Genomic DNA, 112,388 nt, shown 5'->3' with positions numbered 1-112,388 from the left:
AGAAAACCAACCATCTCGACCCCGAGCTGGTAGACTTTTTTGTACAATCTAAAGTGTATCGTAAATTTGCCGAGATGTTCTTGAACCAAGAACAAATCGACGAAGTGGATGAGGAAGCCATCCTCGCGATTCAGCCAGAACCAATGGTCATGCGCAAAGCAAAAGCGGGTTAAGCCGCTTTTTACGCTTCGTCTTCGCCCGACTCAAACTCAATAACAAGCTGACCTGCGGTAACACTTGAAGGTGCCGAAACATGCACGGCCTTTACCTTCGCATCCGCATCGGCGTAGATAATGTTCTCCATCTTCATCGCTTCAATCACGAAGAGTTGCTGGCCAGCGCGAATCACATCGCCCGCCTGCACATGGATAGCCGAAATCAGACCTGCAATCGGCGCTGTCACTTCGTATTGTGACACCACGACTTCGCGCACAGGCATGTACTGAGCCAATTCCGCGACACGCAGCGTACGAACATAGGCCTTCACTTCCGAACCTGCGTAGCTCAGTTGGTAACCGTCCGCCAATGGCGCAACACGCACGCTGACAGGGCGCCCATTCACCGTGCCTTGGAACAGCTTACGTCCAAGCTTCCAGCTCGAGCGAATGACCAGCATCCCCTCATCATAGGAAATGTCATAGCCGTAATCTTTTTTGCGCGCGTAAATCGAAACCGAGTTGCCACCAATCGTGACAACCCAACGCGCACCGATTGCGGGTGCACGGCCAGGCAATTGGCCAGAAATTTGTGCGTTACGCTCAATGTCCCTTAGCGAGCAGAATACCGACACCGCCATACATACTTTTTGCGCTTCTGTCGAAAGCTCAGCACCCGTGAAACCTGCAGGCCATTCTTGTTCGATGAAGTTGGTCGAGATATCGCCTTTGCGGAAACGTTCATGCGACAAGACTGCTTGCAAGAAGCTGGTATTGTGCGCGATGCCTTGAATGGTGAAATCACCAAGCGATTCAACCATTGCATCAATCGCCGCCTCGCGTGTTGCGCCATGAATGGAAAGCTTCGCAATCATCGGGTCATAGAACATGCTGACCTCGCCACCTTCGTAAATCGAGGTGTCGATGACCGTGCCGCTTTTCGCTTCTGGCTCTTCGTATTTGGTGATGCGACCCGTCGACGGCAAGAACCCACGCGCGGGATCTTCCGCGTAAATACGGCTCTCGAACGCCCAACCGTTCGTTTTGATATCGTCTTGCGTGAAGGGCAATTTCTCACCCGCCGCGATACGAATCATCTGCTCCACAAGGTCAATACCTGTGACTAGCTCGGTCACGCGGTGCTCCACCTGCAAGCGGGTATTCATTTCAAGGAAATAGAAGTTGCCCGCTTGGTCAACGATGAACTCCACCGTACCTGCTGAAACATAACCCACCTGCTTCGCCAACGCGATAGACTGTGCCGACATTTGCGCACGAATATCGGGCGTTAAAAATGAGCTAGGCGCTTCTTCAATCACCTTCTGGTGACGACGCTGAATCGAGCACTCGCGCTCGCCAAGCGACACCACGTTGCCATACTTGTCAGCAAGCACTTGGATCTCGATGTGGCGCGGTGAATCAAAATATTTCTCGATGAATACACGTGCATCATTGAAGCTTGAACGCGCTTCCGACGATGCCATTTTCATCCCATCTTCAAGCTCGCTATCGGAGCGCACCACGCGCATGCCCTTACCGCCACCGCCAGCTGCCGCTTTAATAATCACAGGGTAGCCAATTTCATTGGCGATTTTCTTCGCTTCTTTGACGTCAGAAATCGCTTCAAGCACACCCGGAACGCCGTTCACACCTGCCGCACGTGCAATCTTTTTCGATTCGATTTTATCGCCCATCGAATGAATCGCCTGCGGGCTTGGTCCAACCCATGTTGCGCTCGTCCGCTCAATCACGGCGCGCGCGAAATGCTCTTTCTCTGACAAGAATCCGTAACCAGGATGCACCGCTTCTGCACCCGACTGGTCAATCGCTGAAATCAGATTATCAACGTTCAAATACGAACGCACCGAAGGTGATGGTCCGATATAGACCGCATCGTCTGCTGTTTTCACGTGCAGCGCGTTGGTGTCCGCCTCTGAATAGACAGCGATGGTACGCATGCCCAGCTTCTTGGCGGTGTGCATAATGCGACAAGCAATCTCGCCGCGATTGGCAATCAGAATCGAGTTAAACATGGGTTGTTCCTAGTGGAATTGTTCTTCTTCGGTTGATCCTTTGAATGCGGTCGTCGAGGCATTACCTTGCGATACGACGGTAGCCACCGCATCGAAATACCCCACACCCACTTCGCGCTGGTGCTTCACGGCGGTGAAGCCGCGCGCAGCATCAGCAAATTCTTTTTCCTGCAACTTCACGTAACCCGCCATGCCCGCTTCTTTATAAGCGCACGCCAAGTCAAACATGCCGTGGTTCAATGCATGGAAGCCTGCCAGCGTAATGAACTGGAATTTATAGCCCATCGCACCGAGTTCTTTTTGGAATTTGGCAATGGTCGCGTCATCAAGATGCTTTTTCCAGTTGAAGGAAGGTGAGCAGTTATAAGCGAGATATTTGCCTGGGTATTTTGCATGCATTGCCTCAGCAAATTTTTTCGCTTCTGCCAAATCGGGTGTCGAGGTTTCACACCACACTAAATCGGCATAAGGCGCAAACTCGATACCGCGATTAATCGCTGCATCGATACCGCCATCATAATTAAAGAAACCCTCTACCGTGCGGCCTTCTTTAATGAACTTCGCATCACGCGGATCAACGTCTGAGGTCACGAGATAGGAACCATTCGCGTCCGTACGCGCCACAATAATCGCAGGCACGCCACATACGTCGGCAGCCAAACGCGCTGCAATCAACTTCTCGATATGCTCACGAATCGGCACCAATACTTTGCCGCCCATATGGCCGCATTTTTTCGCGCTCGAAAGCTGGTCTTCCCAATGCACACCTGCGGCGCCTGCATCAATCATCTGCTTCATCAACTCGAAGGCGTTGAGGTTGCCGCCAAAGCCTGCTTCCGCGTCTGCAACAATCGGTTGGAACCAGTCGGTCTTGCCGATATTGCCTTCGCTCGAATCAATCTGATCCGCACGGCGCAGCGTGTTGTTGATGCGGCGCACGACAGAAGGAACAGAGTCTGCAGGGTAAAGCGATTGGTCAGGGTACATTTCGCCCGCCAAATTCGCATCCGCCGCAACTTGCCAGCCAGAGAGGTAAATCGCCTTCAGCCCAGCCTTCACTTGCTGCATGGCTTGGTTGCCCGTAAGCGCGCCCAACGCGTTCACATACGGCTCCTTGCCCATTGCGTCCCATAGCTTTTTCGAAGTGTGCGAAGCAATCGAATATTCAATCGGCAAGCTGCCGCGCAGCTTCACCACATCCTGACCTGAATAGGGTCGCGTCACGCCTTTCCAGCGCGGGTTTTCTTTCCAGTCTTTTTCCAAACCTTTTGCGTCAAGCCAAACCATTAGCAGTCTCCTTAGAGCGGTAGGTTGTCGTGTTTCTTCCACGGATTTTCGAGCTTCTTCTCGCGGAGCATGGCGAGTGCGCGACAAATACGCCAACGTGTATTCTGCGGGCGAACCACATCATCCAAGTAGCCACGCGCGGCAGCCGCAAAGGGCGACGCGAAATTGTCGCGGTAGCTTTCCACCGCCGCATCAATTTCAACTTTGTCTTTGAGTTTACCTTTGAAAATAATTTCAACGGCACCTTCTGGTCCCATCACTGCAATCTCAGCCGAAGGCCACGCGTAGTTAATGTCGTTACGCAAATGCTTCGAACCCATCACGATGTATGCACCACCATAGGATTTGCGGGTGATGACCGTAATCTTCGGCACGGTTGCCTCAGCAAAAGCATAAAGCAATTTCGCACCATGACGAATAATCGCGTTATGTTCCTGCGACGTGCCTGGCAAGAAGCCCGGAACATCGACAAAGGTAACAAGCGGAATATTGAACGCATCACAGAAGCGCACGAAACGCGCTGCTTTACGCGACGCATCGATATCCAGACAGCCCGCCATTTCCATCGGCTGGTTGGCAACGAAGCCCACCGTATGGCCTTCCATACGACCAAAACCGACGATGATATTTTTTGCGAAGTCAGGTTGGATCTCAAACAACTCACCCTCATCCACCACGCGCTTTACTACGTCGAACATGTCATAAGGCTTGTTCGCGTTATCAGGCACTACGGTGTTCAGCGCCATCTCAACGCGATCGGCGGGATCTTCCGTCGGCCGCACTGGCGGCTTTTCACGGTTCGAAAGCGGCAAGAAGTTCACCAAGCGTCGCACTTGCATCAACGCTTCAATATCATTGTCATAGACCATATCGGCAACGCCAGTATGCTTGCCGTGCACATCTGCACCGCCAAGCTCTTCCTGCGTCACTTCTTCGTGGGTTACGGTCTTCACAACTTCAGGGCCCGTTACGAACATGTAGCTCGAACCACGCACCATGATGGTAAAGTCGGTCAGCGCGGGTGAATAGACCGCACCACCTGCGCATGGCCCCATGATGACTGAGATTTGCGGAATCACACCCGAAGCCAACACGTTGCGTTGGAAAATTTCGGCAAAGCCCGAAAGCGAATCCACGCCCTCTTGAATACGCGCCCCGCCCGAGTCATTGAGACCAATGATCGGCGCACCCATTTTCATCGCCATATCCTGCACTTTGCAGATTTTTTTGGCGTTATTCTCGGAAAGCGAACCACCCAATACGGTGAAGTCCTGCGAATAGACGAACACCAAACGGCCATTGATGGTGCCGTGACCCGTCACCACCCCGTCGCCGGGGACTTTAGTTTTTTCCATGCCGAAGTTTGTGCAGCGATGCTCCACAAACATGTCGTACTCCTCGAACGAATCGGGATCGAGCAATACCTCAAGACGCTCACGCGCCGTGAGCTTCCCTTTGTCGTGCTGAGTATCGATACGGCTAGCGCCACCACCATGGCGGGCGGCCTCGCGTTTAAGTTCCAGTTCCTTCACAATCGAAACGGCGTTCATTGACCCTCTGGGGCTCTGGTTGCTTATATCTCGCAGCGCAGCAAAAGCTACGCAAGCCGCCCGTTTAGCACGACATAAAGGCCCAGCAAAGCATCATTTTTGGGGGGTGTGGAGAAAGATTTTTAATAAGTTAATTCAACAACTTAACTGTCAAGAAAAAAGGCTAAAACTGCCGCCGCACCGCGTATATCCACCTCACGCTTCAGCCATTGCGCTTTGGCCTCGGGGTCTTGCCCCCATTTGATGGCTTGGAAGTCTTCATCCACCCGTGCGCAGGTGACCGCACCCTCAACGCTGATAGCGCCTCTCCAGATAGCTAAGGCCAGTACCGCCGAACCCAGTAGCGGTGTCGCCATTGCCAGCGCGGCTAGTTCTAAATCACTTGCGCTACTTAATAACTCGCGCACCTTGGCGAGGGATGCTTCGGGCTGCGCAATTGGCATCACGCTTTCGGTGGCATGAAGCACTATGCCCCGCCCCGCCGCCCAGTCGAGCACAGGCTGGTGATGTTTGGCCTGTAGCACACCCACTTCACCTTCTGCGCGATAGCAGAGCAAATCACTGCCTGCATAATTCACAATATCATCAATCAACAACGCGCGGTCTTGCGGCACGCGGTCACGCGCAATGCTCACGATACGGGTAATGGGCATTTTATCGGGGTTGATGGTCTCGGTTTGTGATTCCCACTCCGCGGCCATTGCTTTTGCCAATGCCTCGCTGCCACGCAGCACCGTGCCAACAGGTGTCTTGATGGGTTTGCCATCAAGCAATACCGCATATTCAGATTCAAATGGCTCGACGGCCACCGTCGTATAGAAACGCTTTTTATTCATCGAGAGATAACTCAAACACATCAAGTGAACGTTTGAAATGGTCAGGCAATTCTGCCTCCAGCGTCATGGGTTTGCGCCCCATGAATGCGGGCAGCTCCACCTTCCACGCATGAAGGTGCATCTTGCCGCTAATGCCAGCGCTGCCGCCCACATGGGCTTTCTCGCCACCATATTTCCCATCACCCATGATGGGGCAATTCATCTCTGCCATATGCACGCGCAATTGGTGCGTGCGCCCCGTAATCGGCATCAGCTCGACCAGCGCGAATTTACCCGCCAGCGCCTCGCGCACCTTATACACCGTCACGGCTTTTTTGCCCTCATCGCCGCTACGCATTTTTTCGTAATCTGTGCTGCTGGCTTTTTCAATTTTCGATTCAATCTCGCCTTCATAAGGCTGCGGCACACCTACCGTCAGCGCGAGGTAGGTTTTTTGCAGATCTTTAAATGCGAAGAGCTTTTGCAGTTCCGTCGCCACCTTACCGCTACGCGCCAGAATCAAAATACCGCTCGTGTCTTTGTCGATACGGTGAACCAGCTTCGGTGGTGCATCTGCATCAAATTGCAGCGCAGGCAACATCATATCAACATGCTTGGTAATACCCGTGCCGCCCTGCGTCGCAATCCCCGGCGGCTTGTTGATGACGATAATTTCTTTGTCCTTATGAATCACCCATGACTGCGCCTCGGCAATCTGGAAGTGCTTAAGCTCCACCCGCTCTTTCTTCGCACGCTCACGCGGCGCTTTCTCGGGCGGCTTATAGTCAATGCGCAACTCAATCACCTGCCCTATCGCCACACGCGTTGCGGCTTCGGCTTTCTTGCCATCAAGGCGGATATCTTTTTTGCGCAGCATTTTCTGCAACACGCCGTGCGGAATCTCCTGCACGCGACGCGCAATCACACGGTCAAGCCTCGCGCCATCATCTTCGTCCGTCACTGTATAGGTTTTGCTCATTTGATAATGCTATAACCCAGATACACCGCAACAAGCGAGAGCAAAACACTCCCCAGAACATAAATCACCGCTGCAGCAAATTGCTGCTTCTGTAATAACTGCAATATATCCCACGAGAATGCCGAGAAGGTGGTGAACCCACCCAATACACCCGTCACCAGCAAAAGCTTCGCAGGCTCGCTTTGCAACTTGGCCATGAGCATGCCAATCAACAACGAGCCAAGAATATTCACCACCATCGTGCCAACAGGAAATGCAAAGAATTGTTTGGCAACATGCGCCGTGCCGTAACGCGCTACCGCACCTATTGCACCACCTGCCGCAACTAATAATACATTAAGCATTGCGCTTCTCCCGCAGCTTTGCCCAATACTCTAAGCGCTTTTGTATCTCGCGCTCGAAACCGCGCTCAACAGGCGCATAATATTCTTCGCGCGCCATACCATCAGGGAAATAATTCTGACCAGAAAAACCATCTTCGGCATTATGGTCGTAATCATAATTCTTGCCGTAGCCTAATTCCTTCATCAGCTTCGTTGGCGCATTCAATATATGCGCAGGCGGCGTGAGCGAGCCATGCTCGCCCGCAGATTTTTGTGCCGCTTTGAATGCAACATATTGCGCATTCGACTTAGGCGCAGTCGCCAAATAAATCACCGCTTGCGCAATCGCCAGCTCACCTTCGGGTGAACCTAAGCGTTCATAAGCAGCCGTTGCATCCATGGCCTGCGTCAATGCTTGTGGGTCGGCCATGCCAATATCTTCCACCGCGAAGCGAATCAGTCGGCGCGCAATATAAAGCGGGTCTTCGCCCCCTGCCAACATGCGGGCGAACCAATAAAGCCCAGCATTCACATCCGACCCGCGCAGCGATTTATGCAGCGCCGAAATCAGATTATAATGCGACTCCTGCGCCTTGTCGTAAACAGGTGGGCGCTTTTGCAACAGGGCTGCGAGCCCAGCGATATTGAATACATCGTTTGGTGCCGTATCCAGAATCGTTTCCACCATGGTCAGCAAGTAACGACCATCACCATCGGCCATCGCGACAAGTGCTTCGCGTGCTTCTGGCTCAAGCGGCAACTTCTTGCTCGTCTTTTCCTCTGCACGAACGAGTAACGCATCCAGCGCTGCTGGCGCGAGCCTGTTGAGCACCAGAACCCGACAACGCGAGAGTAGCGCCGAATTCAACTCGAACGACGGATTCTCCGTCGTCGCACCAATGAGCGTAATCGTGCCATCTTCGAGCACAGGCAATAGCACATCCTGCTGGGCACGGTTGAAGCGATGCACCTCGTCAATGAACAAGGCGGGGCGCTTACCCATTTGTTTTTTATTGCGCGCTTCGTCGAAGTGCTTTTTCAAATCTGCAACGCCAGATGCTACCGCCGACACCTGCTCAATGTCATAACCCGCCGCATCAGCGATGAGTCGGGCAATCGTCGTTTTACCGCAACCTGGTGGACCCCAGAGGATGATGGACTGGAGATGCGCCGCCTTGACCATGCGGGTGATGGTGCCATCAGCACCAGTCAAATGCTCTTGGCCGATGACCTCGGCAAGCGACTGGGGGCGTAACTGTTCGGGCAGCGGCGGCAACGGCACCGCTGCAGCAAATAACGAGTCTTGGGGTTGTTTCTTCGCGACCATGCAATGAATGTAATCCAAAATAAAGAAAAGGCCACCCTTTCGGATGGCCTTTCATATATGGTGTTGTTAACTTCGCTTTTATTTGTAACGCCGCAGCCGAGCGATCTGTTGCGACGGAGAGAGTTACGAGGGAACAAAGAGTTCCCTCGCACTCAAAATGCCTTACGCGGCAGCTTCTTCGCCAGTCGTCTCAGCGATTGGGCCTGAATCTTGGCCACGTGCTGACTCATCGCGGTCAACGAACTCGATGATCGCCATTGGTGCAGAATCACCATAACGGAAACCCGCTTTCAGAACGCGGGTGTAACCACCCTTACGGTCTTTGTAGCGAGCCGAAAGTGTCTTGATCACCTTGTCAGCCATTTTCTCGTCACGCAGACGCGCGATGAGCAAACGACGGGCAGCAAGGTCACCCTTTTTGCCAGCGGTGATGAGCTTCTCAACGATCGGACGAAGGTCTTTTGCCTTCGGCAGGGTCGTGAAGATCTGCTCGTGTTTAATGAGCGCGCACGCCATGTTCGCGAACATCGCCTTACGGTGCGATGCGGTGCGATTCAGCTTACGGCCTCCAACTTGGTGTCTCATGATAAACTCCTATTTCCTTCCAATCCGGCTCTAGTACGGATCTTCGAATTTACGGGCGAGATCTTCGATGTTCTCAGGTGGCCAACCGGTAATTTCCATACCGAAGCGCAGGCCCATATTGCCGAGAACTTCTTTGATTTCGTTAAGCGACTTGCGGCCGAAGTTCGGGGTCTTGAGCATTTCGCTCTCCGACTTCTGCACCAAGTCACCGATATAGACGATATTGTCGTTCTTCAGGCAGTTCGCCGAACGTACTGACAACTCCAACTCGTCCACTTTCTTGAGGAGGTACGGTGAGAACTTCAGTTCTTCTTCCGCGCTCTTCTCTTTTACTTCTGGCAGGTCTTCGAAGTTGATGAAGAGTTGCAACTGGTCTTGCAGAATACGTGCAGACAGTGCCACTGCATCATCAGGGCTGATCGAACCATCGGTTTCGATATCGAGCGTCAGCTTGTCGTAGTCGGTACGGTTACCAACACGTGCGTTCTCAATACGGTAGGACACTTTCTCAACAGGTGAGAAGAGTGCGTCTACTGGGATCAAACCAATCGGAGCATCCGAAGGGCGGTTTTGCGATGCAGGCACGTAACCTTTACCCACTTCAACCGTCATCTCCATGTGAATCGACGCACCTTTATCCAGCGTGCAGATCACGAGGTCTTTGTTCAAGATCTCAACATCCGAATCCGTCTGAATCATGCCAGCAGTCACTTCACCTGCTTCATTGGCTTTGAGCACCATACGCTTACGGTCTGGGCTGTGCGCCTTCAGTTTCAAATCTTTCACGTTGAGAACGATGTTCACCACATCTTCACGTACGCCTGGGATCGAGCTGAACTCATGCAATACACCTTCGATTTTAATCGCTGTTACTGCAGCACCTTGCAATGAGCTGAGCAGAATGCGGCGCAGCGCCACACCCAAGGTCATACCAAAACCGCGCTCGAGAGGCTCAGCAACGACCGTTGCTTTCTTTGCATCACCAGCAACAGGCTTGATATCGATCTTTGAAGGCTTAATCAGGTCTTTCCAGTTTTTATTCAACAATGCACTCATGGTAGTTCCCTTCCAATAATTCGATTACACGCGACGACGCTTCGGCGGACGGCAGCCATTGTGTGGCACCGGCGTGATGTCTTTGATCGACGTGATGTTGAAGCCAACGGCTGAAAGCGCACGCAGAGCTGATTCGCGACCAGCGCCTGGGCCTTTCACGCGAACTTCGACGGTGCGCATACCATGCTCAAGTGCCTTGCGGCCTGCCACTTCGGCAGCAACTTGTGCAGCATACGGCGTCGACTTACGCGAGCCTTTGAAACCATTCGCGCCCGAAGATGACCACGCAATTGCGTTGCCGAACGGATCGGTGATGGTGATGATGGTGTTGTTGAACGTTGCGTTCACATGTGCCACGCCCACAGGAACGTTCTTACGGTCCTTCTTTTTGGGAGCTGAGGCTTTATCGTCTTTTGCCATTGTGATTACCTATGCCTTACTTCGTGACCATCTTTTTGCCGGCAATAGCGATCGCCTTACCCTTACGGGTACGAGCGTTCGTATGCGTACGCTGACCACGCACCGGTAATTTCTTACGGTGACGCAGACCGCGATAGCAACCAAGGTCCATGAGACGTTTAATGTTCATCGAAACTTCGCGGCGAAGATCACCCTCTACCGAGTAATCCGCGTCAATCGTTTCGCGCAATTTGATGACTTCCTGCTCCGTCAGCGTGTTCACGCGACGATTCGGGTCGATTTCTGTTTTTGCTAAAATTTCCTTCGACTTAGCGCGACCGATACCATGAATATAGGTAAGGGCGATTTCAACGCGCTTTGCAGAAGGAATATTTACGCCGGCAATACGAGCCATGCTACACTCCTTTTACGTTACAAAACTCCCTGAAAACGGCTGTTTCCGAGGGAGGGCGGAATATACAGAAGGAATGTGGGGAGTCAATGGCTTTGTTTGGACATAATTTGCCCATAAAAATCAATGGATTATCCATTATCATTTTATGTGGCGAATGTCATCAAGCTGTAACAATGCACTGTTAGGATGTGAGTATGACAGAGTCTAACACATCCGCCGTGCGCCCTGATTTGGAACCACCCAAGGAATCGCGCAATAGTATCGTTCTAAACAGCATCGGTAATGGCATGATGCTGGGTGGCATTCCGCTTTTAGCAATTGAAGGATACAATGCACTGCGCCCTACCCACAAAGCTCCGCCAAAAGTCCATCTGGCAACGATTGCTGCTGCAGTCGTTGGTGGCGTCATGGGATTAGTCTATGGTGAAAAGGAAGCCACGCGACTAGAAAACTATCGCCTAAAAGTAGCAGGTGAAGTTACAAAACTTTCAAATGAAGTTGAGCAGCTCAAAGCAGAAAAACGCAATTGGCAAGAGCGCGCACAAGAAGAACCTCAGCATCCCGCAGCGACACACACGCTAACGTAGCAACGTACGCAGCGCCTCTGTTACATCTTCAATCGCGGCCATACCATCCACTGATTTCAATGCACCACGCTTTTCATAATACGGAAGCAATGGCGCTGTTTGCGCATGGTACGCTTCCAGACGCTTCGCAACCGTTTCAGCGCGGTCATCATCACGGCGCTTGAACTCGCTGCTGCCACAGCTATCGCATACGCCTTCTTTGACAGGCTTTTTGAAATCATCATGGTAGCCAGCGCCACATTTACCGCAGCTATAGCGACCCGAAATACGCGCCACCATTTCTACATCATTCACCTTAAGCTCAATGACGTGGTCGAGTTTTTTGCCGATCTCAGCCAACATCACATCCAGCGCTTCGGCTTGTGCAACGGTGCGCGGGAATCCATCGAGAATGAAACCTTTCGGGCATTGCTTGATCGCATCACGAATAATGCCGATCACTATATCGTCTGACACAAGCGCACCAGAATCCATCACCGCTTTGGCTTTCTTGCCCATTTCGGTGCCTGCAGCAACGGCCGCACGCAACATGTCGCCCGTAGCAAGTTTACTCAGCCCATAGCTATCACGCAGAAAGTCCGACTGCGTACCTTTGCCAGCGCCCGGAGGCCCAAGAAGAATAATGTTCATGGCTTACCTCTTACCTAAGCGGGCTTTCTTAATCAGCCCTTCATATTGATGTGCGAACAGATGCGATTGAACCTGACCAACAAAATCAATGATCACGTTCACCACGATGAGGAGCGACGTGCCGCCGAGATAGAATGGCACTGCATACTCAGCAATCATGATTTCTGGAATGACACACACAATCGCAATGTAAATTGCACCCACTACGGTGAGACGCGTCATCACATAGTCGAGATAATCAGCCGTATTTTTACCTGGGCGAATGCCTGCAATAAAGCCGCCATTCTTTTTCAAATTATCTGCCGTCTCGGTTGGGTTGAATACCACTGCCGTATAGAAGAAGCAGAAGAACACAATAATCGCCACATAGAGGAAAATATACGCTGGCTGACCATGCGCCAAATGACTGGTGATGAAGCTCAGAATCTCTGACTGACCACCTGCGTTGAAGCTGGCAATGGTGAGTGGGAACAAGAGAATCGATGATGCGAAAATCGGCGGAATCACACCCGCAGCATTCAGCTTCATTGGCAAGTGCGTTGCCTCGCCTTGCATGATTTTATTGCCAATCTGACGCTTGGGGTATTGCACCAACACACGGCGCTGTGCGCGCTCCATGAATACGATGGCCGCAATCAAGCCGAGTGCCACCACAATAATCATTAAAATCACTGGCGTTGAGAGCACGCCCTTACGACCCAGCTCAAACATGCTAGCAAGCGAGCTTGGCAAGTTCGCGATGATACCCGCGAAAATGATCAGCGAAATGCCCTGCCCGATACCGCGCTGGGTAATTTGCTCACCGAGCCACATCAGGAACATCGTACCGCCCGTTAGCGTAATCACCGTGGTGAAACGGAAGAACATGCCTGGATCAATGACCGCCGATTGACCGCCCGATACTTGCATACCTTCCAGACCTACGGCGATACCGTAACCCTGAATCACAGCAAGCAGCACCGTGCCATAACGCGTATATTGATTCATTTTACGACGACCCGCCTCACCCTCTTTTTTAAGAGCCGCGAGTTGGGGAACAGCTACACCCATCAACTGCATGATGATGGAGGCCGAGATGTAGGGCATTACCGCCAAGGCGAAAATGGTCATACGCGATAGCGCGCCGCCCGAGAACATATTGAACACGCCCAACACACCACCTTGGTGTTGCGCAAAAATCTGCTCCAGAATGTTCGGGTCGATACCTGGAATAGGAATATAGGTACCAAGACGATACACAATCAGCGCCCCTAGTACAAAAAGGATACGCTGTTTAAGTTCTGTGGCTTTTGAAAGTAAGCCAAAATTCAAGCCTTGAGCGAGACGTTCTGCGGAGGAAACCATATTCTTACACAATCCTAGGTGATTAAATAGACTGGCGTTTTAGAAGATGGATGTAGTATTGTCATCAGTAAATGCAACCTTTTGGGGGTATCTCATGCGCAAAGGCTTCTCACTTATCGAATTATCCATCGGCTTGGTAATTATCGGGCTGATTGTAGGTGGCATTATGGCAGGGCAATCCCTCATCCGCGCAGCAGAAGTGCGCTCGGTCATGACGGATTTTGATAAATATAAAAGCGCCTCTCTCCAATTTCGCCAAAAGTATGACGCTTTGCCAGGCGATTTTGCAAATGCAGAGGCCACTTGGGGCACAGCACACGCAACAGATGCGACCTGCGTTACAACAGCCAGCACCACACCTCTCACCTGTAACGGTGACGAGAACGGACAAATCACTACTGCTGTCCGCTCGAACGAACGATTCCGCTACTGGCAACATCTCGCCAACGCAGGATTTATTGAGGGACAGTATATCGGCATCCAGCAAGGAACTACGGCGAATGGTGCAACCACCGCAAACGTGCCTTCAGGCCGCCTAAAGACAAGTCTCTGGCATGTGAACTGGTTCGGCAACTTAAGCGGCAGCACGATTTGGTTTGATGGAAGTTATGATAATGGCTTCCAATATGGTGGGCAAACACTCAACTTTGACCCAGCCCAGCCTATCTTCAAACCAGAAGAGGCATGGAACATCGACACCAAGATAGACGACGGCAAGCCTGCAACCGGTAAGCTGGTTGTGCGGGCTCAAGGCGGCTTCAATACTTGCACCACGGCTGCTGCCGGAGCAAGCACCAACCTAGCAGCAGATTATTTGCTGAGCGGCACGACCTTGACCTGCAGTCTGACCTTCAGAAATCACCTGCTTAAAAATTAAAAAAGGGCGCCAAATTGGCGCCCTTTTCATTTCGTCATGGATAAAAGCAATTACGCTTTTTTGGTCCACTTAGCTTGCTTACCTTTTGGGTAAACTGCTTTTACTTTCACGGTTACTTTACCGCCGGCTTTCTCAACCGCTTCAACAGCAGATTTCGAAGCGCGCTCAATGTCAAAGTTCAGCTTAGTCTTGAGTTCGCCTTTGAGCAAGAGCTTCACGCCCTCAGCCGTTTTAGCAACAACCTTGTTCTTTTTGAGAAGTTCGGTGGTGATGGTGTCACCCGCTTTCACCACGCCTGAATCCAAAAGAACTTGGATGTCACGGAAGGTGATAGATTCGAATTCCAAACGCGCGTGATTGGTAAAGCCGCGCTTTGGCAAACGACGGTGAATCGGCATCTGACCACCTTCGAAGCCTTTAATCGCAACGCCCGAACGCGAGGTCTGACCTTTGTAACCACGGCCAGCCGTTTTACCTTTGGTGCAGCCAATACCACGGCCCACACGCATACGCTTTTTGCGCGCGCCTTCATTGTCTCTGATTTCGTTGAGTTCCATGGTCTCTCTCCGTTATTTCGCGTCTACTACGCGCACCATGTGCGGCAGCTTGTTAATCATCCCACGCACAGCAGGCGTATCTTCCAATGTGCTTTTACGGTGCAGCTTACCAAGGCCGAGGCCTTTCAAGGTTGCTTCCTGATCTTTGGTACGACCAATTGGGCTACCAATTTGCTCTACCGTTACTGTCTTCTTCGCCGCCATGATCTACTCCGTTATTCTGCTTCGTTGTGAACGCCAGCCGCTTTTGCACCCACTTCACGACGCTCGACAATTTCACCCACTTTCATGCTACGGCGTGCCGCAACGTTCTTAGGTGAAGTCATGGTCTTGAGTGCAGCAAAGGTTGCTTTCACCATGTTGTGTGGGTTGCTGGTACCCGTTGATTTCGCAACGATATCATGCACACCAATAGCTTCAAAAATCGCACGCATTGGGCCGCCCGCGATGATACCAGTACCTGGAGGAGCCGAACGCAGCGTCACCTTACCAGCGCCGAAACGGCCGTTGATATCATGGTGAAGCGTACGTGCTTCGCGCAATGGAATACGCACCATTTTCTTTTTGGCGTCGTCGGTTGCTTTACGCACCGCATCTTGAACTTCTTTCGCTTTGCCAGTGCCGTAACCAGCTTTGCCCTTACCATCACCAACTACCACGAGTGCAGCGAAACCGAAACGACGGCCACCCTTCACTACTTTGGTTACGCGGTTGATCGAAACCAGACGATCGATCAAATCGCTGCCACCTTCACCTTGGCCTGCGCCACGGTCTTGGTTGTTGCCACCACGGTTGCCACCATCACGCTGGTTGCCGCCACGGTTTTGTTGGTTCTGCTGTCCTTGAGCTGCCATCATCTTCCCCTATTAAAACGCCAAGCCAGTTTCGCGTGCAGCTTCCGCTAACGCTTTCACACGGCCATGGAACAAATAACCACCACGGTCAAAGACCACTTCTTTTACTTTCGCAGCTTTTGCACGCTCACCAATCAGCGCACCCACTACTTTAGCACCTTCGATGCTAGCACCGTTTTTCACTTTGCCTTTTACATCGGCATCAAGCGTTGAAGCAGAAGCGAGTGTAACGCCTTTTGCATCATCGATGAGCTGAGCATAGATATGCTGCCCCGAACGGAACACGCTCAAGCGAACGCGGCCACTCTTTTTGATGTTGTAGCGAACGCGAGCTTTGCGGCGATCAAATTTATTAACTTTAGCCATAATATTACCTTACTTCTTCTTGCCTTCCTTACGACGGACTTGCTCATCCGAGTATTTAATACCTTTGCCCTTGTATGGCTCTGGCGCACGTAGCGAACGAATCTCTGCTGCTACTTGACCAATCTTCTGCTTGTCCGAACCAGCAAGGATCAGCGTGGTCTGCTTATCAACCGTAACGGTGATACCTGCAGGCACGATGTACTTTACTTCATGGCTGAAGCCGAGCGTAAGGGTCAGGATCTGACCTTGCGCAGCCGCACGGAAACCAACGCCCGAAATATCGAGCTGTTTCTTGTAGCCATTGGTGACACCCTCAACGAGGTTCTTCACGTTTGAACGAACGGTACCCCACATCGCACGCGCTTGCTGCGAATCATTGGCAGGGTTCACGATGAACTTACCATCTTTAATTTCTACCACCACGTCGCTGTTGACGGGGGTCTTGAGTTCACCTTTAGGACCCTTCACGGTAATCGTATCTGCAGTTGCAGTAACGGTCACTTTATCAGGAATCGTAACAGGCAGTTTACCAAGGCGTGACATTGTCTTTCTCCCTAGAATACGGTGCAGAGGATTTCGCCACCGACATGCTGCTGACGCGCAGCGAAGTCGGACATCACACCTTTGGAGGTGGAGAGGATGGCAATCCCCAGACCGCTATAATGTTTAGGCATCGTCGCCACTTTCGAGTACTTGCGCTGACCGCTTTTCGATACGCGCTTGATCTCTTTAATGGCAGGCTCACCTTCATGGTATTTCAGTTCTACCACGAGATTTTTCTTCGCACCGTCAGCCTCAACGCGGCTATCAACGATGAAACCTTCTTCTTTCAGCACTTTGCAGATATCGACCAAGAGGTTCGATGCTGGGCACGTCAGGCTTGCCAACTGTGCTTTCTGCGCGTTGCGAACGCGGGTAAGGAAATCTGCTACTTTATCGTTACTCATTTCTAATCTCCTACCAGCTTGCTTTAACGAGGCCTGGAATCAAACCAAACGAACCAAGTTCGCGTAGCTGGTTACGGCACAATTTGAATTTACGGTAGTAACCACGACCACGACCCGTCAGGGCGCAACGGTTACGGTAACGCACGCGGCTTGAGTTGCGTGGCAGCTCAGCCAATTTCATTTGAGCAGCAAAACGCTCTTCCATCGCAACGTCTTTGTTCATGATGGTTGCTTTGAGTTTGCTACGACGCGCGCGGTTTTTCTTGATCAAACCTTCACGCTTGCGGTTGCGTTCTTTCATGCACAGTTTTGACATGTGATACTCCCTATTTCCTGAACGGTACGTTGAAGCCTTCGAGCAGTGCCTTAGCTTCTTCGTCGGTTTTTGCGGTGGTCACGATGGTGATATCCATACCACGCACCGTGCTGATTTTGTCGTAGTTGATCTCAGGGAAAATGATCTGTTCCTTGAGGCCCATGTTGTAGTTGCCTTGACCATCAAAGCTCTTTGGGTTCACGCCACGGAAGTCACGAATACGTGGCATCGCGGTGTTCACAAAGCGGTCGAGGAATTCATACATACGTTGCTTGCGCAGCGTTACGCGGCAACCAATCTGCAGACCAGCGCGCAGTTTGAAGGTTGCTTCTGCTTTCTTCGCGCGGGTGATAACAGGCTTTTGACCTGCGATCAGCGCCATTTCTTCAGCAGCAGCCGTGATTTGCTTTTGGTCAGAAACGGCTTCACCAACGCCCATGTTGATGACGATTTTCGTCAAACGTGGAATCTGCATCACGTTCTCGTAACCGAACTTTGCTTTCAGCGCGGGTACGATTTCTTTGTCGTACACTTGCTCAAGACGTGGCTTCTTCGCCGACGACTCTTTCTTTACTGTTGCTGCCTTTGCCATAACTTCCTCAAATAATCCTTACGCGTTCACTACTTCGCCTGAACGCTTTGCGACCCGAACTTTTTTACCGTCTTTGAGCACTTGGAAACCAACGCGAGTCGCCTTACCCGTTTTCGGATCAGCCAGCGCAACGTTGCTCAAGTGAATCGACGATTCCTTAGAAACGATACCGCCTTGGCCAGCAGCCGAAGGTTTGGTGTGACGCTTCACAAGGTTAATGCCTTGCACGATAGCGCGGTTTTCCTCGACGAGGATTTTCATCACTTCGCCAGTCTTACCTTTATCTTTACCGGTAAGAATCACCACTTTATCGCCTTTTTTAATCTTCGCAGCCATTGTCTTTCTCCAACTTTCTCGACTAGAGCACTTCTGGTGCCAGTGAGACGATTTTCATAAACTTCTTTGCGCGCAGTTCACGAGCAACCGGTCCGAAGATACGGGTGCCGATTGGCTCACCTTGTTTCGAGATCAACACCGCAGCGTTGCGATCGAAACGAATGGTCGAACCATCCTGACGCTTGGTGGCGAACTTCGTGCGCACGATTACTGCACGATGCACTTCACCTTTTTTCACTTTACCACGTGGAATCGCGTCCTTAACGGAAACGACCACGATATCACCAATCGCAGCAGTCTTGCGTTTTGAGCCACCGAGAACCTTCACGCACATTACTTCTTTTGCGCCTGAGTTATCCGCGACATCCATACGGGTTTGCATCTGAATCATAATCTATCTCCTACAATCCCTTCGGTTACGCTGCCGGAGCATCGGATACTTTTTCAAGTAAAGCCCAACGCTTCGATTTGCTCATTGGCTTGCTTTCAACGATGCGAACCACATCACCTACTTTGCAGCTATTCGTTTCATCATGCGCCGCATATTTTTTGCTGCGACGGATAATCTTGTTGTAGAGCGGGTGCTTAATCTTACGCTCAACGCGAACCGTAATGGTCTTCGCGGCTTTATCGCTTACTACGACACCTTGTAATACACGTTTAGGCATGACTTCCTCTTCCTACGCTGCGTTCTTCTGCTGACGCAGATGGGTTAAAATACGTGCAATCTCACGCTTTGCTTCGCGAACGCGGGCAGTGTTTTGCAACTCGCCGGTCGCTTTCTGAAAGCGCAGGTTGAACAGTTCCTTTTTCAGCTCGGCAACCTGAGCATTGAGCTCATCTACCGTCTTGCCTTTGTAAGCGTCTTTCGCTGTTTCTTTTTTCTTTGCCATAATTCCCACCATTACCCGTCAATACGCGCGATGAACTTTGTTTTCACCGGCAGTTTCGCCGATGCACGATCAAATGCTTCGCGTGCTACTTGCTCGGTCACACCGTCCACTTCGAACATGATGCGGCCAGCTTCCACACGTGCTGCCCAATACTCCACCGAACCCTTACCCGAGCCCATGCGCACTTCGGCAGGTTTTCTGGTAATTGGCACATCTGGGAAAATACGGATCCAGACGCGACCAACGCGTTTCATGTGGCGTGAAATCGCACGACGTGCTGCTTCGATCTGACGCGCAGTAATACGCTCAGGAGTCATCGCTTTCAGGCCAAACTGACCAAACGCCAGCGAGTAACCACCCTTAGCAGCGCCGCTGATGCGGCCCTTGTGGGCTTTTCTATATTTCGTCTTCTTAGGTTGCATCATAGCGCAATCTCGTACCTTAAAATTTTACTCAGTTTATGACGCTTGCGCGAACGACGTAGTTGTCGTTGGCATGCGTGCAATTTCTTCATCCTTCAGGATCTCACCTTTGAAGACCCATACCTTCACGCCGATAATACCGTACGTCGTGAGGGCGGTCGCAATACCATAGTCCACATCCGCACGCAAGGTGTGAAGTGGCACACGGCCTTCGCGATACCATTCCATACGGGCAATCTCAGCACCGCCGAGGCGACCCGATACGTTAATACGGATACCTTCAGCGCCCATTCTGAGAGCTGATTGTACCGCACGTTTCATAGCGCGACGGAACGCCACGCGACGCTCAAGCTGCTGGGCAACGCCCTCAGCAATGAGAGTTGAATCCAGTTCTGGCTTACGGATTTCGATGATGTTGATATGCACTTCATCTTTCGTAAACTGTTGAACATCCTTCTTAATTTTGTCGATGTCCGCACCTTTTTTACCAATCACTACACCTGGGCGTGCCGAGTGGATCGAAACGTGGCATTTTTTGCCGGTACGCTCGATGATCACCTTGCTAACACCTGCTTGGTTGAGCTTGGTCTTTACATATTTGCGGATTTTGATGTCCTCATGCAGTTTGTCTGCATAGTCATCGCCAGCGAACCAACGTGAGTCCCACGTTTTATTGATACCGAGGCGCAAACCGATTGGATTAACCTTCTGACCCATGACTTAAGCTCCTTCAGTTTCACGAACGACGATGGTGAGATGCGAGTGCGGCTTCAAGATGCGTGCGCCACGACCGCGTGCACGTGCATGGAAGCGTTTCAGCACCATACCTTTACCCACCCATGCTTCTTTCACCACGAGCGTATCTACGTTCAGGTTGTGGTTGTTTTCCGCATTGGCAATCGCCGACTGCAATACTTTACGCACATCATTCGATACGCGCTTGTTGCTGAACGCGAGTTGGGTCAGCGCATCTTGTACCTTCATGCCGCGAATCATCTCGGCAACGAGGTTCAGCTTGGTTGGCGAGGTGCGCAAGTTGCGCAACACGGCCTGTGCCTCTTTGGCATCCAAGCTACGTTTTGTTTTAGGTTTGCTCATGGTGTCCCTCTACTTATTTCTTGTCACCACCAGCAGCGGCAGCTTTGTTATTGCTACCATGCGCTAGGAAGGTACGGGTTGGAGCGAATTCGCCGAACTTGTGACCAATCATTTCCTCAGTCACGAGCACGGGAATGAATTTCTTGCCGTTATAAACGCCGAAAGTCAGGCCAACGAATTGTGGCAGAATGGTCGAACGACGTGACCAAATCTGAATGACGTTGTTGCGGTTCGATGCGCGTGCTGCATCTGCTTTTTTAAGCAGATACCCATCGACGAACGGACCTTTCCAAACTGAACGTGCCATAAAATCTCCTTATTTCTGCTTGCCCTTCGCCTGATGGCGGGTACGGATGATGAGTTTGTTTTTCTTCTTCGGTGAACGCGTCTTCGCACCTTTGGTTGGCTTGCCCCATGGCGTCACTGGGTGACGACCACCTGAGGTTTTACCTTCACCACCACCATGTGGGTGATCTACAGGGTTCATTGCAACACCACGAACATGTGGTCTCCAACCCTTCCAACGGTTACGGCCTGCTTTACCGATTACTTCGTTTTGGTGATCTGGGTTTGATACCGCGCCAATGGTCGCCATGCACAATGCAGGAACCATACGCAGTTCACCCGAACGCAGTTTCAACTGCGCATAACCCGAATCTTTACCTACGAGCTGAACATACGCACCAGCCGAACGACCGATCTGGCCGCCTTTACCTGGCTTCATTTCAACGTTGTGTACGATGGTACCGATTGGGATGTTCTTCAGTGGCATTGCGTTGCCTGGCTTAATGTCAGCCTTTTCACCCGACACAACCACATCACCAACATTGAGACGCTGTGGCGCCAAGATGTAGCTCAAGGTTTTGTCTTCGTACTTGATGAGCGCAATGAACGCTGAACGGTTTGGATCATATTCCAAACGCTCTACGGTTGCCGGCATGTCGAACTTCGTGCGCTTGAAATCAATCACGCGGTACGCTTGCTTGTGTCCGCCACCCATTTGGTAGCTGGTCACACGGCCAGAATTGTTACGACCACCAGTCGATTTTTTCGACTCGACGAGCGTCTTCACGGGCTTGCCCTTGAAGAGGTCCGAACGGTCGATCAGAACCAGCTGACGCTGACCCGGAGTCGTTGGTTTAAAATGTTTGAGTGCCATTGCTCTCTCCTATTCCCTAGCGCTGCCCTGCAGCAACGTCGATGTTTTGACCAGGCTCCAGCGTTACGATCGCCTTGCGGAAATCTTTGCGGTAGCCAATCTCGCCTCTGAATTTCTTCTCTTTGCCTTCAACGTTGATGGTGTTGACCGCTTTTACTTTCACGCCGAAAATCGCTTCAACTGCGTCTTTCACGTCTTTCTTGTTTGCGGTTGGGCTAATCTTGAACACAACCTTGTTCTGCTCAGCAGCAATCGTTGCCTTCTCAGTGATGAGTGGGCGCACAATCACATCATACAAACGTGCCTCAACCAGGCCACCTTTCGATGTGGTTTTCTTTTCAGCTTTCGCCTTGGCAGGTGCCTTAGCTTTTGCTTCTTTCTTTGCTACCGCGTTCATGCGAGCCTCTTTTCCAGCGCAATTGCTGCTTCTTTCGTGAGTACCAATTCTTTGTGGCGCATGATGTCGAGGACATTCGCACCTTGCGTTGGCAACACATCAACCCCTACGAGGTTGCGCGCTGCTTTCGCGAATTCTTCGTTCAGCTTCTCACCGCCAATGATGAGCGGCTTGGTCAAACCAATCTTCTTGAAGTTCGCAGCAACGTCTTTCGTTTTTGCTTTCTTCACATCAAGCGAATCAACGATGAACAATTTACCTTCTGCTTGTTTTGCAGAAAGTGCGTGGCGCAAGCCGAGCTTGCGAACTTTCTTCTGCAAATCATAACCATGATCACGCACCACTGGGCCATGCGCACGACCACCACCCTCTTGGTGTGGTCCACGGAGCGTACCCTGACGTGCTTGGCCAGTGCCTTTTTGTTTGAAAGGCTTCTTACCCGTACCCGAAACTTCCGAACGGGTTTTGGTTTTGTGCGTACCAGCACGCGCTTTATCACGCTGCCATTGAATCACACGCGCGAGGATATCCTTGCGCACTTCGAGACCGAAGATCTTGTCAGAGACTTCGAGGTCCCCAGCAGCCTTGTTCTCTAATGTTACTACGTTCAGTTTCATGACTTCCTCACTATTCCGACTTTGCTTCTTCAGCAGCCGGAGCAGCTGCTTCCGCAGGCGCTTCGGTTTTTGCTTCAGCTTTTTTCACTGCTGGGTATGGCGCATTCGCAGGGCGAGCACGCTTCATTGCATCGTGGATTTCCACGAACGCATTATCAACACCCGGTACAGCACCTTTCACGAGCACCAAGTTACGCTCAACATCGACTTGTACGATCTCGAGGTTCTGGGTCGTTACGCGCTCATCACCGAGGTGACCAGCCATTTTCTTACCTTTGAATACGCGGCCTGGATCTTGACGCTGGCCAGTCGAACCATGTGAACGGTGCGATACAGATACACCGTGCGATGCTTCCAAACCTGCGAAGTTCCAACGCTTCATAACACCCGCGAAACCTTTACCCTTGGTTTGCGCAGCAACGTCAACGAATTGACCAGGAACGTAATGGTCAGCGCGGATCTCTTGACCGACAGGCAATACTGCATCTGCCGATACGCGGAATTCCATGACTTTCGTCTTAGGTTCTACTTTCGCTTTTGCGAAGTGACCCTTCATTGCCTTACTAACGTTCTTTGCTTTCGCTTTGCCGAAACCGAGCTGAACAGCATTGTAGCCATCCTTCTCAGCCGTGCGGTTTGCAACAACTTGCAGCGATTCAATCTGGAGAACAGTCACCGGGATGTGTTGACCGAATTCGTCAAACACGCGGGTCATTCCCATTTTCTTTGCAATTACTCCGGTACGCATATCAGTCTCCCTTAAGCGGCATCGCCAAGTACGGTGATTTCAACATCCACACCAGCAGCCAGATCGAGTTTGCCGAGCGCGTCCACGGTTTGTGGGGTTGGCTCAACGATGTCGATCAGACGCTTGTGCGTACGAATCTCGAATTGCTCGCGCGACTTCTTATCGATGTGCGGCGAACGGTTTACGGTAAAACGCGCAATGTGACGCGGCAGTGGCACGGGACCACGAACCTGTGCACCAGTACGACGTGCGGTGTTCACGATCTCTTTTGCAGAGTGGTCGAGAACCGCGTGGTCATACGCCTGAAGGCGAATGCGGATTTTTTGGTTCATCATCATAACGTCTACCTATTCCTTTGTTACGCAACTACTTTAGCGACGACGCCAGCACCTACGGTACGGCCGCCTTCACGGATCGCGAAGCGAAGACCCTGATCCATAGCGATCGGAGCAATCAATTCGATTTCCATCTTAATGTTATCGCCAGGCATCACCATCTCAACACCCGCTGGCAGCTTCACTACGCCCGTCACGTCGGTCGTGCGGAAGTAGAACTGTGGGCGGTAGTTGGTGAAGAACGGCGTGTGACGGCCACCCTCATCCTTGGTGAGTACATACGCCTCAGCTTCGAACTTCGTGTGTGGCGTGATCGAACCTGGCTTCGCCAATACTTGGCCACGCTCAACGTCCTCACGCTTCAGACCACGCAGCAATACGCCCGCGTTGTCACCTGCTTGTGCTTCGTCCAGCAACTTGCGGAACATCTCGATACCCGTGCAGGTCGTCTTCTGAGTGTCTTTCAAGCCAATCACTTCAAGCTCTTCACCCACTTTAATCTGACCGCGCTCAACACGACCCGTTACTACCGTACCACGACCCGAAATCGAGAACACGTCCTCAACTGGCATCAGGAATGGTTGGTCAACTGGGCGTGCAGGCTGTGGAATGTTCGCATCAACAGCAGCCATCAGCTTCAGAATCGCTTCTTCACCAAAGCCATCCGCTTTACCTTCAAGCGCGCTCAATGCCGAACCATGAATGATGGGAATCGTGTCGCCTGGGAAGTTGTACTTGCTGAGCAATTCACGAACTTCCATCTCAACCAACTCAAGAAGTTCTTTATCGTCAACCATGTCGCACTTGTTCAAGAACACAACAATCGCAGGTACGCCAACCTGACGCGCCAGCAGAATGTGCTCGCGGGTCTGTGGCATTGGGCCGTCCGCAGCCGATACCACGAGAATCGCGCCGTCCATCTGAGCAGCACCCGTGATCATGTTCTTCACGTAATCCGCGTGGCCTGGGCAATCTACGTGTGCGTAGTGACGGTTCTCCGTCTCGTACTCAACGTGTGCCGTGTTGATCGTAATACCGCGCGCCTTCTCTTCTGGTGCAGCGTCAATCTGATCGTAACCCTTGTACGCGTTCTTGCTGTTCTGCTTCGCCATTACTTTCGTAATCGCTGCCGTCAACGACGTCTTACCATGGTCAACGTGACCAATCGTCCCGATGTTACAGTGCGGTTTCGTTCTCTCAAATTTTTCCTTAGCCATGATGGTCTCCTATTTCCTTATGCTGCCGATTTCTTTTTAATTTCTTCGGCCACGTTGCTCGGTACTTCCGAGTAGTGGCTGAATACCATGCTGTAGTTCGCGCGACCCTGGGTCATCGAACGCAAGGTGTTCACGTAACCGAACATCTGCGCCAATGGAACCTGTGCGTTTACTACGCGTGCGTTACCGCGCTGGTCCATACCCTGAACCGTACCACGGCGTGAGCTTAAATCGCCGATCACGTCGCCCATGTAGTCTTCTGGGGTGATCACTTCGACTTTCATGATAGGCTCAAGCAATTTCGGACCTGCTTTTGCCATACCTTCACGGAAGGCAGCTTTCGCAGCGATTTCGAATGCCAGTGCCGACGAGTCGACATCGTGGTAAGCACCATCTACCAGCGTTGCTTTGAAATCGATCACAGGGAAGCCAGCGAGAACACCCGAGTTCAGCATTGCTTCCAGACCTTTTTCAACACCTGGGATGTATTCTTTAGGTACCGAACCACCAACGATTTTTGATTCGAACTCGAAGCCTTTACCCACTTCATTTGGTTCGAACTCGATGATCACACGCGCGAACTGACCTGAACCACCTGATTGCTTTTTGTGGGTGTAGTCTTCCACATATTTCTTGCTGATGGTCTCGCGGTAAGCAACTTGTGGCGCACCAACGTTTGCATCTACTTTGTAGGTACGACGCAGAATGTCCACTTTAATGTCGAGGTGCAATTCACCCATACCTTTAAGAATGGTCTGACCTGATTCATGGTCGGTCGAAACACGGAATGAAGGATCTTCCGCAGCGAGTTTCGACAGAGCAATACCGAGCTTCTCTTGGTCCGCTTTCGACTTTGGCTCAATCGCCAATTCGATTACTGGATCAGGGAATTCCATACGCTCGAGAACGGCTGGCTTATCAGGATCGCACAACGTATCACCGGTGCGGGTTTCCTTGAGGCCTGCAAGCGCAACGATATCACCCGCGAATGCTTCTTTGATGTCTTCACGGTTGTTTGCGTGCATGAGCAACATACGGCCCACGCGCTCTTTACGATCTTTAGTCGAGTTCAATACGCCAGTACCCGACGTCACGCTGCCCGAGTAGATACGGCAGAAAGTGATCGAGCCAACGAATGGATCGTCCATGATTTTGAACGCAAGCATTGCGAGAGGTTCTTTATCATCCGGCTTACGAATGATTTCTTTTTCTTTGTCATACATGTCGGTCGCTGGAATCGTACCGCGATCCAATGGGCATGGCAGGAAGTCGATCACCGCATCAAGCATTGGCTGAACGCCTTTGTTCTTGAACGCCGAACCACAGAGGATTGGCACGAAGTCAAACTTCACGGTACCTTTACGGATGCAACGCTTCAGATCTTCGATCGAAGGCTCTTGACCGTTCAGGTAAGCTTCCAACAATTTGTCGTCCTGCTCAACAGCAGTCTCGATCAGTTTTTCACGATATTCTTTTGCCTTCGCAGCGTATTCAGCGGGAATTTCTTCTTCGCTGAACTTCGCGCCGAGCTCTTCACCGCCCCATACAATCGCCTTCATTTTCACGAGGTCGATAACGCCTTGGAAGAATTCTTCACCACCGATAGGAAGCTGAATAACAAGCGGGCGAGCACCAACGCGGTCAACGATCATGTCTACGCAACGGTAGAAGTCAGCACCAACGCGGTCCATTTTGTTTACGAAGCAAATACGTGGAACGCCGTATTTATCTGCTTGGCGCCATACGGTCTCAGATTGTGGCTCCACACCAGCAACCGAGTCAAATACTACAACCGCACCGTCAAGTACGCGCATCGAGCGCTCTACTTCAATGGTGAAGTCTACGTGGCCAGGCGTATCAATGATGTTGATGCGGTGATCGTTCCAGATACAGGTCGTAGCAGCCGAGGTAATGGTAATACCACGCTCTTGCTCTTGCTCCATCCAGTCCATCGTTGCAGCACCTTCGTGCACTTCACCGATCTTGTGGCTTTTGCCGGTATAATAAAGAATACGCTCCGTCGTCGTCGTCTTACCCGCGTCGATGTGCGCGCAGATGCCGATGTTGCGATATTTATCTAATGTAAACTGACGAGGCATAGTGTTCTCTAATTTCCTTAAATGTTACCAGCGATAGTGTGAGAATGCTTTGTTAGCTTCCGCCATGCGGTGCGTGTCTTCGCGCTTCTTAATCGCGTTGCCACGGCCTGCAGCAGCATCCATGATTTCACCAGCGAGACGCTGAGCAGTGGTTTTCTCACCACGCGCGCGGACTGACGTAATCAACCAACGAATCGCCAGCGCGGTTTGGCGCTTTGCACGAACTTCGGTTGGAACTTGGTAGGTTGCACCACCCACGCGGCGTGAGCGAACTTCAACCGATGGCTTCACTTGGTCCATTGCCGCATTGAATACTTCGAGCGGATCCTTGCCCGACTTTGCAGCAACGATATCAAGCGCACCATAAACGATTTCTTCAGCAGCAGAACGCTTGCCATCATACATGAGCGAGCTCATGAATTTGCTGATAACGAGCGAACCGAATTTAGCATCCGGAAATACAACGCGTTCTTTTGCGGCGTGACGACGTGACATAGTAACTCCCTATTTCGGACGTTTCGAACCGTAATGCGAACGACGCTTACGGCGAGTTGCAATACCTTGGGTATCAAGGGTACCGCGGATGATGTGGTAACGAACACCTGGCAAGTCTTTTACACGGCCGCCGCGAATCATCACAACGCTGTGCTCTTGCAAGTTATGGCCCTCACCCGGAATGTAACCAATCACTTCAAAGCCGTTCGTCAGGCGAATTTTCGCCACTTTACGAAGTGCTGAGTTTGGTTTTTTAGGGGTGGTGGTGTAAACACGGGTGCAAACGCCGCGCTTCTGCGGGCATGCTTCCATCGCTGGGACCTTGTTACGGGTCTTAAGCGGCGTACGTGGCTTACGAACCAACTGATTGATTGTTGGCATTGGGTATCTCCTTCTCCGCGCTATTCGGTCACTACACCGATAGGACGCTAAGTTTTTCACGGTATCAAATCCCGCTAAGAAGGGCAGAAATACTGGGTTTGCCGAGTGATTTTCTTGGTGCTCTTCCCGTTGGGAGGCCGTCTTATAGTGAGGTAACACGCCAGCGTCAAGCACTATTATGTAGCTATTTTTAACAGGGTGCAGTGGTTGCAAAACTCAAAGCAAAACTGGGCTCTTGTGGCCTTCATTGACACGACATACTATATATAGAAATCCCAAAAATGACTAGTCGCGCTCGCGATGCTCAGAGCGACCACTTTGCCTACCCGCCTCGTAAGCCATCCACCCAGCCGTGACCACACCCGCCGCAATACCAGCAGCTTTAAGACGTGGGTGGCTGCCAAGCGTCCTACTCATCCATCCTTGATTTTTAGGACCATTCACCACCGAAAACTCTGGGTCAATAATACGAGGTGCGTTAGGCACCACTGCCGCAACGTTGGCCGACTGAACGCTCACCGCTCTGCTCGCCCCATCAGGAACTGTCAAAGCAGCTGCATTAGGATTGTATGGGACCAAAGCATAGCTTGGTGGAATGGGCTGATAACCACTCATCAATAGCACCTTCGTTAATCAAGCCGATTATATCAAAACATAGGTGTAGAATGAATGACAATACCATGAAGATTGTGGAGACAGTGCAAAACTAGAGCTGCTTAGGCTTGCTTTCAGCTTCGGCCTTTTTACCCATCTCACTGAGAGCCCATCCGCCTGCCGCTAAAGCAACAGCGCCTGCGGCCAGAGGAAGCTTATGCTTGCTCACCCACTTCGCGATGCCTTTGCCTTCTTCAGCTAGCTGCTCACCAGCTTGCGTAATGGGTTTCACCCCATCATCCGCGCTGTTTGACACTGTCTTGGTAACCACCAGAGCTTTGGACGAAGGGTTCAAGCTTTGTCGATGCGCTTCCACGGCAGCATCCACTTCGCCGATGATTCTATTCGCCACCTCGTCAATCTGCGCTCGCGAGGAAATATTTCTATTGCCTCTTTGAAGGCGCATGCTTTCGCCAAGTTCAAAAATGCGCCTCTGCGCATTATGTACATCCTGAATCAAACCAGGAACTTTAGCATCATACGATAAGAACGCTGCGGCATGGGCATCCGTAGTCTTCACAAATGCATGCGTTTTACTTGCTTCAAGTATGTCCAGATAATCCTGCGACGTGATATCATACCCCAAGGCTTTTAATGTATGTTCCACATCAAGGCGTTTAATTTTAGCCTCGCGTAGCTGATCTGCTAGCCTTTGGAAATTGCTAGTAAAGCGCCCCACAGCTCGTTTAGCCGCTTGGTCGGCACCCTGTCCTGCATCTGCGATGGGATCACTCATTACACACGTCCTTTTCGCTTAAATCATAGCATGATAGGCCTATCCCAACACATGAAGTTTTTGTGAAGATGAGTGGGTTTTAGCTAAAATCCCCCGTATAAAAACGCCGCATGCAGCCTCGAATATCGCTTTTCCACTTGCCATTAAGTTAAGAAAGCGTAAATTCGATGGAAACAATCCACAAAAATCAAAAACAAAAACGCATTCGGCAAGTCACTGGCATCCACGGCCAAGGAGTTATGAATGCGCGCGATTACACGTCAATCCTTTACTGCCATTGCATCCGCAGTCACCGTACCCTCGAGCGTACGGGCCATTTCCATTAAACGTATGAGCCGCGTACGCACGAATTGGTTTATTATTGGCTCGCTCTTTGGCGTTGGCGCATCCTTGTTCATGAACTTTCTGGTAAGCACCGTCATTATTCCAGAATATCAAAGGCTTACCGATAATTCTGAGGCGCCAGAATCCATCAATGTTGCTAAACCTCTCTTTGATAGCCCAAGCTTACTAGAAGCCCATGCTTCGCTGATGGAGACCATCACCCCACGATTTAACAAGTTTCAGACCATCAAGCTGGAGGTTGAGCCAGGTGATACACTGCTCGACATGCTGATTTCCCAAAAAGTGGAAGAGCAGGAAGCGCATGAAGTGATTGCGGCCCTGCGCCAAGAATTTAACCCACGCGCCCTACGCGTTGGCCAGAAAATATCGCTCAAACTAGCCCGCCACGAAAGCGTTGGTGATAAGGCGGCCGTAAAAGAGCTGGCGATTAACTTGCCAAACCTTTCCACCGTCGAGCTAGCAAAACTCAAAGACGGTAGCTTCACTGTAGAAGCCATCAAAGCCGAGCTGACCGACCACGCCATGCTCGCCAAAGGCACCGTGCGCTCCAGCCTTTATCAGGCAGCAGGCGACGCGGGCATCCCAAGCTATGTGATGGGTGAGATTGTTAAGGCATTCAGCTATGACGTCGACTTCCAGCGCGAAATCCACCCTGGCAACGTACTCGAAGTGTTGATGGACAAACGCACCACCAAGGAAGGCAAAGTCGCGGGCCATGCAAATCCGCGCTACGCATCGCTTACCTTGGGCAAACGTAAGCTGGAGATTTTCCGCTTCACTGACAGTAATGGCCGCGATAGCTGGTTCAACGCTAAAGGCGAAAACGTCGTTAAATCCTTGCTAAAAACCCCTGTTCACGCCGCACGCATCACCTCGGGCTATGGCATGCGTCGCCACCCTATTTTGGGCTTCAATAAAATGCACCAAGGCGTTGATTTCGGCGCACGCACAGGCACACCCATTCTCGCAGCAGGTGATGGTATCGTTACCTATCGCGGCTGGAAGGGCGGCTACGGTAATTACGTACAAATCCGCCATAATGGCACCTATTCCACGGCCTATGCCCACGCAAGTCGCTTTGGTAATATCCGCGTTGGCAGCCGTGTGAAGCAGGGTCAGGTTATTGCTTATGTTGGCACTACTGGCCGCTCTACTGGCCCACATCTGCACTTTGAAGTGCACCAGAATGGTCGCCAAGTGAACCCAGCCGCAATGAAGTTTGATACGTCACAGGCACTCGCAGGCGCAGAGCTTCAGAGATTCAAAACCCGTATGGGCGCGATTACAGGCGAAATGGCCGCACTACGCAACTCAACGACACAGCAAGTGGCAAGCCGCTAAGCCGCCTTCTCAACCCCGATATGAATGCCTAAATCCGTGCCTTTGATGGTTACGTGGTCGCCGTCATGCACGCTGCCTTCGAGCAGCATGGTGGCAAGCCTGTCTTGCACCTGCTTTTGAATCACGCGCTTGAGTGGCCGCGCGCCATAAACGGGGTCATAGCCCTGATTACCCAAAAATTCTCGCGCCGCTTTATCAAGTTTGAGCGTGATATGCTTATCGTTTAGCAATGCCTCAATGCGTTTCATTTGAATATCAACAATCGCATTCATATGGCTGCGCGCCAAACGGTGGAATAGTATAATTTCATCCAAGCGGTTAAGGAATTCTGGGCGGAAAGAAGCCCGCACCACATCCATCACCTTATCGCGCACCGTGTCGACATCTTTGCCGTCAGGCAAATCGGCAATGTGATGCGCACCAAGGTTGCTTGTCAGCACGACAATCACGTTGCGGAAATCGACCGTTCTGCCCTGCCCGTCCGTCAGTCGCCCTTCGTCCAGCACCTGAAGCAGCACGTTAAACACATCGGAATGAGCTTTCTCGATCTCGTCAAAAAGCACGACCTGATAGGGTCTGCGTCGCACCGCCTCGGTAAGTGCACCACCTTGGTCATAGCCTACATAGCCTGGGGGCGCACCAATCAGGCGCGACACGGAATGCTTCTCCATATACTCGCTCATATCAACGCGAATCATCGCATTCTCGTCGTCAAACATGAAGGCCGCGAGTGCTTTGGTAAGCTCGGTTTTGCCCACGCCAGTTGGCCCCAAGAATAGGAACGAGCCAATGGGGCGGTTAGGGTCCTTAAGGCCTGCACGTGCACGACGCACCGCCAGCGATACAGCCTGCACAGCGTCCGTCTGCCCGATTACACGCGCCCCAATGACCTGCTCCATGGAAAGCAGCTTCTCACGCTCACCTTCGAGCATTTTTTCAACAGGCACACCCGTCCAGCGACTTACGATAGCCGCAATGTCTTGCTCATTAACGGTCTCTTTCGCGCTATTGCCCGCCTCTGCCGCTTCCGCCACAAGCTGCTTCTCTAGCTGCGGAATAATGCCGTATTGCAGTTCGCCCGCCCGCGCCAGATTACCCTCGCGCTGCACCCGCTCAAGCTCAAGCTTGGCGGCTTCGAGTTTTTCCTTCACGCCACGCGCATCCTGCAAGCGAGCCTTATCGGATTGCCATGTCGCCGTTAATTCTGCCGATTGGCGCTCCAGCTCCGCAATTTCATCCTGCAGCTTTTTAAGCCGCTCTTGTGAGGCCTTATCGCTCTCTTTCTTGAGTGCTTCACGCTCAATGCGCAGTTGCATCAATTTTCGATCGACCTCATCGAGGGATTCGGGCTTACTATCGACCTGCATACGCAGTCTGGAGGCTGCCTCGTCCATAAGGTCAATTGCCTTATCTGGCAAGAACCTATCGGTTATATAACGATTCGATAACGTCGCGGCTGCGACCAGTGCCGAATCGCTAATCGTGATACCATGATGAAGCTCATATTTCTCCTTCAAACCACGTAAAATGGAGATGGTATCCTCAACCGTAGGTTCGCTGACAAATACGGATTGGAAACGGCGGGCCAATGCCGCGTCCTTTTCAATGTATTTTCTATACTCAGCAAGGGTCGTTGCGCCAACGCAATGAAGTTCGCCGCGTGCCAAAGCTGGCTTGAGGAGGTTCGAGGCATCCATCGACCCTTCTGCTGCTCCTGCACCCACCAATGTATGCAATTCATCGATGAAAAGAACGATCTCACCCGCCAAGGCTTCCATTTCATTCAAAACGGCCTTCAGGCGCTCCTCAAACTCGCCACGAAATTTGGCGCCAGCCACCAAAGCCCCTAAATCGAGCGATAAGAGGCGCTTACCTTTCAAGGCCTCGGGCACATCGCCACTCATTATACGTAGTGCAAGCCCTTCAACAATCGCAGTTTTACCAACACCCGGCTCACCAATTAAAACGGGGTTATTTTTGGTTCTGCGCGACAAAACCTGAATCGTGCGACGAATTTCTTCATCACGCCCGATGACGGGGTCAAGTTTACCATTTTGTGCTAATTCGGTGAGGTCTTTCGTGTATTTTTTGAGCGCCTCAAATTGGTCCTCCGCCTGCGGTGAATCTGCGGTTCTTCCCTTACGCATGTCATTCACGGCATCGTTCAATTTTGCGCTTGTCACCCCCTCTTCCTTGAGGATGTTGCCAGCCGTCGTATCGCTTGCCAGGGCGAGTGCCTGCAGCAGCCGTTCAACCGTCAAAAACTGGTCGCCAGACTTGCTGGCTAATTGATGCGCAGCATCCAATAGTTTGGCCGTCTCGGGAGCCATATAAAGCTGCCCCGCGCCAGAGCCCTCTACCTTGGGCATTTTTTTGAGCTCTGCTTGGGCGCGCTTCGAAATCGCCTCACTATTACCGCCTGCTAACTCTAGCAGTTTCCTAGCCGTCGTTTCCTGAGCAAGTGCAGCAAGAATATGCTCGACCGTGAAGCGCTGGTGATTGGAGCGCAAAGCCAGCGCCTGAGCTGTCTGGAGCACGGTTCTGGTCTTATCTGTCATCTTCTCGAGGTCCATTGCATCTTCCCCTATTTTACAGTAATATAAAGGGAATATGGGATGTGTTCCCAGCACTATCAAGGGTTATTGATGCGAATCCATCATCTGCTAACTGCCCTCTTTTTCATTTGTACCAGTTCTACTGCTTTTGCCGCGCCACCTCTTGCGCCGTTTCCGAAGGAAATGCGTTATCGTATTGCGTGGAACAACATTAAGATTGGTCGTGTCATCATCGAAACGAACCAAAGCAACTATAGCTACCGTATGGTGCTCGACACCAAAACGACTGGGCTTGCCAAAATGTTCAGCCCCCTAAAATCCGTAACCTGGGCCGAGGGACGTTTTTATAATGAGCAGATCATCCCCCAGCAATATCTGGCCAAATCAGAGTCCGACGAGGGTAAAAACCGTACTTCACACCTCACCTTCGATGAAGAGGGGCTGCTATCAACGCGCGAAACGAACCCCGTAGATGACCCCAATTGGCGCCCAGAAGTGCCACTTGAAGAAGCGCGCCAAGCCTATGACCCCGTTACCGCGTTCTTTGTTTTGCGCAAAACGCTCTATGAAAACGTCAATCGCCGCATCAAGGACAGCTACGTGAGAACCTATGACGGGCGCAGACTGGCTGAATTTAACTTCAGGGCTATTAATAACGGCACCAAAATGCGCGACGATAAGATTGTTCCCGTAGTCAATACCATTGCATTTCGAAAGCCCATTCATGGCTACACGCCTAAAGAACTCAAAAAATTTGATGAGGGTGATCCCAAAGTTCACATTTATTTCAGCGCCGACAAGCGCTTCTTGCCATTGGAGTTTGAAATCTACCATTGGTCAGGAAAAATCAGCGCGAGTTTGGAAGAATAGCTAAACAGGTATTTCCGTCAGAATCGAACCAGGAAGCGGAATCTCATTCGTAGCTTGCGGTGCTGCGTGCTGAGGCTGGCGCGGCGCACGCGTCATGCGTGGCTGGTTACGCAAATCCATCTCTTCGCTGCCTGAATCGGCAGCCGATGCTGGGCTAGCTTGCGCTTCTGCTTCCGCTTGGGGAGCATTTTCCGTTGCTTCGCTAGGTTGTGGCGCATGTTGTTGGCGCTCAGCATAACGCTCGGCCTCAATAACAGCAATGTCCGCCAACACGCGCACATAATGGTCAACATGTTGAAGATAATACTCAATATCGACACGGTCGCCATTGGACTGCGCATCACGCGCCATGTTGAAGTATTTTTCGCGCATCTGCATTGCATGGTGCTTCTGACGGGCGATGTTGTTGTGGTCATTACCACCACGATTGCCACCACCATTACCACGGTTTCCACCACCGTGATGACGACGCCCACCGCCACGATGTTTCATACCACCGCCATTATTATTTTTACGCATCATGCCATGCCTCGCGTCGTTACGTATTGTCTGGAAGCTCTAGTACCACGATGCGGTCTATACCCGCTATATCGGGGAGAATACTATGGAGCTTCATCCCGTTCGTGTGACCAATTTCTGCGACATCATTCGCTTGATTCACACCAACTTCGATTAGTATTAGCGGATGGTTTGAAAGATACAACGATAATTGTGAAAATATTTTTCGGTAGTCATCAAGTCCATCTTGACCACCATCAAGCGCTAGACGCGGTTCGTGTTCGCGCACTTCCTTTTCAAGCACTAAAATATCACGCGTTGGAATGTACGGTGGGTTCATCAACACCACATCTGCACGCAGATTCTTATCAAGAGATTCGCACCAATCACTCTTAGTGAAAACCGCTCTGGAACTGAGTTTCAAGCGTTCCGCATTAGTGCGTGCAACTGCAAGTGCTGCCTCACTTTTATCGACACCTATACCTTGGGCATTCGGATATTCATCAAGCGCCGAAAGTAACAAGCAACCACTACCCGTCCCTAAATCTAGTATCGTAAGCGGTGCATTTTTTTCTGGACGTAACTTTAACAAACCTTCGATCATGGTTTCACTATCGGGTCGAGGGGTCAGCACATCCTTCGTCACGATGAAATCATGTTTCCAAAACCCGCGCGCGGCAACAATATGCGACACGGGTTCGCGTTGCTCGCGACGTTTCACCAGCATTTCAATCGCTTCGATTTCATCGGCACTCAGCACACGATGCGCGTCGCTTACCAGTGATTCAATCGGAAGTTTTAGGGCATGGGCAACCAGTACACGTGCATCAAGCGTCGCTGTATCGACACCAACAGACACCAATCGATGGGCTATCGCGTTAAGATGCTCGCAGAGCGTCACCATTAGTCTTTGAGGGATGCGAGTTTTTCAGCCTGATCTTCTGAAACTAACGCATCGCAGAACTCTTTGAGCCCTGAGCCATCCATCACCAAGTCGATATTATACTCGGTCTTGTTGATGCGGTGATCCGTCACACGGCCCTGCGGGAAGTTGTAGGTGCGAATACGCTCCGAACGGTCACCCGAACCGATTTGCCCCTTGCGGCTAGCGGAACGCTCCGCCTCGCGCTTCTGGTATTCAGCTTCATAGATACGCGAACGCAGAATTTTAAGCGCCTTCGCCTTGTTCTTATGCTGCGATTTCTCGTCCTGGCACTGCACCGTCACACCCGTTGGGATATGCACGATACGCACCGCCGAGTCGGTCGTGTTCACCGACTGACCACCAGGACCCGACGAGCGGAACACGTCGATACGCAGGTCGTTTTCATTGATTTGAATATCAACTTCCTCTGCCTCTGGCAGCACCGCAACGGTAGCCGCAGACGTATGGACACGGCCTTGAGTTTCAGTGGTTGGAACGCGCTGTACGCGATGTACGCCAGACTCGAATTTCAACTTCTCGAACACGTTCTTACCGATAATCGATGCACTCGCGTCCTTATAGCCACCCAATGCGTTTTCGCTGAGCGATAATACTTCGAATTTCCAACCATTAATCTCTGCAAAGCGCTGATACATACGGAAAAGCTCGGCCGCGAACAATGCCGCCTCATCACCACCCGTACCTGCACGTACTTCCAAAATCGCGTTCTTGGCATCGGCCTCGTCTTTCGGCAGCAGCGCGATTTGCAGATCCGACGTAAGCTTGGGAATGAGTTTTTCAAGTTGCTGCTTATCGGCCTCGGCCATCTCTTTCATGTCAGGGTCTTTAAGCAGCTGCTTTACGTCCTCAAGCTCAGCATTCGCGGCTTTGAGCGACAGCGCCGTTTCCACAATCGGCGTCAGGTCGGAATATTCCTTGGAATATTTCGCGAATTCCCCGCCCTTGAGTTTATCGGGCGATGAAATCAAATCGCTCAATTCTTTATGGCGGGCAATCAACCCGTCGAGTTTTTTATCCATGCTCATGCTAACGACTCTTAAGCCATGCGACCAATTGGTCTTGTTTCACTGGGGTCTGCGACCCGTCGGCGAGGTTTTTCACCATTACTTCGCCTTTGGCAAGCTCTTCTTCACCCATCAGCACCGCATAAGCAGCACCAAGCTTGCTTGCGCGCTCAAAACGCTTCTTGGTATTTCCTTTATAAGCAATATCCACCGCGAGTCCTTCGCCACGCAGCGCCTGCGCCAGTTTCCACGCTTCCGCTTCGGTCGATTCCTGCATCGGCACCACCGCAACCAGTTGCACTGGGGGCGTTTTATAGCTGCTTTCAATCAATGCCGATAGGCGTTCAACGCCTGCTGCAAAACCGATGCACGCCGTGTCATTACCACCCATCACTTTCACGAGGTCATTATAGCGACCACCCGCCAGCACCGTGCCTTGAGCACCCAACTTGTCGGTCGTGAATTCAAACACTGTGTGGCTGTAATAATCGAGGCCACGCACCAATTTCTCGCTGACTTTATAGGCAATTCCCAGTGCTTCCAGACCTGCACGGACTGCATCAAAATGCGCTTTGGAGGCATCATTGAAATGCGCATGGAGTGTCGGTGCACCGGCTACGATTTTCTTATCGCCCTCGTCCTTAGAATCCAGAATACGCAGTGGATTTTTCTCAAGGCGCGCTTTGCTATCGTCCGACAAATCGTTTTTGTACTTCGACAGATATTCCACCAATGCATCGCGATACGCCGCTCGTGACGCTGCATCACCGAGCGAATTTAATTCGAGTGTGACGGAATCAAACAAACCCAGCACACGCAGTGTGTGTGCCGCCAAAGCAATCATTTCCACGTCGCTCAGGGGCTCATTGCTGCCGAGCAGCTCACAACCAATCTGGTGGAATTGGCGCTGGCGACCTTTTTGCGGGCGCTCGTAACGGAAGGCAGGCCCTGCATAAAAACACTTAAAGGGCGAAGGCAATTGCTGCAGATTGTTGGAGATAAAACTGCGCACGATTGCTGCGGTAAACTCAGGACGCAAGGTGAGGCTTTCACCACCACGGTCGGTAAATGTATAGGTCTCTTTTGTCACCACGTCCGACGTGTCGCCAAGCGTGCGGTGAAACACATCCGAGAACTCAAAAATCGGTGTATCCATCCGCGCATAGCCATAAAGCGCCGCCACTTTTTGCGCCGTCTCGATCACATGCTGGTGCCGCGCAAAATCCGCAGGCAATAAATCATGGGTTCCGCGAACAGGTTGTAGTTTCTCGCTCATGCACTCTTCTTTCGGTAGCTGCGTGCAACATACGCCTCTACACGTTCTTTAAATTCTGCCGCGATGCCATCACCGCGCAATGTCACGGTTTTTACACCATCCTCGAACACGGGCGCAACAGGCGATTCACCCGTACCCGGTAGCGAAATACCGATATTAGCATGCTTGCTTTCACCAGGCCCATTCACAATACAGCCCATCACCGCCACATTCATGGTCTCGGCGCCTTCATATTCTTTCGCCCAATACGGCATGCGGTTGCGCAGATATTTCTGAATATCGTCTGCCAATTCTTGAAAATAGGTGCTGGTCGTACGCCCACAACCAGGGCACGCAGTCACAAGCGGCACAAAATTGCGCAGACCCATCGTCTGCAATATCTCCTGCGCGACACGCACTTCTTGTGTGCGGTCGCCATTGGGCTCCGGTGTCAGCGAAATACGAATCGTATCGCCGATGCCTTCTTGCAGCAAAATCGACAATGCAGCGGTAGATGCCACAATACCCTTGCTGCCCATGCCCGCTTCGGTAAGTCCCAAATGCAGCGGGTAATTGCAGCGCGCCGCAAGCCCACGGTAAACCGATACTAAATCCTGCACGCGGCTCACCTTGGCAGAGAGAATAATGTTATTGGGCGCCATGCCCACACTCTCTGCGAGTTTGGCGCTGCCAAGCGCGGATTGAATCAGTGCTTCTTGATAGACTTCTTCCGCACTCTTCGGGTTGGCGGATGCAGCATTTTCATCCATCAGCCGCGTGGCTAATGCCTGATCCATCGACCCCCAATTCACGCCAATGCGAATCGGTTTTTTATATTCAATGGCCTTCTCGACCATCATGGCGAACTGCTTGTCTTGCTTCTCGCCGAAACCGACATTGCCAGGGTTAATACGATATTTCGCCAAGGCCTGTGCCATCTCAGGAAAAGCCTCAAGCAAGCGGTGGCCGTTGTAATGGAAGTCCCCAACCAGTGGGGCGGTAGGTCCGTCAGCCAATAACTTTTCATAGATGCTGGGAACCGCTTTCGCAGACGCTTCATTATTCACCGTAATACGCACCACCTCGGAACCTGTCTCGGCAAGTTGGCGTATCTGCGCAACCGTCGCCGCGACATCCGCCGTGTCGGTATTGGTCATGGATTGCACCACCACAGGCGCATTACCACCTATGGTCACATTACCAATCATAGTTTGTAGGGAATGGCGGCGGCTTGTCATTAGCGCAACCATGGCAGGATGGAATCTTCGTCCGATATTTTCTTTATCGCGTCTTTTTTGATTTTCTTTTTGGGCGCTTCGCTTTTCTTTTCTTCTACTTTTTTCACTTCCTGTACGCGGCTTTCACCCCATTTCACAGGCTTAGTGAAAATATCGGGATGTTGCATAGGATGCCCATCAGCCGCTTGAACAGCAGACTGCATGCACGCAACAAGCCTTGAGCCCTGCGCACAACGCAAGGCGCGACCAACGGGCATTACCATGCTTCGCGAGCTTTCAACCAACGACTCAGGTACAGGCACAACACTTGATTCCTCATCGCTGCCACCTGACATGCCCAGCAACGCATAGAGCAACGCCACGACAATGCACACCAGTACCGCAAAGCGCAGTTTGTGATTAAGCCGCACACCTAAACGGGCAGGCTCTGGAATGAAATATTCCTCAACTTTTTCTTTGGTCTCAGTTCCCAAAAAGCGTTCCACCGCATTATCAGGGTCAATGCCCAGAAACTCTGCATAGGTCGAGACATAGCCGCGCGCATAGACCTTACCAGGCAACTGGCTCATATCGCTGGTCTCAATCGCCTGAATATATTTCACCCGAATATGCAGGCGCGCCGAAACGTCCTGCTCGCTCAGCCTGTAATGCTCGCGCAAGCTGCGGAAATATGGGCCGATATCATCCAGCTCCATCGATTCTGGCAGGCGTATAAGTTGGGTTGCTTGATTCATGGAATCTATCTAATGCAACTCCATCTAGCGTGCAATGAGAATGGATATGCTACGTGGCGCCTAAATTGCGACCCCGTGATCCCTAGCAAACCGCTCAAGCTGAGGGCGCAGGCTATGCAATGGTTCAGTGATAATATAGTCAATAAACTCGCGTAGCTTTGCTACATCCAGCGAGCGTATCATCTCCTTCATAGGGCCAACGGCTGAGGGCGGCATGGAAAGTGAGGTAATGCCGCAGGCAATCAGCAGCATGGCGTCTATTGGTCGCGCCGCCAAATCACCGCAGAAGCCGACTTCTATATCATGCTTACGTGCTTCCTCGGTAATGGATTTAAGCAAACGCACCACCCCAATCATGAGTGGGTCATAACGCCCAGCAACGCGCGGTGAGCCACGGTCGCATGCAAACAAGAATTGCAGTAAATCGCTTGATCCAATCGAAACAAAATCCACCCGCGACATCAACTCAGGCAGTTGAAATAGAATGGACGGGACCTCAATCATGCTACCCAACTTAATCTCCGCAGGTGGGGCAATCCCCTCGTCCTTCGCGCGTTCAATCTCCTTCATGAGCAGCGCTTTAGTCGCGTCAAACTCCATGAAGGTTGAGATAAACGGGAACATCAAATGCAGCTTTTCACCTGCCGCCGCACGAATCAGTGCACGAAATTGCTGGCGCAGAATGACAGGACGATCAAGACCGATACGCGTCGCACGCCAACCCATGGCAGGGTTTTCTTCGTCTTCTACCTGTATGTAGGGAACTTGCTTATCACCACCAATATCAAAGCTACGGAAAATAATGCGCTTACCCTTGGCTTTATCAAACGCATCGCGGTAAATTTTTTGCTGGTCTTCGACGGTTGGTAAATCACGACTAGCGAGATACGGTAGCTCGGTGCGGAATAAGCCAACCCCATCGATATCAGGGCTGCCAAGCTGATACGCGTCCACAAAAAGACCGACATTCAAATTCAACGAAACGGCAAGCCCGTCTTTGGTAACGGCAGGCAAATCGCGCTTGGCAGCATAGGCTGCACTTTGCGCGGCACGCGCACGTATATCGACATCAATCGCTTGCTCAACATCCTCAGGGGGACGAATATAGACAAGCCCATGGTCACCGTGCACCACCGCTAAATCATTGGGTTGCACCATGCTTAGCACGCCATGAATACGCCCCACCATGGGCACATCCATCATCCGCGCAATGATCGCAACATGCGCCGTCACCGCACCTTCAGAGAGAATGATACCCTTCAGTCGCTTCGCATCATATTCGAGCAACTCCGCAGGCCCGAGTGATTCAGCAACCAAAATGAATTCTGGTGGCAAATCGGTATGCGCAGCCGTTGGTTCCATGCCCGCAAGGTGATAAAGTAACCGCTCCGACAAATCTTCAAGATCATGGACACGCTCTTGAATATAGGCCGAGGAAATTTGGCTAAGACGCGCATGCATTTCTTCCTGCACTTTACGCACGGCAGCCTCTGCCGTAAGCCCCGTATGAATCGCCTCGCTGATACGCTCAATCCACCCACGATCTTGCGAGAACATGCGATAGCTCTCGAGGATTTCTTGCTGCGCTGAACCTTCCTCGATGCCGGCGGAACTAATCAGCGCATCCACCGATTGCTGCAACGACAAGAGCGCATGGTTGAAACGCTTTTCTTCTTCCTCTGGTGCATCGCTGACCAGCTTGGTAATTTCAATCTTAGGGCGGTGCAGCACGATCGGTGCTTTCGCAACACCACCAGAGAGCGTCACGCCCGATAATTGCTGCGACTGGAGTGATGGATGCTGCTGTCCTGCAATTTCAAACGGATCAACAATTTTACTACCAATAACAAGCTCTGCTGTGACCATCGCCACCGTGTGCAAAATTTCAACCAGCTCGTCACTAAATAGGCGCGACACTTTGCCCTGAATAACCAGCACTCCAATCACCTTATGTGAGTAGAGCAATGGCACGCCAACAAAGCTGTGATACATCTCCTCACCCGTTTCAGGGCGATAGGCAAATTTGGGGTGGTTTTGCGGTTCCGCCAGATTCAAATCCAACGCCGTAGAGGCCACTTCACCCACCAACCCTTCACCCACGCGCAAACGCGTCACGTGAACGGAGGTCTGCTTCAATCCATGGCTTGCGAAAAGTTCGAGCACATCACCTGGGCGTGCGAGATAGAGCGAGCAGACTTCGGAATGAACTGCCTCAGCAATCACACGCGTAAGCGCATCCAGCTTCTCTTGCGCAGAAGCAGCAGGCACGGTCATCACATCACGCACTTTGCGCAGTAGTATGATGGGCGATTGTAACGCCGACGCGCTAGCGTCTATGGGAATAATACTCGCCAAGCAAAAGCCTCCTGTGCGGCTGCAACGAAATGCGCGCTCTTATTGCACTGCAATAGTTTAATTACGCGGCGCGCTTATTTGATAGATATAATGCCGCTTGTGACACTAGTTCGTCAATGATTTCTTGCGTTGGCTGAATGCACTGCACCATACCCACTGACTGACCCGCCATAAGCGAGCCACGCTCTACGTCACCATCAATCACAGCCTTGCGCAACGCGCCTGCCCAGAAATGCTCAATCGCTAACTGTCCTGCCTCTTTATCCATCTGTCCTGAAAAGACCTTCTCCACCGTTTCTTTTTGGAAGCGGGTAAATTCTTCAGCAGCTTTATTATTGATAGCTCGCACTGGAATGACTGAAAAATCGGGGTGATATTGCACCGAAGGAATCGCATCACGCGCATTTGCTTTTATGAACGCATTCTTAAAATTCTCATGCGCGATACATTCTTTTGCGCACACAAAACGTGTGCCAAGTTGCACACCCGAAGCACCCATTTCAAGGTATGCAGCAATGGCCTCGCCGCGACCAATGCCACCTGCAACAAATACGGGAACTTCGCGCAGCACGGGCAGAATTTCTTGGGCCAGCACCGAGGTCGACACAGGGCCGATATGGCCGCCCGCTTCGTTACCTTCAATCACGATGCCATCTACACCCATTTTCACGAGTTTTTTGCCAATCGCGTGAGTCGGCGTAAAGGCGATCACTTTAATACCAGCTGCTTTCAATTTCTCAACGTGAGGTCCACGTGGAATACCACCAGCGAGCACCACATGCGTCACCTTATTCGCGATGCACACATCCATGAGTTGCTCAAGCTGCGGGTGCATCAAAATCAAGTTCACGCCGAACGGCTTTTGGGTAAGCGCCTGCGTCGCTTTGATTTCTTTATCCAGCAATTCTGGTGGCATGGATGATGCAGCAATCACCCCAAATGCACCTGCATTCGAAATGGCGGAAACAAGATTACGTTCGCTCACCCAGCTCATTGCACCGCCCATGATAGCGTGCTCAGTGCCGAGTAGTTCGCGTCCGCGAATCGAAAGTTCTGCAATGGTTTTGCTCATTAGCCGCGCTCCTCGGTTGCATCCAAGCCATACACCGTATGCAGAGCGCGAAGTGCGAGCTCCAGATATTCTTCGGCAATCAGTACCGAGATTTTAATTTCTGATGTCGAAATCACGATGATGTTGATGTTTTTATCGGCCAGCGTGCGGAACATTTCCGACGCAATACCCGCATGCGAACGCATCCCCACACCGATGACCGAAACCTTGGCTACACCAGAATCGGAATGCAGCGAATCAAACTTCGGCATGTTCTTGCCATTCTTCACAATCTCTGTGGCACGTGCCAAATCAGTTTTGCCTACCGTGAAGGTCACGTCGGTCTGTTGACCTTTTTCCGTAACGTTCTGGACAATCATATCCACGTTGATGCCTTGGTCAGCGAGTGGGCCAAAAATACCTGCCGAAACACCAGGTTTGTTTTCCACGTTCGTCAGCGTGATACGCGCCTCGTCGCGACTATAGGCAATGCCCGTCACACGTTGTTGTTCCACGAGTTCCTCCTCATCCACCAATAACGTCCCTGGGATATCGGACGCATTTTTATCATCAAACGTTGAGAGCACCTGCACCTTAACGCCATAATTCATTGCCAATTCCACCGAGCGCGTTTGCAGCACTTTGCTGCCAAGCGATGCCATCTCCAGCATCTCCTCGTAGCTCACGCGGGTAAGCTTTTTCGCTTTCTTCACGATGCGTGGATCACAGGTATAGACACCGTCCACATCCGTATAAATATCGCAGCGCTCTGCACCAAATGCTGCAGCAATCGCCACCGCCGACGTATCCGAACCACCGCGACCCAAGGTGCTGATGCGGCCTTCGCTGGTGATGCCTTGGAAGCCTGCGACTACGGCAATTTCGCCCTTGGCAAGTGAAGCGTTCACCTGCTTCACGTCGATATGCTCAATACGTGCTTTAGAATACATCGTGTCGCTGGTGAGTGGCAATTGCCAGCCTGCCCATGCGCGCGCCTTAAGTCCCAATGTTTGTAATTGTAACGCCAGCAGGCCCGACGTCACTTGCTCGCCACTTGCTACCACATGATCATAATTCGCACGCGCTTCATTAGTCACGAGCGTATTCATGGCATTACAATATTCAACGAGCTGATTGGTCACACCCGCCATGGCCGAAACCACGACAATCACCTGATGCCCCGCATCCACCTCGCGCTTCACCAGCGTTGCCACATGCTTGATGCGGTCAATATCACCAACAGAGGTTCCGCCGAATTTCTGTACAATCAATGCCATAAGCGGCGGTTTATAGTGCGTAGCGGGCCGCTTTTCCAGTGATTTTTAGGCTAGAGCGCTTTACGCATACACACCGCATCGGCACGGGTGCCATCAGGGTGCGAGTAATATTCTTTACGGATGCTGAATTTCTCGTAACCCTGCGCCTCATAGAGCGTCTGAGCGGCTTCATTATTTACGTTCACTTCAAGCACCATATATTTGCCACCCATGTCACGCGCACTGTGCGTTGCGTAGTCGAGCAGCATGATGCCAACCCCGTCACGGCGATAATCAGGCAACACGCCCATTGACAGTAAATCGCATTGATCCTCAATCAGCCAGCACAGTACAAAGCCAACCGCTTTGCCGCCCGACTCGTAAGCGATTGCCGCGAAAACGCCATTGCGCTCGAAGAAGCTTTCAAACTCAAGGTGGCTCCATCCTTTGGGGAAGCACTTGGTGTGGAGTTCGGCCAGCACTTTCGCATGCGCCTTGCCAACGGCATGAATACGGTAGGTCATGCCTGCTTCCTCATCACCACTAAGCCTGCTACAACATCGGGATAGAGATTCACGCGCTCTTGCAACACAACACTCAAACCAGCCGCCTTCGCCACATCTTGCAGATAGGCAGCGCTATGACCAAACTTACCCGTCGCAGGATTTACGCCATAAGCCGAACCTGCCATGGCAGGTTCCACTGTTAGCGTGACGATACCATCGGCCTTCAGCCAACCAGAAGCCGCACGTAACACATGATTTAGGTCACCCACAAACTGTGCAACATTGCAAAGCAGAACAAGATCGACACTTGCAGGCGCAACGGCAATCGATTGTGTTGCGTGAAGATCCGCAGCAATCACTTCTTCAAACAGGTTCTTATTTTCGAACGTTGCTGCACGCGCTTGTGCTACCATGGCCTCCACCATATCTACACCAACGATGCGGCTTGCTTTGCTGCGCCATGGGCGCGAGGCAAGCCCAGTGCCACAGCCTAAATCGAGAATCTGCAATTCGGTTTTTTTGGCGAGATGCTGCAATGATTTTTGTTCGCACAATGCGGGCCCATTATAGCGATTTTGCGTTTCCATCTCCGCATAGTAAGCCGCACTCGCTGCAAAGAATTTCTCGACAATGAGTCGTGGCATACGCGTTGGCCATCTATCGCGCGGCAGCAGCGCAGGGTTCATCGCCGCCAGTAAATAGGCAGCCTCTTCGTGGCGGTCATCAAGCAGTACAGCTTGCTGAAATGCATCGGCTGCTTTTTCCTTATCGCCAAGCTGCATCAACGCGACGCCAAGATTATACCATGCTTGTGTAAAATTCGGGTCGATTTTCACTGCGATACGAAAACGCATCGCCGCATCGCGCATCGCGCCTTGTGCCGCAAACGCATTGCCCATTTCGTAATTTGTGCCGCTTAAATCATTCAGCTTTCCGCGCCACTGTGCAATCATACGCTGCGGGCGTACGACAAACATATCACGAGCGGCATCCATCATGGCGGTGATTTGCGTATTGGCAGAAGGCTTCATGTGGGTTATGTCTCCGAAACCCCATTCGTATCACGCATCATGAGATGAGCGCAAATGATTGAAGCCGCCCGCAAAACGAGCATAGACCCTCAAGAAGTCGAGCAATTCTCCCGCATTGCGGACGAATGGTGGGATAAAAACGGCAAATTTAAACCGCTACATCGTATCAATCCGTTGCGCATTTCCTACATAAAGCAACAGATAGAGCGGCACTTTGCAAAACCCATGCACGAGCTTTCCCTCGCCGACATTGGCTGCGGCGGCGGTCTTATCAGCGAACCCATGGCAGAATGTGGGCTGAAGGTTACAGGCGTTGATGCGTCCGAGAAAAATATTAAGGTAGCTTCTTTGCACGCAGAAAAGTCGGCACTCACAATCCGCTATCTTGCAACTTCTGCAGAAGAACTGGCCGCTAAAGGTGAATCATTTGATATCGTTCTCGCCTTGGAAATCATTGAACATGTCGCTGACCTTGATGTATTCTACAACGCACTGAGCGCGCTGGTGAAACCAAACGGCATGCTGATTTTATCGACGATTAATCGCACCGCAAAATCCTACGCGATGGCGATTATTGGCGCCGAATACGTCATGCGCTGGCTACCTAAAGGGACGCATGATTGGGCCAAATTCGTGAAACCTTCTGAAATGGCACGCGCGCTCACCACTCGAGGGATGCAGATTCACGAATCTGTTGGTATGAATTTTAACCCATTAGAATGGAAATTCTCTATAAATAACAAAGATTTAGATGTGAATTATCTGATGGTTGCCACTAAGCCATAACCACCTAATAAATAAGCTAAATTGTCATCATCCTGTCACACATTAACGATAGGATGTAGCTATGGGAAAAGATTCCAAACAGCAAGAAGACGATATCCTTGACGAGAAGTACAAGGGACCAAACGAATTGGTCGCGGTCGCTGGTGAAGCCTATTATGCGCACTGGTGGATGGCATTCGTAGGCACGGCTGCTGGCGCGGCAATCGCCATGGTATTCCCAAAACAATCATCTCAAACCGTTCAAAGACTGCGCGGCGTCGCAGAAAAATGGCATGAAAGTGGCAGCAAATTTCAGAAATGGACCAGCAGCGCCATTCATGGCGTTTTCGGCACAGGCGCTGAGTATGCAGAATTCAAAGCCGCTAAAGTTGGACTAAAAGAATCCAGAGAAAAATTAGATAATGCCAACCCAATCTTAGAAGGGTTGGATAAGCATCTTGTGTACAAGGAAAAGGGATTTGGTTTCTGGTTGTTCGATCACACGTTTGGCATGATTCCTCCCATCAAAAAATGGGCGATGACTGCAACGAACTTCAAAGACAAGACTGGAGCTGCAAAAGATAATGCCGAGATTGTCAGCAATGCGATTACCTCAGGCGGGTTACTCGGTGTACTTGGATTTACAGTAGTGCCTTGGTTTTATTCTTTCTTCGAAGGCGCAGGCGCCGTAGATCGCGGCAAGAAACAATTCAAGCGCGCACAGAGCGAAATCCAAGAATTGCGCGAAGATTTAGAGTTCATGGAAAAGCGTAACGAAGAGTTACGTGGTGAGTTACGCACCATGCGTGATGAGCCTATTCGCGTCACACGTGACGAACCGCCTATCGTTAAAAACGATATTGATGAGCCCACCACCTCATTAGACACTGCGACAATCCCCAAGCGCAAAGACGACCACGCAGCCGAGGCAACGAGCTCGCACGCATCGCGTCATGCGGTTACTGCTGGCAAATCACACAGCGAGCAAGTGCTAGCAAAGTCAGACGCTGAGCAAATCGCTATCGGTGCCTAAACGATCTTCACACTTCTGATATCTTTATGATGCTGCAAGACGGGTAATTGCTTGCGCACTTCTCCAACCTTTTCCAGATCAATCGTCGCAGTGATAACAGCCTGCTCATCACCCGCCTCTGCCAGAATACTACCCCACGGATCAATGATAAGCGAATGACCATAGGTCGTGCGGCCACCAGGGTGTTCACCGCATTGTGCGGGCGCAATCACAAACGCACCGTTCTCAATCGCACGAGCACGCAGCAATGCGTGCCAATGCGCCTCACCCGTTGGACGCGTAAATGCAGACGGGACCACCAGAATCTCTGCACCCGCCAACGCCAATTCGCGATAGGAATGTGGGAAGCGTAAGTCATAGCAAATACTCAACCCAATACTTCCAAGCGGTGTACGTGCTAACACGGGTAGCGTGCCATAGCCTGCCTGTGCTGATTCGCGATAATGCGAGCCATCGGGCAAGGTAACATCAAACAAATGCACTTTATCATAAATGGCACTGACACCCTGCGGCCCGACCAGCACAGAGCGATTCATAGGCTTCGACTCAGCCGAGGCTTCCGCACGTATCGAGCCAATCAAAACCCACACATTATGTTGCGCAGCAATTTTTTGCACCCATTGCACACCAGGGTGGTCATTTGTTTTGTATATTCCGCCACCCGCAGTGCCTTCGCGGCGCATGTAGAACACATTTTCTGGAAGAGCAATAAACTGTGCGCCTTTAGCGATAGCATCCTGCATGAGCGGCTCGAGTTGCGCAATATTTGCAGCAACATCGTCACCACTGGTCATTTGAATACAGGCTGCAATATAACTCATAAATTCCTCACTGCACGGGCAAGTGCAACTGCATGTACCTCAGCAGCACCTGCTATTTTCAAAGCGTCAGCACACGCCTCAATCGTGGAACCTGTAGTCATCACATCATCCACCAGCAGAATGCGTTTACCTTCGACATCACTCTTATACCTGTTTGGCACCAGAAACGCACGCTTCATATTTCGCTGACGCTCAGCGCGAGTCATACGCGCTTGTGGCAACATATGGCGCACACGCTTAAGAAAATGCGGCGCACAAGCAACACCTGTTTCGTGGCTTAATCCATAGGCCAACCATGCCGCCTGATTGTAGGTGCGCGTCAATAAGCGGCGCCAATGAAGCGGCACTGGAATAATGACATCCACCTCTTCGGGCGCCACCTGTGCCATCCATTGCGCGAAACGTGTCAGCCCCTGCATCTGGTCATGGTATTTAAGCTGCTTAATCAGCGTTCCCACCACCTCACCATACACGAGCGCCGAGCGTGCCGTGCGGTAGCTGGCAGCACGGTCTAGACAATCGGGACAAAGGGCATCAGCGCCCATATCCACTGCAAAGGGCACACCGCATTGCGCGCATAATGGCGCAGCAATCATATGAATATCTTGGAAGCATGCGCCGCATAAATGCCCCTGCGCAGCCACTTCAACGTGACAGCTCGGACATAAAGGGGGGTAAAGCTTATCCAGCGCCCACTGACTGAGTGCCATCACTGGAAAACGTATTGCACTGATGCTGGCCATTTGCCGCAGAGTATTATAGATAGGGAATCATGCAACCAGAGATTTTTGATACAGAACTAGTGCAAAAACACTATGCGCGCGCCGCAAGTGGCTTCAAGCATTACGACGTGCTCTGGAAAGAAATGGTGGCACGAATCAATGAGCGCTTAGACGAAATCACGCGCCCATTCCCAAGCACCTTATTGCTAAGCCCCATCCCTGCGGATGTACCGCACAGCTATTTCTACAACAACGCCGAGATCATTAATGCCGCCGACGAGTCGCTGGATGCTATTCTTAGCATCAATAGCCTGCATTGGGTGAATGACGTGGTCGGCGCACTCATTCAAATGCGCAACGCGCTGAAGCCCGACGGATTACTGCTCGCCACATTCCCTGGCGGTGAAACCCTCAAAGAATTACGCGCTTCCCTCGCTCATGCCGAAACTGAACTGACTGGCGGCATGTCGCCACGCATTGCCCCCTTCATAGACGTGCGTGACGGCGGCAATGTGCTGCAGCGTGCTGGATTTGTCGAACCCGTGGCCGATACCGAAACCATCACCCTCACCTATGCGAATATCTTTGAATTGATGCATGATTTGCGCGGCATGGGGCAAACCAACCCACTGCGTGGACGCCGTTCGTCATTTACCCCGATGGAACTATTCATACTCGCCGAAGAATATTACCGCGAGCACTTCACAGATAATGAGGGTCGCCTGAAGATGACAGTGGATTTAATTACGCTGACTGGCTGGAAGCCAAATAGTCCTCAAGGGCCGACACGAACGGAACGTCTGCTGGGGGCATAGGCATTTCGCGCATGTCACGTGGGCGTTTCCATGTCAGTGTTTGCCCTTCCGTTGGGGTCGGAATCCCCTCCCACTTATGCGCAATATAAAGCAGCATGATGAGATGGAAATCCGCATAGGCATGGCTCACGAATGTCAACGGCGCAAAGCAATGTGCGCAAAGCTCAACATTCAATTCCTCTTTGATTTCGCGGCGTATGGCAGCTTCCGGCGTTTCGCCAATTTCCAATTTCCCACCCGGAAATTCCCACATGCCCGCCATGGATTTACCTTCGGGGCGCTGGGCTAATAATACGCGTCCATCGGCATCTACCATGGCAATCGCAACTACGGTGACAGTCTTCACGAACGGTAATCCGCATTGATGGAGATGTAGCCGTGTGTGAGGTCGCAGCTCCACACTGTCCAACTACCCTTACCCAACCCGATATCTGCCTCGATATGAATATCGCGCGTTTTCATGTGGGCAGTCACAGGCGACTCATCATATTTCTCAACGCGCTCGCCCTTGCTTGCGATCGTCACACCGCCAATGGAAACAGACAGAAGATCGCGATCCACTTTTTCACCGCTTTTTCCAACCGCCATGACCACGCGGCCCCAATTAGCATCCTCGCCTGCAATAGCAGTTTTAACGAGCGGCGAATTAGCAATTGAAAGTGCAATACGCTTCGCCGATTCGTCTGAGGTTGCGCCCGCCACCTTCACCGTAATGAGCTTTTGCGCACCCTCACCATCCATCGCTACGAGCTTAGCAAGCTCTACCATCAAATCGGTCAGCGCTGCTAAAAATAGCGCTTCGTCGCCTTTTGCTAATTTCGCGCCCTTGCCCGTTGCAAAAAGCATCAGCGTGTCGCTGGTTGACGTATCACCATCCACTGTGATGGAGTTGAAACTTTTTGTGCAGCTTTGCTGCAGCATTTGTTGCAGCATTTTTGCGTCAATTTTCGCGTCAGTCGCTACAAATGCCAGCATCGTCGCCATGTCTGGCGCAATCATACCCGAGCCTTTGGCAATACCATTAATGGTAACCGTGCCACCTGACAGTTTTACACTACGCGTTGCCGCTTTGGGAAATGTATCTGTTGTCATGATAGCTGCGGCTGCTTCGTGCCACCCATCATTTTTCAAACCTTGAGGCATATTTGGCAAGGCTGCCTCAATCTTCTCATGGGGCAATGGCTCACCAATCACCCCCGTTGATGCCAAATAAATCTCATGTGGCTTAACGCTGAGCGTTTTGACCAATGCATCCGCACTTGCTTGAACGGAGGCTGCACCACGCTTACCCGTAAATGCATTGGCGTTCCCCGAATTCACAAGCAGTGCGCGAGCCGTATGTTTGGGTAATTGCTGCCTACACCAATCCACGGGGGCCGAAGGCGCAAGCGACTTGGTATAGACGCCTGCTGCAACCGTGCCTTCGTCAAACGCCATGAGCAAAAGGTCGGTACGCCCAGCATACTTAATACCAGCTTGCGCCGTCACCATACGCACGCCTGCAACAGGCGGCATGTTCGGCAAGGATTCTGGCGCTAAAGGAGATTTAGGATATTTACTCATTATCTTTAAGTTCCGCCGCGTCTTTATCGAAGGGGATTTGCTTACCCTTTGCATCGAAATAGGTCACATCTGCCGCTTTAAGAAGCTGCTGCATGTAGCTATTGAGCTTCGCTTCCTGCAAGCGCATTTTAATATCATCTTTAGCTTCATTATAGGTTGGAACCGTCACGGCGCGCTTATCCTCAACCTTGATGAGATGCCAGCCAAACGGTGACTTCACAGGATCTGAGACCTCACCAACATCAAGATCAAATGCCTCTTCAGCGAACTCTTTGACCATCTTATCTTTAGTGAAATAACCCAAATCACCACCTTGCTTGGCAGTGCCTGGATCTTTTGAGAATTCCTTTGCCATTTTCTCGAACGACTCGCCGTCATCAATTTTCTCAGCTAGTTCTTTCGCCTCTTTTTCATCGGCTACCAGAATGTGCCGCGCGCGGATTTCCTTCTCCTCTTTTTGGGCACGCACCAAGCGGTCATATTCCGCTTTTACCGCGTCATCGCTAATCATGCCTTCGGTTTTGGAGTCTAAGAAATGGCGCAGAATAATTTTATTTTTAGCGGCCTTGATTTCTTTTAGGACAGCATCGTTCTTATCTAAATTCTGTTTAAGCGCCTCTTGCATTACCAGTTTTTCGGTGATGATGCCGCGCAGGACATTCTGGCGAACCGACTCATTAACCGTATCAAACGCAGGGGCAGAACCTGTGGGGAATAGCCCTTCCCAGGTGCGCTGAACCTCGGTTGCGGTGATGTCTTGGTTGCCAACTTTCAGCATAACGTAGTCGTCCGCCCAAGCGGCGGAACCAGTGCAAATAAGGGCTAGAGCGGCAAATATGGTGATTTTCATAGGGTTCTCCTGTGCGGCAGAAACTTGCATAGAATCGTGGGTTTTTCAAGGGAATCCATTGACAGATTGCAATGCAATCCCTATCTCTCGCGCTCTTACTACAGAAAGTGACGCCTATGCTAGGCACTATCGCCAAAAAACTGTTCGGCAGCGCCAATGAACGATTGGTTCGTTCGCTACAACACGAAGTAGACGCAATCAACGCGCTTGAGCCAGAATTTGCCGCATTAACCGACGACCAGCTTCGCGCTAAGACCGACGAGTTGCGCATGAAAGCTACCAACGGCGTGGGCATCGACAAGCTATTAGTCCCCGCTTTTGCTATCGTGCGAGAGGCATCCAAGCGCACCCTTGGCCTGCGCCACTTCGACGTACAGCTTATCGGCGGCATCGTGCAGCACAAAGGCATGATCTCGGAAATGAAAACCGGTGAAGGTAAAACACTGGTTGCAACCCTTTCGGCTTATTTGAACGCGCTTACGGGCAAGGGCGTGCACATCGTCACCGTGAACGACTACCTCGCTCGACGCGACGCGGAATGGATGGGGAAAATCTTCAACTTCCTAGGCCTTACTGTTGGTGTTATTCACCACGGCTTGGACGATAACGAGCGCCAAGAAGCCTATAACTGCGACATTACCTACGCTACTAACAATGAGCTCGGCTTCGACTATCTGCGCGACAACATGAAATATAGCCGCGAAGAAATGGTGCAGCGTCCTTTCAATTTCGCCATTATCGACGAGGTAGACTCCATTCTGGTCGATGAAGCGCGTACGCCACTCATCATTTCAGGCCCTACGGAAGATAACTCCGAGCTTTATAAGCAAGTAAATCGCTTGATTCCAAAAATCAGCGAAGCAGATTACGACAAAGACGAGAAGTCACGCAGCGTCACACTCAATGACCAAGGCGTTGCCAAAATCGAAGAGCTGCTTGTCGCTGCAAACCTCATGCAAGAAGGCACAAGCCTCTATGACATTGCCAATGTGCAACTGGTGCACCACGTGAATCAGGCGCTCAAGGCGCATGTGCTATTCCGTTTGGATACGGACTACATCGTGAAAGACGATAAAGTTATCATCATCGACGAATTCACTGGCCGCATGATGGAAGGCCGCCGCTATAGCGAAGGTTTGCACCAAGCCCTCGAAGCGAAAGAAGGCGTCAGCATTCAAAACGAGAACCAGACGCTCGCTTCTATCACCTTCCAAAATTACTTCCGCCTTTACCCTAAGCTTGCGGGCATGACCGGCACAGCAATGACCGAAGCCGCAGAGCTTAACGATATTTATCGTCTCGATGTGGTGGAGATTCCTACCAACGTCCCCGTCGCCCGCAAAGATATGGACGACGAAATTTACCGCACAGGCGAAGAACGCGACACGGCAGTGGTTGCCCTCATCAAAGAGTGCCACGCGCGCAAGCAGCCTGTACTCGTTGGCACCGTCAGCATCGAAAAATCGGAAGATTTCAGCAAGCGTCTGAAAAAAGAAAAAATTCCCCATCAGGTGCTGAACGCTCGCTACCACGAGCAAGAAGCCTACATCATTGCCCAAGCAGGTCGCCCTGGTGCTGTCACCATTGCTACCAACATGGCGGGTCGTGGAACGGACATTAAACTCGGCGGCAATGCTGAGCTGCGTATCAAGCAGGAATTAGGCGAAACCCATGACGAAGCGGCCGCACAAAAAATCTATGATGAAGTAGCACGTGATAAGGAAGTTGTTCGCGAGGCGGGTGGCCTATTCGTGATTGCCACTGAGCGCCACGAATCGCGCCGCATTGATAACCAGCTTCGCGGACGCTCAGGTCGTCAAGGTGACCCTGGCGCATCAAAATTCTTCCTGTCACTGCAAGACGATTTGATGCGTATTTTCGGCTCTGAACGCATTGATTCCGTATTGCAAAAACTTGGCCTCAAAGAAGGTGAAGCAATCTTCCACCCATGGATGAATAAAGCTATCGAGCGCGCCCAGACCAAAGTCGAACAGCGCAATTACGAGATGCGCAAGACACTTCTCAAGTTCGATGACGTGATGAACGACCAGCGCAAGGTAATTTACGAGCAGCGCATCGAACTCATGGAAGCAGAGAACGTGCACGAAACCGTCGAATTCATGCGCGTCGATGTCAATGAGCAGCTCGTCGGAACCTACATTCCCAAAGGCTCTTATGCTGAAGGCTGGGATCCCGTGACACTGCAACACGAGCTTTTCCGCATCTATGGCCTCGCACTACCAGTTGAAGACTGGGCGAAGGAAGAAGGCATCGCGGATGAAGAGATACTGGAGCGTTTGAACATCCAGACCAAAATGCTGCTCGAGGAAAAGGCGAAGGCCTATCCAGAGACCATCTATGCCTATGCTGAAAAGCGCTTGCTCATGCAAACCCTCGACCAGCTTTGGAAAGACCACCTCTTGTCGCTTGACCATTTGCGCCAAGGCATCAATTTGCGTGCCTATGCGCAACGTGACCCGCTGAATGAATATAAGCAGGAAGCCTTTGGTTTATTCGAGCATATGCTGAACCACATGCGCGAGGTGATGATGTCACGCCTGTCGCGTATGCAGCTACGTATGGAACTTGACGAGTCGATGATGCGCGCTACCACACCCAAACAAAAAATGGTCGAATCGCGCCAAGACCCAGCATTGGCGCAACAGCAAAGCCAGAACCTGCAGCGCGAGAGCCAATTTATGCGCACAGTGAAGCCAGAAGAGCGCGTTGCCAGCGACCCCAACACATGGGGTAAGGTGGCTCGTAACGAGCCTTGTCCGTGTAAATCTGGCAAGAAGTTCAAGCATTGCCACGGGCAATTGGCGTAGAGGGCTTCGCGATGGAATATCCCAAAGATTGGCGAGATTTTCCCAACGAAATCCAAAAGCAGACGATAGAAACCGCTTGGCAAACGGCAAGGCAGAGTCCTGCTTTTCAAGAGATAGTGCAACGTTATCCGAATACACAAGTAGAACAGCTAGCAAACCAATTATTTGAAGGGCTCATCCAGAAATTTGCGATAGATTTCCAAGCCTACTGCCTACAACAGGAGTTATGCGATCTTCCATTATCAGATGATAATGATACACGTGAAACGGTGAATACTGGTATTGCACAACAGAAGCTATTAAGGCAATCAACGCGCACCGATATAGACACATTAGTTTATAATATTTGCAACGAATTAAAGGATGGCATCGGCAAAGTAGATGCAAAAAAAGTGGCACATATTACGATTCGCACAGCAGTTCGAGACGCATTTAAAGTAGCAACAGGCTATACAGCATCCGTTCATCAAGACCTGTTTGATTATAATCCGGCAATATTCAGATAAGTGCCTATACTCATTTATTGCCTACGTGAGCATGGAACGCAGTTTTCTGAGTGCGCGAAACAGCACTGGCGGTAGCCAGTCTTTCAGATGGTTCTGAACACGCAAAATCTTGGCTTGCTTGCGCGTGAACGCATCGTCATTGGGGCGAGCATAATACATGGTCGAATCCCGCCGCACGTGCTCGTAAATACTCTGTGATGCGGTGTAGTAGTAAAGCGCGATCGACTTCCGCGAGCGATCTGCTGGGCAAGCAACTGGGTCAGGATGACCATGAGCTGATACTGCCCCGCCAACGCTTCGCCAAATTACCTAGCAACGAGAGGGTCGAGATGCACGCCATCTCCATAAGTCACGGGTAAAGTACGCGATGGAAATGCAGCAATCATAAAAACTCCTAGAGCTTCTGCCTTATCATATAACAGCGCCACAATCCGTAAATAGCAATCGAACTCCAACAAACTTCCATCACGAACATAGGCAAGTTCCATGCATGGGTCAGCGACACAAGAATTGCCAGCGCCCCAATCAGATTACACCAATGCAGTCGTGCCATGCTACCGTCCCACTTACCAATCGCCGTCATCATATAGGCGGTCACGAAGAAGAGCGGCGCTGAGATACCGATAATGTCGTAAATGCTCATACTCGCCCCTTATAGGCACGTATCAAGCCCAACACGCTGATGAGTATCCATAAAACCTGAGACACCGCAGCACCAATATTCCACTGCACGATGAGCGACAAACCGATGAAAATCGTGCCAACAATATTCATCCAGTAATAGCGCGGGTCATTTTGCGTGAAGATGCCACGTGTCAGCAGCCCATAAGCACCAAGGCTTAGCGCAACTCCAAGTAACCCAACACTGGTAAGCAGCATTTCCATTAGGCAGCGTCAGAGGCTTTCTGCTGTGCTTCTTCCAACTCTTTTTTCGCTTTGGGAGAAAGCTGAATATGCAACTCACGCAACTGCTTCTCGGTCGCCGTATTAGGCGCTTGCATAAGCAAATCCTGCGCTTGCTGATTCATCGGGAAGCAAATCACTTCGCGAATGTTCGGCTCATCGGCCAGCAACATCACCATACGGTCAACCCCAGGGGCTGAACCACCATGTGGTGGCGCACCGAATTGGAAGGCTTTGAACAGCGCACCGAATTTGCTCTCCACCACCTCACGCGAATAGCCTGCAATCTCGAAGGCTTTCACCATCAAGTCGGGCTTGTGGTTACGAATCGCGCCCGAGGAAAGCTCTACACCATTGCACACGATGTCGTATTGGAAGGCCTTAATCGCCAGCAAATCTTCTTTGGTTTTTGCACCCTCAAGCGCTTCAAGACCACCTTGCGGCATCGAGAACGGGTTGTGCGAGAAGTCAATTTTCTTCTCGTCTTCATTCCATTCGTAGAATGGGAAATCCACCACCCAGCAGAATTTGAATACGCCCTGCTCAATAAGCCCAAGCTCTTCGCCCAACTTGGTGCGCACCTTACCTGCGATGGTCTCGGCTTCTTGCTGCGTACCTGATGAGAAGAACACTGCATCGCCATTTTTAAGGCCTGCTTTTTGCTTCAGTTCTTCAAGTTTTTCTGGGCTCAAGAATTTCGCAATCGGCCCCTTCGGCGTACCGTCTTTATCAAAACCAATATAGGCAAGGCCTTTCGCGCCATTTTCTTTCGCGAATTCGATCATATTGTCAAAAAAGCTGCGAGGCTTGTCGGCACAATCGGGAGCCGGAATCGCGCGGATTTTGCCGCCCGCAGCGAGTACGGATTTGAAAATCGCGAACTCCGAATCCTTCCAAATGCTGCACACACCCGCAATGATAATCGGGTTGCGCAAATCGGGTTTGTCGGAGCCGTACTTCTTCATCGCTTCAGCGTATGGAATACGTGGGAATGGGAAGTCGGTCACTTTTTTGTCCGAGAATTCGGTGAACACGCCGTGCAATACTGGCTCGACTGCTGCGAACACGTCTTCTTGGGTCACGTAACTCATCTCAAAGTCGAGCTGATAGAACTCGCCCGGCGAACGGTCTGCACGCGCATCTTCGTCGCGGAAGCAGGGGGCGATTTGGAAATACTTATCAAAACCCGACACCATCAGAAGCTGTTTGAACATCTGTGGTGCTTGCGGCAGCGCATAGAATTTACCTGGGTGAACACGCGATGGCACGAGATAATCCCGCGCACCTTCGGGCGACGACGCGGTCAGAATCGGCGTCTGGAATTCTTGGAAACCCTGCTCAATCATACGACGACGAAGCGATGCAATCACGTTGCTGCGCAGGATAATATTTTTGTGCAACTTCTCACGACGCAAATCGAGGAAGCGATAGGTCAAACGCGTCGCCTCGGGGCATTCCACATCGGCATTCACTTGAAGTGGTAGCGGGTCGGCAACCGACTCCACATGCACATCCGTCACCTTCAGTTCAATCTCACCCGTGTTCAAATCCTTATTCACAGCAGCCGCATCACGCGCCACCACCTCGCCCGTCACCGTAATGACCGACTCGTTGCGCAAATGGGTGAGTGTTTCAAATGCAGGGTGACCCTGAGTCGCCACGCATTGCGTTACACCATAATGGTCGCGCAGGTCGATGAACACCAATTGCCCATGGTCGCGCGTACGGTGTACCCAGCCTGAGAGTTTCACGGTTTTGCCCGCATCGGTTTCACGAAGTGCGGCACATGTATGGGTACGGTATGTATGCATAGGTATTCCTTTAGTTTTTACGCGGTGCAGCTATAACCTAACCCATGGAAAATGCAAAGGACTTGCTACTGAATCACGGGTTTTTAGCCGTAAAGGTGACCCCAAAGGCGCCAAAAGACGCCATTTTGGGCTTCAAACCCGACGCAAATGGCAAGCCAGAACTACAGGTAAAACTGCGCGTTGCGCCCGAGGATGGTAAGGCAAACGAAGCCTTGCTGCGCCTACTTGCGACTGCGTTTGAAATACCCGTATCCACATTGAACATCACCCGAGGACTCACAAGCCGACAGAAAATGATTGCTTACACCTCAAAGTAAGCTACACCCCGCCCATGGAATCACGCGTTATCACCACCGCCGACGACTTGGCAACCCTCTGCGAAAGCCTGCATGGTGAGCGCTTCATTACACTGGATACCGAATTTATCCGCGAGCGCACCTATTTCCCGCAGCTTTGCCTACTACAAATCGGTACCAGCAAAGAAGCGGTGGCGGTGGACCCGCTCGCCGAAGGGATGGATTTAACCCCGCTTTATCGGGTCTTGGCTGACCCTTCCATCATCAAGGTCTTCCACGCCGCAGGGCAGGACGTCGAGATTTTCTTCCGCCTGAGCGGTATCATCCCCACCCCGCTATATGATACCCAAATCGCCGGCATGGTGTGCGGCTTTGGTGAGTCAGCAAGCTATGAAACCTTGGTGCGCGAACTGGTGGGCGCAAAGCTTGATAAGGCCTCACGCTTTACCGATTGGGCCAAACGCCCCTTAAGCGACCGCCAACTCACCTATGCGCTGGATGATGTGATTCACCTGCGTAAGATTTTCGAGATCATGGAAGCGCGCATCGCCAAAGATAATCGCAGTAGCTGGATTCAAGAAGAAATGGACGAGGCCTATGCCCTAAGCCGTTTCCAGATTGATACAAGCAATGCATGGAAGCGCCTGAAGGTCAAAAGCCGCGACCCGTTTTACCTGCACATGCTGCGTGCCGTTGCCGCTTGGCGCGAGGAATTAGCCATCAAGCGCGATGTACCTCGCCAACGCATTATTCGTGACGAAGTGGTGCTGCAAATTGCTGCACAGTCTCCCGAGTCGGTGGAGGACTTGCAACAAGTGCGCGGCCTTGGCAACAACCTCTCACGCGAATGGCAAACCGCACTGATTGAAGCAATGAACGCGGCGCGCATTGCACCCAAAAGCGAGTTTCCTTCGCCACCACCACGTGGCATTAGCCTGAATGCGGGTCAGGAAGCATGCCTTGATATGCTGCGCATGCTACTCAAACAATGCTGCGAGGAAGCGCATGTGGTGCCGCGCCTTGTAGCAGACCGTGACGAGCTGGAGTCCCTAGTAAAAGGCGAAGTGCCCATGGCCAACTCGCACATCATGCACGGCTGGCGTTATGAAGTATTCGGCAAAAAAGCTGAAGGCTTACTGCGCGGCAAGTTGCACGCAATGGTCGATACCGCCAAACATGGCTTTGCCCTCAAGTGGCAGGAAGTCGCTTAACAGGCTCGCTTTCGCAGCAGCTCTTCCAGAATATCTTTGCAAATCTCTGCATAGCCGTGGCGCGCTTCACCGCGATTCGCCATCGCCGTCATCTGCTCAATCGTGAACCATGTGGCAGGGGCTGCCCCATCTTCGGGCATAGGATTTAATGCCGCAGCATCCGCCTCGTCCATCACCACGGCGAACCAATAGACGGGCCTGTCTTTGCCATGCGCATTGCGATAGGTGCGAATACCGATGGGAATAAGACGTGCAGGGTCGAGATGTTCTACCCCCGCCTCCTCGCGTAGCTCGTGCAAAATCCCTTCCTCATACGACTCTAGCTCTGCGCCTTGCATGGCGTGAATGGTCGCTTGATCGCGCAAATCCACCCATTCACCCGTTGCAGCATCGCGCGCACGAATTGTGCCGCGCGGCAGCACCCACGGTGCATTACCATCGAGCTTTTTGCCAATCGGTTTCACGAGCAGAAATTGCGGTGCATGCGTGGGGTTTTTCACCACCACCGCACCAACCTTATAAGCAGGCGTGTCTTTATTGAGTTGCATGTAGCCATGCTAACGAACAGAGAAAACTTTGGCTAGTGGGTATTAGCGAGCAGCAACGTCGCGAGCGATTAGAATGCGCGCATCTGCAGCAGGAGGTGGTGCTTCTACAAAATGACCCGTTTGAGCATCACCTTGCCACTGCAGACCCACCTTGGCTGGATCAATATCATTTGCAGCAAGCAACGTTCTGAAAGCCAAATCATTACCATATGCACGGCTATTATTATCACCAATAACATCTGCAGCCAAACGGCTTAACTCCTGCTGATCAAGAATGCGATCTGCACCAGATGTTCCATCTAACTTACGATTATCATACGTATTAAATAGTCGATCAAGCACCTGATTAGCAGTGTCTGAGCCGATCGGAGCACCACTTATAAACGCCGCTTCAAAAGCAACCAAACTCGGATTTGGTACAGAAGTACTTGGCGCTGGTGTCGTACTTGTCGCCTGGAATCGATTGCCAGCTTCTGCATTCCATTGCGTTGCTACACGATCAAAATTACTGATAGCTGCCGCCTCATCTGCCGAAAAACCACCTTCAGGCGAACGCATAGAATCCACCATGCGATTTAGTTCGGCAAGGTCGAGCCGACTATTTGCTGTAACACCAGCTTGACCAGCATGACTCGTCTCGTACTGTCTAACAAGACTCTCATTAAATAGTCGTTGAAGAGCGGGCGCTCCGCCAGCTACTCCGCCAGCTTGCTGTAGCTCTCTAATCTGTGCACTAATCGCATCATACTCAGCTTGCTTACCTTCAGCAATAAACGTCTGGCGCAACAACGCCGTTAGCTCTGGTGAGCTCATAATATCTGCTGCGGTTTGCGCACCACCCACTGGCGGACCATCTGGTGGTCCTGCTAATGTGTCTGGTGCTTCGGGCGCAGGTGGCGCAGCACGGCGCTGCGCATCATCAAATGCAGCTTGGAGTTGGGCATCAAACGCATTCACACCGTTTACAGTGCCCATGTTCTGTTGGAGAAATTGTTCCAAGGGAATTGGTGGATTATTGCCGCCACCAATACTAACCTTCATGTTCGCGAGACGAGGATGTTCTCTTAGTGCGCGTGCGACAGTTTCTCTATCCTGCGCTGTAACGTCTGGCTCATTCAACGCATGGTATAGTTCTCGAGCCGCCGATGTTTCAGCTGCTGTTATGCCACCACCAGCGAACACCACCGTGTCTTGGTCGGGATTAGTTGCATTTGGCGTAATCGTCGCGACGATATCCGAGCCAGGAGTTGCGGCAGGAGGAGCATCAGGAGCTGGGCTTTCCGCACCTGCTTCTGGTGCATCTCTATCTGGGAACATACTATTTAGAATACGCTCGCGCTCTGCTGGGTCTTGTACGAACGCCGTAATGAAGAAGGCAGCAAGCGCTTGGAAAATGCCAGCACCATTATCACCACCCGCCGAACGGTTACGATTCTCTCGTACTTCTCTACGCAATTCTTCCTGTGTGCGAATCAGCGCTTCTTCAATCGCGGCGAAATTATTAATATCGTCGGGAACGGCAGCGCGAATCTCTTCGGGCGTCAGCGAGCGCAACAGGTTCGAGGCATTGCGCGCTAGATCGTCGTCATCTGGATTGTTCAGTGCTTGCAGCACACCCGTCAAAGCCGCAGGGTCACCTCCACGGGCGAGCACTCTTACAAGTTCAGTTGCACGCGCTACGTTGCCGCTTGCATCGCGAGACGTGCCATCTGCACTCACCACGGTAATGGTTCGTGCGGTAAGAAGTGCGGTAACCTGATCTTGTAATGAGCTAGTCGCGGTAAGGTCTGCTGGAGCTTCCGTAGTACCAAGATTGGTGCTGGTCATCGTACCATTTGCTGCAATCGTTACGATTGCATCTGCATCAGGATCGCGCATGCTGGCACCACGCGCACGACGCAAATCTTCTCCTCTTTGGCGCTCTTCACGTTCCAATGCACGTGCTTCTTGTGCCGCAACATTTGCTGCTTCAATAGCTAATATATCTGCTTCAATCGTCGTGAAGCCTTGCGCCTGCATCGATCGAACAAGTTCTTGGGCATCTTCTTGTCGGCCAGCTCTGTTAAGCGTGGCAATAATAGGCAACATATATTCTGCAGCAAGTTGTGCGCGATCTTGCTGGCTGAGATTGAGCATGATGCCATTTGGATCATATACTTGTGATTCTAGGAACGTCTCTCTCGCTTCTCTTGCAATATCCCCAAGAGCATCGCGCATGTTACCAATCGGATCACCTACACCAAGATTTTGAATGCCTCGCGTGTTCCCGCCAATGCCAAAGCCAGAATCACGATCACGCGCATAGAAGTCGACATCTACATATTGCAGCAATCCGCCAATAATCGGGATACGCGCCAGCGCACCTTCCGCGTGACGACCGCTCAGCGCTTCGTCCCTCTCCCTGTTAAGGTCGCGGATTCCATTCTGATCAAAACGTACTTCTGATAAAGTAACCATGCGCTACCGAACCTCTAAAATTTTAACCAATTTACCATTCTATGCGTAAATAATTAGTTAATTTTTTTACTTATTTGGGCTTTCAGTGCTGATTTTTGAACTCGCTTCACCACGCCAAACTCACGCGCGAATGAATAATAATCAATACGTTAAGCCATTATTCAGGAGTATCTTAACACAAACGTCACAAAAGAAATGTGAAGCTTTTGTGACAATTGGCTCTCCGCCCTTGCTGGAAGCCAAATTTTTAATGCTCGGGTGGTCTAAAACTCGCTCTCGGCCATCACCGCATCGGAGCCATTGGTAATAGAAGCAAGTAGCCCTGTCGTTTGCGGCAATATCTTCGCGTAGAAGAAGCGCGCCGTGGCAAGTTTCGCTTTGTAGAATTCTGGGTCGCTATCCATTTGCGCTAAGGCAATCTTCGCGGTCTTTGCCCAAATGAATGCATTGACCACCAGCCAGAACATCTTGAGATACTCAACCGCCGCCGCACCCGCATGGTTCGGGTTCACCATACCCATCGCGCCAATCCACATCGTCGCCTGCTGAAGATATTTCATATGCTGCTTAAGCGGCTTATTGAACTCGGCCATAGATGCGTCATCACGATGTTCGGCAATGAATGCATCAAGCGGGTGGAAGAATGCTTTGAGATATCTGCCAGTCTCGTAACCCAGCTTGCGGCCGACCAGATCCATCGCCTGCACGCCATTGGTACCTTCATAGATCATAGCAATGCGCGAATCGCGCAGATACTGGCTTGCACCATATTCCTCGATGTAGCCATAACCACCAAAAATCTGCATAGCCGTGCTGGCGGTTTCAAACCCGCCGTCGGTGAGCGACGCTTTGAGAATGGGTGTAATGAGCTGCACGAAGTCATCCGCCTCTTGGCGCTTTTGTGCATCAGGGTGGCGGTGCGAGATATCCAGCATCAGCGCGGTCCACATCACCAGCGCACGCGCGCCTTCGTTGAAGGCTTTCATTGTGTATAACATGCGCCGCACATCAGGGTGCACCGTAATGGGGTCTGCAGGTTTTTCGGGGAATTTTGCACCGTTCAGCGCGCGACCTTGTGGGCGCTCTTTCGCATAAGCCAGTGCATTTTGATACGCCGCCTCGCCTACGCCCAAACCTTGCACACCTACATAGAGGCGTGCCGTGTTCATCATCACGAACATTGCAGGCAGACCACGATGCGGTTCCCCAACGAGCCAGCCTGTCGCGCCATCATAATTCATCACGCAGGTAGGTGACGCGTGAATACCCATCTTGTGCTCGATGCCCGCGCACGAAAAATTGTTGCGTGCACCTAGCGACCCATCTGCATTCACTAAAAACTTCGGCACCACGAAAAGCGAAATGCCTTTGCTGCCTTTAGGTGCATCCGGCAAACGCGCCAGCACAAGGTGAATGATATTCTCAGTCTGGTCCTGCTCACCGGCTGAAATAAAAATCTTATTCCCTTCGATTTTATAGCTGCCATCTGCATTCGGTTCAGCGCGGGTTTTGAGCAATCCCAAATCCGTTCCCGCCACAGGTTCGGTAAGGCACATGACGCCCGACCACTCACCCGGAATCATTTTTGGTAAATAGGTTTGCTTCTGTTCGTCATTCCCATGCACTAACAATGCATTGATAGCACCATGCGTAAGCCCGGGTGTGAGGCCGAATGACAAGTTGCTCGAACACACCATCTCGAGCATCGGCATATTGAGAAATTCTGGTAACCCCTGCCCGCCAAATTCCGTTGGCCATGTCAGCGTGCTCCAGCCGCCTTCTTTATATGCGTTGTAAGCTTCCTTGAAACCTTCGGGCGTCGTCACCTTGCCGTTTTCGAATTTCAGTCCCTGCTTGTCACCCACCACGTTGAGCGGGGCGAGCACTTCCTCACACATTTGCGCGGAAGCCTCTAGCAACGGCTGCACCAAATCCTTTGCATCTGCAAAACCTGGCACATCCGCATGCGTGTCGAGTTCCAGAAAATGATTGATCAGGAAGTCGAAATCTTTCAATGGGGCTTTGTATGCTGGCATGCTAATTCCTTAAAGGCTTAGATGTGTTGAGCATATGCGCAATGCGCGCTTGCGTATCAGGGTGTTTGCAAAGCTGCATGAAATACTCATATTCTAAATCGAGTATCTGCTGCTCGGTCACTTCTTGCGTGATGTCGGTATCACCACCCGTCAGCACTTTCGCCAACGCGTCACACACCACTGCGTCATGCTTGGTGGCTTTGCCATTGGCCACGAAATTACCAACCGCCATCATCAGCGCGGTGTAGCCCGTCTCGCCCGGCAAACGAATCGTAAATGGCTCTGGCGCTTTGTAGTTTTGCGCAAGCTCCAGCGCGTGTGCTTTAGCGTCCGCCAATACACGGCGGCGATTCATCGAAATGCGCGACTTCGTATTTAAAATCATCATGTCTTTTGCTTCGTGTGCAGAGCCCGCCACTTTCGCGGTCGAGATATATTCAAAGCATTTGCTAATTGCAGGCATAGGTCCCGCCGCCATCAACTGCTCTGGCTTCTGCCCTTTCATGACGGCTTTTTGTGTCGCAATACCTGCAGCAACGTGGCGGAATAAAAGCTCCTTACAGCCACCCCAACCGGGGATGACACCAATACCCGCTTCGACCAAACCGATGTAGGATTCCAGATGCGCCTGCACCGCGTCCACGTGTAGATTAATTTCGCACCCACCGCCCAGCGCCATACCCGAAAGCGATGACACCACAGGGAATGGTGCATATTTCAGCCCCATGAAACCTTGTTGGCCCTGCTTCACCATATCGGCAATCGCCCACCATGACGCGGTATTACACGCCAGATTGAAAAATCCAATATTCGCGCCGAAGCTGAAATGCTCCGCGTCTGTACCAATCACCAGCGCGCCGAAACCAGCCTTCTGGATAATTTCTGGCGCCTCTTGCACCATGCGCAAATTCTCAGGGTCCCACGTATTCATTTTGCTGGTGAGCTCAAGACATGCCACCCCATCGCCCAAGTCCCATAGCTGCGTCGAGGCATTCTTTTTGAAGGGCTTCTTGGTGAGCTTAATATCTTCGAGCAGTAATGAACCGTCAGGGACGGGAACCGCAGTATGTTTACCACCAATAGCAAACTGCATGCGCCTGCCATCCACCACGTCGTAGAGTTTTTTACCGCGCGCCTCGGCAATCACCGCAGGTACCGACAGTCCAATTTTTTCCCACGCTTGCGCAATAAGTTCTGTGCCAGAAACGCCGCCGTGCGCTGCACGGTCAATCAGTTGGAACGGGCCGTATTTCCAGTTATAGCCATTCACCATCGCCGCATCGACGCTATAGATATCGTCTGAAATTTCGGGAATGAGCGATGCAGCATAATGCAATGTCTTGAGCATCACGGCTGCAGCATATTGCCCACCAATATCGGAGTGCGAAAGCAGCGCTGCGATGCCGCCCTTTGCTGCATCAATTGATTCCAGCTTGGCTTTCTTCTCAGCGCGATATTCACCCGTTTTGAAGTCGATGACTTCTTTGGTTTTCTTACCATTCGCATCTTTCTGCATGCGGTAGAAGCCGCCCTTGCCTTTGCGACCCGTATATCCATCGGCAATCATTTTCTCAATGAGCGGCGGCAAGTTGTATAGCGAACGGAATGCGTCTTTCTCTGGCAGGGTTGCCATCATCGCTTTGGCAATCAGTGGCATTAAATCAATGCCGATTAGATCATAAAGACCGAACATGCCCGTTTTGGGTAAACCAAGCGGTTTGCCCATAATGGCGTCCGCCTCCTCGACCTTTATGCCAAGCTTCAGCGCGTCGACCAGCCCTGCGGTCATCCAATAAACACCGATGCGATTCGCGAGGAACCCTGGCGTGTCCTTGCAGCCCACCACCGTTTTGCCCAAAACTCTATCCGCAAAATCATTGAAGTGCGCAAAACGCGTGGCATCAAAGGTTGGGCTCTTCACCACTTCCAAAAGCTTCATGAAGCGCGGCGGGTTGAAAAAGTGCGTGATGATGAAATCTTTTTTGAACTGCTCCGACTGACCTTCAATCAAAACAGCGAGCGGTAGCGTCGAGGTGTTCGACGACACGATGGAGCCCTTCTTGCGCACCTTGTCGATCTTCCGATACACATCGCTCTTCACTTCGATCTTCTCGAGCACGACCTCGATAATCCAATCCACCTCGGCGAGTTTGTCCAAATCGTCTTCGAGGTTGCCAGCCGTTACCAGCTTGGCGTTGCGCTTGTGCGAAAAGCCGGGCGTGCCGCCTTTGAGTTGTTTCTCAATCGCGCCCTTGGCAAGCATGTTTCGGTCCGAAGCATCTTTAGGAACGATGTCGAGCAGCAATACAGGAATGCCCGCATTAGCCAGCACACCTGCAATGCCAGAACCCATGACGCCAGAACCAAGTACGGCAACTTTTTTGATATCCATTACGCCTTCTCCAGCACCGTCGCGATACCCATGCCACCACCGATACAGGCAGCAGAAAGCGCATATTTACCCTTACCGCGCGACAGCAGCAGCGCAGCCTTACCCGTGATGCGCGCACCCGATGCGCCAAGCGGGTGGCCAAGCGCAATCGCACCGCCCTCGATGTTGAGTTTTGCGGGGTCGATATTTAATTGCTGTGCGCAAGGAATGGACTGAGCAGAGAACGCTTCGTTGATTTCTACGATGTCGATATCCTTGATGCTAAGGCCCGCACGCTTGAGTGCCTTCTCGCTCGCATAGACAGGCCCTAAGCCCATCACTGCAGGATCAAGACCAACAACAGCCGTTGATTTGATGCGCGCTAGAATTTTCAAATTATGCTTCTTCGCGTAGGCTTCGCTCACTACCAATACCGCCGCCGCACCATCGGTAAGCGGCGAAGAAGTCGCCGCCGTTACCGAGCCCTTGGCATCAAATGCGGGGTCGAGCTTCGCCATATCTTCCAGCGTCGAGTTCGCGCGAATCGTTCCGTCTTTATCGACCACACCATCTTTCGTGGTAATGGGCACAATCTCTTCCGAGAAGTCCGCCTTCGCGGCTTTGAGGTGTGATTGCAATGCGAATTCTTCCTGCGCTTTACGTGTCACGCTACACTTTATCGCAACCTGCTCAGCAGTAAGTCCCATCGACATATAGGCCGTTGGCATATCCTTATAAAGCGTAGGATTTGGCAACGGGTTATAGCCACCCATGGGAATGCGTGTCATGGATTCAACACCCGCCGCAATAAATACATCGCCCTTACCAGTCGCGATATTGCCCGCAGCGATGTGAATTGCCTCCATCGAGCTACCGCACCAACGATTAACCGTCGAGCCAGCCACGGTTATAGGCAAACCCGCTTGTAGCGCCACCATGCGCCCAATGTTGAAACCTTGCTCTCCTTCAGGGAATGCACAACCCATGATGAGATCTTCAATATCATCGACCTTCACGCCCGTCTTTTTAATGAGGCCTTGAATGACCTGCACCGCGATGTCATCCGGTCGGGTTTTAGCGAGCGCGCCTTTATTCGATGGAGTAAATGGGGAACGGACAAAGCCGACAATAACGGCATGAGACATGCGAGAAACTCCCTGAATATTATTTTTATTTCAGGGCACTATAGCAGATTTAACAGATAAAAAAAGCACCTAGCTTCGCACTGCACTCTTTCGCGCGCGTAAGTTGAGGCGTTGGAGCGGGTGAAGGGAATCGAACCTTCGTATGCAGCTTGGGAAGCTGCCGTTCTACCATTGAACTACACCCGCATGGGCGCCTCAATGCCAGAGTGGATAAGAAATGCAAGCCTCTTGCCCTCAGGTTTGGGTTTTGTATGGTAACGACAGCAACCTAAGGAGGCACACATGTCCGTACTATCCGAATTCAAAAGCTTCATCGCCCGTGGCAATGTCATCGACATGGCAGTCGGTATCGTGGTGGGCGCCGCATTCACCGCGATTGTTACCTCACTGGTGGGCGACATCATCAACCCCATCATCGGGATGATTATCGGCGGCATCGACTTCTCGAACTATTACTTCGACTTGTCGATGGGCGATTATGGCTCACTCGAGGAAGCGAAAAAAGCGGGCGCGCCGCTCATTATGTATGGGCTGTTCATCAACGCCGTTATCAAATTCCTGATTGTTGCCTTCGTGATTTTCATGCTGGTCAAACAAATCAACAAACTGAAAAAGGCCGAGGCGGCGGCGCCTGCCGTCACGCCGGAAGACGTGTTATTGCTGCGCGAAATCCGCGACGCCCTTAAGAAATAATGGCACATAAAAAACCGCATTTGCCGCACAAAATCTGTGCGGCGTGCGGGCGTGCATTTAGCTGGCGTAAAAAATGGGAACGCGTGTGGGAGCAAGTGAAATTCTGCTCGCAACGTTGCAAAACGCACAAGAAAAGTTAGCGTCGCCCAAAACCCAAAATCATAAACGGCACTACGACCGCCGCGATGCCAAACAGCATCATACCGATGCGCGACCAACGCAGTTCATTCGCAAGCTTAGGCAACTCTGCCTCGCGCACAAAATGCTGCGGGTGATTGCGCAGATAGACCACTGCAACCTTCTCGCCGACTATTGGTGCATCTTCTTTATAATACTGTTCGTAGGCGCCATGAATGGTCGCATCGCTCAGCGGCACAGTGAACTCAAATTTTACCGTCGTGCGCAAGTCACTGGTGCGCTGGTTTTTCTTCATGGTAGGCGTGCGCACATCCGTCACCGTTGCTTGCGCCTGCTCGCGTGCTGCAGGGTTTTGCAATTCCATCATGAACGGAATACGCTGGTAGAGATATAAACTTGCTCCCGCCAGTGCGAACATGGCAATCAATGCGATCCACATCATACGCCTCATTAGTTGGTTCCTTGCACGAAGAGTGGCTTCACCACGATGATCAGCATCAGCGCCACGACAAACGAATAGCCGAGCACGGCCTTGATGATGAAACGATACGCCTTATCTTTTTGCGCATAATCCGCTGCATTCGGGTCGAGCTGTTTGCGCTTCTTGTTGAAATATTGCGCGAGTATTGCGTCAGTAATGACGATGAAAAAAACAATCCCGTAAATCATCATGTCCATAGCATCTCTCCTGTTATTCGATCACTAGAACCCGCGTAGCGCTTGAGCGCACGTAATAAAGACTAGTTCGCGCCAGGAGGAGCAGGTCTGCGATCACGCTCCATAATCACCAGAAACGCCTCACGCGACCAGAAGAGCAACATGCGGCGCGTCTCGCGCACAATCTCGATAACTTTCCAGCCCTGCAGCGCCCACTCGTTGAGCGACTTGGTAAATTTATCAGGGTCAATCTTCGACTGGCCGAGGAACAACGATCCCAGCAGCGACTCTTGATAGACGTAGGCTTTATATTCTTTCATAGACTTACCACGACAGTTTGTTAAAATCTGCATATGCAAAACCATGGCCGATTGCAAGCATTCAGCTTAGTAGAACTATCGATTGTGCTAGTCATTTTAGGTCTGCTAACAGGCGGAATCTTGGCTGGTCAGTCGCTCATTCGCGCCTCGGAACTACGCGCCGTGAGTACCGAGCTTCAACGCTGGCAGACAGCCACGGGCACGTTCCGCGATAAATATTTCGCAATGGCAGGCGATATGAGCAACGCCACCCAATTTTGGACCGCAGCGCACGCCACCCCCGCCACCTGCATCACCACCAGCAGTACCACCCAAGCAACCTGCGACGGTAACGGCGACGGCCGCATCGGTGGTACGAACGATTACGAGCATTATCGCATGTGGCAACATCTGGCCAATGCTAGCTTAATCGAGGGCACCTATACGGGTGTGAGTGGCGCGTGCCACGCCTCGCTCTGCTGGATTGCAGGAACCAACGTGCCCCGCTCCAAGGTGAGTGCGAGTGCCGCATGGGGCATGCGCGCCTATCTAGATAACTTCGCAGGCGACGGCACCATGTTCGCTGGCAATTATGGCAATTGGATGCAATTAGGCGCGATGGCCGCCACCTCCGATGCAGGCCTTTCCGCTTTCAAACCCGAAGAGTTATGGAATATCGACACGAAGATGGACGATGGCCGCCCCGCCTATGGGAAAATAATGGCTCGCCGCTGGGACAACTGCACCGATGCAGCAAACCAATCCGACCTCAATTCCGATTATGCACTAAGCACCACGAGTCTTGAGTGCGCCATGGTCGTGCGCAACCTCATTAACTAGCGTATCATGCAACACGGTGGGCGGTGAACCACGCGGCCACTTCGCGCATCACGGTTTCATTCTCGCGCATCAGCCCGTGCCCGCCATTGGGGAATTCAATATATTTCACGCTGCGACCAAGCGCGCTGAGCGCTTCATGCATGCGCCGCGCATGCACCACACCCACCTTGGTGTCTGCATCCCCATGCAGCAATAAAAGCGGCACGGTGATTTTCTCCGGCCAACAGAGTGCCGAGCGTTCGCGCAGCAATGCCTCACGATTCTCAGGCGTGTAATGCGGCACGAGTTGCGCATAGACTTTCTCTTCCATCTCTGGCCGCGCCAGCGACGACTCAAATAAATCCGCCACGCCCGCACCAATCGCAGCAGCCGTAATCGGCGCGCCTTCGGCAATGGCACGATAGGTCATCATTCCCCCGCGTGACCAGCCGAGCATAAAAATATTCTTCCCGTCCCACCATGGCTGGTGCTGGCCAATCTCGATCAGGCGCAGCACGTCATTCACATCCGCACCGCCAAATTCCTCGCGGCCTTCGCCGCCCATATTGCCACGGTAATTACTGGCCAGCACCCCGCCGCGTATGCTACGCGCCATGGGGAGCATGAGGTTGATGATTTGTGCCGCCGACAAGCCGCCAAAATCGCGGTTGCCGCCACGGTTATAAATAATGAGTGGCGCCTTCTCGCCCGCCGCAAAATCGGGCAGCACCTCGAGCCCCGTGACCTTCAGCCCATCGCTTTGGTAGGTGATGTGCGACACCGCAACATCCGTCACCGCCTTGAGCCGCGCCACATATTTTTGGTAGATGTCATCATTCATCTGCCCGCGCACGGTGACTTCCACCTCAGCAAAGGGAGGGATGATGTAGGGGGTTTTGGTGAAGGTCATAGCGTTGAAGAGCTTGTGTTTAAAAATTCATCAGCGATTTTTGATACATGTAAGCTTTATACTCTTTCATGGGCACCTCTCATGCCAGCACTATTTATCTAGATTTCGTGCAACTGTCATCAATTTGTCATAGATAAATCATAGAGTGTGACAATGGAAGATTCCAAACAATTTGGCCTCTACTACCGTGATCGTGACCCTATCACCGGAGAAGTGCGTATTCATGAAACGCATCTCGACCGCGCCAACTATTTTTATGATAAAGACAAACCCATATTACTGATGGTTCCTGGCTATACCATCAATCGCGATAAGCCAGCTGCAACCGTTGAAACACAAGTGTCAGGATACATCAAAACTGTAGAAAACATACTTGTGCGCGGCGATACGAAAACGAAGCCCAATATTCTTTGCGCAGTATTTAGCCGTGAAGGCACAGAAGAACACCGGAATCAATACGGCGTCGACAAACAGCACAATCTTACAGGCAGCTCGCCCAGTGATGAGGAACAATTCCTGAAACAAGTATTACTTCCTATCGCTGGGCTACATAACGGTGCGCACCCCTCTGCCGATGAGATTTGTGAGCACTTCTCACGCGTAACTATGGCAGGTCATAGCTCAGGTTGCCGCTTCATACAGGAGGTCGGCAGGCTACTACGCTGCATACTCCGCGAGAGAGGTTACAACAACGAAGAAATCGAACGTATCATCCGCGAGCCAGTGATGATTGGATTGGGTAATACTGTACCGCTTGAACAAGACGGCGTGAGTTTCCGTACCATCAACTTCAGCCCCCAATGCGACCGCCGCATCTGGTGGGGCAACATGAAACAAGGCATCACCGATCCAGTCGAAGCTCGGGAAGCCGCACGACGTAGCTATGCAGCCATTGGCTTCGACCCTGACGTGCTGGAATCCCGCCTTGAACGTCTTGATTCAGAGCCGTATTGGCCACGCACCACCCATTTTGTTACCAAAGAACATACGAACGGAATCAGCTTCTTCACCGACCTGCCCAACCGCTTGCGCTGGGACGATAACGGCGTCGAACGCACGGAAACATCACAATCCGTTGAGCACGCCGTTACCAGTTTTATTTACTACGGGAAAACAGAGCCCGGCCAGATAAGCAATCACCATATGGTTGATAAAGTATCGGCTACTGTAATCAATGCTATTGGCCGCGAGCGATCAGACCCAGCTCATTGGCGCGAAGAGTTAAAAGCAATGGCAACTATCCTACCCGTCACCATGCAGCCCAAGATTGGCATAACAACCTAACTCACCTTCTTATAAATCTCGCTTCCGCCTTCTTTGAACTTTTCGCTCATTTCGGCCATGCCTGCGTCTGCCGCTTCTGCAGCAACAGGTGCAGCATTATTGGCTACTTTTGCGAATTCACGCACCTCTTGCGAAATTTTCATGCTGCAGAATTTCGGGCCGCACATGCTGCAAAAATGCGCAACCTTTGCGCCGTCGGCAGGCAAGGTTTCGTCGTGATATTCACGCGCTGTGTCGGGGTCGAGGCTCAGGTTAAACTGATCTTCCCAACGGAACTCGAAACGCGCGCGGGAAAGCGCGTCGTCGCGGTTTTGGGTGCTGGGGTGCCCCTTCGCCAAATCGGCGGCGTGTGCAGCAATTTTATAGGCAATCACGCCTTCTTTCACATCGTCACGGTCGGGCAGACCGAGGTGCTCTTTCGGCGTGACGTAGCATAACATCGCCGTACCGAACCACCCGATCATCGCCGCACCTATCGCGGAGGTGATATGGTCGTACCCCGGCGCAATATCGGTGGTCAGTGGCCCAAGCGTATAGAACGGCGCTTCGTGGCAGGCCTCGAGCTGCTTATCCATATTCTCTTTGATTTTGTGCATCGGCACGTGACCCGGCCCTTCAATCATCACCTGGCAATCATGCTTCCACGCCACTTTGGTGAGCTCACCGAGCGTTTTGAGCTCCGCAAACTGCGCCGCATCATTCGCATCCGCAATCGAGCCCGGGCGCAAGCCATCACCCAGTGAGAAGCTCACGTCGTACGCCTTCATGATTTCGCAAATCTCTTCGAAATGCGTGTAGGTGAAGTTTTCCTTATGGTGCGCAATACACCATTTCGCGTGAATGGAGCCACCGCGCGACACTATGCCCGTCACGCGCTTTTCGGTAAGCGGCACAAACGGCAAGCGCACGCCCGCATGGATGGTGAAATAATCCACCCCCTGCTCGGCTTGCTCAATCAACGTGTCGCGGAAAATTTCCCACGTCAGATCTTCCGCAATACCGCCGACTTTCTCCAGCGCCTGATAAATCGGCACCGTGCCCACGGGGACTGCAGCATTTCGCAAAATCCATTCGCGCGTCGCGTGAATGTTTTTACCCGTGCTCAAGTCCATAATCGTGTCGGCACCCCAACGCGTCGCCCAGACCATTTTTTCGACTTCTTCCGCAATCGAGCTCGTAATCGCCGAGTTACCGATATTGCCGTTGATCTTCACCTTGAAGCCACGACCAATAATCATCGGCTCCAGCTCTGGGTGGTTGATATTGGCGGGGATAATCGCACGCCCGCGCGCCACTTCGTCACGCACAAATTCAGGCGTGATATGCGAGTTGCCGCCCTCATTCTCGCGAATCGCGATATATTCCATTTCAGGGGTGATGATGCCCTTTTTCGCATAATGCATCTGGGTCACGTTGCTGCCCGCTTTGGCGCGCAACGGCTTGCGAACCAAGTTCGGAAATTCCATCACCTCAATTTTTTGGTGCGACTTGTACCCGTTATCTTCTGGCTTGGTGGTGCGGCCTTCATAACGCTCCACATCACCGCGACCCTCAATCCACTGCGCACGCAAGGTTTTAAGACCCTTCGTGATGTCGATTTTCGTATCCTTATCCGTATAAGGGCCCGAGCAGTCATAGACCGTCAGTGGCGCTTCGCCCGACTTTTCCGAAAGCACGATTTCGCGCATGGCTACTTTCACATCGCCCAAGCGTTCGCTGCCCGCAACATGCGTCTTACGTGAGCCCGACAAGGCACCCACGGTCACACCAAACGGTTGCGACGGATCAAGTGGTGCAGGGTTTTTGAGTTTTGTTGCTTGCGACATGGGTTCCTCGTAGAGTCAAAAATGATGAAACATCGTTCTAGCAGTAGAAAAACAGCGCCGCAAATAAAACCGAGTGAAATTCTTGGTTTCCACAGGGCGCTTGATATCTGGTATCAGCTGCATGGCCGCCATGACTTGCCGTGGCGATTGACCAAAGACCCCTACGCCATTTGGCTTTCCGAGGTGATGTTGCAGCAAACGCAGGTCGCGACCGTGCGTGACCGCTATTATGGCCAGTTTTTGCGCCAGTTCCCGACCGTCTCGGCGCTTGCCCGCGCACCACTGCCCAAACTGCTCAAAGCGTGGGAGGGCATGGGATACTATCGCCGCGCGGTGAATTTGCATAAGGCTGCGCAGCAGATCGCACCCGCATTACCAACCACATTCGAGGAGCTCATAGAACTCCCCGGCATCGGGAAAAATACGGCACACGCCATCTTGGCCTTTGCGTATAGAAAGCCGCACGCAGTGCTCGAAGCGAATGTGAAACGCGTGGTCGCACGCATCTTTGCAGAAACAGATGAAAAGAAGTTATGGGAACATGCCGAGCTTATGCTGAATCGCGAAAACCCGTTCGATTATAATCAGGCGATGATGGATGTGGGCGCAATGATTTGCACACCCAAAGCACCCAAGTGCAAAGAGTGCCCCGCCATGCAGATATGCAAAGGCCGCAAAAACCCAACTGCCTACCCTGCTGCAAAGACCAAAAAAGCAGTCCCTACAAAAAAACTTTTTATTCTTGTTAAGCAAGATGCAAATGGCCGCCTATTCTTAGAAGCACGCGAGAGCAAATTACTCGGCGGTTTATATGGATTTGAACAAACCCCAACCTCACCCAAGAACGCTGTCACCCTTGGTGTGGTGAAACATGTCTATTCCCATTTCAAGCTGGAAGCCTCGGTGATGCTTATATCCTCTGCCACCAGCAACAGCCCAAACTGGCACACAAAAGACGCACTGCAAAAATTGCCCCTATCAAAACTCGACCAAAAAGTGCTTGAGCTGATTGACGCAGCACAACCATCGCGCTAGTGTCGCAGGCAATAATAATATCTATGCACGGGAGAAACTCATGGCCAAATCCGCAGCTAAGCTGAAATCCGGAAAATCCAGCAAAGCGAAATCTAAGAAGAAAGTGGCCCTGAATTTGCCGCCACAGCGCCCTAAGCTCTCGAATAAAAAACCAATCGATCAAGCGTCGCGCTTCAAGAAAACTGGTTCGGCGACCCTGAAAATCAATAATGGTACGCCCGTAGAATTCCCCATTTACAAAGCGGTCGAAGGCCCAAGCGTTATTGATATCACCAAGCTTTACGGCCAAACAGGTCACTTCACCTATGACCCTGGCTTCCTCTCCACCGCGTCCTGCGACTCGGAAATCACCTACATTGATGGTGACAAAGGTATCTTGCGTTATCGTGGTTATGATATCGCCGACCTCGCCGCGAAGTCCGACTTCCTAGAAACCTCTTACTTGTTGCTCTACGGCGATTTGCCAAACAAGAAGCAAAAAGAATGGTTCGATTACCGCATCACGCACCACACCATGGTGCATGAGCAGTTACAATTCCTCTATCGTGGCTTCCCGCGCCGCGCACACCCAATGGCCATCATGGTGGGTGCAGTAGCATCGCTGAGCGCGTTCTATCATGACTCGCTCGACATCCAGAACCCTGAGGAGCGTGAATTAGCCGCACTGCGCTTGATTGCGAAAATGCCAACGCTTGCTGCGATGTGCTATAAATACTCGATCGGCCACCCATTCGTATATCCACGCAATGAGCTCGGCTTCTGCGAAAACTTCCTGCACATGATGTTCGCAACACCAGCAGAACCCTATGTAGTGAATCCAACGATCGCCAGCGCGATGGAGAAGATTTTCATCCTCCACGCTGACCACGAACAGAATGCTTCAACCTCGACCGTGCGTCTATCGGGCTCATCGGGCGCGAACCCATTTGCCTGTATCGGTGCGGGTATTGCCTCGCTTTGGGGTCCTGCACATGGCGGCGCAAACGAAGCGGTTATCAATCAGCTACAAGAAATCGGCGATGTGAAAAACATCCCGCATTTCATTAAGCGTGCGAAAGACAAGTCCGACCCATTCCGTCTCATGGGCTTTGGTCACCGCGTGTATAAGAATTACGACCCACGCGCTGCCGTGCTGCGCAAGTCTTGCCATGAGGTGCTCGAAGCACTCGGTCAGGAAAACGAGCCACTACTCAAAATCGCGATGGAACTCGAGAAAATCGCTCTCAATGACGAATACTTCATCGAGCGCAAACTCTATCCGAACGTCGACTTCTACTCGGGCATCATCTACCGCGCCTTGGGCATTCCAACGCCAATATTCACCGTACTGTTCGCCGTAGCGCGTGTTGCGGGTTGGGTCGCGCAGTGGAAAGAGATGATCGAGGATCCAGCGATGAAAATCGGTCGCCCACGCCAGCTCTTCTTGGGTGAGCAGCCCCGCAAATTCATCACGTTAGAAAAGCGCTAATCCACGCGCATAATGCACAAACAAAAAAGGGCGCATGAAAATGCGCCCTTTTCTATGATTAAAAAATTGGCTTACTCGTTCAACAATGTCAGCAAATTACCTGACAGGCGATTGGTTTGCGCCAGCAGCGAAATCGATGCTTGCTGCTGCACACGCGCTTGCGCTGACTCGGTTGAGAGTTCGGCAATATCCGCATCCGCAAGCTCGGAACGTGCCGCTTCTTGGTTCTGAATCGCCGTTTCAATTGTCGCCGCCGCAAAATCTAGACCCTGCTGGAATGCACCAATATCGGCACGCGTTGCGCTAACCGTATCACGCGCTGTCTGCAGTGACGTAAGCGCTGCAGAAGCGCCCGCCGCCGTCGAGATATCAGGCGTGCTACCACCAAACAAATCGTTGCTCGCTAGACCGCCGATTGACAAACTCACTTGATCGCCAGCATCGCCGCCGATCTGGAAGTTCAGGCCCGAAGACAGCGAACCATCTAGCAGTGTGGTGCTATTAAATTTGGTGCTGCCTGAAATACGATCAATTTCCTGAGCGAGCGCTTGGAATTCCTGATTGAGAGCACCGCGATCCGCGTCTGACAACGAGCCGTTACCCGCCTGTACAGCCAGTGACTGCAAGCGATCAAGCGCATTGCTGATTTGCCCTGCCCCACCGTCCGCCACCTGAAGGAGGCTAGATGCTTGTGAGATATTAATGCTCGCGTTGCGCAAACCAGAAGTCTGCGTCTGCAAACTGGTGGCCGTTGCGAGCGCCGCCACATCCGTGCTCGCGCTTACTAGCCGATTGCCACTAACAATCTGGCTAATCGCTGTTGCGACACGTGTGTTCTGTTGATTAAGGCTTCGCTGAATTCCTGCCGCAAGGGCAGTCAGATTACTGACCGTCATGGTACTAGCTCCATCCAAGTTTAGGCTACATGCTAAACAATTTTACCCCGAATCTTACGTCCGAGGGTGGCAATGCTTGCACATTACCAACGCTTCGTATTATAGGTTCAGATGCGATCAAACACAAGCGCAAAGAGGCACCATGCTGAATCCATTCATTAACCTTATCGGTAATCTAATTTCACTGATCAACATCGCATTGATTGTGTGGATGGTGCTGAGTTTGCTCATGAATTTGGACATTATCAACCGCCATAATCAGTTGATTCAACGTCTATACTTCACGCTAGGAAAGCTGTTTGAACCGATGTTGCGTCCGATACGCAAGCTACTGGGACGCATCTTGCCTGATATTGGCGGGATTGATCTAAGCCCCATCATTCTCATCCTGCTACTGCACTTCTTCAACGACGCGCTCTATAGCTGGTTCTACACGATCTAGCGGAAAACCACCGTCTTATTGCCATTCAATAATACACGGCGTTCGATATGGTACTTGAGCGCACGCGATAAAACGAGTGACTCAATATCATGACCAATCGAAGCAAGCTCATCAGGCGATTTGCTGTGATCAACCCGCTCCACTTCCTGCTCGATAATCGGCCCTTCATCTAAATCGTCGGTCACGTAATGAGCGGTCGCACCAATCAGCTTCACCCCGCGCGCATAGGCTTGGTGGTAAGGCTTCGCACCCTTGAAGCTCGGTAGGAAGGAATGGTGGATATTAATCGCTTTGCCAAGCAGTTTGGCCGAAAGTTCGGGCGATAAAATCTGCATATAGCGCGCCAACACCACCACATCAATCTGCTCGCGCTGCACGAGATCCCAAATGGTTTTCTCTTGCTCTGACTTCGTCTGTGGTGTGACGGGTAAGTGGTGAAATGGTACGCCATGCCACTCAACCATACCACGCGCGGCCTCGTGGTTGGAAACCACGGCTGGAATTTCAATTGCCAGCCTGCCAGTGCGGTAGCGATGCAAGACGTCGTTCAAACAATGTAAATGCTGCGACACCATCAGCAGCACGCGCGGCTTGATATGCGTATCATGCAATTGCCACTCCATCGCAAACGGCATGGCAACTTTAGTCGCGAATTGCGCGCTGAGATCTGCATTTGCCGAAAAATGCACGCGCATAAAAAAGCGCTGTGTTGAGGGATCACCAAACTGCGTAGATTCGATAATGAATCCTTCATGCTCGGCGAGGAACCCCGTCACCGAAGCAACGATACCGCGCGTATCTGCGCAAGAAAGTGTCAAAATATATTCACTCATGCCACCTCTTTAGGCGCTTGCGCCAACGCTTGCAATACCTGCTGCGGGAACGTGCACACCACGCGCGTACCATCGCTTGGTGAGGACTCCAACGCAATGGAACCGCCATGCAATTGAACGAAGCGCTTCACAATCGACAGGCCCAGTCCCGTATTTCCACCTTGTGATGTTACACCACGGAAGAACGGGTCGAACACATTCGCTTGCTTGGAAGGCTCGATACCAATCCCGTCATCACGCACAGTAAGTTCAATGGTTCCATCATCCGTCTTATTCCAATCCACCCAAATATTGCCTTTGGACTTTGTGTATTTCACTGCGTTTGAAATCAGCTTGAATACGACCTGCTTCAAGCGCGTTTCATCCGCAAACATGATGTCCGCACCACGCGCATAATCCACATGCACCAACACTTCCTGTAGCTTCACACGCTCGCTTAGCAGTGCCATTACCCCATCCATCATCGTGTGGAGGTTAACCTGCGTTACATCCAGCTTCAGGTATCCCGCCTCAATCGTCGCAAGGTCAATGATATCACTGATGAGATGGCCAAGAGATTGTGCAGATTGGAAAATGCCACCCACATAATCTTTCTGCATCACGTTGAGCGCACCAACATATTCTTTGTCGAGCATCTCAGCAAAGCCTGAAATTGAGGTAAGTGGAGAGCGCAACTCATACGACATGTTGGCAAGGAATTCGGTTTTGAGCTTGTCGGCCGCTTCAAGTGCATCGGCTTTCTCACGCAAGCTTCGCTCCACCAAGCTTGAATCCGTCATATCGATGAAGGTAAGCAGCGTTGCACCATCAGGAAGCGGCACCACCGAGCAATCGACAATCGTGTTGTTGCTGCGCTCGAAGCGCATCGCAAAAAACTGCCGTTGCTGGAATCTGCCGACCAAGCCCATCTTAAATGTTTCCCATTGGTCGGTGATGAATAGCGGCTTGCACTGCTCCAGCACATCACGCACATGTGGCTCGTTTTCAGTGAACTCTTCGCTGAGGTTCCATAATTTCAAGAAGGTTGGGTTGCAGAGTTTCAAACGCCCATTCTCACCGAACACCACAACGCCTTCATGCAAGTTATCGAGTGTTTCGCGCTGCACAGCAATCAAGGTGTTGTAGGAGCGCTCCAACGCCAAACGGTCAGTCACATCTTCATAAACGAACAAGATGCCGCCAAGCGCATGCGGAATCGCAATGGCGCGCAGAATCTTTCCATCAGGCAGATAGAAAAACTCTTCTTGCGGTTCGATCAGCGCCGTGAATTGCTTAACTTGGTGTTGCTTGAACGCTTGGAAATTTGCCTGTTCAGGCAATTTGCGTTTTTCGCGCAAGGCTTCTAGCACCTCGCCATAGGTCGGCTCTGTATCTAGCCATGACTCATCAAGCTTCCACAGCGTTACGAATGCAAAGTTATAAAACTTGAGGCGCTGGTCCTTACCATAAACGGCCATGGCCGACGTCGAGCTCTCAAGCAAGTCGCGCTGCGCACTGATATGGCGCTGGATTTCTTCATGCGCCTGTTCAAGCTCGGTAATATCAACGGCAAAGCCAACAGTGAGTTGCTCACTTTTCATGGGCACTTCGCGAATGCTGAATAAGCGCCGCTCACCATTGACGATGATATGGCGACGGGCATGCTGCTCTTCCCCTGTCTCCCATGCCTTTTTGGCGAGCTGGCGGTGGCCTTTATAAAGCTCTAAATCGCTGACATCCGCATCATCATCCGAAACGGACTCTGCAATTTCCGAAAAAGCGAGATTGTAAAAAATAATATTCTGATCGGGGTCGCGTTGCCAAATGGCATTGAGCGTAATGTTGAACACATTCGCATAGCGGCGTACATCCAGCTTCAGAATATCGTTTTCAGCCTTGAGTTTGATAATGCCATTCGACTCTTCAGGCGAAACCAAGGCGGGAGCCTGCTGTGCAGATAAGCGGCGGCGAAACGTTCGCCATGCCAGCACATAGCCAAGCCCAAGCGCAACCACTATCAGTGCTAGTGCAATGAAAACCATGGGCTATTTATGGCACCAGCAAAGGCTGGAGGCAACCGCCTAGTAGCGATACCAGTCCTTTTTGAAGGGACCTGTTACCGGAACGCCAATATAATCGGCCTGTTCTTTGGAAAGAACCGTCAGCTTCGCACCGATTTTCTTAAGATGCAGGGCAGCCACTTTCTCGTCCAAATGCTTAGGCAATACGTAAACCTTATTTTCGTACTTCTTATGGTTCGTCCAAAGCTCGATTTGTGCCAAGACTTGGTTCGTGAAGGAAGATGACATCACGAAGCTTGGGTGGCCATTCGCACAACCAAGGTTCACCAAACGACCCTGCGCCAGCAGAATGATACGCTTACCATCTGGGAATTCTACTTCATCCACTTGTGGCTTCACTTCATGCCATTTCAGGTTACGCAGCGCCTCAACCTGAATCTCGGTATCAAAGTGACCGATGTTACATACGATTGCACGGTCTTTCATTTTGCGCATATGGTCGAGCATAATGATGTCTTTGTTACCCGTCGTGGTCACGAAGATATCGCCATCTTTTGCGAGGTTTTCCATCGTATCTACGGTGTACCCTTCCATCGCCGCTTGTAATGCGCAGATCGGATCGATTTCCGTTACCGCAACGCGTGCGCCTTGTGCACGCAACGCTGCAGCACAACCTTTACCCACGTCACCATAACCCGCAACGACTGCCAGCTTGCCCGCAATCATCACGTTGGTGGCTTGCTTGATACCATCTAGCAGCGACTCGCGGCAGCCATAGAGGTTATCGAATTTCGACTTCGTTACCGAGTCATTCACGTTGAATGCTGGCACTTTCAACTTACCTGCTTCCATCATCTCAAGCAAACGGTGCACGCCCGTGGTGGTCTCTTCCGAAACGCCACGTACGTCTTTCAGCAAGTCAGGATATTTCTCGTGCATGATTTTGGTGAGGTCACCGCCATCATCCAGAATCATGTTTGGCAGCCAACCATCTGGGCCTTTAATGGTCTGTTCAATGCACCATTCATATTCTTCTTCGGTCTCACCCTTCCACGCGAATACGGGAATGCCTGCCGCAGCAATGGCAGCAGCCGCTTGGTCTTGGGTCGAGTAAATATTGCAGCTTGACCAGCGCAGGGTTGCACCCAGTTCCGCAAGCGTTTCGATCAATACGGCGGTTTGAATCGTCATGTGCAAACAGCCAACGATACGCGCACCCTTAAGCGGTGCCTTGCCTTTGAATTCTTCGCGCAGTGCCATCAAACCTGGCATTTCTACTTGCGCCATTTCAATTTCCTTACGGCCCCATGCCGCTAAGCCGATATCGGCTACTTTATAATCACTAAAATTCTCTTTTTTCGCTGCATTAGCCATAGTGGTCTCCTGTAAGTTTGCGCCTGTTTAGGCGAAAAGGAGCGGCATGGCAACGGTTTTAACCGTGCTTCGCCTTCTCTTCGGCGATGAGTTCTTTCTTCAAAATCTTACCAATCATGCTTTTAGGCATGGTCTCACGGAACTCGATTTCATGCGGCACGGCATAGGCCGACATACGCTCTTTCATATAGGCTTTGAGTTCAGAAGCCTCAACCTTGCCAGCTTCTTTGCGCACGATATAGGCTTTAATCATTTGCCCGCGTGTGGGGTGGTCTAGACCTACCACCGCAGCCTCAGCGACATCTGGGTGTGCATAGAGAATCTCTTCGATATTGCGCGGGTACACATTGTAACCACCCACGATAATCATCTCTTTCAAACGATCGACGATGTAGAAATACCCCTCCTCGTCCATCTTTCCCAAATCACCCGTGTGCAACCTGCCATCACGCAATACGTTGGCAGTTTCATCAGGGCGATTCAGATATCCCGCCATCACTTGCGGACCAGAAATACAGACCTCGCCAATCTCACCTATTTTGAGTGGTGTCGTCTTATCGTCTTTGTCGATAATCTCCATAATGGTGCCAGGGAATGGCAAACCAATCGATCCCGATTTTCCTTTACCAACGAGCGGCGTGCAGCATGTCACGGGTGAAGCCTCGGTAAGCCCATACCCTTCTGCGACGACACAGCCTGTAATTTTCTCGAACTGTTCTTTGACCTCAACAGGCAATGGGCCACCGCCAGAAATACACATTTTTACTGACGATAGGTCATACTTATCGACCTTTTTATAATTCGCCACCGTTGCATAGAGCGTTGATACCCCAGGCATCAGTGTCACTTTCTTGTTCTGGATATCCTCAAGCACACGCTTCAATTCAAAACGCGGGTGGATGATAATCTGGAAGCCATTTGCAATTGCTAGGTTCATCGACACCGTCATCGCGAACACATGGAAGAATGGCAAAATCGCTAGCATGCGCTCTTTACCCTCCTCTAGCCCCTGCATCCAACGCGTACATTGCTGCGCGTTGATATAGAGGTTGCTATGCGTCAGCACCGCACCTTTTGGCACGCCCGTTGTGCCGCCGGTATATTGCAATACGGCGATATGCGTATCGGGGTCAAAATGTGGGGACACCACCAAATTGGGCGAGTCGAGTAATTCGTTGAAAGCCGTGTGCATGCCGTCTTTTGGGCAAGCCATCATTTCTTTCTGCTTGGCCGCCGTAAAGAGCGTGCGCATGGTAAAGCCCATTGCCTCTTGGAACTGCGACACGACAATTTTCTTGAGGCTGGTCTTACCAATAAACGGTAATAATTTTGCATGGGTGAGTTTCAGATTCACGGTGAACATCACCTCAACCTGCGCATCATGGATTTGATGTTCAATCTCACGCTCGGAATAAAGCGGGTTGAAATTCACGACCGTGCCACCCACTTTCAAAATCGCGTAATAAGCCATCACGAATTGGGGGCAGTTGGGCATAAAAATACCCACACGCGTACCCTTCACCACACCAATACGCTGCAAACCACGCGCTACGCGGTCCACCATTTCTTTGAGTTTGGCGTAAGTGTAGGTTTTACCAAAGAATTCAAGGGCGATATTGTAGGGATACTTGGCCGCCGCCTCATCTAGTAGGAAATAAAGAGGCTTACCGTGAAATTCCTCATGCCAGTTAATGTCTTTGGGGTAATGATTCAGCCACGGATAATCGGTCACAATGCACCTTTTTCTTGCGCGTTTCAGGCTTAAGCCTTATCAGGCAGTATTCATGAATTGCGAGCAAAAATCAAATGGCTAACATGCAAAGCAACATAACCACGGATGTCACCATTATCGGCGCAGGCCCAGTGGGGCTTTTCGCCATTTTCGAACTTGGCATGCTCAAGATAAAAGCGCACGTAGTCGACGCACTACCAAGCGTTGGCGGCCAGTGCACTGCCCTTTACCCTGAAAAGCCAATTTATGACATTCCAGGCTTCCCTGCGATTGATGCGCAAGAGCTGATTAACAACCTTGAGAAGCAAGCAGCCCCCTTCCACCCAACCTACCATTTGGGTCAGCAAGTCACGGGCTGCAAAAAACTCGATAACGGTAACTGGCAAATCACCACCAGCACAGGAACGGTGATTGAATCCAAGGCGGTGATTATCGCAGCAGGTTGCGGCGCATTCGGCCCCAACCGCCCACCCATGCAAGGACTTGAGACTTATGAAGGCACCAGTGTGCATTACATGGTCGCTAAAAAGGACGCCTTCGCTGGCCAGACGCTGGTGATTGCGGGTGGTGGCGACAGCGCAGTCGATTGGGCAAACTCGCTCGCACCGATTGCTAAAAAAGTTTACGTCGTGCACCGTCGTGACAAGTTCCGCGCCATGCCCGAGTCCGTTGCGCAAATGAAGGCGCTTGAGGAAGCGGGCAAGATTGAAATGGTCATCCCCTATCAGCTCGACGCACTCGAAGGTGACGGAAAGAAATTAAGCGGCGTCGTTGTTTCCACCATGGAAGGTGAAAAGAAAACCTTGCCCGCCGACCATCTTTTGGCGTTTTTCGGCCTCAGCATGGATTTAGGCCCCATCGCGAATTGGGGGCTGAACCTGCACAAAAACCATATTACCACATCACCAACGACTGCGGAAACAAACGAAAAAGGCTTGTTCGCCATTGGCGATATCGCCACCTACGAAAACAAATTAAAGCTCATCCTCTGCGGCTTCTCGGAAGCAGCATTTGCTGCGCACAGCATTTATAAAATTGTGCACCCGGATGTTGAGTTGCACTTCGAATATTCCACCAGCAAAGGTGTAAAGGTCGCGTAATGGTCGCAGCAATTATTGATGGCAAAGCCCGCGCCGCAGCCCTTCGCAAAGAAGTCGCGGAAGGCGTTGCTGCACTGAAAGCTTCGCGCAACATTACACCAGGTTTAGCAGTGATTTTGGTAGGCGACGATCCCGCCAGCCAAGTCTATGTGCGCAATAAAAACAATGCCTGCAAAGAAGTAGGCATGAATAGTTTCGAGAAGGTTCTGCCTTCCGCTACATCGCAGGACGAACTGCTTGCAGAAGTAAATAAACTAAACGCTGACCCAAACGTGCATGGCATTCTAGTGCAGCTTCCCCTGCCCAAGCATATCGATGCTAACACGGTCATTAATGCCATCGACCCTAAGAAGGACGTCGACGGGTTTCACGTTGTGAATGCTGGCAAACTAGCTGTTGGCCAAGAGGGTTTAGTTCCCTGCACACCTTTGGGATGCCTAATACTTCTCAAAGAGCAATTTGGCAAAAGTCTAGCTGGTCAGCACGCCGTCATTATTGGCCGCAGCAATATCGTGGGCAAGCCTATGGCGCAGCTTTTGCTGCAGCAATCTTGCACGGTTACCATCTGCCATTCTAAAACCGTTGACCTTATGCTTGAAACCAAACGAGCCGACATAATTGTTGCGGCGATTGGACAACCAAATTTTCTAAAAGGCACCATGATTAAGCCTGGCGCAGTCGTAATCGACGTGGGTATTAATCGTAGAGCGGATGGTAAACTGGTGGGCGATGTGGATTTTGCTGCAGCTTCTCAGGTCGCCTCGGCCATCACTCCCGTCCCAGGCGGCGTAGGCCCGATGACCATTGCCTGCTTGCTGAAAAACACGCTGCAAGCCGCGAGTGCTTAGCCAGCCTCTCACTGCGTTCACGCTTTTTTTCTCGCACCCGCCTCTGCAAAAATATGATGAGTGGAGACAATATCAACCGCAGGATTAATCGCGCGACTCGAGAATAAGTGACTCGTATTATAGCACATACCTAAATGTTGCACGATTGCTTCGTCTTTTGGAATCGCGTCTTCAGCAAATTGTGGGATCGCCGTCATCTTAGGCGTCACACCCAAACCAAGATTTTTGAACTCATGCGGAGCATAAAGTAATTTTGAAAGCCCGTTGGCCCCCCGTGTGACAATCGTATCAATTCCATGTGTTTGCGTTAGAGTTTTGGCGATGGATGCCACTTTATCTGGCCCCTGAACTAGTTGCGTAATGGTTGCTGCATAGGGTTCCTCACCCATATCAAGCGATTGAAAAGCCTCACTAGCTGCATCAATATTGAGTAATTGAATGCTACCTTCTTCAAGAATATAGCACCAGCAATTTGTGCGGAAGCTTTATCAATTTCTTCGTTGGACAGCATCTACCACTCGACTGTAAGTAATGAGTTAGACTTTAACAAATGACTATGACGATTTTGTGACGAGAAATGGAAATTAACCTACTGACAATCCTCATTCTTTTCTTCACTGGCCTGTGGGCGGGGGCGGTGAACTCGGTCGCGGGTGGCGGCACCTTCTTTTCCTTTCCGATTTTGTTGCTACTGGGCATGCCACCGATACTCGCCAATACTACGAACAAATTCGCACTTTGGTTTGCATCCATCGCAGGTGTCACAGGCTTTTGGAAAGAAATCAAAGAACAAAAGGAACGCTTGGCGTTCTACTTCATCTGCGGATTGATCGGCTCGCTCATTGGCTCACTCGTGCTGCTCGCAACTCCGGCCGAAACATTCGAAGCGATGATTCCATGGCTCATGTTAGCAGCAACCTGTTTGTTCGCATTTGGTAAACGCGTCGTGAAAAAACTGCGTGGCGCACATGCCATCCCCAAACCTGCCACCGCCATCGGCCAAACGCTAATTGGGTTTTATGGCGGATTTTTTGCTGCAGGCATGGGCATGCTGATGATGGCACTTTACGAATTATCAGGCATTAAATCCGTCAATCATATGAACGGACTGAAGACCTTCGTAGGCCTTGGCATCAACGGTATTTCAGCCCTTACTTTCCTTGTCATCGGCTCGATTGATTGGCACGTAGCAATTGTGTTGATGACGGGCGCATTACTCGGCGGCTATGGCGGCGCGATACTCTCGAAAAAAGTGCCCGACCATATCTTACGCGGCGTGATTATTTTTTACGGTGTCGTGATGACAGTCTATTTTTTCTATCACTACTAAAAACCGACGCTTCGACGTACATTGAGGACGAAAGCCCTAGCGGCGCTTGAGCGAGCCTAAGACTTAGCCGTTACTCGCTTTAAGCCACTGTCCACTCACAATCGAACACGCTTCGGTTGACCCGCCCACTTCCCAACATGGCGTGCCGTTAAAGCGCTCGGCGATGAAATCCACGAACAAGCGCACCTTGGCCGACATGTAGCGGTTGTGCGGGAATAACGCGTAGATATTGCGCTCGGGCTGCGGTTCAAAATCGGTCATCAACTGAATGAGTTTCCCCTGCTTCACATCATAACCAATGATGAAGCTTGGCACGCACACAATGCCCAGACCCGACAACGCCGCTTCGCGGAACATCTGTCCGTTATTCGAGCGCATCGCCACCGTAATTGGCGCAATATAAGCTTTGCCGCTCGCATCCTTAAAACGCCATTCTTTCGGGCGATCCGAGTAGCTATATTCAATCACGCGGTGATTCACCAACTCGTCAGGATGTTTTGGCGTACCGTATTTGGCAATATATTCAGGCGATGCCGCCATCACCATTTGGCAACGCGCAAGCTTGCGCGCAATGAGTGACGAGTCGGTGAGTGATGCGATACGAATCGCCACATCGATGCCTTCATCAAGAATATTGGCGAATCGATTGGTGAATTCCGCCTCAAGCGTAATATCGGGATAGAGTTTCGAGAACTCTGCCAGCGCCGAAGCTAAGTGATAATGCCCAAACGATTCTGGCGCAGTGATTTTCAGAACACCGCTTGGGTTCTGGTTGAGATTCTGCACGCTGCGTTCCGCTTCGGAAACGGCTTCCACCACATGACGCGCTTGCTGATAAAAATGTTCACCCTCATCAGTCAGTCGCACGCTGCGGGTGGTACGATTCAGCAGACGCACCTTTAATGTGTCCTCGAGTGACTGGACTTGTTTACTAACGGCAGACTTAGTCATGCCCATCGCTTTTGCAGCTTTGGAAAAACTTTGCAGCTCGACAACTTTAACGAAAGTAGGGATGTAAATAAGGACAGTGCTTTGCATATTAGCCTCATTGTGTGGGATATGGAAACAGTCTAATGCGTTTATTCGCATTTGCAACAAGAATTATTCGAGTAAATTAGTGGGGAATACATCAACACAAGGAGAGCCCCATGACCACCATCGCTATCGTTTACCATTCTGGCTACGGCCACACAGAAGTAATCGCTAAAGCCGTTGCTGAGGGCGTTACTCGTGGTGGCGGCACAGCAAAACTACTCAAAATTGAGAAAGCTGATCAGGATTTCGCACCTATCTTTGACGCGATCAAAGCTGCCGACGGCGTGATCATGGGCGCACCAACCTATATGGGTGGCCTATCTGCACCTTTCAAAGCCTTCATTGATGCTTCCAGCAAGCCATGGTTCAAGCAAGAATGGAAAGACAAACTGGCGGGTGGTTTTACCAACTCGGGCAACCTGAGTGGCGATAAATCCATTTCACTGATTCAGCTCTTCTCACTCGCCATGCAGCACAGCATGATCTGGGTTGGCCCTGGCGTATTACGTGACCCTGCATTCCCAGTAGGCGACCCTGCACAAGTGAATCGCTTGGGTTCGTTTGCGGGTGTCATGGCACAATCCGATCAAGCCGCACCCGACGTTACACCACCAGAAGGCGACAAAGAGTTTGGTCGCGTATTGGGTGAGCGCGTGGCAATGTTTGCAGCGAAGTTAAAGTAGGTCTCCCTATTCATCAGCATAGTAGACCAGATACGCGAAGTCCGAAATTCGAGTAGCACCGCGTAGTGGTTCTACGTGAGCAACACAGCATGAGGCGACAAAGTAGATGGTCAGCTAGGCTGGTGAAACAAAAAAAGGGGCGCCTCATTGGGCGCCCCTTCATTCATACGCTATCGAAGAAAGATCTAGAGGATCTCAACTTCAACGCGGCGATCACGCCACAGGCATGCTTTCAGTTCCGCACCGCGGATACCTTGGCACTGCGAGAGCGACGAGGTCGCGCCGAGGCCACGGATTTCCGAGCCAGGAGCAACGTTCACGCCTTTGCTTACGAGGTAAGAACCAACAGCATTTGCACGACGCTGTGAGAGGTTTACGTTGTAAGAAGCGTTACCGATTTTATCAGCGTAACCAACGATTTTCACGTTGTTGGTGCCGTTTGAAGCGAGGGTGCTCGCGAGAACATCCAATTTCGCTTTCGCAGCTGGGGTCAATACCGCGCTGTCGAAGTCGAAGTAAACGGTACGCAGTTCGAGTGATGCGTCAGCGCAACCGCTGAGGCCGTCCCACTTGGTCTGTACGCAGTTACCGTTGGTGCTAACCCAGTTTTTGCCGTGGTTGCTTTTTACGACGTCTTTCATGCCTGCAGTTGCCGAAGCAGCAACGAGCAGCGCACCAGCAACGGCCAGAATGGTCGAAGTTTTGAGCGTGTTCATGATACAATTTCCTTTTATTAGTTGAATGCCACATCTACATCTTCAATAGAAATACTTGCGGAAATCTATGCCGATGCATCGGGGCTGTTTTTGCCCCAAATGCACGCCAAGCGCAACGGTAGAAAGCTCTAACCCCATGGATTGTGATGAAGATTCCTCACCTGTGGTATTTTTGCATCATTGCTGGGCGCAAGAGCCTTATATGTTTAAATACAGCAGGTTAACTTAATTCATCGGCAAAAATATTTATGTGTCTATGAGTGGTTTTAACGAATAGTTAAGGTTGGGTAGGGTATATTAAGCCATACACACAACCCATTCTTGTTTAGTAGTTAAGGCATGTCACACGCAACAACCACACCGCCAAATGGCATAAATCCGACCACGATTGATGCGCATGTTGCAGGAACATCCGACGCGCGCCGAGGTTTTGACTGGAGTAGGATATTTGAATTATTCCAAGCTTTCTTTGAAAGACTCGCGGGCAGAAGTGATGACGACAGAACCCCCGACCGAGATCGAGATGCAGCCCCTCCCACTACACAGCCAGATGGTACACCCACACCCGTAGCAACCATTACAGGTCTACCACTGACCACTCCTGAGAATGTGAGCTTCACTAATCTAGACGCAGATCAGGAAGCCGCTGCACGCGACATGCTCATAAGACTTGCGGACAGAGAATTAAGTGAGGACGACAAAACTTTTATCAGAACAACGTTAGCAGCACACCCAGAGCTAGCCAACATACAAGTAGACCTCAACCACAGCATGCTTAATTGGCCCGCGATGTCCATTGATCAGTTTATTGAGCGTTCTATCCCTATGAGAGGTAAAATCGTTGCGGACCGCGAAGATCGTGATTGGATTCGTGCGTCATTAGATGAAGCACGCAGAACACCCTCTGAGAGCCCTACACCTGTTACGGATGTTACTCTCGTGGCGGATAGACCAAATCCTTTGGAAACTTACTTTGCATCATTAGAAAACCGTATCGTAGATGGTGAAACTGTCCGTTTCAGGGCTATGTTAGAGGCTGCGAATGCGGTTTCAGACACTCCATATACTGAGGCTCAACTTGATACAGCAGAGCGTAATATCACTGCAGCATTCGATCGAGATGAGAACGGCTTAATAAGTACAACGGAACTTGCACAGATGAGAAGCTCCATCGCAGAGCAGCCTGGAATCGATAATGTTGGGCAACCTGGAATCGATACTACTGGAGAGTTGTTGGGCCACTTCTCTGCTCCGACATTCAATATCGCAGCCGCGCGCGAGCAAAATGCAAGCCTTGGCGTAAGCGTCTAATCCACCAACTCTTTTAGCTTCGCCTTATACTTCGCGACATTGGCGTTATGCTCACGCAGATTGCGCGCGAAATAATGCCCGCCATCGCCTTTCGCCACGAAATAATATTCATCCGAGTGCGGCGGGTTCAGCGCCGCTTGAATCGAATCCAGCCCTGGGCTGCAAATCGGCGTGGGCGGAAGGCCCGTACGCGTATAGGTGTTCCAAGGGTGGTCGCGCTGCAAATCACCTTTGAAAAGCTGCCTACCCATTTCGCGGCCTAATTGCTGCTCAATACCATACACCACCGTCGGGTCGGTTTGTAGCATCATGCCGTCACGCAAGCGGTTCACAAAAACTGCAGCCACTCTACCCCGCTCTTCAGGAACACCTGTTTCTTCTTCAATGATAGAAGCAAGAATGAGCGCCTCCTCTTTCGTTGCGAAGGGCAGATCCTCGGCGCGTTTTTTCCACGCGTCATTCAGCGCGTCACGCATCCGTTTTTGTAAGCGCTCAATCACATCCGTACGTGATTCACCGCGCTGGAATAATTCGGTTTCAGGGAAGATGCTCCCCTCACTTACATGGGCTGGAAAATCACCTGACAGAAGCGGCTCGGCCATGAACGCTTCACGAATCTGCCGCAAATTCCACCCTTCAGGAATCGTGACTTTGTGCACGACCACTTCACCACGTGAAATTTTTTGCAGCACGTCACGCGCCGACAGGCCAGACGTAAACTGATACTCACCCGCCTTGAGGCTCGTCGCATCGTGACCCAGCATCATCGGCAGTGCGATAAGCCATGGCGCAGGAATAACCCCCGCCTCATGAAGCTGTCTGATAATCGCCCGCGCCCCTGTGCCAGACGCGATCACCACCGTTTTCTCTGCTTCAATGTAATCGCGCGCGGCATGATATTGCTGGTAACTGAACGCCACAAAGCCAAGCGCGATGAGCGCCAACACCACTATTCCACCAATAAGCCATTTGAGTTTCATGCACTCAATCTAGAGCAATCCCAAGCCGCGACAAGAACAGCCTAATCACCCACATAGGTAAAACGTTGCATAGATTGCCCCTGATGCTCAATCACCTCAGTGAACATGGCTTTAGGCCGCACCCAGAACTGGCCATTCGGGTTATCATAGAGACATTCGTAATAGACGAGGTCTTCCAGCGTTTCGCTGTGGCGGACCACACCAAGCACCCTATATTTCGGCCCCTTATAATGCTGATAAACGCCCAGTTTCATGATTTTCCATGGATTATTTAGTATTTATTAATACCATTAGCACTAGAATGAAGCCTGAACATAAATGGGCGAGCAACGATGAGCAACGGCGAAGTACAAGATCTTGGTGGTGGCAATCAAATGGCCGTAAACCAAATTGATGAAAATACGCGCATTACCGCAATGTTAGTTCCAAGCAATGGGACTGTATCGCTGATGCTTGAGCGAACCGTAGATGGCATACCGAAAGTCGAAACAATCGGATGTATTGCCAATATTGGTTGTACGCGGGTTTCCACTATCGAAGCGCCTCCACCCACCGCAGAAGAACTTGGGGCAACTATTGCGCGGTTTTTTACAAAACAGCCTGGCGAGACAGTAGCACATTTTGATGAAAACGACGCACGTGAAGCGCTGGCATTATTCACGCAGCCTAGAGGCAGAGTGCGCTAATTGATTTGAAAAGTCTCTAACTAAACGCCTTGAAAATCACCGAGGCATTCGTGCCGCCAAAGCCGAAGCTGTTAGACAGCGCGGCGGTCACTTTCTTCTCTTTTGCAGTAAGCGGCACAAGGTCCATGCCCTTCACCGACTCAGATGGATTCTCCAAATTCAGCGTTGGTGGTAAGATGCCGGTACGCACAGCTTGGATCGCAAAAATACCTTCCACCGAACCCGCGCCACCCAGTAAGTGACCGATTGCTGATTTGGTCGAGCTCATCGACACATTCGTTGCACCGAACAAGCGGCGCACAGCGCCCGCTTCAATCTCGTCACCCTTCGGGGTCGAAGTGCCATGCGCATTGATATAACCAATTTCGCTTTCGTTTAACTTCGCGTCATCAAGCGCCATTTTCATGGAGCGGAAACCACCATCCCCATCATCGGCTGGGCTGGTGATGTGATAGGCGTCACCCGAAAGGCCATAGCCACCGAATTCTGCAAGAATCGTCGCGCCACGCGCTTTTGCGTGTTCGTATTCTTCCAGCACCACAATGCCTGCACCCTCACCCATTACGAAACCATCGCGGCCTTCGTCCCATGGGCGGGAAGCTTTCTCTGGGGTTTCGTTGTAGCTGGTCGAAAGCGCACGTGCTGCAGCAAATCCTGCAAGACCGATGCGGCAAATCGTTGATTCGGCAGAGCCAGCAACCATCACATCTGCGGTACCATAGGCAATAATACGCGCCGCATCACCAATGGCATGCGCACCTGTAGAACACGCAGTAACCACAGCGTGGTTAGGGCCTTTAAGGCCATGTTTAATCGAAACCTGACCCGAAATGAGATTGATAAGTGATGCAGGAATAAAGAATGGCGACACGCGACGCGCACCCTTCTCCTTCATCATCAACACGGTTTCTTCAATCGCTTGCAGACCACCAATGCCCGAACCAATCATTACACCTGCGCGTAATTTTTGCTCGTCGGTCAAGGTGCTTAAACCTGCTTGGGCAATCGCTTCGTCCGCCGCGCCCATACCGAAGTGGATAAACTCATCCATCTTCTTCTGTTCTTTCGGCTCGATGTAGCGATCACAATCAAACTCGTTCTCGCCCTTACCGCGCACGACTTGGCCGGCAATCTTTGCGGGAATGTCCGAAACATCGATATGCGTGATGGGACGAACGCCAGATTCGCCATTGGTCAGACGTTTCCATACATGGTCAACGCCCACTCCAAGCGGGGTCACTAACCCCATACCTGTGACTACTACGCGACGCATGTGATGCTACTTCTGATGAGTAAACGCTTAGGCAGCGTTTTTCTCGATATAGTCGATTGCGTTTGCAACGGTCTGAATTTTCTCAGCCGCTTCATCTGGAATCTCAACGCCGAATTCTTCTTCGAACGCCATAACGAGTTCAACGGTATCGAGGCTGTCTGCGCCCAAATCGTCGATGAAGTTTGCTTCAGGGGTTACTTTGCCTTCTTCAACGCCCAGATGCTCTACTACAATTTTCTTTACGCGTGGTGCTACGTCACTCATGTCGTTCTCCGTTTAGTTATTCTTTGACAAGGATTAATCGTCTTGTCCTTGGTTAGGCGCTGCAAGTAGCATAGGGATATGCACGAGGCTACTAAAAAAAGCATTGTGTGGATAAGAGACTGAAGTCTCTCACTTTATACCATCAACAATCCACCATTAATATGGAGTGTCTGGCCAGTGATGTAGCCCGCAGCGTCACTCGCGAGGAACACCACACCCGCCGCCACATCTTCTGGCGTGCCGAAACGTTGCGCAGGAATGTTATCCGTAATGCGTTTCTGCTGTTCTTCGTTCAGCTTGTCGGTCATCGCGGTTTTAATGAAGCCAGGGGCCACGCAATTCACCGTAATGCCACGGCTTGAAACTTCCGCCGCCAGTGACTTGCTCATCCCAATCATACCTGCTTTGGACGCACAGTAATTCGCCTGACCAGGATTGCCCATCACGGCAACAACCGAGCTGATATTGATGATGCGGCCAGCACGTTGCTTCATGAATGGCTTCAATACTGCGCGGTTCAATTGGAACGTCGAGCGCAGGTTGATGGCAATCACGCTATCAAAATCTTCGTCCTTCATACGCATCGCCAGCGTATCTTTCGTCACGCCTGCGTTACATACTAATATGTCTAGGCCACCTAATGCGGCTTCAGCTTGCGCGGGCAATGCTTCCACTGCCGCCGCGTCCGTCAGGTTGCAGGTGAGGATTTTGCCCTTACCACCCAGATCGGCGTTGAGTGCTTCGAGTGCTTCAAGACGCGTGCCTGAAATGGCAACATCCGCCCCTGCGGCGAGCAGTGCTTTGGCAATCGCGCCACCAATACCGCCCGATGCGCCAGTCACCAGTGCTTTTTTTCCTGCGAGTGAAGTCATGTAAGTCTCCTTGTATATTATGCAGCTTTAGAATACGTCTCAATATCCTCGACCGATCCAACATTGATAAGGGTCATTTCAGGAACGATACGCTTGATAAGCCCCGTCAGAACATTGCCGTGACCAACTTCGATGATACGGCTAATGCCGTGCTGTTGCAGATAGGTAATCGAATCCACCCAACGCACCATGCCCGTTACTTGTTTCACCAGCGCTTCACGAATTTGCGATGGGTCCGAAATTGCACTCGCCGAGATATTCGCCACTACGGGAACTTTCGGTGCATTGACCGTTGCTTTACCGAGCGCATCTTTCATCGCATCAGCAGCAGGCGCCATGAGCGAGCAATGGAACGGAGCCGAAACGGTGAGCGGTACAGCGCGCTTCGCACCTTTTTCTTTCGCCACTTCCATGGCCACTTCAATACCCTTTGCCGAGCCCGAAATAACAATCTGGTTCGTGGAGTTATGGTTTGCCACTTCCACTACTTCGCCTGAACGCTTGGCAGCTTCCGCGACAATTTCTTGTACAGCCGCAAGCTCAGGCCCAATAATCGCCGCCATACCGCCTTGACCTGCGGGCACTGCCGCCTGCATCGCCGCGCCACGAATGCGCAACAGCGTTGCACAGTCACCAACGCTCAACGCACCAGCCGCTGTCAGTGCGGAATATTCACCTAAAGAGTGACCCGCCACGAACAACGCGCCCTTTGGCAGGGTGAAGCCCGTTTCTTTTTCCATGACTCTATAAGCGGCGAGTGATGCCGCCATGATTGCGGGTTGGGTGTTTTCGGTGAGGTTCAGATCGGCCTCTGGCCCATCCTGCATCAGCGCGAATAGTTTCTGGTTCAGCGCGTCATCCACTTCTTGGAATACTTCGCGCGCCACGGCAAATTGCTCTGCCAGTGATTTACCCATACCCACAGCCTGTGAGCCTTGACCTGGAAATACCAATGCGGTTGTCATCGTTACCTCTTACTTAAAACCGACGCCTCGACGCCCGTTGAGGGCGAAAGCCCACGCGGCGCTTGAGCGCTATTTAATGAATCGGGGCGGCTTTAGAGGGTTTTTTCGGCTTTGTCACCCCTGAATAGCCCCTTATACAGTAAAATCGCTTGCCTTTTACGCTTGAGGAGCCTAATAAACCGCCTCCTCAGCGGTGCTGGGGTAGATTCACAGGTGTTTCCGCCGCCCTGCATGGTGCAGGAACGGAGTTGAGAACCACCGTCTATGGAGTAACGACAATGGCATTTTACGAATGCACGTTTGTTGCACGTGCCGACCTCTCGAAGGCCGATGTGCAAAAACTGACCGACTCGCTCACCAAGATCGTGACCGACGGTAAAGGCAAAATCATTAAGAGTGAATATTGGGGTCTTCGCACCCTCGCCTACAAAATCAATAAGGCGGGCAAAGGCCACTACACGATGTTGGGCATTGAAACGGACCCAGCAACGCTCAAAGAATTCGAGCGTAACGTTTCCATCAACGAGGACATCATCCGCAACTTGACCGTGAAAGTCGAGAAGCTGGATGCAAGCCCAAGCGTGATGATGAAAAAAGAAACCGACAGCTACGAAGCAGCATAAGGAGAGTATCATGGCCTACGAAAGAGCTGAACGCAGCGATAAATTTGACCGCGATGGTGGCGATGGCGCCGGCGCAGGTCGCAAAGTATTTTTCCGTCGCCGCAAATCCTGCCCACTATCAGGAAATGCTGCGCCAAAAATCGACTATAAGGATGTGAAGTTGCTACAACGCTTCGTATCCGAGCGTGGTAAAATTCTTCCTTCACGTATCACTTCGGTGTCGGCGAAGAAGCAACGCGCCCTTTCACGCGCTATCAAACGTGCTCGTAACCTTGCGTTACTGCCGTATGTTTCGCAATCCTAGGAGAGTGTCATGCAAGTTATTTTGTTAGAAAAAATCGCCCGTCTGGGCAGCGTTGGTGACACAGTAACCGTAAAGCCTGGCTTTGCGCGTAACTTCCTGTTGCCACAAAAGAAAGCACTCCGTGCGACCGAACAGAACAAGGCGTTCTTCGAGTCAAAGCGTGCGGTGCTTGAGAAGCAAAACGCTGAAGCAAAAACAGCCGCAGAGAAACTCGCAAGCGGCATGAAGAACCTGAGCGTTACCATCATTCGCCAAGCGGCGGAAGATGGCAAACTCTACGGTTCAGTTGCTGTACGTGACATCGCTGAAGCATTGGCTGAAGCTGGTCACAAAGTGGAGCGTCGCTTGATTGACCTCAACAATGCTATCAAGGCATTGGGCGTATACGAGGCAGTCATCAACCTGCACCCTGAAGTACAAGTGGCATTGAAAGTGAATGTCGCACGTAACGCAGACAGCTTGCTGGCACAAGAACTCGCTGGCGAACCAGAAGCCGAAGAAGTTGCGGCTGAAACTGCTGACGAAAGCGAAGAAGCCTAGGCTTATTCACAACGACGATTGTAACGGCGATACGTAAATAACGTGTCGCCGTTTTTCGTTGTGGATATGTTGAAAAAGTTTTGCGTAGCCGTAGCATGTTCTGCCGACTTGCCGCATAATGATTGTAATAAAAAATTACGGTAAGCAATGAACACGGTTGTTAGTCTTAAAAATGAGTCACCTGCTGCGGCAGGTACCCGCGAAGCCCCCAATAATATGGAGGCCGAGCAAGCCCTGCTGGGCGCCGTACTCGCCAACAATGAAGCGCTCAACCACGTCGGCACTGCGCTGCAGCCCGAAGACTTCTACGCCGAATTACACCAACGCATTTACCGCGCGATTCTACAATTTCACGATAAGGGGCTCATCGCCAACCCCGTCACGTTGAAGCAGCATTTTGCCGGCGCAGGTGTGGAAGATCATTACCTTGCGCGTCTCGTTGGTGCGGCTACCTCCATCATCAACGTGCATGATTATGCCAACCTGATCCGCGACGCGGCGGTGAAACGTCGCCTCATCGGCATAGGTGAAGAAGTCGTCAATCGTGCTTTCAAAGAAGCCGAGCATCTAGGCATCACCCAAGTCGAGATGGCGGAACAGCAACTCTTCAACCTCGCGACCGAAGGCGATGCTGAGGGTGGGTTCGTGCATTTCAAGAGCTCACTGCAAGAAGCAATCGCCCATACCGAAAAAGCCTATAAACGCTCAGGCCAAGTCATTGGCGTGGACACGGGCTACACGGATTTGAATAAACTGCTTGGTGGCTTACACCATTCCGATTTGCTGATTATTGCAGGCCGCCCATCGATGGGTAAAACCGCACTCGCCACCAATATCGCCTACCGCGCTGCCAAAGCGCTCGCTGTAGAAGATGAAGAGAAAGTCATGCGCGGTGAGAAAGGCCGCTCGGTAGGTTTCTTCTCACTCGAGATGAGCGCCGAACAGCTTGCGATGCGTATGCTGGCTACCGAATGCTCGATCAGTTCGCACAAGCTTCAGCGCGGCGAATTAACACAAGAAGAATTCACCATCCTCGCCCAAGAATCACAGAGAATGGCGCGCCTCCCCTTCCATATCGACGATACGCCCGCACTATCGATTGCCGCACTGCGTAGCCGTGCACGCCGCCTGAAACGCGTGCATAATCTGGGCTTATTGGTCGTCGATTACTTACAGCTCGTGCGCGCCACAGCGACTGGTGGCAACGTCAACCGCGTACAGGAAATTTCGGAAATCACCCAAGGCCTCAAAGCGATTGCCAAGGAATTGGACATTCCTGTTATCGCCTTGTCGCAGCTTTCGCGTGCCGTCGAGCAACGCGACGACAAGCGCCCACAACTTGCTGACTTGCGCGAATCAGGCTCCATCGAGCAAGATGCCGACGTGGTGATGTTCGTCTTCCGCGAGGAATATTACCTGAAGCGTACCCAGCCTAAAGAAGGCACCGAAGAGCATCTGAAATGGCAGGCGGAAATGGACCGTGTCCACGGCTTGGCTGATGTGATTGTTGCCAAGCACCGTAACGGCCCAATCGACACGGTAACCCTGCAGTTCCAAGGTGAATTGACACGCTTCGAGAACTACGTGAAGCCCGACCATATGCCAGAAGTTCCCTTCGGGCATTAGTCGTGAGCCTTGAGTCATGAGTCGTTAGCATATATAAGCGGCGCATGACGTTCCTAACCCCTACACTTACCGTGAATCTTTCAGCGATTGTCGCGAACTGGAAATTGCTCGCCGCGCGTTTCACAGGCCAAGAAACCGCCGCCGTCGTCAAAGCGGATGCGTATGGTCTAGGCATGGTTCCAGTATCTGAGGCACTCGCCAAAGCAGGCTGTCACACGTTCTTTGTGGCAACACTCGAAGAAGCCATCACACTGCGTGCAGCGCTGCCTGATGTGCGCATATTAGTATTTCACGGCGTGCAGCATGGTGAGGAATTCGCTTTCGCAACACACCGATTGATTCCCGTATTGAACTCCCGTGAGCAACTCGCACGCTGGAAACCTGTCGCCAAAGACCATGTTCATGCCGTCTCGGCACTACATATTGATACAGGCATGGGCAGATTAGGCCTCCAACCAGAAGAGTTCAAAACGCTGGACGCGCAGTCCCTGACCGATTGCCGCGTATCACTCATCATGTCGCACCTCGCCTGCGCGCCAGACCCCAACCATCCGCTCAATCTAAAGCAGTTGGAAATCTTGGAGCACATCACCGCCAGCGCAACTGGCATACCTGTTAGTTTTGCCAACTCAGGCGGCGTATTCCTGCCTGAATCATTTCACTTTCATCTCGCGCGTGTTGGCTGCTCGCTTTACGGCATCGCCCCACAGGATGAAGGCACAAACCCCATGCAACAGGTGGCGCATTGGCAGGCACCTATCATTCAGATGCGCACCATCAGCCACGAGCAATCTGTGGGTTATGGCGCGACCAAAATCGTTCCTAAAGATACGCGCATTATTACAGTCGCCAGTGGCTATGCAGACGGTTACCACCGCATTCTTTCCAACCATTCATGCGCCTATCTGGGCGCACACCGTTTACCGCTACTTGGCCGCGTAACCATGGATATGTTGTGCTTTGATGGCACAGAAGTGCCAGAATCGTTGCTTACCGAAGGCGCTATGGTAACACTACTTGGCAACCACCCCGAACTTACGGTAGATGCTATAGCAAACCGCGCCCAAACGATTGGGTATGAGATTCTCACCTCGATTGGCCCGCGCGTAAAAAGAGTGTATGTATGAATGAGCTGATTCAACACAACAACATTGTCGCTCTGATTGGGCGCGTGTTTATGGCGTTCCTCGCCTCGGTTGGGCGTTTGTCTCTGTTCATCTGGCAGGCGCTCTCAAGCGGATTCCGTCCACCCTATTATCCGCGCCAACTTGGCCGGATGATGATTGAAATTGGCTACTACTCTTTACCAGTGATTGGCCTCACCGCGATTTTCACAGGCGCGGTATTAGCCCTGCAATCCTACTCGGGCTTCTCGCGCTTCTCCGCAGAATCATCGATTCCAATCGTCGTCGTGCTATCAATTACGCGCGAGCTTGGGCCTGTATTAGCCGGCCTCATGGTTGCGGGTCGTATTGGTGCAGCATTCGCTGCTGAAATCGGCACGATGCGCGTCACCGAACAGATCGACGCGCTAGTGACACTTTCAACCAATCCATTCCAATATCTCATCTTCCCCCGCTTGCTTGCTGGCACGTTAATGCTGCCATGCCTCGTCTTTATCGCCGATATCATCGGCGTGTTCGGCGGCTACATGGTGAGCACCCATGCGCTAGGATTTGCACCCGGCCCCTACCTGAATAACACGTGGGACTTCCTCGAATTCAAAGACGTATTCTCAGGCTTGGTGAAAGCGTCCGCTTTCGGATTCATCGTTGCGCTGATGGGCAGTTACCATGGCTACCACAGCAAAGGTGGGGCGATGGGTGTAGGTGCTGCCACCACGAACGCAGTGGTGTCGGCCTCCATTCTCATTCTATTATCCAACTACATGCTCACGGAGTTCTTCTTCGCCATATGATTAACGCCGTACCAAAAATTAAGCTCACCAATGTCCATAAGCGCTTCGGCAGCAAAGTGGTGCTGGATGGCGTGCATCTGCAAGTCCAGCCTGGGGAATCGTTGGTGATTGTTGGCGGTTCGGGCTCTGGCAAATCGGTGACGATTAAAACGGTTCTTGGCCTCGTGAAACCCGACCAAGGCACCGTGGAATATGATGGCCAAGATATTACGCATGATTCCTTCCGCGAGCGCGAGCCTATGCTGCGCAAGTGCGGCATGTTGTTTCAAGGTGGCGCATTGTTTGACTCACTTCCCGTGTGGCGTAACATCACTTTTGCACTATCGCACGGTGCGGATGCGCTGAATGTTAAAGACGCACGCGACCTTGCGGTTGAGAAGCTCGCCGCTGTCGGGATGCCGCCCGAAGTTGCGGATCTGATGCCTGCCGAACTCTCTGGCGGTATGGCCAAGCGCGTGTCACTGGCGCGCGCCATTGCCACCAATCCTGAGGTGATTTTCTTCGACGAACCGACCACAGGTCTCGACCCCATCATGTCGGACGTGATTAATGAACTGATCGTGTCTTGCGTGAAAAAACTTGGCTCGACTGCGATTACCATCACACATGACATGTCGAGCGTTCGCAAAATCGCTAGCCGCGTCGCGATGATTTACCAAGGTAAAATTATTTGGGATGGCCCCGTCTCAGCCATTGATAATTCAGGAAACCCCTACGTTGACCAATTTGTCCATGGTCGCGCTGAAGGGCCAATCACACAAGCGGTCAAACGCTAATTATCCGTCACCACGCTGGCGTGGTAAGTCTCTCTCGGCCTGACTCAGAAGCGCTTTGGTTTTCGCATCATCACGAAAAATAGAAACACCACCCAACACGTCTGTAGCAATTTTATTCATCCGTCCCAGAAGCTGTGAGTGATTTTCGAAGGTGCGGCCTAGCTCTGATTTCTTTGCAAAATCCATACTCGCACCATCTGCATTACTCATGAGAAGATAGGGTGTTGGGTGTTGGCCGTTTCTAGGTTCTTTGCGCGCATACTCAATCATCGCTGAAGTGAAGTTACCACCACCAATGAAAATACTGATACCCGCCTGCTCTGCGTAGCGCATAAAATTCATGGTGTTGAATGGCACACGTGCCCGCGTACCGTCTTGGTGCACTAGCCACGTAATAGAGCGCGCAATATCAGTGTTCTCTTCGGTGTTGAGCGAGAGCATATCAAAGCTACGTGTTGGGTTTTGCTCGTTATAATCATGCACCGCCTGATCAATCGCCGCCGTTACACCATTAATATCATCATCATTGGCACGTGCTACTTCGCCACGGCTTGAACCCTTGGTGCGGCCAACCACGAAAAAGACTTTTTCAGGGTCAAGCGTTTGCGCCAGCACCTTCATCGACTCGATAATCTCTTTGCGCACGGCAGGATCTTTAATATCGCTCCACGAAGAACCTGCTGCACCTGAAATCAGAATTGGGATTTTACCCGCAAAACTTTTTGGCAAAATAGTACGCTTCTTATTCTCGGGGTCTGGGCCAAGACTGTTTACATAGCCCAAATGCTCTTTGAGGCCCGTTAGGAATGACTGGTTAGCCTGCGCTACATCTGGGCCATAATGCGACAAGAACGCCTTCGATTTTGCCGCATCACGCTGCTTCTGCCCCGCGATGAAGTGATCTTCCGTTGCGCGCATCTGTGTGAGTTGACCTAGCGTCACACCTCCTGCAATTGCTGAGAGGGCAAGTTGCACTGGGCTTGTCTGAATCGCACCCATACCATCCGTACCCAAAAACCAGCTTTTGACCGAGCCAAGCCAGCGCGAGAATGGGAATCCCGATACATCGTGAACGTTGCCATACCCCATATTGGAGTCTGGACAGAATTCAAAAGATACCTTCGACTCACCGCCCGCACCGTCGGTTAATTTGGTGAGTGTATTATTGAGGTTTTCATCTTCCGCTTCGTTGAGCGCATGCGCAACGCGCATTCTAATGTCATAATGCTTAGCAACCGCAATAGAGCCAGCAACGTTGCGCTCGCTCTTACCAGTCTCGCCCGCATGGATACGCACCACCATGTCGCGCTTAAAGTCCCAACCATGCTCTGCCTTCAGGTCACTCTTACCGTCGCGCGCGCGCGCCCAGTTGGCAATATGGGCCAGCGCCCAATTAAAGCTGGTCGTGCTGTTATACTCGTAGCCCAGCAAATCCACACCCACGACATAAGGGTGACGCAATGCATATTTGGTTTTCTCGAGTGCACCAAGCACTTGGTGTGGTGCAAAGTTACGCGGAATGCCAACCAAGAAGCGCATCGTTACGCCCATCTTCTCGGCTTCCTGCACAGCTTCGATCATTTCGCCGAACCACTCGACTTTATCTATCATCGACGCAGTCGAAAGCTCGATATACTGAATGCCTTTTTTCTGGCAATCCCGCGCAATCGTTATGAGCATCTCTTTGGCAATGGATGGGTTCTTCACAATCGGGTTACCATAGCGATACATCTCATCATCCATGTCGGTGATGGTAAGCGTCGCGTCGCGCGGTACATGGAATTTGTTTTTCAGTTGTTCGCGCTGCACATCGGTAAGCGCCGAAAGTGGAATCACATCAATCTGCTGGTCTTTCTTCTCGCACTGTAATCCTTCGGCCTGCGTTGGGTGGAACGCATAGCTTGGGCCTTTGGTAATGCGCGCACGCCGCGCATCACTAAACTGCATACCGAGTTTTTTCTCGAGCAGCTCAACAGGGTAATTCAGGCCGTTACGAATGGCCATATCCATCAAATCATCGGCCGATAATTGTGCCGAAGAATGTGTGTGCAAATCGGTGATGGGAGCATGCTTCGCGCGGTCAAAACCAGCCAGCTTGCTGCGTGGCGTTGGGATATGTGGCAATCTAACTTCCGACGTGCCCAACATACGCAATTCGGTAATGGTCAGGCGCTCATGCGCATGGTCTGGGTGTATGCTAAAGCCTGATACTCCGTCCCCCTGCGCCGTTAAAATAGGCTGCTCATAGAGTGTTAGCGAGAGGGTCTGGGGTGTAACACCTTCGGGTAGCTGGAAGGTAATCTGGCCGTCAGTTCGAACTGGCTTTGCTTCTACGCGGGCGCCATTCACAAAGAGTTTGAGGCCTTTTATCAAATGACCCTTAGGGCCAATCAAATTCTTTTCGCTCAATCCCTTGAGATCGATGGACAATGTGCCGCCTTCTACCGTTACGGGGACCTTGCCATTATGGTCGAGCGATAGGGCGATTTTCTCGTTTGGTGCTTCTGCGTTCATGTGCTACTGCCTAGGACTATACCCCAATCTAGCCGCCAAGCGTTACGAAATTATGACAAGCGGCCATGAAATAAGGATTTTTTGTATGTCCAAAGCCGCCAGCACCACACTTTATGTCTGCCAGTCCTGCGGTACGCAAAGCCGAAAATGGGTAGGAAAATGTGAAGGTTGCGGGGAATGGAACAGTTATGTCGAGGAGACAGTCGCCACCGTACCCAAGGGCTTATCAGCAGGTAAGGGTAAGGGGTTAGAGCTTGTCTCGCTGGCTGAAAAAGCCGAACTGCCTGAACGCATGACAACAGGGATTGCCGAGCTCGACCGCGTATTGGGTGGCGGTTTGGTCGAAGGCTCCGCCATTCTTTTGGGTGGTGACCCAGGCATCGGCAAATCTACTTTGCTACTTCAGGCCGTCGCCGCACTCGCCAAACGCGGCGAAGACGTCTGCTACATCACGGGGGAGGAATCGACCGCACAGGTTCAGCTTCGCTCGCAACGCTTAGGCGCTGAAAAAGCCCCCGTTCAACTCGCCGCCGCCAACAATGTGCGCGATATCCTCGCCACCATTGATAAGAACGAAACCCACCGCGTCGTTATCATCGACTCCATCCAGACCATGTTCGTAGATTCGCTTGATTCCGCACCCGGAACCGTCGCACAAGTTCGCGCCTCCGCGCATGAGTTGATTCGTGCTGCAAAGAAGCGTGGATTTGCGCTCATCCTTGTGGGTCATGTCACCAAAGATGGGCAGATCGCAGGCCCACGCGTGCTCGAACATATGGTCGACACGGTACTCTATTTTGAGGGCGACCGTGGCCACCAATATCGCATTCTGCGTGCGGTAAAGAACCGCTTCGGCGCGACCGACGAAATCGGTGTATTTAATATGAGCGACAAAGGGTTGGAAGAAGTGGCAAATCCCTCCTCCCTCTTTTTGGAAGAGCGCGAAAGCGCGATTAGCGGTGCGGCTGTTTTCGCAGGTATGGAAGGCACGCGCCCCATCTTGTGCGAGATTCAGGCACTGGTTTCACCATCTATGATGTCCACGCCACGTCGCGCCACCGTAGGGTTTGACTCGCAACGCCTTGCGATGATTCTCGCCGTACTCGAAGCCCGTGCTGGCATGCGCTTTGCCGATAAAGAGGTTTTCTTGAATGTCGCGGGTGGCATGAAAGTTGGCGAGCCCGCAGCCGACCTCGCTGCCGCCGCCGCCTTACTCTCTGCGCTGCTCGATAAACCCTTACCCCAAGGCTTAATCGCGGTGGGCGAAGTGGGCCTGACAGGCGAAGTGCGCGCCGTTTCACGGGTAGATGCACGCCTCAAGGAAGCCGAGAAGCTAGGCTTTACAAAGGCACTTATTCCAGCATCCACCAAGGCTGGAAAATCGCTTGGCAGTGAGCGGATGCATCATGTAGAAGACCTTGTGAAATGGATAGTGGGGTTATAGTTCCATGGTTGAAACAACGATCAATATCTTCGATGCCATCGTACTCGGCGTCATCGTACTTTCCGCCCTCTTGTCGCTCTTTCGCGGATTTGTACGCGAACTACTCTCGCTAGGCGCATGGGTTGGGGCTGGTCTTATCACCCTCTACGTGTTCCCCGATGTTGCGGCTTACATTAAGCCACACGTTAAAAGCACCATGGTGGCAAGCGGCTTCGCTTCGATGAGCACCTACATCACCGCGCTATTGGGCATATCAATTTTTAACCGCATGCTTCTCAAGATGCTTAAAACAGGCAGCGAAGTCGGCGCGATGGATAATATCTTGGGACTTCTATTCGGTGTCGCACGCGGCATATTGTTGGTGTCGATTGGTTACTTCACCATGAGCATCATGATTTCCGAAGACGAGGACAAGCAACCAGACTTTCTCAAAACCTCGATGACCAAACCTTATGTTGAGCAGTCTGCAAAATGGTTGGCGGCGATTGCGCCAGAATATCTGGCCGATATTTCCACACTCAAAGAAGCTGCAGAAAAGAACGCCATCGAAGAATTGAAAGACGAAACTTCGACCGACGAAAGAATGCTGAACGAAGATAACGACCCCACCGAAGAACCAAAATGGCCAACGATGGAAGATCTTCAAAACGAAATGGAAAGCGGGAAGTAATGTTTGATAAATTCCACGACGAATGTGGCGTCTTTGGCATCTTCGGCTCATCGGATGCAGCCGCCCACACAGCGTTGGGATTACACGCGCTCCAGCATCGTGGCCAAGAGGCAGCCGGTATCGTCAGCACGGATGGCGAGAAGTTCTATCCATACCGCGCCTTGGGCTTAGTTGGCGATAATTTCAATACGCCAGAGATCATGAAGAAACTCGTCGGCCAAAGCGCAATTGGTCACAACCGTTACTCGACCACGGGTGAAACCATGCTGCGCAATGTGCAACCCTTCTTTGCCGAGCTTTCCATCGGTGGATTCGGCGTGGCGCATAATGGCAACCTCACCAACGCGCTGACGATTAAAAAAGACCTCATCGCACGCGGTTCACTTTTCCAATCCACTTCCGACACAGAAGTGATTGTACATCTGGTGGCACTTTCTACGGGCATTACCGTTGAAGACCGCATCATTGACGCACTAAAGCAAGTGGAAGGTGCTTATTCGCTCGTTATGCTTACCAAAGACGCGCTGATTGGCGCGCGCGATCCTAATGGTGTGCGTCCACTCGTACTAGGACGTTTGGGCGATGCACACGTCCTCGCATCTGAAACCTGCGCACTGGATATTATTGGTGCGCGCTTCGAACGCGATATCGAACCAGGCGAGATGATTGTGATTCGCAAAGATGGCATTGAGAGCCTGTATCCATTCACACAATCCACCCATCGTTTCTGCATCTTCGAATACGTGTATTTTGCGCGTCCCGACAGTTTTATGGAGCATAAGAACGTCTATAACATGCGCAAGCGCATCGGCGCAGAACTAGCAAAAGAGAAGAAGGTAAAAGCAGATATTGTTGTGCCTGTTCCTGACTCTGGCGTTCCCTCGGCACTGGGTTATTCGCAAGCCTCAGGCATTCCGTTCGAGTTGGGCATTATTCGCAATCACTATGTGGGCCGCACCTTTATCGAACCTACCGATCAAGTGCGCCACCTTGGGGTGAAGCTGAAACATAACGCCAATACTTCCATGATCGCTGGTAAGAAAGTGATCTTGGTGGACGACTCGATCGTACGCGGCACGACTAGTAAAAAAATCGTCGCCATGGTACGTGAAGCTGGCGCAAAAGAAGTGCATATGCGCATCGCCTCACCGCCAACGACAAACTCATGCTTTTACGGTGTCGACACGCCAGAGCGTTCGCAGCTCATGGCCGCTAACTATACGATCGACGAAATGTGTGAACTGATTGGTGCAGACTCCCTCGCCTTCCTGACGATCGATGGCTTGTACCGTGCGGTGGGTGAAGCCAAACGCAACAACGAGATCCCTCAATATTGCGACGCGTGCTTCACAGGTGAATACCCCATCGCCCTTACCGATAATGAGCAGGGGCTTGGTGGTAAACAAGCGGATCTCTTTGTCAAAGAAGTAGCCTAATGCGTCTCAACGGTAAAATCGCACTGATTACAGGTGCCTCACGCGGCATTGGAGCTGCGGTGGCCAAAGCCTTCGCCAAAGAAGGTGCGCATGTGATTCTCACCGCACGTACGGTTGGCGGGCTTGAGGAAGTAGACGACGACATTCGCAGAATAACAGGATCGAGCGCAACTCTCGTGCCGCTCGATATACGCCAAGGTGACATGATTGATGCGCTAGGCGCCACGATTTATGAGCGCTTCAAGAAGCTGGATATCATGATTGGCAACGCGGCCATGCTTGGCTCGCTGTCTCCCCTCGCCCATGCTGCGCCGATAGAATTTGAAGACGTTTTCAAGGTGAATGTGACCGCAAATTACCGACTCATCCGCGCGATGGACCCATTACTTCGCATGTCTGCTTCAGGCCGCGTGGTGATGGTCACTTCAGGTGCGGCGGCAGCACCTATTGCCTATTGGGGGCCTTATGCCGCCAGCAAAGCAGCGCTTGAGCATCTCACGCTCACCTATGCAGCAGAAGTGAAGCAAACACCCATTAAAGTGAATCTGCTTGACCCAGGCGCCGTACGCACCAAAATGCGCGCACAGGCTTTTCCTGGCGAAGACCCAACCAGCTTACCAACACCAGAGTCATTGACCGAATTATTTATCGACTTGGCGGGTGAGAAAGCACCGCATGGTAAAATAGTAAGAGCACGTAATTAGGAGGTAACGATGAAACCTGAATATAAGGGAATCGCGCAGGAAGTGGCGCAAAAAGTTACTACAAAGCTGAATGAGGCATTCACCGAACACCCCAAAGCAACGGGTGAAACCTACCTTGAGCATTTAGGGTTTACCATCCGTATGTCGGGCCGCATGTTATGGGCAGGCATCGCTATTTTACTGCATGGTATTTTTCCGTTTCTGTTCACTAAAACAGGAAGCAATGAAATTACTGCACTCTATGCGATCATGAAAAACCGCATCCCTGCAAGCAAACTGCTCGAGAGTTATGAACAATACCACGCCTCAAACATTTGATATTGCAATTATTGGCGGCGGCTTCTCGGGCGTTATCACGCTAGCCAATTGTTTGCGCTACGCCCAAAAACCGCTTCGTATTGCACTTTTCTCGCGCAGCAATGTTGGACGCGGTGCAGCCTATAGCACGGAGGATATCCATCACCTGCTAAACGTCCCCGCACATAATATGAGCGCCTTCCCCGACGCACCCACCCATTTTGTTGACTGGCTCGCAACCCAGCCTGACACTAAGCATTATACAAAGAGTGACTTCGTGCCGCGCTTATTTTACGGCGACTATATCGACCTCATATTAGACGCAGCATTGAATAATGAAGATCACGACATTGAGCTTATCGAGGAAGAGGTCACCGCGATCAGCAAAGACCGCATGATTACCACAGCGACTCAAACCATATCCGCACACAAGGTGGTTCTGGCAACGGGCAATGAAGCGGCGCAGCAAAAAAGCATGAGCAGCACGATTAGCCCATGGGAATTGCTCGAGCATCCCTTGCCAACCAATGATGAACAGGTGCTGATTCTAGGCGCAGGACTTACTGGCGTGGACGCCTTTCTCACCCTGCGCGCCCGTGGCTTTAAAGGCAAAATCTACCTTGCTTCACGCAGTGGCAGAATTCCACAACCCCACCTCAAAGACCCACTAAAATATGGGTGGGAAGATCCTTTGCCAACCACGCTCATCAACGCATTCCAAACCCTCAAACAACGTGCCGCGACACATCGCCGTTGGCAAGAGGTAGTGGACAGTCTGCGCCCTCATTTGCAAACTATTTGGAAATCACAAACCATTGCTGCGCGACGCAGGTTCTTGAATAAATACTTCGGTCTTTGGAACATCCATCGCCACCGCATGGCACCCCAAATCTGGGCACAATTACAAGCCGACACACAGCTAGAAATTATCGCCACACGTAAGACAGCCGTGCCAAAAGTGGCGCTAACTATTCACTGCATCGGCCAAGAATACCGTACTACGACTTTGCGTAACCCACTGCTGCAACAATTACTGCGCGACCAATTATTAACGGCACATGAAACAGGTTTTGGCGTCAAAACGGATGGCTTCAAAGTCGGCAAACATCTTTACGCCATCGGCCCACTACTGATTGGTGAATTGCTTGAAACCACTGCCGTTCCAGAACTGCGCGTGCAAGCCGATCAACTTGCCAAGCAGCTTGTGGCGCTTGCCTAGCACAACACAGCACTCTATATGTGATGGGGTAAACCTCTCAACGAGTATTCATGCAACGCCAGTCAATTGCGGTTATTGGTTCTGGAATTTCTGGCCTTGGCGCCGCTTACATTCTTCATCCGCACCATGATATCACCGTCTACGAAAAGAACGCGTACATCGGCGGTCACAGCCGAACAATTGAAGCCCAAACGCCTGATGGCGCTATCCCCGTTGATACGGGTTTTATTGTATTTAACTACCGCAATTACCCTCTTTTAACGGGCTTATTTAACCATCTGAACGTGCCCGTCAAAAAGAGCGATATGTCGTTTGGCGCCAGCATCGACCATCACTGGCTGGAATACGGCACACAGTCGATCGGCAACTTGTTTGCACAAAAGCGCAATCTTCTCCGCCCACAATTTTTGCGCATGATTGCCGACATTTTGCGTTTCAATAAGGCATCCAAAGCATTTTTGGATAAAGACCCAAGCGTGACATTAGGCGAATGCCTCGATGCGCTGAGAATGGGTGCATGGTTCCGTCATTATTATCTACTTGCGATGGGTGCAGCCATTTGGAGCACACCGCTCGAACAAATGTTGGCCTTCCCCGCGCG

The 112,388-nt window shown here is 51.5% G+C and carries 125 protein-coding genes and 1 tRNA gene (2 of these 126 cut by a window edge); 39 read left to right on the top strand and 87 right to left on the bottom strand.

The features are described 5' to 3' along the window. On the top strand, window positions 1–173 hold the end of the coding sequence (locus tag J0M34_09090) for a GAF domain-containing protein (protein ID MBN8544404.1). 1,459 nt of this gene lie to the left of the window's left edge; 173 of the gene's 1,632 nt are visible here — the last part of the coding sequence; its start codon lies beyond the left edge, outside the window; it ends in the stop codon at window positions 171–173. 8 nt (window positions 174–181) lie between these two features. Here J0M34_09090 and J0M34_09085 read toward each other — a convergent pair whose 3' ends face one another. The 11 genes from J0M34_09085 to rpsM form a co-directional block, all read right to left on the bottom strand. Then, entirely contained in the window at window positions 182–2,188 is a 2,007-nt protein-coding gene (locus J0M34_09085) for an acetyl/propionyl/methylcrotonyl-CoA carboxylase subunit alpha (protein ID MBN8544403.1), read from the bottom strand. Window positions 2,189–2,197: 9 nt separating this feature from the next. Further along, on the bottom strand, window positions 2,198–3,475 hold the full coding sequence (gene aceA, locus J0M34_09080; GenBank protein ID MBN8544402.1) for an isocitrate lyase: 1,278 nt from the start codon (window positions 3,473–3,475) through the stop codon (window positions 2,198–2,200). Window positions 3,476–3,486: 11 nt separating this feature from the next. Further along, complete coding sequence (locus J0M34_09075; GenBank protein MBN8544401.1) at window positions 3,487–5,025, bottom strand: acyl-CoA carboxylase subunit beta; 1,539 nt, start codon at window positions 5,023–5,025, stop codon at window positions 3,487–3,489. Between the two features lie 143 nt (window positions 5,026–5,168). Further along, complete coding sequence (locus tag J0M34_09070; GenBank protein ID MBN8544400.1) at window positions 5,169–5,861, bottom strand: ATPase; 693 nt, start codon at window positions 5,859–5,861, stop codon at window positions 5,169–5,171. After that, window positions 5,854–6,819, bottom strand: a complete 966-nt coding sequence (locus J0M34_09065; protein MBN8544399.1) for an RluA family pseudouridine synthase — start codon at window positions 6,817–6,819, stop codon at window positions 5,854–5,856. The genes J0M34_09070 and J0M34_09065 overlap by 8 nt, the downstream gene beginning before the upstream one ends. After that, window positions 6,816–7,163 carry a fluoride efflux transporter CrcB gene (crcB, locus tag J0M34_09060; GenBank protein MBN8544398.1) on the bottom strand — a complete coding sequence of 116 codons (348 nt, stop codon included), beginning with the start codon at window positions 7,161–7,163 and terminating at the stop codon, window positions 6,816–6,818. The genes J0M34_09065 and crcB overlap by 4 nt, the downstream gene beginning before the upstream one ends. Beyond that, window positions 7,156–8,469 (bottom strand): replication-associated recombination protein A, encoded by a 1,314-nt coding sequence (locus tag J0M34_09055; protein ID MBN8544397.1) that lies wholly within the window; start codon window positions 8,467–8,469, stop codon window positions 7,156–7,158. Before J0M34_09055 ends, crcB begins: the two co-directional genes overlap by 8 nt. A gap of 162 nt (window positions 8,470–8,631) precedes the next feature. After that, window positions 8,632–9,054 (bottom strand): 50S ribosomal protein L17, encoded by a 423-nt coding sequence (rplQ, locus tag J0M34_09050; protein MBN8544396.1) that lies wholly within the window; start codon window positions 9,052–9,054, stop codon window positions 8,632–8,634. A gap of 30 nt (window positions 9,055–9,084) precedes the next feature. Next, a complete protein-coding gene (locus J0M34_09045) occupies window positions 9,085–10,101 on the bottom strand; it encodes a DNA-directed RNA polymerase subunit alpha (protein ID MBN8544395.1) in 1,017 nt (338 codons plus the stop codon). A 33-nt stretch (window positions 10,102–10,134) separates the two neighbouring features. After that, window positions 10,135–10,530 carry a 30S ribosomal protein S11 gene (gene rpsK, locus J0M34_09040; GenBank protein MBN8544394.1) on the bottom strand — a complete coding sequence of 132 codons (396 nt, stop codon included), beginning with the start codon at window positions 10,528–10,530 and terminating at the stop codon, window positions 10,135–10,137. Between the two features lie 16 nt (window positions 10,531–10,546). Next, window positions 10,547–10,924, bottom strand: coding sequence for a 30S ribosomal protein S13 (gene rpsM, locus J0M34_09035; protein MBN8544393.1), 378 nt, complete (start codon window positions 10,922–10,924; stop codon window positions 10,547–10,549). A 194-nt stretch (window positions 10,925–11,118) separates the two neighbouring features. On the opposite strand from rpsM, the gene J0M34_09030 reads away from it, so the two are divergent. Then, entirely contained in the window at window positions 11,119–11,511 is a 393-nt protein-coding gene (locus J0M34_09030; GenBank protein MBN8544392.1) for a hypothetical protein, read from the top strand. Here J0M34_09030 and J0M34_09025 read toward each other — a convergent pair. Both J0M34_09025 and secY read right to left on the bottom strand, forming a co-directional pair. Beyond that, a complete protein-coding gene (locus tag J0M34_09025) occupies window positions 11,503–12,141 on the bottom strand; it encodes an adenylate kinase (protein ID MBN8544391.1) in 639 nt (212 codons plus the stop codon). The two genes, J0M34_09030 and J0M34_09025, sit on opposite strands and share 9 nt — an antisense overlap. Window positions 12,142–12,144: 3 nt before the next feature. Beyond that, window positions 12,145–13,485, bottom strand: coding sequence for a preprotein translocase subunit SecY (gene secY / locus J0M34_09020; protein ID MBN8544390.1), 1,341 nt, complete (start codon window positions 13,483–13,485; stop codon window positions 12,145–12,147). A gap of 94 nt (window positions 13,486–13,579) precedes the next feature. Here secY and J0M34_09015 point away from each other — a divergent pair, with 94 nt between their 5' ends. Next, a complete protein-coding gene (locus tag J0M34_09015; protein ID MBN8544389.1) occupies window positions 13,580–14,362 on the top strand; it encodes a prepilin-type N-terminal cleavage/methylation domain-containing protein in 783 nt (260 codons plus the stop codon). Window positions 14,363–14,412: 50 nt separating this feature from the next. Here the strand turns inward: J0M34_09015 and J0M34_09010 are convergent, their stop codons facing one another. The 27 genes from J0M34_09010 to J0M34_08880 all read right to left on the bottom strand — a co-directional run bounded on the left by J0M34_09010 (window position 14,413) and on the right by J0M34_08880 (window position 29,581). Further along, window positions 14,413–14,919, bottom strand: coding sequence for a 50S ribosomal protein L15 (locus J0M34_09010; protein MBN8544388.1), 507 nt, complete (start codon window positions 14,917–14,919; stop codon window positions 14,413–14,415). Window positions 14,920–14,931: 12 nt separating this feature from the next. Continuing rightward, on the bottom strand, window positions 14,932–15,123 hold the full coding sequence (rpmD, locus tag J0M34_09005; GenBank protein MBN8544387.1) for a 50S ribosomal protein L30: 192 nt from the start codon (window positions 15,121–15,123) through the stop codon (window positions 14,932–14,934). Window positions 15,124–15,134: 11 nt separating this feature from the next. After that, on the bottom strand, window positions 15,135–15,773 hold the full coding sequence (gene rpsE, locus J0M34_09000) for a 30S ribosomal protein S5 (protein MBN8544386.1): 639 nt from the start codon (window positions 15,771–15,773) through the stop codon (window positions 15,135–15,137). 12 nt (window positions 15,774–15,785) lie between these two features. Further along, a complete protein-coding gene (gene rplR, locus J0M34_08995; protein MBN8544385.1) occupies window positions 15,786–16,139 on the bottom strand; it encodes a 50S ribosomal protein L18 in 354 nt (117 codons plus the stop codon). A gap of 9 nt (window positions 16,140–16,148) precedes the next feature. Beyond that, complete coding sequence (gene rplF, locus J0M34_08990; GenBank protein MBN8544384.1) at window positions 16,149–16,682, bottom strand: 50S ribosomal protein L6; 534 nt, start codon at window positions 16,680–16,682, stop codon at window positions 16,149–16,151. A gap of 11 nt (window positions 16,683–16,693) precedes the next feature. Beyond that, a complete protein-coding gene (gene rpsH / locus J0M34_08985) occupies window positions 16,694–17,086 on the bottom strand; it encodes a 30S ribosomal protein S8 (GenBank protein ID MBN8544383.1) in 393 nt (130 codons plus the stop codon). A gap of 10 nt (window positions 17,087–17,096) precedes the next feature. Then, window positions 17,097–17,402, bottom strand: coding sequence for a 30S ribosomal protein S14 (gene rpsN, locus J0M34_08980; GenBank protein ID MBN8544382.1), 306 nt, complete (start codon window positions 17,400–17,402; stop codon window positions 17,097–17,099). 10 nt (window positions 17,403–17,412) lie between these two features. Further along, window positions 17,413–17,994 (bottom strand): 50S ribosomal protein L5, encoded by a 582-nt coding sequence (gene rplE / locus J0M34_08975; GenBank protein ID MBN8544381.1) that lies wholly within the window; start codon window positions 17,992–17,994, stop codon window positions 17,413–17,415. Window positions 17,995–18,012: 18 nt separating this feature from the next. Next, window positions 18,013–18,330 carry a 50S ribosomal protein L24 gene (gene rplX, locus J0M34_08970; protein MBN8544380.1) on the bottom strand — a complete coding sequence of 106 codons (318 nt, stop codon included), beginning with the start codon at window positions 18,328–18,330 and terminating at the stop codon, window positions 18,013–18,015. Between the two features lie 22 nt (window positions 18,331–18,352). Further along, on the bottom strand, window positions 18,353–18,721 hold the full coding sequence (gene rplN / locus J0M34_08965; protein ID MBN8544379.1) for a 50S ribosomal protein L14: 369 nt from the start codon (window positions 18,719–18,721) through the stop codon (window positions 18,353–18,355). A gap of 25 nt (window positions 18,722–18,746) precedes the next feature. Beyond that, window positions 18,747–18,998, bottom strand: coding sequence for a 30S ribosomal protein S17 (gene rpsQ / locus J0M34_08960; GenBank protein MBN8544378.1), 252 nt, complete (start codon window positions 18,996–18,998; stop codon window positions 18,747–18,749). A 12-nt stretch (window positions 18,999–19,010) separates the two neighbouring features. Then, window positions 19,011–19,223: a 50S ribosomal protein L29 gene (gene rpmC / locus J0M34_08955; protein ID MBN8544377.1), complete on the bottom strand. Its 213-nt coding sequence runs from the start codon at window positions 19,221–19,223 to the stop codon at window positions 19,011–19,013. An 11-nt stretch (window positions 19,224–19,234) separates the two neighbouring features. Beyond that, window positions 19,235–19,648: a 50S ribosomal protein L16 gene (gene rplP, locus J0M34_08950; GenBank protein MBN8544376.1), complete on the bottom strand. Its 414-nt coding sequence runs from the start codon at window positions 19,646–19,648 to the stop codon at window positions 19,235–19,237. Between the two features lie 33 nt (window positions 19,649–19,681). Continuing rightward, complete coding sequence (rpsC, locus tag J0M34_08945) at window positions 19,682–20,362, bottom strand: 30S ribosomal protein S3 (protein MBN8544375.1); 681 nt, start codon at window positions 20,360–20,362, stop codon at window positions 19,682–19,684. Window positions 20,363–20,365: 3 nt separating this feature from the next. Further along, window positions 20,366–20,743 carry a 50S ribosomal protein L22 gene (gene rplV, locus J0M34_08940; GenBank protein MBN8544374.1) on the bottom strand — a complete coding sequence of 126 codons (378 nt, stop codon included), beginning with the start codon at window positions 20,741–20,743 and terminating at the stop codon, window positions 20,366–20,368. 13 nt (window positions 20,744–20,756) lie between these two features. Further along, window positions 20,757–21,050: a 30S ribosomal protein S19 gene (gene rpsS / locus J0M34_08935; protein ID MBN8544373.1), complete on the bottom strand. Its 294-nt coding sequence runs from the start codon at window positions 21,048–21,050 to the stop codon at window positions 20,757–20,759. Between the two features lie 9 nt (window positions 21,051–21,059). After that, window positions 21,060–21,902: a 50S ribosomal protein L2 gene (rplB, locus tag J0M34_08930; GenBank protein ID MBN8544372.1), complete on the bottom strand. Its 843-nt coding sequence runs from the start codon at window positions 21,900–21,902 to the stop codon at window positions 21,060–21,062. Between the two features lie 16 nt (window positions 21,903–21,918). Continuing rightward, complete coding sequence (locus tag J0M34_08925) at window positions 21,919–22,215, bottom strand: 50S ribosomal protein L23 (GenBank protein MBN8544371.1); 297 nt, start codon at window positions 22,213–22,215, stop codon at window positions 21,919–21,921. 80 nt (window positions 22,216–22,295) lie between these two features. Next, complete coding sequence (gene rplD / locus J0M34_08920; GenBank protein ID MBN8544370.1) at window positions 22,296–22,916, bottom strand: 50S ribosomal protein L4; 621 nt, start codon at window positions 22,914–22,916, stop codon at window positions 22,296–22,298. Window positions 22,917–22,926: 10 nt separating this feature from the next. Then, complete coding sequence (gene rplC / locus J0M34_08915; protein ID MBN8544369.1) at window positions 22,927–23,664, bottom strand: 50S ribosomal protein L3; 738 nt, start codon at window positions 23,662–23,664, stop codon at window positions 22,927–22,929. 11 nt (window positions 23,665–23,675) lie between these two features. Then, the gene (rpsJ, locus tag J0M34_08910) at window positions 23,676–23,999 is read right to left on the bottom strand and encodes a 30S ribosomal protein S10 (GenBank protein MBN8544368.1); all 324 of its coding nucleotides are present in this window, start codon (window positions 23,997–23,999) and stop codon (window positions 23,676–23,678) included. Between the two features lie 23 nt (window positions 24,000–24,022). Continuing rightward, the gene (gene tuf, locus J0M34_08905) at window positions 24,023–25,216 is read right to left on the bottom strand and encodes an elongation factor Tu (protein ID MBN8544367.1); all 1,194 of its coding nucleotides are present in this window, start codon (window positions 25,214–25,216) and stop codon (window positions 24,023–24,025) included. 17 nt (window positions 25,217–25,233) lie between these two features. Then, a complete protein-coding gene (gene fusA, locus J0M34_08900; GenBank protein MBN8544366.1) occupies window positions 25,234–27,315 on the bottom strand; it encodes an elongation factor G in 2,082 nt (693 codons plus the stop codon). Between the two features lie 24 nt (window positions 27,316–27,339). Further along, complete coding sequence (gene rpsG / locus J0M34_08895) at window positions 27,340–27,810, bottom strand: 30S ribosomal protein S7 (GenBank protein MBN8544365.1); 471 nt, start codon at window positions 27,808–27,810, stop codon at window positions 27,340–27,342. 9 nt (window positions 27,811–27,819) lie between these two features. Beyond that, window positions 27,820–28,191 (bottom strand): 30S ribosomal protein S12, encoded by a 372-nt coding sequence (rpsL, locus tag J0M34_08890; protein MBN8544364.1) that lies wholly within the window; start codon window positions 28,189–28,191, stop codon window positions 27,820–27,822. A gap of 285 nt (window positions 28,192–28,476) precedes the next feature. After that, complete coding sequence (locus J0M34_08885) at window positions 28,477–28,806, bottom strand: hypothetical protein (protein ID MBN8544363.1); 330 nt, start codon at window positions 28,804–28,806, stop codon at window positions 28,477–28,479. A gap of 91 nt (window positions 28,807–28,897) precedes the next feature. Beyond that, a complete protein-coding gene (locus J0M34_08880) occupies window positions 28,898–29,581 on the bottom strand; it encodes a hypothetical protein (GenBank protein ID MBN8544362.1) in 684 nt (227 codons plus the stop codon). A 243-nt stretch (window positions 29,582–29,824) separates the two neighbouring features. Here J0M34_08880 and J0M34_08875 point away from each other — a divergent pair, with 243 nt between their 5' ends. Further along, window positions 29,825–31,267: a M23 family metallopeptidase gene (locus J0M34_08875; GenBank protein MBN8544361.1), complete on the top strand. Its 1,443-nt coding sequence runs from the start codon at window positions 29,825–29,827 to the stop codon at window positions 31,265–31,267. Here the strand turns inward: J0M34_08875 and clpB are convergent. Continuing rightward, window positions 31,264–33,840, bottom strand: coding sequence for an ATP-dependent chaperone ClpB (clpB, locus tag J0M34_08870; protein MBN8544360.1), 2,577 nt, complete (start codon window positions 33,838–33,840; stop codon window positions 31,264–31,266). The genes J0M34_08875 and clpB overlap by 4 nt on opposite strands. 72 nt (window positions 33,841–33,912) lie before the next feature. On the opposite strand from clpB, the gene J0M34_08865 reads away from it, so the two are divergent. Next, the gene (locus J0M34_08865; GenBank protein MBN8544359.1) at window positions 33,913–34,692 is read left to right on the top strand and encodes a DUF3108 domain-containing protein; all 780 of its coding nucleotides are present in this window, start codon (window positions 33,913–33,915) and stop codon (window positions 34,690–34,692) included. Here the strand turns inward: J0M34_08865 and J0M34_08860 are convergent, their stop codons facing one another. The 11 genes from J0M34_08860 to J0M34_08810 form a co-directional block, all read right to left on the bottom strand. Beyond that, on the bottom strand, window positions 34,693–35,184 hold the full coding sequence (locus tag J0M34_08860; GenBank protein ID MBN8544358.1) for a DUF4167 domain-containing protein: 492 nt from the start codon (window positions 35,182–35,184) through the stop codon (window positions 34,693–34,695). It abuts the gene before it with no gap. A gap of 46 nt (window positions 35,185–35,230) precedes the next feature. Next, complete coding sequence (prmC, locus tag J0M34_08855) at window positions 35,231–36,094, bottom strand: peptide chain release factor N(5)-glutamine methyltransferase (protein ID MBN8544357.1); 864 nt, start codon at window positions 36,092–36,094, stop codon at window positions 35,231–35,233. Beyond that, window positions 36,094–37,161, bottom strand: coding sequence for a peptide chain release factor 1 (gene prfA / locus J0M34_08850; GenBank protein MBN8544356.1), 1,068 nt, complete (start codon window positions 37,159–37,161; stop codon window positions 36,094–36,096). Before prfA ends, prmC begins: the two co-directional genes overlap by 1 nt. A 1-nt stretch (window position 37,162) precedes the next feature. Then, window positions 37,163–38,416, bottom strand: coding sequence for a histidine--tRNA ligase (locus tag J0M34_08845; GenBank protein ID MBN8544355.1), 1,254 nt, complete (start codon window positions 38,414–38,416; stop codon window positions 37,163–37,165). Next, window positions 38,413–39,633, bottom strand: a complete 1,221-nt coding sequence (gene ispG / locus J0M34_08840) for a flavodoxin-dependent (E)-4-hydroxy-3-methylbut-2-enyl-diphosphate synthase (GenBank protein MBN8544354.1) — start codon at window positions 39,631–39,633, stop codon at window positions 38,413–38,415. Before ispG ends, J0M34_08845 begins: the two co-directional genes overlap by 4 nt. Then, a complete protein-coding gene (locus J0M34_08835) occupies window positions 39,633–40,367 on the bottom strand; it encodes a helix-turn-helix domain-containing protein (GenBank protein MBN8544353.1) in 735 nt (244 codons plus the stop codon). The genes ispG and J0M34_08835 overlap by 1 nt, the downstream gene beginning before the upstream one ends. A gap of 60 nt (window positions 40,368–40,427) precedes the next feature. After that, entirely contained in the window at window positions 40,428–42,722 is a 2,295-nt protein-coding gene (gene ptsP / locus J0M34_08830) for a phosphoenolpyruvate--protein phosphotransferase (protein MBN8544352.1), read from the bottom strand. A 61-nt stretch (window positions 42,723–42,783) separates the two neighbouring features. After that, the gene (locus J0M34_08825) at window positions 42,784–43,794 is read right to left on the bottom strand and encodes a nitronate monooxygenase (GenBank protein ID MBN8544351.1); all 1,011 of its coding nucleotides are present in this window, start codon (window positions 43,792–43,794) and stop codon (window positions 42,784–42,786) included. Next, window positions 43,794–45,050 (bottom strand): aspartate kinase, encoded by a 1,257-nt coding sequence (locus J0M34_08820; protein MBN8544350.1) that lies wholly within the window; start codon window positions 45,048–45,050, stop codon window positions 43,794–43,796. The genes J0M34_08825 and J0M34_08820 overlap by 1 nt, the downstream gene beginning before the upstream one ends. A 50-nt stretch (window positions 45,051–45,100) precedes the next feature. Then, on the bottom strand, window positions 45,101–45,553 hold the full coding sequence (gene rimI, locus J0M34_08815; GenBank protein MBN8544349.1) for a ribosomal protein S18-alanine N-acetyltransferase: 453 nt from the start codon (window positions 45,551–45,553) through the stop codon (window positions 45,101–45,103). Then, on the bottom strand, window positions 45,550–46,566 hold the full coding sequence (locus J0M34_08810; protein ID MBN8544348.1) for a methyltransferase domain-containing protein: 1,017 nt from the start codon (window positions 46,564–46,566) through the stop codon (window positions 45,550–45,552). Before J0M34_08810 ends, rimI begins: the two co-directional genes overlap by 4 nt. Window positions 46,567–46,620: 54 nt before the next feature. Between J0M34_08810 and ubiG the strand changes: the two genes are divergently transcribed. Both ubiG and J0M34_08800 read left to right on the top strand, forming a co-directional pair. Beyond that, a complete protein-coding gene (gene ubiG, locus J0M34_08805) occupies window positions 46,621–47,352 on the top strand; it encodes a bifunctional 2-polyprenyl-6-hydroxyphenol methylase/3-demethylubiquinol 3-O-methyltransferase UbiG (protein ID MBN8544347.1) in 732 nt (243 codons plus the stop codon). A 61-nt stretch (window positions 47,353–47,413) separates the two neighbouring features. Beyond that, window positions 47,414–48,364 carry a hypothetical protein gene (locus J0M34_08800; GenBank protein ID MBN8544346.1) on the top strand — a complete coding sequence of 317 codons (951 nt, stop codon included), beginning with the start codon at window positions 47,414–47,416 and terminating at the stop codon, window positions 48,362–48,364. On the opposite strand, the gene J0M34_08795 is transcribed toward J0M34_08800, so the two are convergent. Then, on the bottom strand, window positions 48,361–49,185 hold the full coding sequence (locus tag J0M34_08795) for a carbon-nitrogen hydrolase family protein (protein ID MBN8544345.1): 825 nt from the start codon (window positions 49,183–49,185) through the stop codon (window positions 48,361–48,363). The two genes, J0M34_08800 and J0M34_08795, sit on opposite strands and share 4 nt — an antisense overlap. Continuing rightward, on the bottom strand, window positions 49,182–49,928 hold the full coding sequence (locus J0M34_08790) for a ComF family protein (GenBank protein ID MBN8544344.1): 747 nt from the start codon (window positions 49,926–49,928) through the stop codon (window positions 49,182–49,184). The genes J0M34_08795 and J0M34_08790 overlap by 4 nt, the downstream gene beginning before the upstream one ends. Before the next feature lie 29 nt (window positions 49,929–49,957). Between J0M34_08790 and J0M34_08785 the strand changes: the two genes are divergently transcribed. After that, window positions 49,958–50,722 (top strand): methyltransferase domain-containing protein, encoded by a 765-nt coding sequence (locus tag J0M34_08785; protein ID MBN8544343.1) that lies wholly within the window; start codon window positions 49,958–49,960, stop codon window positions 50,720–50,722. On the opposite strand, the gene J0M34_08780 is transcribed toward J0M34_08785, so the two are convergent. From J0M34_08780 to J0M34_08770, 3 genes are read right to left on the bottom strand one after another with little or no spacing between them, the layout of a single operon-like run. Next, complete coding sequence (locus tag J0M34_08780; protein ID MBN8544342.1) at window positions 50,652–51,068, bottom strand: (deoxy)nucleoside triphosphate pyrophosphohydrolase; 417 nt, start codon at window positions 51,066–51,068, stop codon at window positions 50,652–50,654. The genes J0M34_08785 and J0M34_08780 overlap by 71 nt on opposite strands. Beyond that, the gene (argJ, locus tag J0M34_08775; protein ID MBN8544341.1) at window positions 51,065–52,285 is read right to left on the bottom strand and encodes a bifunctional glutamate N-acetyltransferase/amino-acid acetyltransferase ArgJ; all 1,221 of its coding nucleotides are present in this window, start codon (window positions 52,283–52,285) and stop codon (window positions 51,065–51,067) included. Before argJ ends, J0M34_08780 begins: the two co-directional genes overlap by 4 nt. After that, a complete protein-coding gene (locus J0M34_08770; protein MBN8544340.1) occupies window positions 52,278–53,135 on the bottom strand; it encodes a peptidylprolyl isomerase in 858 nt (285 codons plus the stop codon). The genes argJ and J0M34_08770 overlap by 8 nt, the downstream gene beginning before the upstream one ends. 116 nt (window positions 53,136–53,251) lie before the next feature. Here J0M34_08770 and secA point away from each other — a divergent pair, with 116 nt between their 5' ends. Further along, window positions 53,252–55,963 (top strand): preprotein translocase subunit SecA, encoded by a 2,712-nt coding sequence (gene secA / locus J0M34_08765; GenBank protein MBN8544339.1) that lies wholly within the window; start codon window positions 53,252–53,254, stop codon window positions 55,961–55,963. An 11-nt stretch (window positions 55,964–55,974) separates the two neighbouring features. Beyond that, window positions 55,975–56,469 carry a hypothetical protein gene (locus J0M34_08760; GenBank protein ID MBN8544338.1) on the top strand — a complete coding sequence of 165 codons (495 nt, stop codon included), beginning with the start codon at window positions 55,975–55,977 and terminating at the stop codon, window positions 56,467–56,469. Between the two features lie 21 nt (window positions 56,470–56,490). Here the strand turns inward: J0M34_08760 and J0M34_08755 are convergent, their stop codons facing one another. From J0M34_08755 to aspS, 4 genes are all read right to left on the bottom strand, one after another. After that, entirely contained in the window at window positions 56,491–56,628 is a 138-nt protein-coding gene (locus tag J0M34_08755; protein MBN8544337.1) for a hypothetical protein, read from the bottom strand. A 235-nt stretch (window positions 56,629–56,863) separates the two neighbouring features. After that, on the bottom strand, window positions 56,864–57,112 hold the full coding sequence (locus J0M34_08750) for a hypothetical protein (protein MBN8544336.1): 249 nt from the start codon (window positions 57,110–57,112) through the stop codon (window positions 56,864–56,866). Further along, window positions 57,109–57,354 carry a hypothetical protein gene (locus J0M34_08745; protein MBN8544335.1) on the bottom strand — a complete coding sequence of 82 codons (246 nt, stop codon included), beginning with the start codon at window positions 57,352–57,354 and terminating at the stop codon, window positions 57,109–57,111. The genes J0M34_08750 and J0M34_08745 overlap by 4 nt, the downstream gene beginning before the upstream one ends. Continuing rightward, entirely contained in the window at window positions 57,354–59,183 is a 1,830-nt protein-coding gene (gene aspS, locus J0M34_08740; protein MBN8544334.1) for an aspartate--tRNA ligase, read from the bottom strand. Before aspS ends, J0M34_08745 begins: the two co-directional genes overlap by 1 nt. A 44-nt stretch (window positions 59,184–59,227) precedes the next feature. On the opposite strand from aspS, the gene J0M34_08735 reads away from it, so the two are divergent. Continuing rightward, window positions 59,228–59,500 carry a DUF167 domain-containing protein gene (locus J0M34_08735; protein ID MBN8544333.1) on the top strand — a complete coding sequence of 91 codons (273 nt, stop codon included), beginning with the start codon at window positions 59,228–59,230 and terminating at the stop codon, window positions 59,498–59,500. Window positions 59,501–59,514: 14 nt separating this feature from the next. Next, window positions 59,515–60,690 (top strand): ribonuclease D, encoded by a 1,176-nt coding sequence (gene rnd, locus J0M34_08730; protein MBN8544332.1) that lies wholly within the window; start codon window positions 59,515–59,517, stop codon window positions 60,688–60,690. On the opposite strand, the gene J0M34_08725 is transcribed toward rnd, so the two are convergent. The 6 genes from J0M34_08725 to J0M34_08700 all read right to left on the bottom strand — a co-directional run bounded on the left by J0M34_08725 (window position 60,687) and on the right by J0M34_08700 (window position 69,433). Further along, window positions 60,687–61,238: an NUDIX domain-containing protein gene (locus J0M34_08725; GenBank protein MBN8544331.1), complete on the bottom strand. Its 552-nt coding sequence runs from the start codon at window positions 61,236–61,238 to the stop codon at window positions 60,687–60,689. The genes rnd and J0M34_08725 overlap by 4 nt on opposite strands. Before the next feature lie 42 nt (window positions 61,239–61,280). Then, window positions 61,281–63,695: a hypothetical protein gene (locus tag J0M34_08720; GenBank protein MBN8544330.1), complete on the bottom strand. Its 2,415-nt coding sequence runs from the start codon at window positions 63,693–63,695 to the stop codon at window positions 61,281–61,283. 263 nt (window positions 63,696–63,958) lie between these two features. Further along, window positions 63,959–65,731 carry an acyl-CoA dehydrogenase C-terminal domain-containing protein gene (locus tag J0M34_08715; GenBank protein ID MBN8544329.1) on the bottom strand — a complete coding sequence of 591 codons (1,773 nt, stop codon included), beginning with the start codon at window positions 65,729–65,731 and terminating at the stop codon, window positions 63,959–63,961. 1 nt (window position 65,732) lies between these two features. Next, on the bottom strand, window positions 65,733–68,123 hold the full coding sequence (locus tag J0M34_08710) for a 3-hydroxyacyl-CoA dehydrogenase/enoyl-CoA hydratase family protein (protein MBN8544328.1): 2,391 nt from the start codon (window positions 68,121–68,123) through the stop codon (window positions 65,733–65,735). Further along, on the bottom strand, window positions 68,123–69,247 hold the full coding sequence (locus J0M34_08705; protein MBN8544327.1) for a thiolase family protein: 1,125 nt from the start codon (window positions 69,245–69,247) through the stop codon (window positions 68,123–68,125). The genes J0M34_08710 and J0M34_08705 overlap by 1 nt, the downstream gene beginning before the upstream one ends. Window positions 69,248–69,359: 112 nt before the next feature. Continuing rightward, a tRNA-Gly gene (locus J0M34_08700) sits at window positions 69,360–69,433 on the bottom strand. A 96-nt stretch (window positions 69,434–69,529) separates the two neighbouring features. Here J0M34_08700 and mscL point away from each other — a divergent pair. Continuing rightward, on the top strand, window positions 69,530–69,940 hold the full coding sequence (gene mscL, locus J0M34_08695) for a large conductance mechanosensitive channel protein MscL (GenBank protein ID MBN8544326.1): 411 nt from the start codon (window positions 69,530–69,532) through the stop codon (window positions 69,938–69,940). Beyond that, the gene (locus J0M34_08690) at window positions 69,940–70,080 is read left to right on the top strand and encodes a DUF2256 domain-containing protein (GenBank protein MBN8544325.1); all 141 of its coding nucleotides are present in this window, start codon (window positions 69,940–69,942) and stop codon (window positions 70,078–70,080) included. Before mscL ends, J0M34_08690 begins: the two co-directional genes overlap by 1 nt. Here J0M34_08690 and J0M34_08685 read toward each other — a convergent pair. The 3 genes from J0M34_08685 to J0M34_08675 form a co-directional block, all read right to left on the bottom strand. Then, window positions 70,077–70,520 (bottom strand): DUF3592 domain-containing protein, encoded by a 444-nt coding sequence (locus J0M34_08685; GenBank protein MBN8544324.1) that lies wholly within the window; start codon window positions 70,518–70,520, stop codon window positions 70,077–70,079. The genes J0M34_08690 and J0M34_08685 overlap by 4 nt on opposite strands. 8 nt (window positions 70,521–70,528) lie before the next feature. Next, window positions 70,529–70,756 (bottom strand): hypothetical protein, encoded by a 228-nt coding sequence (locus J0M34_08680; GenBank protein ID MBN8544323.1) that lies wholly within the window; start codon window positions 70,754–70,756, stop codon window positions 70,529–70,531. A 62-nt stretch (window positions 70,757–70,818) separates the two neighbouring features. Then, a complete protein-coding gene (locus J0M34_08675) occupies window positions 70,819–71,055 on the bottom strand; it encodes a DUF4177 domain-containing protein (protein ID MBN8544322.1) in 237 nt (78 codons plus the stop codon). A 33-nt stretch (window positions 71,056–71,088) separates the two neighbouring features. Here J0M34_08675 and J0M34_08670 point away from each other — a divergent pair, with 33 nt between their 5' ends. Beyond that, window positions 71,089–71,874 carry a prepilin-type N-terminal cleavage/methylation domain-containing protein gene (locus tag J0M34_08670; GenBank protein ID MBN8544321.1) on the top strand — a complete coding sequence of 262 codons (786 nt, stop codon included), beginning with the start codon at window positions 71,089–71,091 and terminating at the stop codon, window positions 71,872–71,874. A gap of 4 nt (window positions 71,875–71,878) precedes the next feature. Here J0M34_08670 and J0M34_08665 read toward each other — a convergent pair whose 3' ends face one another. After that, entirely contained in the window at window positions 71,879–72,763 is an 885-nt protein-coding gene (locus tag J0M34_08665) for a prolyl oligopeptidase family serine peptidase (GenBank protein ID MBN8544320.1), read from the bottom strand. Window positions 72,764–72,916: 153 nt separating this feature from the next. On the opposite strand from J0M34_08665, the gene J0M34_08660 reads away from it, so the two are divergent. Next, on the top strand, window positions 72,917–74,047 hold the full coding sequence (locus J0M34_08660) for a hypothetical protein (protein MBN8544319.1): 1,131 nt from the start codon (window positions 72,917–72,919) through the stop codon (window positions 74,045–74,047). Here J0M34_08660 and thiC read toward each other — a convergent pair. Next, entirely contained in the window at window positions 74,044–75,873 is a 1,830-nt protein-coding gene (gene thiC, locus J0M34_08655) for a phosphomethylpyrimidine synthase ThiC (GenBank protein ID MBN8544318.1), read from the bottom strand. The two genes, J0M34_08660 and thiC, sit on opposite strands and share 4 nt — an antisense overlap. A 24-nt stretch (window positions 75,874–75,897) precedes the next feature. On the opposite strand from thiC, the gene mutY reads away from it, so the two are divergent. Both mutY and J0M34_08645 read left to right on the top strand, forming a co-directional pair. After that, the gene (mutY, locus tag J0M34_08650; GenBank protein ID MBN8544317.1) at window positions 75,898–76,908 is read left to right on the top strand and encodes an A/G-specific adenine glycosylase; all 1,011 of its coding nucleotides are present in this window, start codon (window positions 75,898–75,900) and stop codon (window positions 76,906–76,908) included. Window positions 76,909–76,948: 40 nt separating this feature from the next. Continuing rightward, window positions 76,949–78,376 carry a citrate synthase gene (locus tag J0M34_08645; protein ID MBN8544316.1) on the top strand — a complete coding sequence of 476 codons (1,428 nt, stop codon included), beginning with the start codon at window positions 76,949–76,951 and terminating at the stop codon, window positions 78,374–78,376. 71 nt (window positions 78,377–78,447) lie between these two features. Here the strand turns inward: J0M34_08645 and J0M34_08640 are convergent, their stop codons facing one another. Then, window positions 78,448–79,272 (bottom strand): flagellin, encoded by an 825-nt coding sequence (locus tag J0M34_08640; GenBank protein MBN8544315.1) that lies wholly within the window; start codon window positions 79,270–79,272, stop codon window positions 78,448–78,450. A gap of 145 nt (window positions 79,273–79,417) precedes the next feature. On the opposite strand from J0M34_08640, the gene J0M34_08635 reads away from it, so the two are divergent. Then, on the top strand, window positions 79,418–79,714 hold the full coding sequence (locus tag J0M34_08635) for a YggT family protein (GenBank protein MBN8544314.1): 297 nt from the start codon (window positions 79,418–79,420) through the stop codon (window positions 79,712–79,714). On the opposite strand, the gene purU is transcribed toward J0M34_08635, so the two are convergent. Genes purU through J0M34_08615 form a run of 4 tightly spaced genes read right to left on the bottom strand, consistent with a single transcriptional unit; the run spans window position 79,711 to window position 85,656 of the window. Continuing rightward, window positions 79,711–80,547: a formyltetrahydrofolate deformylase gene (purU, locus tag J0M34_08630; protein MBN8544313.1), complete on the bottom strand. Its 837-nt coding sequence runs from the start codon at window positions 80,545–80,547 to the stop codon at window positions 79,711–79,713. The genes J0M34_08635 and purU overlap by 4 nt on opposite strands. Beyond that, on the bottom strand, window positions 80,544–82,568 hold the full coding sequence (locus J0M34_08625) for a PAS-domain containing protein (GenBank protein MBN8544312.1): 2,025 nt from the start codon (window positions 82,566–82,568) through the stop codon (window positions 80,544–80,546). The genes purU and J0M34_08625 overlap by 4 nt, the downstream gene beginning before the upstream one ends. A 39-nt stretch (window positions 82,569–82,607) precedes the next feature. Beyond that, the gene (locus J0M34_08620; GenBank protein ID MBN8544311.1) at window positions 82,608–83,921 is read right to left on the bottom strand and encodes an adenosylhomocysteinase; all 1,314 of its coding nucleotides are present in this window, start codon (window positions 83,919–83,921) and stop codon (window positions 82,608–82,610) included. Window positions 83,922–83,979: 58 nt separating this feature from the next. Continuing rightward, window positions 83,980–85,656, bottom strand: coding sequence for a long-chain fatty acid--CoA ligase (locus tag J0M34_08615; protein MBN8544310.1), 1,677 nt, complete (start codon window positions 85,654–85,656; stop codon window positions 83,980–83,982). Window positions 85,657–85,736: 80 nt separating this feature from the next. On the opposite strand from J0M34_08615, the gene J0M34_08610 reads away from it, so the two are divergent. Both J0M34_08610 and folD read left to right on the top strand, forming a co-directional pair. Next, a complete protein-coding gene (locus tag J0M34_08610) occupies window positions 85,737–86,753 on the top strand; it encodes an NAD(P)/FAD-dependent oxidoreductase (GenBank protein MBN8544309.1) in 1,017 nt (338 codons plus the stop codon). Beyond that, a complete protein-coding gene (gene folD / locus J0M34_08605) occupies window positions 86,753–87,601 on the top strand; it encodes a bifunctional methylenetetrahydrofolate dehydrogenase/methenyltetrahydrofolate cyclohydrolase FolD (protein MBN8544308.1) in 849 nt (282 codons plus the stop codon). The genes J0M34_08610 and folD overlap by 1 nt, the downstream gene beginning before the upstream one ends. A 17-nt stretch (window positions 87,602–87,618) precedes the next feature. On the opposite strand, the gene J0M34_08600 is transcribed toward folD, so the two are convergent. Then, on the bottom strand, window positions 87,619–87,990 hold the full coding sequence (locus J0M34_08600) for a hypothetical protein (protein MBN8544307.1): 372 nt from the start codon (window positions 87,988–87,990) through the stop codon (window positions 87,619–87,621). Between the two features lie 188 nt (window positions 87,991–88,178). On the opposite strand from J0M34_08600, the gene J0M34_08595 reads away from it, so the two are divergent. Then, a complete protein-coding gene (locus J0M34_08595) occupies window positions 88,179–88,931 on the top strand; it encodes a sulfite exporter TauE/SafE family protein (GenBank protein MBN8544306.1) in 753 nt (250 codons plus the stop codon). 63 nt (window positions 88,932–88,994) lie between these two features. On the opposite strand, the gene J0M34_08590 is transcribed toward J0M34_08595, so the two are convergent. Continuing rightward, window positions 88,995–89,969 (bottom strand): LysR family transcriptional regulator, encoded by a 975-nt coding sequence (locus tag J0M34_08590; GenBank protein MBN8544305.1) that lies wholly within the window; start codon window positions 89,967–89,969, stop codon window positions 88,995–88,997. Between the two features lie 110 nt (window positions 89,970–90,079). On the opposite strand from J0M34_08590, the gene J0M34_08585 reads away from it, so the two are divergent. Next, window positions 90,080–90,649 (top strand): flavodoxin family protein, encoded by a 570-nt coding sequence (locus tag J0M34_08585; protein ID MBN8544304.1) that lies wholly within the window; start codon window positions 90,080–90,082, stop codon window positions 90,647–90,649. A 185-nt stretch (window positions 90,650–90,834) separates the two neighbouring features. Here J0M34_08585 and J0M34_08580 read toward each other — a convergent pair whose 3' ends face one another. Then, a complete protein-coding gene (locus J0M34_08580; protein MBN8544303.1) occupies window positions 90,835–91,365 on the bottom strand; it encodes an OmpA family protein in 531 nt (176 codons plus the stop codon). A gap of 339 nt (window positions 91,366–91,704) precedes the next feature. On the opposite strand from J0M34_08580, the gene J0M34_08575 reads away from it, so the two are divergent. Beyond that, entirely contained in the window at window positions 91,705–92,676 is a 972-nt protein-coding gene (locus J0M34_08575) for a hypothetical protein (protein MBN8544302.1), read from the top strand. Here the strand turns inward: J0M34_08575 and mltG are convergent. Together mltG and J0M34_08565 are read right to left on the bottom strand one after the other, a co-directional pair. Beyond that, window positions 92,673–93,656, bottom strand: a complete 984-nt coding sequence (gene mltG / locus J0M34_08570) for an endolytic transglycosylase MltG (protein ID MBN8544301.1) — start codon at window positions 93,654–93,656, stop codon at window positions 92,673–92,675. The genes J0M34_08575 and mltG overlap by 4 nt on opposite strands. Window positions 93,657–93,697: 41 nt before the next feature. After that, window positions 93,698–93,910 (bottom strand): DUF1653 domain-containing protein, encoded by a 213-nt coding sequence (locus J0M34_08565; protein MBN8544300.1) that lies wholly within the window; start codon window positions 93,908–93,910, stop codon window positions 93,698–93,700. Window positions 93,911–93,988: 78 nt separating this feature from the next. Here J0M34_08565 and J0M34_08560 point away from each other — a divergent pair, with 78 nt between their 5' ends. Then, complete coding sequence (locus tag J0M34_08560; protein MBN8544299.1) at window positions 93,989–94,342, top strand: hypothetical protein; 354 nt, start codon at window positions 93,989–93,991, stop codon at window positions 94,340–94,342. A gap of 16 nt (window positions 94,343–94,358) precedes the next feature. On the opposite strand, the gene fabF is transcribed toward J0M34_08560, so the two are convergent. From fabF to fabD, 4 genes are all read right to left on the bottom strand, one after another. Continuing rightward, a complete protein-coding gene (gene fabF / locus J0M34_08555; GenBank protein MBN8544298.1) occupies window positions 94,359–95,615 on the bottom strand; it encodes a beta-ketoacyl-ACP synthase II in 1,257 nt (418 codons plus the stop codon). A 27-nt stretch (window positions 95,616–95,642) separates the two neighbouring features. Next, window positions 95,643–95,879: an acyl carrier protein gene (locus tag J0M34_08550; protein ID MBN8544297.1), complete on the bottom strand. Its 237-nt coding sequence runs from the start codon at window positions 95,877–95,879 to the stop codon at window positions 95,643–95,645. A gap of 134 nt (window positions 95,880–96,013) precedes the next feature. Continuing rightward, window positions 96,014–96,751 carry a 3-oxoacyl-[acyl-carrier-protein] reductase gene (fabG, locus tag J0M34_08545; GenBank protein ID MBN8544296.1) on the bottom strand — a complete coding sequence of 246 codons (738 nt, stop codon included), beginning with the start codon at window positions 96,749–96,751 and terminating at the stop codon, window positions 96,014–96,016. A 17-nt stretch (window positions 96,752–96,768) separates the two neighbouring features. Continuing rightward, entirely contained in the window at window positions 96,769–97,716 is a 948-nt protein-coding gene (gene fabD, locus J0M34_08540) for an ACP S-malonyltransferase (GenBank protein MBN8544295.1), read from the bottom strand. A 278-nt stretch (window positions 97,717–97,994) separates the two neighbouring features. Between fabD and rpsF the strand changes: the two genes are divergently transcribed. The 7 genes from rpsF to J0M34_08505 all read left to right on the top strand — a co-directional run bounded on the left by rpsF (window position 97,995) and on the right by J0M34_08505 (window position 103,503). Continuing rightward, window positions 97,995–98,339, top strand: coding sequence for a 30S ribosomal protein S6 (gene rpsF, locus J0M34_08535; GenBank protein MBN8544294.1), 345 nt, complete (start codon window positions 97,995–97,997; stop codon window positions 98,337–98,339). A gap of 10 nt (window positions 98,340–98,349) precedes the next feature. After that, a complete protein-coding gene (locus tag J0M34_08530; GenBank protein ID MBN8544293.1) occupies window positions 98,350–98,643 on the top strand; it encodes a 30S ribosomal protein S18 in 294 nt (97 codons plus the stop codon). A gap of 9 nt (window positions 98,644–98,652) precedes the next feature. Further along, a complete protein-coding gene (gene rplI, locus J0M34_08525) occupies window positions 98,653–99,183 on the top strand; it encodes a 50S ribosomal protein L9 (GenBank protein ID MBN8544292.1) in 531 nt (176 codons plus the stop codon). Between the two features lie 147 nt (window positions 99,184–99,330). Then, entirely contained in the window at window positions 99,331–100,809 is a 1,479-nt protein-coding gene (locus J0M34_08520; protein ID MBN8544291.1) for a replicative DNA helicase, read from the top strand. A gap of 44 nt (window positions 100,810–100,853) precedes the next feature. Then, window positions 100,854–101,936 (top strand): alanine racemase, encoded by a 1,083-nt coding sequence (alr, locus tag J0M34_08515; protein ID MBN8544290.1) that lies wholly within the window; start codon window positions 100,854–100,856, stop codon window positions 101,934–101,936. Continuing rightward, window positions 101,933–102,727: an ABC transporter permease gene (locus J0M34_08510; protein ID MBN8544289.1), complete on the top strand. Its 795-nt coding sequence runs from the start codon at window positions 101,933–101,935 to the stop codon at window positions 102,725–102,727. The genes alr and J0M34_08510 overlap by 4 nt, the downstream gene beginning before the upstream one ends. Continuing rightward, the gene (locus J0M34_08505) at window positions 102,724–103,503 is read left to right on the top strand and encodes an ATP-binding cassette domain-containing protein (GenBank protein MBN8544288.1); all 780 of its coding nucleotides are present in this window, start codon (window positions 102,724–102,726) and stop codon (window positions 103,501–103,503) included. The genes J0M34_08510 and J0M34_08505 overlap by 4 nt, the downstream gene beginning before the upstream one ends. Here the strand turns inward: J0M34_08505 and J0M34_08500 are convergent, their stop codons facing one another. After that, window positions 103,504–106,017, bottom strand: a complete 2,514-nt coding sequence (locus J0M34_08500; protein MBN8544287.1) for a hypothetical protein — start codon at window positions 106,015–106,017, stop codon at window positions 103,504–103,506. Window positions 106,018–106,102: 85 nt separating this feature from the next. Here J0M34_08500 and radA point away from each other — a divergent pair, with 85 nt between their 5' ends. From radA to J0M34_08465, 7 genes are all read left to right on the top strand, one after another. Continuing rightward, window positions 106,103–107,461 carry a DNA repair protein RadA gene (gene radA / locus J0M34_08495; GenBank protein ID MBN8544286.1) on the top strand — a complete coding sequence of 453 codons (1,359 nt, stop codon included), beginning with the start codon at window positions 106,103–106,105 and terminating at the stop codon, window positions 107,459–107,461. A 4-nt stretch (window positions 107,462–107,465) separates the two neighbouring features. Then, window positions 107,466–108,131, top strand: coding sequence for a CvpA family protein (locus tag J0M34_08490; GenBank protein ID MBN8544285.1), 666 nt, complete (start codon window positions 107,466–107,468; stop codon window positions 108,129–108,131). Continuing rightward, window positions 108,083–109,567, top strand: coding sequence for an amidophosphoribosyltransferase (locus J0M34_08485; protein ID MBN8544284.1), 1,485 nt, complete (start codon window positions 108,083–108,085; stop codon window positions 109,565–109,567). Before J0M34_08490 ends, J0M34_08485 begins: the two co-directional genes overlap by 49 nt. After that, window positions 109,567–110,271 carry an SDR family NAD(P)-dependent oxidoreductase gene (locus J0M34_08480; protein ID MBN8544283.1) on the top strand — a complete coding sequence of 235 codons (705 nt, stop codon included), beginning with the start codon at window positions 109,567–109,569 and terminating at the stop codon, window positions 110,269–110,271. Before J0M34_08485 ends, J0M34_08480 begins: the two co-directional genes overlap by 1 nt. Window positions 110,272–110,337: 66 nt before the next feature. Further along, window positions 110,338–110,589, top strand: a complete 252-nt coding sequence (locus J0M34_08475; GenBank protein MBN8544282.1) for a hypothetical protein — start codon at window positions 110,338–110,340, stop codon at window positions 110,587–110,589. Beyond that, on the top strand, window positions 110,561–111,787 hold the full coding sequence (locus tag J0M34_08470) for an FAD/NAD(P)-binding protein (GenBank protein ID MBN8544281.1): 1,227 nt from the start codon (window positions 110,561–110,563) through the stop codon (window positions 111,785–111,787). The genes J0M34_08475 and J0M34_08470 overlap by 29 nt, the downstream gene beginning before the upstream one ends. Window positions 111,788–111,837: 50 nt before the next feature. After that, a protein-coding gene (locus J0M34_08465; GenBank protein ID MBN8544280.1) for an FAD-dependent oxidoreductase crosses the window boundary here: on the top strand, window positions 111,838–112,388 show its beginning. The gene runs 715 nt beyond the window's last position; only the first 551 of its 1,266 coding nucleotides appear in the window; its start codon is at window positions 111,838–111,840; the stop codon falls past the right edge of the window.

The organism is Alphaproteobacteria bacterium (genome assembly GCA_017302575.1).
Classification (GTDB): Bacteria; Pseudomonadota; Alphaproteobacteria; order Rickettsiales; family UBA3002; genus JAFLDD01.
The sequence above is the reverse complement of the archived record's forward strand: the minus strand, read 5'-3'. Positions and strand labels throughout refer to the sequence as shown.

Bases quoted from the DNA above. Each gene is read 5' to 3' on its own strand.
- J0M34_08785 (MBN8544343.1), top strand. From the start codon at position 49,958: ATGCAACCAGAGATTTTTGATACAGAACTAGTGCAAAAACACTATGCG.
- ispG (MBN8544354.1), bottom strand. From the start codon at position 39,633: ATGACAAGCCGCCGCCATTCCCTACAAACTATGATTGGTAATGTGACC.
- J0M34_08585 (MBN8544304.1), top strand. From the start codon at position 90,080: ATGACCACCATCGCTATCGTTTACCATTCTGGCTACGGCCACACAGAA.
- J0M34_08610 (MBN8544309.1), top strand. From the start codon at position 85,737: ATGCAAAGCAACATAACCACGGATGTCACCATTATCGGCGCAGGCCCA.
- fabF (MBN8544298.1), bottom strand. From the start codon at position 95,615: ATGCGTCGCGTAGTAGTCACAGGTATGGGGTTAGTGACCCCGCTTGGA.
- rplF (MBN8544384.1), bottom strand. From the start codon at position 16,682: ATGTCACGCCTTGGTAAACTGCCTGTTACGATTCCTGATAAAGTGACC.
- rpsL (MBN8544364.1), bottom strand. From the start codon at position 28,191: ATGCCAACAATCAATCAGTTGGTTCGTAAGCCACGTACGCCGCTTAAG.
- J0M34_08715 (MBN8544329.1), bottom strand. From the start codon at position 65,731: ATGCCAGCATACAAAGCCCCATTGAAAGATTTCGACTTCCTGATCAAT.
- J0M34_08490 (MBN8544285.1), top strand. From the start codon at position 107,466: ATGGTTGAAACAACGATCAATATCTTCGATGCCATCGTACTCGGCGTC.
- tuf (MBN8544367.1), bottom strand. From the start codon at position 25,216: ATGGCTAAGGAAAAATTTGAGAGAACGAAACCGCACTGTAACATCGGG.
- rplD (MBN8544370.1), bottom strand. From the start codon at position 22,916: ATGAAACTGAACGTAGTAACATTAGAGAACAAGGCTGCTGGGGACCTC.
- rnd (MBN8544332.1), top strand. From the start codon at position 59,515: ATGGAATCACGCGTTATCACCACCGCCGACGACTTGGCAACCCTCTGC.
- J0M34_08505 (MBN8544288.1), top strand. From the start codon at position 102,724: ATGATTAACGCCGTACCAAAAATTAAGCTCACCAATGTCCATAAGCGC.
- J0M34_08750 (MBN8544336.1), bottom strand. From the start codon at position 57,112: ATGAGCATTTACGACATTATCGGTATCTCAGCGCCGCTCTTCTTCGTG.
- J0M34_08500 (MBN8544287.1), bottom strand. From the start codon at position 106,017: ATGAACGCAGAAGCACCAAACGAGAAAATCGCCCTATCGCTCGACCAT.
- fabD (MBN8544295.1), bottom strand. From the start codon at position 97,716: ATGACAACCGCATTGGTATTTCCAGGTCAAGGCTCACAGGCTGTGGGT.
- J0M34_09075 (MBN8544401.1), bottom strand. From the start codon at position 5,025: ATGAACGCCGTTTCGATTGTGAAGGAACTGGAACTTAAACGCGAGGCC.
- J0M34_08795 (MBN8544345.1), bottom strand. From the start codon at position 49,185: ATGAGTTATATTGCAGCCTGTATTCAAATGACCAGTGGTGACGATGTT.
- J0M34_08735 (MBN8544333.1), top strand. From the start codon at position 59,228: ATGGAAAATGCAAAGGACTTGCTACTGAATCACGGGTTTTTAGCCGTA.
- J0M34_08810 (MBN8544348.1), bottom strand. From the start codon at position 46,566: ATGAAGCCTTCTGCCAATACGCAAATCACCGCCATGATGGATGCCGCT.
- crcB (MBN8544398.1), bottom strand. From the start codon at position 7,163: ATGCTTAATGTATTATTAGTTGCGGCAGGTGGTGCAATAGGTGCGGTA.
- rpsF (MBN8544294.1), top strand. From the start codon at position 97,995: ATGGCATTTTACGAATGCACGTTTGTTGCACGTGCCGACCTCTCGAAG.
- rplP (MBN8544376.1), bottom strand. From the start codon at position 19,648: ATGATGCAACCTAAGAAGACGAAATATAGAAAAGCCCACAAGGGCCGC.
- rplX (MBN8544380.1), bottom strand. From the start codon at position 18,330: ATGGCTGCGAAGATTAAAAAAGGCGATAAAGTGGTGATTCTTACCGGT.
- J0M34_08675 (MBN8544322.1), bottom strand. From the start codon at position 71,055: ATGAAAGAATATAAAGCCTACGTCTATCAAGAGTCGCTGCTGGGATCG.
- rpsG (MBN8544365.1), bottom strand. From the start codon at position 27,810: ATGTCACGTCGTCACGCCGCAAAAGAACGCGTTGTATTTCCGGATGCT.
- J0M34_08530 (MBN8544293.1), top strand. From the start codon at position 98,350: ATGGCCTACGAAAGAGCTGAACGCAGCGATAAATTTGACCGCGATGGT.
- J0M34_08770 (MBN8544340.1), bottom strand. From the start codon at position 53,135: ATGAAAATCACCATATTTGCCGCTCTAGCCCTTATTTGCACTGGTTCC.
- clpB (MBN8544360.1), bottom strand. From the start codon at position 33,840: ATGGACCTCGAGAAGATGACAGATAAGACCAGAACCGTGCTCCAGACA.
- rpmC (MBN8544377.1), bottom strand. From the start codon at position 19,223: ATGGCAAAGAAAAAAGAAACAGCGAAAGACGCTTACAAAGGCAAGACG.
- J0M34_08845 (MBN8544355.1), bottom strand. From the start codon at position 38,416: ATGAGCGAGAAACTACAACCTGTTCGCGGAACCCATGATTTATTGCCT.
- J0M34_08710 (MBN8544328.1), bottom strand. From the start codon at position 68,123: ATGGATATCAAAAAAGTTGCCGTACTTGGTTCTGGCGTCATGGGTTCT.
- J0M34_09015 (MBN8544389.1), top strand. From the start codon at position 13,580: ATGCGCAAAGGCTTCTCACTTATCGAATTATCCATCGGCTTGGTAATT.
- mscL (MBN8544326.1), top strand. From the start codon at position 69,530: ATGTCCGTACTATCCGAATTCAAAAGCTTCATCGCCCGTGGCAATGTC.
- prmC (MBN8544357.1), bottom strand. From the start codon at position 36,094: ATGGTGACGCTCTGCGAGCATCTTAACGCGATAGCCCATCGATTGGTG.
- J0M34_08820 (MBN8544350.1), bottom strand. From the start codon at position 45,050: ATGGCATTGATTGTACAGAAATTCGGCGGAACCTCTGTTGGTGATATT.
- J0M34_08680 (MBN8544323.1), bottom strand. From the start codon at position 70,756: ATGGACATGATGATTTACGGGATTGTTTTTTTCATCGTCATTACTGAC.
- J0M34_08550 (MBN8544297.1), bottom strand. From the start codon at position 95,879: ATGAGTGACGTAGCACCACGCGTAAAGAAAATTGTAGTAGAGCATCTG.
- J0M34_08645 (MBN8544316.1), top strand. From the start codon at position 76,949: ATGGCCAAATCCGCAGCTAAGCTGAAATCCGGAAAATCCAGCAAAGCG.
- rpsJ (MBN8544368.1), bottom strand. From the start codon at position 23,999: ATGATGAACCAAAAAATCCGCATTCGCCTTCAGGCGTATGACCACGCG.
- J0M34_08625 (MBN8544312.1), bottom strand. From the start codon at position 82,568: ATGGTTTTCATTGCACTAGCACTGATAGTGGTTGCGCTTGGGCTTGGC.
- mltG (MBN8544301.1), bottom strand. From the start codon at position 93,656: ATGAAACTCAAATGGCTTATTGGTGGAATAGTGGTGTTGGCGCTCATC.
- J0M34_08880 (MBN8544362.1), bottom strand. From the start codon at position 29,581: ATGAGTGATCCCATCGCAGATGCAGGACAGGGTGCCGACCAAGCGGCT.
- aceA (MBN8544402.1), bottom strand. From the start codon at position 3,475: ATGGTTTGGCTTGACGCAAAAGGTTTGGAAAAAGACTGGAAAGAAAAC.
- rpsE (MBN8544386.1), bottom strand. From the start codon at position 15,773: ATGGCAGCTCAAGGACAGCAGAACCAACAAAACCGTGGCGGCAACCAG.
- rplR (MBN8544385.1), bottom strand. From the start codon at position 16,139: ATGGCTAAAGTTAATAAATTTGATCGCCGCAAAGCTCGCGTTCGCTAC.
- J0M34_09065 (MBN8544399.1), bottom strand. From the start codon at position 6,819: ATGAGCAAAACCTATACAGTGACGGACGAAGATGATGGCGCGAGGCTT.
- J0M34_08560 (MBN8544299.1), top strand. From the start codon at position 93,989: ATGAGCAACGGCGAAGTACAAGATCTTGGTGGTGGCAATCAAATGGCC.
- J0M34_08580 (MBN8544303.1), bottom strand. From the start codon at position 91,365: ATGAACACGCTCAAAACTTCGACCATTCTGGCCGTTGCTGGTGCGCTG.
- J0M34_08600 (MBN8544307.1), bottom strand. From the start codon at position 87,990: ATGGGTGAGGAACCCTATGCAGCAACCATTACGCAACTAGTTCAGGGG.
- J0M34_08865 (MBN8544359.1), top strand. From the start codon at position 33,913: ATGCGAATCCATCATCTGCTAACTGCCCTCTTTTTCATTTGTACCAGT.
- ubiG (MBN8544347.1), top strand. From the start codon at position 46,621: ATGATTGAAGCCGCCCGCAAAACGAGCATAGACCCTCAAGAAGTCGAG.
- J0M34_08790 (MBN8544344.1), bottom strand. From the start codon at position 49,928: ATGGCCAGCATCAGTGCAATACGTTTTCCAGTGATGGCACTCAGTCAG.
- purU (MBN8544313.1), bottom strand. From the start codon at position 80,547: ATGAGTGAATATATTTTGACACTTTCTTGCGCAGATACGCGCGGTATC.
- rplI (MBN8544292.1), top strand. From the start codon at position 98,653: ATGCAAGTTATTTTGTTAGAAAAAATCGCCCGTCTGGGCAGCGTTGGT.
- J0M34_08860 (MBN8544358.1), bottom strand. From the start codon at position 35,184: ATGAAACATCGTGGCGGTGGGCGTCGTCATCACGGTGGTGGAAACCGT.
- J0M34_08640 (MBN8544315.1), bottom strand. From the start codon at position 79,272: ATGACGGTCAGTAATCTGACTGCCCTTGCGGCAGGAATTCAGCGAAGC.
- alr (MBN8544290.1), top strand. From the start codon at position 100,854: ATGACGTTCCTAACCCCTACACTTACCGTGAATCTTTCAGCGATTGTC.
- J0M34_09010 (MBN8544388.1), bottom strand. From the start codon at position 14,919: ATGGAACTCAACGAAATCAGAGACAATGAAGGCGCGCGCAAAAAGCGT.
- J0M34_09085 (MBN8544403.1), bottom strand. From the start codon at position 2,188: ATGTTTAACTCGATTCTGATTGCCAATCGCGGCGAGATTGCTTGTCGC.
- J0M34_08620 (MBN8544311.1), bottom strand. From the start codon at position 83,921: ATGGCTAATGCAGCGAAAAAAGAGAATTTTAGTGATTATAAAGTAGCC.
- rpsH (MBN8544383.1), bottom strand. From the start codon at position 17,086: ATGAGTAACGATAAAGTAGCAGATTTCCTTACCCGCGTTCGCAACGCG.
- rplN (MBN8544379.1), bottom strand. From the start codon at position 18,721: ATGATTCAGATGCAAACCCGTATGGATGTCGCGGATAACTCAGGCGCA.
- argJ (MBN8544341.1), bottom strand. From the start codon at position 52,285: ATGAGTAAATATCCTAAATCTCCTTTAGCGCCAGAATCCTTGCCGAAC.
- J0M34_08470 (MBN8544281.1), top strand. From the start codon at position 110,561: ATGAACAATACCACGCCTCAAACATTTGATATTGCAATTATTGGCGGC.
- J0M34_08760 (MBN8544338.1), top strand. From the start codon at position 55,975: ATGGAATATCCCAAAGATTGGCGAGATTTTCCCAACGAAATCCAAAAG.
- J0M34_08725 (MBN8544331.1), bottom strand. From the start codon at position 61,238: ATGCAACTCAATAAAGACACGCCTGCTTATAAGGTTGGTGCGGTGGTG.
- rimI (MBN8544349.1), bottom strand. From the start codon at position 45,553: ATGACCTACCGTATTCATGCCGTTGGCAAGGCGCATGCGAAAGTGCTG.
- J0M34_08565 (MBN8544300.1), bottom strand. From the start codon at position 93,910: ATGAAACTGGGCGTTTATCAGCATTATAAGGGGCCGAAATATAGGGTG.
- J0M34_09055 (MBN8544397.1), bottom strand. From the start codon at position 8,469: ATGGTCGCGAAGAAACAACCCCAAGACTCGTTATTTGCTGCAGCGGTG.
- J0M34_08520 (MBN8544291.1), top strand. From the start codon at position 99,331: ATGAACACGGTTGTTAGTCTTAAAAATGAGTCACCTGCTGCGGCAGGT.
- secA (MBN8544339.1), top strand. From the start codon at position 53,252: ATGCTAGGCACTATCGCCAAAAAACTGTTCGGCAGCGCCAATGAACGA.
- J0M34_08590 (MBN8544305.1), bottom strand. From the start codon at position 89,969: ATGCAAAGCACTGTCCTTATTTACATCCCTACTTTCGTTAAAGTTGTC.
- J0M34_08480 (MBN8544283.1), top strand. From the start codon at position 109,567: ATGCGTCTCAACGGTAAAATCGCACTGATTACAGGTGCCTCACGCGGC.
- prfA (MBN8544356.1), bottom strand. From the start codon at position 37,161: ATGAGCATGGATAAAAAACTCGACGGGTTGATTGCCCGCCATAAAGAA.
- rpsS (MBN8544373.1), bottom strand. From the start codon at position 21,050: ATGGCACGTTCAGTTTGGAAAGGTCCGTTCGTCGATGGGTATCTGCTT.
- rplQ (MBN8544396.1), bottom strand. From the start codon at position 9,054: ATGAGACACCAAGTTGGAGGCCGTAAGCTGAATCGCACCGCATCGCAC.
- rplB (MBN8544372.1), bottom strand. From the start codon at position 21,902: ATGGCACTCAAACATTTTAAACCAACGACTCCGGGTCAGCGTCAGCTG.
- J0M34_08575 (MBN8544302.1), top strand. From the start codon at position 91,705: ATGTCACACGCAACAACCACACCGCCAAATGGCATAAATCCGACCACG.
- J0M34_08685 (MBN8544324.1), bottom strand. From the start codon at position 70,520: ATGATGTGGATCGCATTGATTGCCATGTTCGCACTGGCGGGAGCAAGT.
- J0M34_08660 (MBN8544319.1), top strand. From the start codon at position 72,917: ATGGAAGATTCCAAACAATTTGGCCTCTACTACCGTGATCGTGACCCT.
- rplV (MBN8544374.1), bottom strand. From the start codon at position 20,743: ATGAGCAAACCTAAAACAAAACGTAGCTTGGATGCCAAAGAGGCACAG.
- J0M34_09025 (MBN8544391.1), bottom strand. From the start codon at position 12,141: ATGAACATTATTCTTCTTGGGCCTCCGGGCGCTGGCAAAGGTACGCAG.
- J0M34_08595 (MBN8544306.1), top strand. From the start codon at position 88,179: ATGGAAATTAACCTACTGACAATCCTCATTCTTTTCTTCACTGGCCTG.
- J0M34_08835 (MBN8544353.1), bottom strand. From the start codon at position 40,367: ATGAATCAAGCAACCCAACTTATACGCCTGCCAGAATCGATGGAGCTG.
- J0M34_08510 (MBN8544289.1), top strand. From the start codon at position 101,933: ATGAATGAGCTGATTCAACACAACAACATTGTCGCTCTGATTGGGCGC.
- J0M34_09070 (MBN8544400.1), bottom strand. From the start codon at position 5,861: ATGAATAAAAAGCGTTTCTATACGACGGTGGCCGTCGAGCCATTTGAA.
- radA (MBN8544286.1), top strand. From the start codon at position 106,103: ATGTCCAAAGCCGCCAGCACCACACTTTATGTCTGCCAGTCCTGCGGT.
- rpmD (MBN8544387.1), bottom strand. From the start codon at position 15,123: ATGGCGGCGAAGAAGACAGTAACGGTAGAGCAAATTGGTAGCCCAATT.
- rpsK (MBN8544394.1), bottom strand. From the start codon at position 10,530: ATGGCAAAAGACGATAAAGCCTCAGCTCCCAAAAAGAAGGACCGTAAG.
- J0M34_08800 (MBN8544346.1), top strand. From the start codon at position 47,414: ATGGGAAAAGATTCCAAACAGCAAGAAGACGATATCCTTGACGAGAAG.
- J0M34_08745 (MBN8544335.1), bottom strand. From the start codon at position 57,354: ATGGAAATGCTGCTTACCAGTGTTGGGTTACTTGGAGTTGCGCTAAGC.
- J0M34_08705 (MBN8544327.1), bottom strand. From the start codon at position 69,247: ATGTCTCATGCCGTTATTGTCGGCTTTGTCCGTTCCCCATTTACTCCA.
- mutY (MBN8544317.1), top strand. From the start codon at position 75,898: ATGAAACATCGTTCTAGCAGTAGAAAAACAGCGCCGCAAATAAAACCG.
- rpsC (MBN8544375.1), bottom strand. From the start codon at position 20,362: ATGGGTCAGAAGGTTAATCCAATCGGTTTGCGCCTCGGTATCAATAAA.
- rpsN (MBN8544382.1), bottom strand. From the start codon at position 17,402: ATGTCAAAACTGTGCATGAAAGAACGCAACCGCAAGCGTGAAGGTTTG.
- rpsM (MBN8544393.1), bottom strand. From the start codon at position 10,924: ATGGCTCGTATTGCCGGCGTAAATATTCCTTCTGCAAAGCGCGTTGAA.
- thiC (MBN8544318.1), bottom strand. From the start codon at position 75,873: ATGTCGCAAGCAACAAAACTCAAAAACCCTGCACCACTTGATCCGTCG.
- secY (MBN8544390.1), bottom strand. From the start codon at position 13,485: ATGGTTTCCTCCGCAGAACGTCTCGCTCAAGGCTTGAATTTTGGCTTA.
- J0M34_08485 (MBN8544284.1), top strand. From the start codon at position 108,083: ATGGCCAACGATGGAAGATCTTCAAAACGAAATGGAAAGCGGGAAGTA.
- J0M34_08690 (MBN8544325.1), top strand. From the start codon at position 69,940: ATGGCACATAAAAAACCGCATTTGCCGCACAAAATCTGTGCGGCGTGC.
- folD (MBN8544308.1), top strand. From the start codon at position 86,753: ATGGTCGCAGCAATTATTGATGGCAAAGCCCGCGCCGCAGCCCTTCGC.
- J0M34_08825 (MBN8544351.1), bottom strand. From the start codon at position 43,794: ATGAGCAAAACCATTGCAGAACTTTCGATTCGCGGACGCGAACTACTC.
- J0M34_08665 (MBN8544320.1), bottom strand. From the start codon at position 72,763: ATGACCTTCACCAAAACCCCCTACATCATCCCTCCCTTTGCTGAGGTG.
- J0M34_08885 (MBN8544363.1), bottom strand. From the start codon at position 28,806: ATGAGTGGTTATCAGCCCATTCCACCAAGCTATGCTTTGGTCCCATAC.
- J0M34_08755 (MBN8544337.1), bottom strand. From the start codon at position 56,628: ATGTATTATGCTCGCCCCAATGACGATGCGTTCACGCGCAAGCAAGCC.
- fusA (MBN8544366.1), bottom strand. From the start codon at position 27,315: ATGCCTCGTCAGTTTACATTAGATAAATATCGCAACATCGGCATCTGC.
- J0M34_08670 (MBN8544321.1), top strand. From the start codon at position 71,089: ATGCAAAACCATGGCCGATTGCAAGCATTCAGCTTAGTAGAACTATCG.
- aspS (MBN8544334.1), bottom strand. From the start codon at position 59,183: ATGCATACATACCGTACCCATACATGTGCCGCACTTCGTGAAACCGAT.
- J0M34_09030 (MBN8544392.1), top strand. From the start codon at position 11,119: ATGACAGAGTCTAACACATCCGCCGTGCGCCCTGATTTGGAACCACCC.
- rplC (MBN8544369.1), bottom strand. From the start codon at position 23,664: ATGCGTACCGGAGTAATTGCAAAGAAAATGGGAATGACCCGCGTGTTT.
- J0M34_08875 (MBN8544361.1), top strand. From the start codon at position 29,825: ATGCGCGCGATTACACGTCAATCCTTTACTGCCATTGCATCCGCAGTC.
- fabG (MBN8544296.1), bottom strand. From the start codon at position 96,751: ATGACTTCACTCGCAGGAAAAAAAGCACTGGTGACTGGCGCATCGGGC.
- J0M34_08720 (MBN8544330.1), bottom strand. From the start codon at position 63,695: ATGGTTACTTTATCAGAAGTACGTTTTGATCAGAATGGAATCCGCGAC.
- rpsQ (MBN8544378.1), bottom strand. From the start codon at position 18,998: ATGCCTAAACGTGTATTACAAGGTGTCGTAGTAAGCGATAAAGCCGCG.
- rplE (MBN8544381.1), bottom strand. From the start codon at position 17,994: ATGGCAAAGGCAGCAACAGTAAAGAAAGAGTCGTCGGCGAAGAAGCCA.